We start from the raw sequence: 115343 nt of genomic DNA, 5'->3' as shown, positions 1-115343 counted from the left end.
TCCGATTTTGTTAATTTTAATAGCATTCAAAGATTCAAGCTTATTTATAGATTTGTTAAATTCAATATAACTTGGATAACTTCTATCTACAGCATCCCAATATTCAAGAATTTCCTTTAATTGAGTCCCTTTTATTGAAATTGCTTTAATGTTTACTAAATCAGTATAATTTATATTTGTCATTATAAATCTTTAATAATAAAGAAATAATTCTTTTTTAAAATCTCTTATTATCTATTCACTAGTTACTTTTCACTAATCACTATTTTTTATACTTCAACGGTAAATGCACCACTTTCTTCGTTTCAAAAAATTCATCAGTAAAGAAATCCGATAAATTATATTCTGTTGCTTTTGGAAAAGCTGCCAATTCTTCGGTTAAATCGCCTCCTTTTAAATATAAAATTCCGTTGGCTAATTCGTGATTTTGTTTTTTTGAAATTTTACCATCTACCCAACTTACAAAATCAGGCATATTGGTTACCGCGCGACTAACAATAAAATCAAATTCTTGCTTTACCAATTCGGCACGTTTTTGTTCAGCTTTTACGTTTTTTAATCCTAAACCTGCAGCCACTTCATTCACTACACGGATTTTTTTCGCAATAACATCAATCAAATAAAAATCAACTTCTGGATGCAAAATAGCTAATGGAATTCCAGGAAAACCACCACCTGTTCCCACATCCATGATTTTGGAACCTGGACGGAATTCGATAATTTTTGCAATTCCTAATGAATGTAAAACGTGACGCGTGTATAATTCGTCGATGTCTTTACGTGAAATCACATTAATTTTTGCATTCCAATCTTCGTATAACGATTGTAATTTTTGAAACTGAAGTATTTGATTATCAGATAAATTAGGAAATTGTCTTAAAATTTCGTCCATTAGTTAAATTTTGCACAAAAATACGCTTTTTCGTGAATAAAAAATGAGGAATATCATAAATGAAAAAATTATAATAATTATCTTTGACAAAATTTGAATAGAATATTTATGAGTACTACATCCCCGATTTTCTCAAAAGAAGATAATCTGAAGTTTTTCAGAACATTAAATAAAAGAGTAAACGATTATTTTAAAGAAAATAAAATTGACAAAACAGGAAACTGGAAATTACACCTAAAAACAATTGTAATGTTCGGTCTTTTCCTTACTCCCTATTTCTTTTTGCTTGCAATGGATATGCCTTTTTGGACTTATTTATTACTTAACGTAGTAATTGGAATTGGAATGGCTGGAGTTGGAATGAACGTAATGCACGATGGCAATCACGGTGCTTATTCAACCAAATCTTGGGTAAACAAATTAATGGGCGGAAGTATCTATATCTTAGCTGGAAATGTTTATAACTGGCAAGTACAACATAATGTTTTGCATCATACTTATACAAACATTATTGGTCATGATGAAGATTTAGATGCAGGTCGTGTTATACGATTTACAAAAGAAGCTAAATGGGAAAAATTTCATAAATTTCAACATTATTATTCAATTTTTTTATACGGATTATTAACGTTCAACTGGGCTATCACTACTGATTTCCTTCAAATGAAACGTTACTTAAAAAGAAAATTATCATATGGAGAAGCTAAAAGTCCTGCTTTTCAATGGACTACTTTAGTAATTACAAAAGTAATTTACTTTTCAATTTGGTTGGTTTTACCAATGGTTTTAGGAGTAGACTGGTGGTTAGTTTTACTAGGATTCGTAGTAATGCATTATACTGCAGGATTAATTTTAAGTGTAGTATTCCAATTAGCACACGTGGTAGAAGACACTGTAAACCCAATACCAGACGACAATGGTGAAATCGAAAATACTTGGGCTATTCACCAATTGTTTACTACCGCTAACTTTGCACCTAAAAACTGGATTGTAAATTATTATACAGGTGGATTAAATCATCAAATTGAACACCATATTTTCCCAAATATCAGTCACGTTCATTACAATAAGATTGCAGAGATTGTAAAACAAACAGCAGCTGAATGTAACTTACCATATCACGAGTTTAAAACGACTCGATCGGCAATCGCATCTCACTTCAAACATTTGAGAGAATTAGGAAGAAAACCACAATTAGCATAATAAACAGAGAGACGCGAGGAATCGCGTCTTTTGTATTAACTATAATAACTAACACACAATGAACCCGTTATCGGACAGAATCAACAACTTAGCTGTTTCACAAACATTAGCTATGGCAGCTTTGGCAAGAGAATTAAAAGCACAAGGAAAAGACATTATTAGCCTTAGTTTAGGAGAACCTGATTTCAACACTCCTGAATTTATTAAAGAAGCTGCAAAAAAAGCAATCGACGAAAACTACAGCACTTATACTCCTGTAGAAGGTTACTTAGAATTGAAAGAAGCCATTTGCAAAAAATTCAAAAGAGATAATAATTTAGACTACAAACCATCACAAATTGTAGTTTCTACAGGAGCTAAACAATCGTTATATAACATTGCACAAGTAATGTTAAACGATGGTGATGAAGTAATTCTTCCTGCTCCATATTGGGTTTCATATTTCGAAATCATCAAACTTTCTGGCGGTGTTCCTGTTGAAGTTCCTACTTCTGTAGAAAGCGATTTCAAAATCACACCAGAACAATTAGAAGCAGCAATCACACCAAAAACAAAAATGATGTGGTTCAGTTCACCTTGTAACCCAAGTGGTTCGGTTTACAATCGTGAAGAATTAACAGCTTTAGCTAAAGTTTTAGAAAAACATCCACACGTATATATAGTTTCAGACGAAATCTACGAACATATCAACTTTTCAGGAACATTTTGCAGTATTGCATCGATTCCAGGAATGTTAGAAAGAACAATCACAGTTAATGGAGTAGCAAAAGCATTCGCTATGACAGGTTGGAGAATTGGCTACATCGGAGCACCAGAATTTATCGCAAAAGCATGTACCAAGATTCAAGGACAAGTTACTTCGGGAGCGAATTCTATTGCACAAAGAGCTACGATTACTGCAGTTGAAGCTGATCCAAGCGTATTAAACGAAATGGTTTCAGCTTTCAAAAATCGTAGAGATTTAGTAGTAGGATTAGTAAACCAAATTCCAGGATTCAAATTGAATGTTCCAGAAGGTGCATTTTATGTGTTCCCTGATGTTTCTTTCTACTTTGGTAAAACTATTAAAGGAACCGAAATTAAAAACGCAACCGACTTTTCTATGTTCTTATTAGCAGAAGCAAATGTTGCAACGGTAACAGGTGATGCTTTTGGAAATCCAAACTGCATTCGTTTCTCTTACGCTACAAGTGAAGCTTTATTAACAGAAGCAATGAAAAGAATTAAAGAAGCGGTTTCTTAAATTATATTACAACAAATACATATTAGCACGAATTAATTTATAAATTAGATTAATTCGTGTTTTTTTATGTCCAAAATTCAAAAAAAGTCAACTTGAATTAGAAATCTCGGTTTTTTTGTATGAACTTTGCACACTTTTTTTCGGCAAATTCCGAATAATTAACGTTTTACAAATGAAGAAGAAGATTGAAATATTAGCGCCAGCAAAAGATTTAATTCAAGGGATTGCAGCCATAAATAGTGGTGCAGATGCCGTTTACATTGGTGCTCCTCTATATGGTGCAAGATCTAATGCTACCAATTCTGTTGAAGATATTGCAGATTTGGTTAAATACGCACATTTATTTAACGCACAAGTTTTTGTAGTTATTAATACCATTTTGTATGATAACGAATTAGAACCTTGTCGTCAATTAATATGGAAATTATATGATATTGGTGTTGATGCTTTAATTATTCAAGATATGGCAATTATGGAAATGGAATTACCTCCTATCGTATTGCATGCGAGTACACAAGCCAATAATCGTGATGCCGATAAAATTAAATTCTTAGCTGATGCTGGAATCAAACGTGTGGTCTTAGCGCGTGAATTGAACTTACACCAAATCAAAGAAATCAGCGAAGCTTCTGATGTAGAATTAGAATTTTTCGTTACGGGTGCTTTATGTGTTTCGTTTAGTGGAAATTGTTATATGAGTGTTGCCAATGGAGAACGCTCGGCAAACCGTGGTTCTTGTGCACAAAATTGTCGTTTACCTTATAATTTAATTGATGGAAATGGCGACACTTTAATCAAAAACAGTCACTTACTTTCGATTAAAGATTTTGATGTTTCGAATCAAATTCCGAATTTAGTGGAAGCTGGAATTGTTTCTTTCAAAATTGAAGGTCGCTTGAAAGACATCGTATATGTAAAAAACAACGTTTCGTATTTACGTCAAAAGTTAGATGCTTTCTTGAACGAAAACAGCGATAAATACACCAAAGCTTCTTCTGGGAAATGCACCTTCTTATTTGATTCTTCATTAGATAAAAGTTTTAACCGTGGTTATACCGATTATTTTGTAAACGAAAGACATCAAGCAATTGGTTCTTGGGAAAGTCCAAAATCAAAAGGACAATATATTGGAAAATTAATGAAAACCGTTGGAAATTCATACGTAATTGAAAATGGTGAGTTATTAAACAATGGCGACGGATTGTGTTTCATCAACGAAAACAATGAAGCCGAAGGAATCTACGTTAACCGTGCAGAAAATGGAATCGTATATCCAAACGTATTAAAAGAAATCAAAGAAGGCACTTTCATTTATAGAAATAACGATGCCGCTTTCATAAAGTTAGTTGAAAGAGAAGACAGTGCCGTTCGAAAAATCAGCACAACTTTACTATTAAAAGAAAACGTAACAGGTTTTGAATTAATTGCTACCGACGAAGATGGAAATGTAAGTGTTGTAAATTTGGTTCACCCAAAGGAGCCAACAAAAAACAACGAATCTTTAGCAGAAAACTTCAAAATCAACTTAGCAAAAACAGGATTTACACCGTATACAGCTGATGAAATTACGATTGAATTTTCTGGAAATTGGTTCCTTCCGATTTCAAAAATCAACGAAATGCGAAGAACCGTTTACGAACAATTATCGGAAATTCGTTTGAAAAATTATGTGCGCAAAGAACACCAATTGGTTAAAACATCACATCCTTATCCAGAAACGAAATTGGATTTCATGTACAATGTTGCCAACAAAACCGCTCGTAAGTTTTACGAACGTCATGGTGTAACCGAAATTGAAAAAGCATTCGAATTACAATGGGATCCGGGAAAATCTCGCGTAATGACAACTAAATATTGCATCAAATATGAATTAGAACGTTGTCCAAAATACCATCGTGAAAACATGGACAAAAAAGTAAAAGAACCTTTGGTTTTGAAACAAGGCGAATTGGAATACAAACTAAAATTCAATTGCAAACCTTGTGAAATGGAAATTTGGGAAAAAGATGCCGAATTTGAAATCGAAGAAGATCATTTTCATTAATATACAAACCGATGCTTAATTATTATACATCGGTTTTTTTATTCCTTTAATTTTTTAATCACTTTGGCTGGATTTCCAACGGCTAATGAATTTGCAGGAATATTTTTAGTTACTACAGAACCTGCGCCTATTGTACATCCATCACCAATTGTAACACCAGGACAAATTATAGTATTTCCTCCTATCCAACAATCGTTGCCAATAAAAATTGGTTTGGCAAATTCTGTTTTTCTTCTTTCCATTGCGTCTGTAGGATGTGTAGCGGTATAAATATGAACTCCCGGCCCAATAAACACATTATTACCTATTGTAACTTTTGCAGCATCTAAAACCACACAATTTACATTAAAATAAACCATTTCGCCCAATTGAATATTATATCCATAATCGCAATGAAAAGGTGGTTCAATATAAATCCGTTTATGCGCATTTGGCAATAACTCTTTAAGGATATTTCGAGCATTTCCATTCATTAGATATTCTGTAATATTTAATTTATGAAGTAATTTTTTAGCTTTATTTCTATCTAGAGATAATTCTTTATCATTGGAAAAATAATTTTCACCCGACAGCATTTTTTCTTTTTCGGTTTTCATAATTCAAATATAAACGAATTTTAAATATTCTAAAATTGAGGTTGTGAATTTAAATAATGAAATTCTAAAAATTATAATTTTTATTCCAAATTGGTTTTATTAATGTTTTTAGTGTAATTCTTATTGTTTTTTTAAATCAAAAGTAAATTATTTGTAATTATACGTAAATAAAAAAGTTTTTTGATTTAATGAGTGTAAATTTAATTAGTAAAAACATTAATTAAATCATAACTTACGATTGTTTTTAGTTATATTTTAGACATACATACTGCTGCCCCCTTTAAATGTATTCATATAAAATAGATATATTATTTTAATATAAATACTTTATTTATGGAAATTTATTTTAATGAAAAGGAAGTGCTTGAAATTGTTAAAAGTGACAAATCAAGAAAATTTGAAGTCAATGAAATTGAAAAAATATACGTTACTTACAAGTATTGCATATTTTTTAAAGTCTACTATTTAAAAATAAAAACCAAAAATGGTAATGAACATTCTATTAAAATTGAAAGAAAGTACAAGTCTCGAATTAAAAGAGAAATAAACCAATTCAGAATCATAATGAATTGGGGAAGATTAATACAACAAATATAACTTTTAAACTTCTTCTGTTAAATAATCATACCTAATTAATTTCTGATGGCATTTTTATTTTAAGCTTAAAAAAAATATGCAATCTGTAAAGGGATAATTTTTAAAAAATACCGCTATACAGATTGCATTAAAGCTATTTAATTTAACTAAAATTAATAGAATTTTTCTAAATTATATTGTGTTTATAAAATTATAAGTAATTTATTTTAATTTATAAGTAATTTTTAATATCTTTACTCTGATTAAAAATCTATTTTTTAATTTAAAAATAGATTATAATATAATTTTGACAAGACATTTCGGTTCCCCCTCAATGAATTAAGAAAGAGTTTATTAATACTAATTTAAACACTTTGATTCATGAAAATTAATTACAAAGAAAAAAGCACAGTAGAAATTATTAATTTTTACAATTCAAAAAACATTAGTGTAAATAATATCGAAAAGATTTACGTTGGTTTTAAAGTTTTTTTATTCCTTAAGATGTATTATTTAAAAATTAAAACTAATGAAGGAGAGGTTTTGTCTTTTAAAATTGACAAAAAAAACAAAGACCGAATCAAAAAAGATGTTAGTAAAATTAGATCAATTATAAATTGGGATAAAACACTTGTAAATAATTAACTGTTTTATATTAATTATAACGTCTTAATTCATTTCTAATTCTAAATAAAAGCTTTCTTTTATAAATCATTATGTAAATTTGTAGTTTATTAACTGCTAAATTATACATTATGACAACTTTAGTTATACATAGAGGAAACACAAGAGGAAATGCAAATCATGGATGGTTAAATGCTTACCATAGTTTTAGCTTTGCTAGTTGGCACAATCCTGAAAGAGTCCAGTTTGGTGCTTTAAGAGTGCTAAACGATGACACCATTGCTGCTGGAATGGGTTTTGGCACACATCCTCACGACAATATGGAAATTATTACTATTCCACTGGAAGGTGATTTAGCTCATAAAGACAGCATGGGAAACGCAGCTACCATAAAAACAGGCGATGTTCAAGTAATGAGTGCTGGGACCGGAATTCAGCATAGTGAATTCAATCCAAATCAGGACCAACAAACAAAATTGTTTCAAATTTGGTTGTTTCCAAAAACTAGAAATGTAGCACCTCGTTACCAACAAATTACTTTAGACAAATCGTTACAAAAAAATAATTTTGCTCAAATACTTTCTCCAAATGTAGATGACGCAGGTGTTTGGATTCATCAAGATGCTTGGTTTTATCTGAGTGATTTTGATGCTGATTTTTCTAAAAAATTACTTCTAAAAAAAGAAGGAAACGGTTTTTACATTATGACTATTGAAGGAGAGATTGAAGTGAATGGTGAAAAACTAGAGAAAAGAGATGCAATTGGAATTTGGGAAACATCTGAATTAGAAATCAAAGCGAATTCAAATGCTAAGTTTTTAGTGATGGAAGTTCCGATGTAATAATAAATTTAAATTAATGAAAAAAATTATCGCTTTCGGGGCTTCATCAAGCAAAAATTCCATCAATAAACAACTAGCAACTTACACAGCTAATCAATTTCAAAATGTTGCTATTGAAATTTTAGATTTAAACGATTACGAAATGCCTATTTTTTCAGTTGACAAACAAGCGGAAAATGGCATTCATCCATTAGCAAACGATTTCTATGCGAAAATTGGAAGTGCTGATTTAATAATAATTTCGTTTGCTGAACATAACGGAAATTTTTCGTCAGCATTTAAAAACATATTGGATTGGTCTTCACGAATAAATGCGAAGACTTTTCAAGAAAAACCAATGTTATTACTAGCAACTTCTCCCGGAGCTCGTGGTGGAAGTTCAGTTTTAGATATTGCTACAAAACGATTTCCATTTCAAGGTGGAATTGTAAAAGGGAGTTTTTCATTACCAAGTTTCAATGATAATTTTGATTTAGAAAAAGGAATTACCAATGAAGAATTAAAAAATCAATTATTGGAAATTGTAAATTCAATTGAAATCACCAACAACTAGAAGTTTACCTAAGTAAACGCCAATAAATAAAAAGGTGATACCATATATGACCACATACAAATAAATTTTACATATGTGAATTCAATAAAAATGTTATTTTTGCTAAAGTTTTGAGCTTATTTTTAATCTCATAAACCTTAAACTTTTAAACTAAAAACATGAAAGCATACGTATTTCCAGGTCAAGGAGCTCAATTCACAGGAATGGGTAAAGACTTATATGAAAATTCAGCCTCAGCTAAAGAACTTTTCGAAAAAGCAAATGAAATCTTAGGTTTCAGAATAACAGACATAATGTTTGAAGGAACTGCAGAACAATTAAAAGAAACAAAAGTAACACAACCAGCAGTTTTTTTACATTCGGTAATTTTAGCTAAAACATTAGAAAATTTCAAACCAGAAATGGTTGCAGGACATTCTTTAGGCGAATTTTCCGCTCTAGTAGCTAATGGCGTTTTATCTTTTGAAGACGGATTAAAATTAGTTTCACAAAGAGCTATGGCTATGCAAAAAGCTTGCGAAATTAAACCTTCAACCATGGCTGCGGTTTTGAATTTAGAAGATAAGATTGTAGAAGATATTTGTGCATCGATTGATGGTGTTGTTGTGGCTGCAAATTATAACTGTCCAGGACAATTAGTGATTTCTGGCGAATACAAAGCGGTAGAATTAGCTTGCGAAAAAATGAAAGAAGCTGGTGCAAAACGTGCTTTGATTTTACCTGTTGGTGGCGCTTTTCATTCACCAATGATGGAACCCGCAAGAGAAGAATTAGCAGCTGCGATTGAAGCAACAACTTTTTCTACTCCAATTTGTCCTGTATATCAAAATGTAACAGCGAGTGCAGTTTCTGATGCAAACGAAATCAAGAAAAACTTAATCATTCAATTAACAGCTCCTGTACGATGGACACAATCGGTACAACAAATGATTGCAGATGGCGCTTCTAGTTTTACTGAAGTTGGTCCTGGAAAAGTTTTAGTTGGATTAGTAAATAAAATCAATAAAGAAGTAGAAACGATTTCAGCTTAACTATAATAAAATCAAAATTACAATCCTCATGAACAAAATTCATGGGGATTTTTTATCTTTGACTAACAAGAAAAACCAATGACAAAAATACTTGAAATATTCCGTTGTATTGAAGCTGCAAAAGTGATTGCTTCAGAAATTGATTATAATGATTACATTGATTTAGACTTGTCTATTTCAAACCTTGAATTACAAAATCATAAATTAGAAACAGCTCAAGATTATGAAATTTTCATCCAAAACCATTTAGATAAAAATCAAGCTAAAATTGCTTTTGGCGGTTATATTGAAACCAGAAATTTATACCAAAGAAGTACGGTTTTTAAAAACACGAATTCAGACGAACGTAATATTCATATAGGATTGGATTTATGGATTAATGAAGCAGCAACTATTCATGCTGCATTAGCTGGAAAAATTCACAGTTTTCAAAATAATACAGCGTTAGGAGATTATGGTCCAACAATAATTTTAGAGCACAAAATAGAAGGTATTGTTTTCCATACACTTTATGGTCATTTAAGTGAAGCTAGTTTACTTGGTAAAAAAGTAGGTGATGTTGTTACTAAAGGAGAACAAATAGCAACTTTAGGTTTACCACCTATTAACGGTGATTATGCACCTCATTTACACTTTCAAATCATCATCGATATGGAAGAAAAAATTGGTGATTACCCTGGTGTTTGTTCTGAAAAAAAACTTGAATTTTATAAGAATAATTGCCCTAATCCAAATTTATTGTTGAAAATAAATTAACTCCTTATCTTTAGTTCCCACTTCCAAGCGCTTGCTAAAGCTTCTTCTAAAGATGATTGCGCCTTCCATCCTAAAACAGTATTGGCTTTATCTGTATTCGCAAAAGCTTCAATTACATCTCCTTCTCTTCTTTCTACAATTTGATACTTTAGTTGTTGTTCAGAAACTTTTTCAAAAGCAGTAATTACTTCTAAAACAGAACTACCAGTTCCAGTTCCTAAATTAAAGGTTTCTACTTTCTCTAGATTTTTATGATTTAATAATCGCTGTAAAGCAATTACATGTGCTTTTGCTAAATCAACTACATGAATATAATCGCGAATAGCAGTGCCATCTGCGGTTGGATAATCATTTCCGAAAACTGAAAGTTTATCACGTAAACCAATTGCTGTTTGTGTGATAAAAGGTACTAAATTTTGAGGAACTCCAAGTGGTAATTCTCCTATTTCAGCAGAAGGATGCGCTCCAATTGGATTAAAATAACGAAGTAATATTGAATTTAAATTGGTTACTTTAGCCACATCAGTTATTATCTCTTCTCCTATTTGTTTAGTATTTCCGTAAGGCGACATGGCTTGCTGAACAGGAGCATTTTCTGTAATTGGCATTTTTTCGGCTTGACCGTAAACAGTACAAGACGAGCTGAAAATGAAATTAGCATTTTTCAATTCTTTAATTTCTTGTAAAAGATAAACTAAAGAATTAATGTTGTTTTCATAATATAATAATGGATTTTCAACACTTTCACCAACAGCTTTGCTAGCGGCAAAATGTATAACTCCAGCAATATCAAAATACTTTTTAAAGAAATTTTGAACAGCCGATTTTTCTCGCAATTCAATGTTTTCAAAAATTGGTTTTTTACCCGTTATTCTTTCAATTCCATCTAGTACATCAAGAGATGAATTAGATAAATTATCAACAACTATAACTTCAAAACCTTTATTTTGCAATTCAACAACCGTGTGCGAACCTATAAAACCTAAACCTCCTGTAACTAATATCTTCATATTTTGGTTTTCAGTCTCAGTCGCAGTAAACAGTAACTGGTACTGAATACTGAGACTGAACACTATTATACGTATTCTAAAACTGCGTCTGTAATAAATTTAATTTGATCATCATCTAATTCGGTATGCATTGGTAATGCAATAACTTCTTTACATAACTGATTAGTTACAGGAAAATCTTCTTCTTTATAACGCGAATCTGCATACGCTTTTTGACTGTGTAACGGAATTGGATAATATATAGCACACGGAATCCCTTTGGCTTGCAAATGTTCTAACAATCCATCACGTTTTCCGTTCATAATACGAATTACATATTGATGAAACACATGACAATCACAAGATTCGCAAATAGTTGGTGCCCAAATATTAGAATTCACACTCAATGCTAAAGAATATTTTCTGGCAGCATCTTGACGTGCTTTATTGTACGTGTCTAAATGAGGTAATTTTGCTTTCAAAACACCCGCTTGCATACTATCTAAACGCGAATTTACGCCTACTACATCATGATGATAACGTTCGTACATTCCGTGATTCACAATTCCTCTTAACGTATGGGCAAGTTTGTCATCATTAGTAAAAATTGCTCCACCATCTCCATAACAACCTAAATTTTTAGATGGAAAAAAAGAGGTTGCACCAACGTGTCCAATAGTTCCAACTTTCTTTTTAGAACCATCTTTTGATGTATAATCTGCTCCAATAGCTTGTGCATTATCTTCAATAACATATAAATTATGTTCGCGAGCAATATCCATAATAGCATCCATATTTGCCGAACGGCCAAATAAATGAACAGGAACAATTGCCTTTGTTTTTGGTGTAATGGCTTTACGAATTCCGTCAAGCGAAATGTTCATATTGTTCATATCAACATCTACTAAAACTGGAGTTAATTGCAACAAAGCAATCACTTCAACTGTAGCTGCGAATGTAAAATCGGCTGTAATTACCTCATCACCAGGTTTCAAATCCAATCCCATCATAGCAATTTGCAACGCATCTGTTCCATTAGCACATGGAATTACGTGTTTTACGCCCAAATATTTTTCTAAATCAGCTTGAAATTGATGAACTAATGGACCGTTTATATAAGTATTGGTATCTAAAACTTCTTGAATAGAAGCGTTTACTTCTTCTTTTATTTTTTCATATTGACTTTTTAAGTCAACCATTTGTAATTTTCTCATTTGGAATAAAAATTAAGTCTAGCAAAAATAACAAATTCTATAGTACAAATTTTATCTAACTTAAAAAGAAACGTATTTTAGCACCATAAAATTCAATTATGCTATTTCTATACAACATAATTACGCTTTTAGCAGCCCAACTTTTGAAGACTGTAGCCCTTTTTAGTCCGAAAATGAAACTTTTTGTAGACGGACGAAAATCGGTTTTTCAAACTTTGGCTGATAAGATTCAAACTTCGGATAAAACAATTTGGTTTCATGCAGCTTCTTTAGGTGAATATGAGCAAGGTTTACCTGTTATTGAAGCTATAAAACAACAATTTCCAACACATAAAATTGTAGTTACGTTTTTTTCCCCTTCGGGTTATGAAGTGCGAAAAAACAATACCGTTGCTGATGTTACGGTTTATTTGCCTTTGGATACAATTTCAAATGCGAAACAATTTATAGAATTAGTTCATCCAGAAATGGTATTTTTTATCAAATATGAATATTGGCCAAATTACCTAAACGAACTAAAAAAACAGCATATAAAAACCTATTTGATTTCGGGAATATTACGAGAAAATCAAGCGTTTTTTAAATGGTATGGCGGATTTTACAGAAACGCCCTTAAAACATTTGATTACTTTTTTGTTCAGAATGAAAGTTCGAAAAATCTTCTACAAAGTATTGGATTTAACAATGTAAAAGTTTCTGGCGATACACGATTTGATCGCGTAGTTTCAATTTTAGAACGAGATAATTCATTGGATTTCATAGAACAATTTAAAAATCTCGGCTCCGCTCGATTAGACAAAAATGTAAATCTAAAATCTAAAATTGTTGTTATCGGAAGTTCATGGCCAAAAGACGAAAGTTTATTAGTGAATTATATTAATCAAAGTTCGGATGATGTGAAATTTATTATTGCACCTCATAATATTAAACAAGAGCAAATTCAAGAATTGAAAAATTCTATTTCTAAAAAAACAATTTTGTTTTCTGATGTAGAGACTCGATTAATCGCATCTCTACAGGAATATAACGTTTTTATCATTGACACCATCGGAATTTTAACCAAAATTTATTCCTACGCCGATATTGCTTATGTTGGTGGTGGACTTGGAACATCAGGTCTTCATAATATTTTGGAACCGGCAACTTTTGGAGTTCCAGTTGTAATTGGGCCAAATTATTCGCATTTTACTGAAGCTACGGCATTGGTTAATATGGAAGGCTGTATTTCAATTCAGAATCAAACTGAACTGAATGAAGCTTTTGATTTATTACTTCACAACGAAGACGAGCGATTAGAAAAAGGACATATTTGCAGCACGTTTGTTCAAATGAATAAAGGAGCTACTCAAACAATTATGAATCATATTTTGAACTAATGACAACCTTCAAACCATTAGAAATTGCAAATATTGAAATCATCACACAAATGATGCAAGATTTTTATGCGATAGATAATTATCCGATTGATGTTGAAAAGTCCAAAAAACTATTTCAAGAATTTATTACCAATGAGAATTTAGGTAAATCTTGGTTAATCTTTTCCGAAAATGAAATTGTAGGATACATCATTCTCACTTTTATTTTTAGTTTTGAATATGGCGGAAAAATAGCTTTTATAGACGAATTATTTATCAAAGAAACCGCACGTGGAAAAGGAATTGGAAAAGAAGCCATTCAGTTTATTCAGGGAGAAGTTCCTAAATTATCGTTAAAATTACTTTATTTAGAAGTCGAAACGCATAATGAAAACGCACAAAAATTGTATCTTGCACACGATTTTGAACTTCACAATCGAAAATTAATGAAGTACAAAATTGTTAACTAAATTTATATCATGAAATTTTTAAAATTATTACTTGTTTTAGTTGTTTTCCAAGCGCAAGCGCAACAAGGAGGCATGTGGATTCCATCGTTACTAAAAGGAACCAACGAAAAAGAAATGAAAGCTTTAGGAATGAAAATTAGTGCCGATGATATTTATTCGGTAAACAATTCCAGCTTAAAAGATGCTGTTCCTCATTTTGATGGCGGTTGTACAGCGGAAATGATTTCTCCAAAAGGACTTTTATTAACCAATCATCACTGTGGTTATGATAACATCCAAAGTCATTCTACTGTAGAACATGATTATTTAACTGATGGTTTTTGGGCTTACAAAATGGAAGACGAATTACCAAACAAAGATTTAACCGTAACCTTCATTATTAAAATTGAAGATGTAACGAATAAAATTTTTGAAGGTGTTTTAAATCTTCCGACTGAAAGCGACAAACAAAAGAAAATCCAACAAAATATTACAGCTTTAAATAAAAGCTATACTAAAGAAGCTTGGCAAGAAACAATGATTCGTGCATTTTATGACGGAAACCAATACTTATTATTTGTAACCGAAACTTTTAAAGATGTTCGTTTAGTAGGAGCACCACCAAGTTCAATCGGAAAATTTGGGTCGGATACTGATAACTGGGTTTGGCCACGTCATACGGGAGATTTTTCTTTATTCAGAATTTACGCTGATAAAAACAATCGTCCTGCAGAATACTCGAAAGACAACGTTCCTTACACTCCAAAACACTTTTTCCCAGTTTCTGCAAAAGGAATTCAGGAAAACGATTTTACAATGGTAATGGGTTATCCTGGAAGAACTCAGGAATATTTACCATCATTCGCTGTAGAACAAATTGTTAATGATTTAAATCCGGCTAAAATTGAAATTCGCGATGCCGCTTTAAAAGTGCAAGATGGTTTCATGCGAAAAGATAATGCGATTAAAATTCAATATGCTTCAAAATATGCTGGTGTTGCAAATTATTGGAAAAAATGGATTGGCGAAACTAAAGGTTTGAAAAAATCAAATGCTGTTGCGATCAAGAAAGAATTTGAAAAGAAATTTCAAGAAAGAGTTAACAAAGCAGGCAAACAAGCTGAATACGGAACTATTTTAGCTGATTTTGAAAGAAATTATTCAGATATTAAAGAATATGCCATTGCTAGAGATTATTTTTCTGAAGTAGTTTTAAGAAATTCAGAAATTTTATCTTTTGGATATCGATTATTTCAATTAGAACAAATTTATAATACTAGAGGAGAACAAGCCTTTAATGACAGAAAAAACAATTTAATTGTTGGTTTTGAAGACTTATACAAAAACTACAGTGCCCAAGTAGATGAGAAAGTATTTGAGAAATTGATTGGTTTATATGCTACAAAATCACCAAACCAATTTTTACCAGAAACCCTTGTTAATGTAAATGCGAATTCATTAACTACAGCTGTTTTTAGTACAACAAAATTAACCAACTACAATGGATTAAAAGATCTATTGAATGGAGATGCAAAATCGGTTTTAGAAAAATTAAATGAAGATTCAGCCTATAAATTAGTAAAATCTATTGCAAGTAGCTACCAAAAAAATGTAGCGCCAAAGTTTGATGAAATTAATTTAAAAAACATAGCCTTACAAAGAACTTATATGAAAGGAATTATGGAATTCTTTCCTAACGATAGAATTTTTCCTGATGCCAATAGTACTTTACGTGTAACTTATGGAAAAGTAAAAGGATATAAACCAAGCGATGCTGTTATTTACGAACCTGTAAGTTATTTAGATGGTGTAATTGAAAAATATGTGCCTGGAGACTACGAATTTGATGTTCCTTCAAAATTAATTGATTTATACAATAAAAAAGATTATGGAAACTACGCAGACAAAAACGGGAAAATGCCTTTAGCATTTATCGCAACAAATCATACCACAGGAGGTAATTCAGGAAGTCCGGCTTTAGATGCAAAAGGAAACCTTATTGGATTAAATTTTGACCGAGTATGGGAAGGTACAATGAGCGACATTTATTATAGCCCTGAAATATGCAGAAATATCATGGTTGATACACGCTATATTTTGTTTATTATTGATAAATATGCAGGTGCAAAAAACCTGATAGATGAGATGACAATTGTATACCCTAAGTCTCAAAAAGCCAAATAATTACATTTTTTTTACAAAATAAAAGTTTGGCACAGCGTTTGAAATAAAGCATTTCGGAATCCAAAGAAAAAAAAATTAAAAAAAATGTCTAAAAACATTTTGACATGTTAAAAAATTTATATCTTTGCTCCGAATTAATAATTAACCTTTTATAATTTAGTAAGATGAAAAAAGTTGTTTTAAGTTTAGCAATTGTTGCTGCTATGTTCGTATCATGTAAAGAAAACGCTACTGAAGAAACTCCAGCTACTGATACAGTTGTTGAAGCTCCAGTTGAAGAGGCTGCTCCAGTAGCTGATACTACTGCAGTTGATACTACTGCTGCTGCTCCAGAAGCTGCTCCAGAAGCTGCACCTGCTCACTAATTAATTGCTGACAGAAAAAAATCAAGCTCCACCAAGTGGGGCTTTTTTAATATAAAAAAAATAGATTAATCAAAGTCCATTTTTAACAATAATCTTTTACACAAAATAAAATGAAAAAAATCGTATTAAGCTTAGCTATTGTATTTGCTATGTTCGTTTCTTGTAAAGAAGCTGCTACTGAAGTTGAAAACACTATTGACTCAACTACAACTGAAGTTGAAGAAACTGCAACTGAAGTTATGGATTCTACTGCTGTTGTTGTAGATTCTACTGTTGCTAAAGTTGAAGAAACAGCTAAAGTAAGCCTTCAAAAAGCTGAAGAAGTTATTAAATAATTAATTATTTAATATTCTAACAATTAAAAGTCCTGAAATTCAGGACTTTTATTATTTTAGTCAACTCCAAAAATATCCTCTGCAGAAGAAAAATCCAAAAATTCTGCCTTATCAGCATATTTAATAATCTCATCAATTCCTTTTTGAAGTAATAATTGCGTAGTATACCTTCTGCTAACAGCCACTTCATAACCATTCAATAACAATCGGAAGAAAAATTTTCCACTAGAAGATTTAAAACGCATAAAAACACATCGCTCTAATGACGCTTTAAGTTTTTCTATTTCCTCCTCACATTCAAAGCGCAACTCAAAATCGTTACTTGTAAAAATAGTTTTCCCTTTTCTAGAAACAAACTCATATTTATAAGCCCCGCTTAATCGTTGTGCGATTACAAATGTACCCATAGTTTAGATTGATAATTTTATAAAGAATTCTTTAAAGATAACAGAAAATTCTAAAACAAGAATTTAATAAACAAAAAAAGCTCCAGGCAGAACTATCTAGAATAGTTCGAAACTTTTTGTTTCAATGCTTCGGAATCAAGTCAACTCCGAATTATAAAAGATTAAATGGTAAATTAATAACTCTTAAAAACAAAAAAAGCTCCGAACAATGTTCGGAGCTTTTGTACTCAAGGCGGGACTTGAACCCGCACGGGCATTACTACCCACTGGATTTTAAGTCCAGCGTGTCTACCAATTCCACCACTCAAGCAAATATTTTGGTATAGAGCGAAAAACGGGGTTCGAACCCGCGACCTCGACCTTGGCAAGGTCGCGCTCTACCAACTGAGCTATTTTCGCGTTTCGTATTACAATCTTTAAAGAACGTTGCTATACTTGTTCCGTATTGCGAGTGCAAATATAGCACATATTTTTATTCTTGCAAGTACTTTTTAAATAAAAATTGAAACTTTTTCATAACCTTTTGATAACGAATATTTTATTTTGAAATTATTTTTTAACCAACATTCGTTTTATTTCGTTTAGCTTCATTAAAGCTTCAACAGGTGTTAACGTATTGATGTCGATATTCATGATTTCTTCTTTAATATCTTCCAAAAGTGGATCATCCAAATTAAAGAAACTCAATTGCAGTTCATCATTTGCCGATTTAATTCCGGATAATTCTTCGCTGGAATGTCTTTTTTCTAATTGCTTCAATAATTTTTGTGCTTTTTGAATCACAATTTGAGGCATTCCTGCCATTTTTGCTACGTGAATACCAAAACTATGCGCACTTCCACCTTTAACCAATTTACGAATAAATAAAACCGTATCTTTTAATTCCTTTACCGAAACATTAAAATTCTGAATTCTGTCAAACGTAACTTCCATTTCGTTTAATTCATGATAATGCGTAGCAAAAAGTGTTTTCGGTTTGTTTGGATGTTCGTGCAAATATTCTGAAATCGCCCACGCTATCGAAATTCCGTCATAGGTTGACGTTCCTCTTCCAATTTCATCTAACAAAACCAAACTTCTTTCAGAAATATTGTTCAAAATCGAAGCGGTTTCGTTCATTTCCACCATAAAAGTAGATTCACCCATCGAAATGTTATCGCTTGCTCCTACTCTGGTGAAAATTTTATCCACAACACCCATTCTCACGCTTTCTGCCGGAACAAAACTTCCCATTTGCGCCATTAATACAATCAAAGCCGTTTGACGCAAAATTGCCGATTTACCCGACATATTCGGACCGGTAATCATGATGATTTGTTGGGTTTCTCTATCCAAATACACATCATTTGAAATATACGACACACCAACAGGCAATTGCTTTTCAATAACAGGATGACGACCTTCTTTAATTTCTAAATCGAAACTTTCATCTAAATCAGGACAAACGTATTTGTTATCAATCGCTAATTGAGTGAAAGAAGTCAAACAATCCAATTGCGCAACTAAATTGGCATTCAACTGAACGTGTTTGATATAAGTCGCAATCCAATTCACCAATTGCTCAAACAACTGATTTTCTAATTGATGGATTTTTTCTTCGGCACCTAAAATTTTAGATTCGTATTCTTTTAGTTCTTCCGTAATGTAACGCTCGGCATTCACTAAGGTTTGCTTGCGAATCCATTCGGCTGGAACTTTATCTTTGTGCGTATTTCTAACTTCGATATAATAACCGAAAACGTTATTAAACGAGATTTTTAATGAGGGAATCCCAGAAGCAGCACTTTCTCGCTGTTCTAATTCTTCCAAATAGCCTTTACCGGTTGAAGAAATCGCTCTCAATTCATCTAATTCCGAATTAACTCCAACAGCAATTGCATTTCCTTTATTTACACTTACTGGTGCATCTTCTTGAATGGTGGTTTTGATTTTTTCGCGTAATAATTCACAAGCGTGTAAACTATCGCCAATAACTCGCAACGCTTCATTATCACTAGCCAAAGCCAATGTTTTAATTGGAATTATAGCATCTAACGAATCTTTCAAGAAATTGACTTCTCTTGGAGAAATTTTTCCTGTAGCCACTTTTGAAATCAAACGTTCTAAATCGGAAATTTGTTTGATTTGATATTGAATTTGCTGTAAAACTTCGGGATTGGTTTTCAAATATGAAATCACTTCATGACGACTTCTGATTTTTGAAATATCTTTCAACGGAAGCGCCAACCAACGTTTCAAAAGCCTTGCTCCCATTGGCGAAAGCGTTTTATCAATCACATCTAAAAGTGTTACTGCATTTGGATTATAACTGTGATATAATTCTAAATTTCGAATCGTAAATTTATCCATCCACACGTAAGCATCTTCGGCAATACGTTGAATATTGGTAATATGTTGAATCTTGTTATGTTGTGTTTCCGACAAATAATACAAAATCGCACCGGAAGCAATCAAACCTTCTGTTAATTCTTCTACTCCAAAACCTTTTAGCGAATTGGTTTGAAAATGTTTGGTCAAACTTTCTAGTGCATAATCTTCTTTGTACACCCAATCTTCCAAAAAGAACGTGTGAAAATCGTCACCAAAAACCGAATTGAACTGATTTTTAAACTGTTTCGGAATTAAAATTTCACTAGGACGAAAGTTTTGCAATAATTTATCGATGTATTCTTCATTGCCTTGCGAAACTAAAAATTCACCAGTTGACACATCTAAAAATGCCACTCCAAGCGATTTTTTTCCAAAATAAACCGATGCTAAAAAGTTGTTTGACTTCGATTGTAACACCTCATCATTCATTGAAACCCCTGGCGTAACTAATTCCGTAACTCCACGCTTTACAATGGTTTTCGTCATTTTTGGATCTTCTAATTGATCACAAATCGCCACTCGAAGTCCGGCTTTAACTAACTTGGGTAAATAAGTATTAATGGAATGATGTGGAAATCCTGCCAACGCAGTTTCAGTTTCAGACCCTGCTCCTCTTTTGGTTAATGTTATGCCTAAAATTCCTGCTGCTCTCACTGCATCTTCTCCAAAAGTTTCATAAAAATCGCCCACACGAAACAACAAACAGGCATCGGGATATTTGTTTTTTATCTCGTTGTATTGCTTCATTAAAGGCGTTTCCTTTGGTGTTTTATCGGGAGTTGCTGCAGATTTCTTCGCCACAATTTCAAATTTTAAGTATGATTGCGAAGGTAAGAAAATCAAGAACAATTTCAAGGGCAAGAGCAAGAACAATTTTTAAGTTCAATTTCAAGTTTAAAATTTTAACGGAAATCCCGAAGCTTCGGGAGCAAAGTTTTTCGCAAAGACCGCAAAGGCTTGTATGAACTTAAACGGCTTATATGTTTAAAAATTGACACATCGACTAATTGTCTAATTGCCACATTATATCTATTTTTGCCACATGAGAAAATTAGCCAACGCAGAATTAGAACGCAAAAACATCGACGAGTTTAAAGAAGCTCAAAAAACACCAATTAATGTAATCTTAGACAACATTAGAAGTTTGCATAATATTGGTTCCGTTTTTAGAACTTCGGATGCTTTTTTGATTGAAAAGATTTATTTGTGTGGTATTACGGCTACTCCGCCCAACAAAGAAATTCACAAAACGGCTCTTGGCGCTACTGAGACTGTGACTTGGGAATATGCAAAAGACGTTTTAGAAGTAGTGAATCAATTGAAACAAGAAAATGTAAAAGTATATTCTGTGGAGCAAACGGAGAATGCCATTATGTTGGACGATTTTCAACCCGTAACCAATACAAAATATGCTTTAATTTTTGGAAACGAAGTAAAAGGTGTTTCGCAAGAAGCTATTAATTTGAGTGATGGTGTAATTGAGATTCCGCAATTAGGAAGTAAACATTCGTTGAATATTTCAGTGAGTGCTGGAATTGTAATTTGGGATTTGTTTCAGAAGATGAAGTAAAATTTTAATACAATGAAAAAGAAAAAGATTTTCTACATATTAATACTAATCTTTCTTGTGTATTTATTTGTTACAATTATTATTCCGCATATTCTAATCGAATACACTAGCATTGAAAGTCATAATGTTTTTAATAAAAAATAAAAATCTCGAAATTTTAATTTAGGAACACTGATTGAAGAAATTAAATAAATTTTTAAAATCTGTGTAAATCCGTTTAATCTGTGTTATCTGTGTTCCAAAATTAATTTTTAATCTTGGCATTAATCTCATTCAACAAAAACACATAATCTTCCTGTTTTTTTACAAAATCCAAATCCGAAACATCAATAATCAACACATTCAAATCGGTTTGTGTTTTGATGTAATCCAAATATCCATGATTAATTTTTTCTAAATAATCCGCTGGAATTTCTTGCTCGTAACTTCTGCCGCGTTTTTTGATGTTTTCCAAAAGACGCTCCGTGTTTTGATACAAATACAAGTACAAATCAGGTTTTGGCATTTCTTTATGAATAATGTCAAACATGGTTTTATACAAACGAAATTCGTCTTCTTGAAGTGTAACTTTAGCAAAAATCAAGGATTTGAAAATATGATAATCGGCCACCACAAAATCTTTAAACAAGTCAAATTGCGCTAAATCATCGGATAATTGTTGGTATCTATCGGCTAAAAACGACATTTCTAAAGGAAAAGCGTAGCGACCTTGGTCTTTGTAAAATTTTGGTAAAAACGGATTATCGGCAAAACGCTCTAGCACTAATTTGGCATTGCAATCTTCCGCAAGTTTGGTTGATAATGTGGTTTTTCCTGCGCCAATATTTCCTTCAATGGCGATGTAATTGAATTGTTGCAACTCTAGTCTTTCAATTGGTGAAACCAAAACTTCAAAAGCTTTTATTTCACTTTTATCTTCGGTTTGAGCAAACAACTGAGCAACCGATTTCTTTAAAATTGGATGTTCCCAATTCAAACCTAAATCCAACATCGGTTGTAATACAAACTTTCTGTTTTGCATTAATGGGTGCGGAACTTGCAAGGTTTCTGTTGCAATGATTTCTTCATCAAAAGCAATAATATCGACATCAATTATTCTAGCTTGGTATCCCAAATCTTTAGAACGAATACGCCCGAGTTCTTTTTCAACCTTTAAAACTTGATTTAAGATTTTTTGAGCCTTTTTAGACGTATGGACTACTATTGCGCAATTTAAAAACGGCTCACTTTCAAATCCCCAAGCCGGAGTTTCATATGCTTTTGAAACCTTTACAACAGTAGCTATTTTGTTATGAATCAAATCAATACAAGAAACAATCGCCTCTAATCGATTTCCCTGATTGCTTCCTAAAGATAAAATTACTTGATGTTGACTCATATTGGCAAAATAACAAACAATTTTAGACTTATAATTTACCTTTTTTGTTTTTTTATGAACATGTAACATTTTTGTTTCTTTTACTACTTATAACAAAATAATAAATAGAATTAAAATGAAATTTTTAGGGAATGTATTAGCAACTATTGTTGGAATATTTATTTTTTGCATGATTTTCTTCTTTGGAATCATAATTATTGGCGCTATTGCTGGTAGTGGAGATGACACTGTGAGTGTAAAAAAGAATTCCGTTATAGAATTAGATCTTTCAAAAGTATCTTTAGATTATGCTGGAAAAACAAATTACAAAGACTTTAATTACTTTGAAGCACATCATGATGGTGTTACCGATATTCTTAATGCGATTGAAGCAGCTAAAAATGATAATAAAATTAAAGGAATCTCCATTTTAAACAATCAATCGCAACTAGGTTTAGCACAAAGTAAAGCAGTTAGAGATAAATTAGACGAATTTAAAAAATCGGGGAAATTTGTTTATTCGTATTCCAATGGTTATTCTCAGGGTGAATATTATTTAAATTCGGTAGCCGACCAAGTGTATTTAAACCCAATGGGAGAAATCGATTTCAAAGGATTGTCTGCTGAAATTTTATACATGAAAGAATTGCAAGAAAAAGCTGGTGTAAAAATGGAAGTTATACGTCATGGTAAATTTAAAAGTGCTGTTGAACCCTACTTAGCTCAAGAAATGAGTCCAGAAAACCGTGAACAAATGACAGTTTTATTAAATTCGGTTTGGAATACAATTGTTACCGATATTTCTAAAAGCAGAAAATTATCTATTGCTCAATTAGACGCTATTGCAAATTCTTTAGGAGCAAGAACACCAGAATTAGCTTTAGCAAATAAATTAATTGACAAAATAGCTTATGAAGACGAATATCATGATGCTATTAGAGCAAAATTAAAATTAGACAAAAAAGAAAAATACGATATTGTTAGTATTACTGATTATGCTCAAAAAGCGGCTTCAACTGTTGAAGATTACTCAAAAGAGGATATTATTGCTGTAATTTATGCTCAAGGAGAAATTGCTGGTGGCGAAGGTGATGTAAATATAATAGGAGAAGGTTCAATCAATCGTTCTTTAAAAGAAGCTCGTGAAGATGATGATGTAAAAGCAATTGTTTTACGTGTTAACAGTCCGGGCGGAAGCGCTTTAACCTCAGAATTAATTTGGAGAGAAATCGAAATTACTAAAAAAGTAAAACCTGTTGTGGTTTCTATGGGAAATTATGCGGCTTCTGGAGGATATTATATTGCTGCGAATGCCGATAGAATTTTTGCAGAACCCAACACAATTACCGGATCAATTGGTGTTTTTGGAATGTTACCAAATATGAGTCAATTAAGCAAAAACATTGGGATTAACGCAGAGCAAGTAAAAACACATGAGAATGCAAGTGGATATAGTATTTTTGAACCAATTGACGAAAACTTCAAAGGGTTTGTTCTAGAAAGTATCGAAAAAACATATGCTACTTTCTTAAAACGTGTTGCCGATGGAAGAAAAATGACTACTGAACAAGTAGATGTAATTGCACAAGGAAGAGTATGGACAGGAATTGATGCTCATAAACTAGGTTTAGTGGACGAAATTGGTGGTTTAGATGCTGCCATTAAATATGCTGCTAAACTTGGAAAAACGAATTCCTACAGAACTGAAAACTTTCCGGAATATGAGAAAAGCTTTGAAGACATGTTAGCCAACTTTACCGGAATGGCCATGTTTAAAACCAAAGAACAGTTGTTAAAAGAGCAAATTGGTGAAGAAGGATTTCAAATGCTAGAACAAATTAAACGTGTAAAAAGCAGAAAAGGCATTCAAGCCATGATGCCTTATGAATTAAATATTCATTAATAAAAAGAAATAAAAAATTACAATCCCATTAACAATTTGTTTTTGGGATTTTTTTTATAAGTTTCACATAAAATTAATACAAATACATACAAATGGTATTAATTTTGCAATAAGAAATTACATTCACTTCAAAAAATATAATTATGTTAAAAAAAGTTTTAAAAGGCACTGGAATTTTTCTTTTAGTAACCCTTATTGCCTTAGCCGCAGCACCTTTTTTGTTTAAAGACAAAATTAAGGAAATGATTGCCAAAACTTTAAATGAAAGCGTAAATGCGAACATAGCATTTGAAGATGTAGATTTAAGTTTATTTAAAAGTTTTCCTAAAGCTAATGTTACGATTGAAAAGTTGAGCATTATTACAAAAGCGCCTTTTGAAAACGATACCCTTTTATATGCTGGTGAAACTAACGTAACCATGAGTATAAAAGAACTTTTTAAAGGAGATGACGAAGCCATGAATTTAGAAAGTTTTAGTGTAGTTGACGGAATTGTAAATATCATTTTCAATAAAGATGGTATTGGAAATTTTGACATCGCTATAAAAGAAGAAGCTGATAAAAAATCTTCTGAAAGCAAACCATTTGCTCTTTCTATTCAAAATTATGAAGTAGAAAATTTAAAATTCAGTTATGTTGATGAAAGCTCAAATATGAAAATGGTTTTAGATAGCATTTATCATGATGGAAAAGGAAATTTTGCAGCTCAAAAATTAGATTTAGAAACAAAAACTACTGCTAAACTTTCTTTTGAAATGGAAAAAACCAACTACATGAAAAATGTAGGGATTTCACTTGATGCCGTTTTAGGAATTGATTTAGAAAAAAGCAAATACGAATTTAAAGACAACAAAGCCTTAATTAATCAATTACCATTAGAATTCAACGGATTTATTCAAATGGTGGAAGCCGGTCAAACCTATGATTTAACATTTAAAACACCAACTTCCGATTTTAAGAACTTCTTAGGATTAATTCCTGAAGCATATTCAGGTGACATTAACAAAGTAAAAACCACAGGGCAATTTACTGTTGATGGAAAAGTAAAAGGTAATTTAACCGAGACTACTATTCCTGCTTTTGATATTAAAATTGCGTCTAAAAACGCGTCATTCCAATATCCTGATTTACCAAAATCGGTTAAAAATATCGTAATAGACACCCATATTATCAACGAAACAGGTGTAATGAATGATACTTATGTGAATTTAAACCAACTTTCGTTTTCAATTGATCAAGATGTGTTTAATGCGAAAGCAACTGTTAAAAACATTGCAGAAAATGCTCTAGTTGATGCCGAATTAAAAGGAACTATTAATTTAGCAAATGTTACCAAAGCCTATCCTGTAAAATTAGACAAACCGTTAACCGGAATTTTAAAAGCCGATGTAAAAACGAAATTTGACATGAAATCAGTTGAAACTTCTCAATATCAAAACGTTCAAAATTCGGGAATTATTAGCTTAACTGGCTTCAATTATGAAGGTCCAGAAATGGCTAAACCATTCAAAATCAATCAAGCTTCAGTGGCTTTCAATCCAAATCAAATTCGTTTGAACCAATTTGATGCAAAAACAGGTTCATCTGACCTTCAAGTAAACGGAACTTTAGATAATTTTTACGGATTTATGTTTAAAAACCAAATTCTGAAAGGGAACTTTAACATGAACTCGACAAAATTAGTTGTTTCCGATTTCATGGCGCCAACTACAACTACTTCAGATGAAGGAAAGAAAACAACAGAAGCTGTAAAAATTCCTTCTTTCCTAGATTGTAGCATAACAGCTAAAGCAGGAACTGTAGTTTATGACAATTTAAACTTAAAAGATGTTTCTGGTAATATGGTGATTAGAGATGAAGCAATAAGTTTAAATAATTTAAAAATGGGCATTTTTGGAGGAAGCATTGGATTAACTGGAACCGTTTCAACCAAAGGAAACACACCAAAATTCGACATGGATTTAGGGTTAAATGCAGTAAATATTGCAGAATCGTTTTCGCAATTAGACATGCTAAAATCAATAGCTCCAATTGCTGGTGTTATTAACGGAAAACTGAATTCAACCATTAAATTATCTGGGGATTTACAAAATGATATGACGCCAAATTTAAAAACACTTTCTGGGGATTTAATAGGTCAGTTATTATCTACAACCATTAATGAAAAGAATTCTGCCATGTTAACAACTTTAAGTTCAAACTTAAAATTCATAGACATGAGTAAAGTTAACTTAAATGACGTTAAAGCTGCTTTATCATTCAAAGACGGAAAAGTAAATGTAAAACCTATGGACATCAAATATCAAGATATTACAGTAAATGTTGGCGGAACTCATGGTTTTGATCAAACGATGAATTATAATTTAAAATTTGATGTCCCAGTAAAATATTTAGGCAATGATGTAAACAATTTAATTGCAAAATTAACCCCTGCCGACCAAAAACAAATAACAAGTATTCCGGTAACCGGATTAATGACTGGTAACTTTTCGCAACCCAAATTAAACACCGATTTAAAACAATCCACTACAAATTTAACTACCCAATTGGTTAAAATGCAAAAGGACAAATTAGTTAATCAAGGAACATCTGCTTTAACTAATATGTTGAATGGTACAAAAGGAAATAACTCTGGTACAACAGCCGCAACAGATACTACAAAAGCAGCAACAACTCCAAAAGAAGAAATAAAAACTAAAGCTACTGATGCAATAAAAGGCTTGTTTGGAGGAAAAAAGAAAAAAGGAGAATAAATTTCAATTTTAAAAATAATTGACAAAACCCTTTCAAATTTGAAAGGGTTTCTTTTTATAAACTCATCTTCACCACATAACCTTCATAGGTTCTTATATTAAAAACGGTTCCGTCTTCAAAAAGTAAATATTGGCCTTTTATTCCTGATAACTTACCAGTGAAATTTGGTGTTTTATCTAAATTCAAACTGGTTACTTTTTTCGGATAGTGTACTACTGGAAAATCGAGTTGAATGATTTTTTCATCCTTTGGAAAGTATTCTTTTACTTCATTAGGCAACCAATCGAATACTTTATTTCGCTCAGCAATTAAATCCATCGCTACATATTCGTTTTTAAGCATTTTTTGCCAATTGGTTTTATCTGCAAAATGATTTTTTAACGCTACCTCAGTAATTCCTGCTAAATATCGATTCGGAACTTCTACAATTGGAATAGCTTGTATAGCACCTTGATCAATCCATCGTGTAGGAACTTGCGTTTTTCTGGTCACTCCGACTTTTACTTCACTTGATAAAGCTAAATAAACTACATGAGGTTGAAGCTGCACTCGTTTTTCATAAGCTAAATCTCTATCTTCAATATCTAAATGAGCCGTACTTAATTCGGGTTTCATAATCCAATCGCCCACCGCTGGACTACTCATAAAACAATCGTAGCAAAATCCTTGACGAAAAATTTTCTTGGCTTTTCCGCAATTCAAACATTGGTAACCTTGAAATTCAATTTCTATTGTTTTTCCTAGAAGTTGATTGATATTTAAAAAACTATTTTCAAAAACTAAATAATACTGAATTGGATTACTTAATTCGGTTTGCATTTTTGAAAGTGTGCCTTGATATATCATTTTATGTTAAGATTTCCTTTTTAGTCTTATTATTTAAAAAAAATGTTATTTTTGGTAAAGTTATTATTCCAATTTAATAATTCAAAATTAGAAGTAGGTAAATGCCATTACAAATCATAAATTCTTTTGCCACCTGGATTTTAAAAAAACGGATTCATCAAATGGAGTTGTTTTTAAAATATCCGCATGAAGTACAAGAAGAATTACTTTTCAGTCTTATTAAATCAGCAGAAAATACGCAAATAGGAAAAAAATACGATTTTTCTTCTATGAAAAATTACAAAACATTTAGTGAGCGTATCCCTGTTTCAACCTATGAAGAATTAGATCCTTTAATTGAAAAAACAAGACAAGGAGAACAAAATATTTTTTGGCCTTCTAACATCAAGTGGTTTGCAAAATCAAGCGGAACTACAAATGCTAAAAGCAAATTTATACCTGTAAGTACTGAATCATTAGAAAATTGTCATTACAAAGCCAGCAAAGACTTGTTATGTTTGTATTTAAACAACAACGAAAATTCGCAACTATTTACTGGAAAAAGCTTGCGATTAGGAGGAAGCAAACAATTGTATGAAAACAACAATACTTTTTTTGGCGATTTATCTGCCATTTTAATAGACAACATGCCTATCTGGGCCGAATTTAGCTCAACTCCAAGCAGTAAAATATCGTTAATGGGCGATTGGGAAACTAAGCTTCCGGCTATAATAAATGAAACCATAAATGAAAATGTAACTAGCTTGGCCGGAGTACCAAGTTGGATGATGGTTTTATTACAAAAAGCATTAGAAAACAAGGAGAAATCGAATTTATTAGAACTTTGGCCAAATGCAGAAGTGTATTTTCATGGAGGAGTAAATTTTGATCCGTATAGAGAACAATACAAAAAGTTATTTCCAAAAGATAGTTTTAAATACTACGAAATCTACAATGCTTCAGAAGGCTTTTTTGCAATTCAAGACCAAAACGATAGCGATGAATTATTACTAATGTTAGATTATGGTATTTTCTATGAGTTTATCCCAATGGATACTTTTGAAACTTTAAATCAGCATACGATACGATTAAATGAAGTGGAATTAAACAAAAATTACGCTTTGGTTATTACAACAAATTCGGGCTTATGGCGCTATTTAATTGGCGACACAATTCGCTTTACTTCACTAAATCCCTACCGAATTAAAGTAACCGGAAGAACAAAGCATTATATTAATGTTTTTGGAGAAGAATTAATGGTAGAAAATACGGATACTGCTATAACTAAAACATGTAAAGAATTCAATTGTGAAATTAGAGATTATACAGTTGCACCTGTTTTTATGAGCGAGAAACAAAAAGGAGCTCATGAATGGATTATAGAATTTAAAATAAAGCCAGATAATATTGAAAATTTCAGAATGTCGTTAGATAAAAATTTACAAAATTTAAATTCTGATTACGAAGCAAAACGATATAACAATATGACATTAAATCCGTTACTATTAAATGTCGCAAGAGAGCAATTATTTTACGATTGGCTAAAACAACAAGATAAATTAGGAGGTCAACACAAAATTCCAAGACTTTCAAATAACAGGTTATATTTAGAAAGTTTACTATCCTTACAATAACTAATTATGAAAAAGAAAAAACTAATCTTTACACTATTTACATTAATTATAATTATGACATCTTGTGGTCCTAGAAGATACAAATGCGGCCCTTATAGAAAGTGTGAGAATAGTATAAAAAACAACCATTTTTATAAAGAATTTCATAAAATATACGTTTGCTAAAGATATTTTTTTAAATAATTCACAAAAAAACCGATCTACAATCCCTTGTAAATTGGTTTTTTTTATGTTATTTACAGAAATTTGTTATTTTATTTTAACTATTTGTTTTTTTTGTTAAATTTTATCATACTTTTGCACCGGTTTTAAGAAATCATTAACAGTCTATTATCTAAGTATTTAATTTATGAAACTAAGCAAAATCTTTACTTTATTTTTACTTTTAGTTAGCCTTATTTCTTTTGGACAAGAGCCTAGACGTTCTGAAGGAACAGAAGCTACCGTAAATGCAATTAATAGAAATACTAAAGGAATTACCTTTGTAATTAGTGATACAGGAATTAATTCTGAATTAAACGAAATAGGCACTACTTTTTTTAAAAATAAATATATTATTTTATCTAACAAAAAAAGACGCCATGCAGAAGTAACTGTAAACCCTATAACAAATACTCCTAATAATAATTTATATTGTGTAGATGTTAAAGAAGATGGTAGTTTATCGTTTCCGTTACTTTTTTCACAAGCATTAAATTCAGATAATGAAGAAGGCTCAATAGGGTTTTCATCTGATCAGAAAACAATATATTTCACTCAAGAAAATCCAAACAACAAAGAATTATTTACACTTTACAAAGCAACACTAAATGAAAACGATGCTAAAAAGTGGACAAACATTACCAATTTAAACCTAGTTCCTGAAGCATATTCTGCAGAAACCCCTAGCGTTTCACCAGATGGAAAAAAGATTTTTATTGCTACTAATATACCTGGAGGATTTGGAGGATTTGACATCTATGAAGCTACAATTAATGAAGACGGAAGCATTGGAGATTTAGTAAACTTAGGTCCAAACGTAAATACAGAAGCTGATGAAAAATATCCTTTTATGTCACCTGACAATAAGTACATGTATTTTTCTTCAAAAGGACATTTAAACTTAGGAGGATATGATGTTTTTAGATCTGCTTATGTTGATAATACATTTTTAACCGCTATGAATCTTGGAACAGATTTAAATTCTAGAAGAGACGATTTAGCATTTGTAATGACATCTCCATCTAAAGGATATATTTCTACAGACAAACATCAATCTGGTAATTTTGACATTTTAAAATTTGAGATTAGAAAACAAGAAAATTTGTTTTTAAATTATACCATAGTAGAAGAAGTTTCAAAAACAGCTTTACCAAATGCAACTGTTATAGTAACAGACGAATTTGGAACCAAATTAACTGAAACACAATCTGATAATAATGGTAAAATCAAATTAGCTTTAGAGCCATTAACATTCTACAATGTTGAAGTTAACAAAGAAGGTTACGAAACCAAAAAACTAAACATTGCAACTGGAGACACTGAGAAGAATATTGCATTAACTCAGAAAAAAGCGGTTGTTACAGATGACGCAATTGTAATTGAAAATATTTATTTTGATTTTAATAAATCAACCGTAAAAAAAGAATCAGAATTATCTTTAAATAAAATTGTTGAAGTTTTAACCAACAATGCTAACATGAGCATTACAATAAACGCTCATACAGACAGTAAAGGTTCTGAGGCATACAATCAAAAATTGTCTGAAAGTAGAGCGAAAGCTGCCTACCAATATTTACTTAAAAAAGGAATTCCAGCTTCTCAGCTAACTTATAAAGGTTATGGAGAAAGCGAATTACTAGAAAAATGTGAAAAATGTACAGCAAGTCAAGATCAAGCCAACAGAAGAATTGAATTTAAAATTATCAAATAAAAACATACTAAATAGATTAACATATAAATATATTATGAAAAAAATAATTCTGGTTTCAGCAGTAGCAATTACATTTTTATTAACATCTTGCTCAAGCGGATGGAGTTGCCAAAAAAGATATTGCAACGCTAAACAAGTAAAAACAACTGAGCAAAAGAAAAATGCTTAAAAAACAAAAAGGTCGCCTATTGGCGACCTTTTTGTTTTAAATATTTATTTTAAGAAACTGCTTTTAAACGCTGTAATAAATTTTTATTTAAACTATTTTCTGCATATTCCTTATTTACTTGCAGATGTTTATCTTCAGAGCTTGGTAATTCATACATAGCATCCGTTAAAATCGCTTCACACAATGAACGCAACCCTCTAGCGCCTAATTTATATTCTAAGGCTTTAGAAACGATATAATTTAAAGCTTCTTCTTCAATTTCTAAAGTAACCTCATCCATTTCAAACAATTTTTTATATTGTTTTACTAAAGCGTTCTTCGGTTCTGTTAAAATAGCTCTTAACGTTTCTGCATCTAATGGATCCATGTGTGTTAAAACTGGTAAACGACCTATAATTTCAGGAATTAATCCAAAATCTTTAACATCCTTAGGAATTAAATACTGCAACAAATTGTCTTTATCTATTTGGTCTGTTCCAATTGACGAACTATAACCAACTGCTTGTCTGTTTAAACGTTTTGAAATGATTCTTTCAATTCCATCAAAAGCACCACCAGCAATGAATAAGATATTTTGAGTATTTACTTCCACAAATTTCTGGTCGGGATGCTTTCTTCCTCCTTTTGGCGGCACATTAACCACTGTTCCTTCCAATAATTTCAATAAAGCTTGCTGAACACCTTCACCTGAAACATCACGCGTAATCGATGGGTTATCACTTTTACGTGCAATTTTATCTATTTCATCAATAAAAACAATTCCTCTTTCGGCTTTGGCTACATCATAATCAGCCGCTTGTAACAAACGAGTTAAGATACTTTCAACGTCTTCACCTACATAACCTGCTTCAGTTAATACGGTAGCATCAACAATAGCTAACGGAACATTTAACATTTTAGCAATAGTTTTTGCTACTAAAGTTTTACCGGTTCCGGTTTGTCCTACCATTAAGATGTTACTTTTTTCAATCTCAACTTCGTCTTCCAATTGAATTTGCATCAAACGTTTGTAGTGATTATAAACCGCTACACTCATTACTTTTTTAGTTTGATCTTGCCCTATGACATAATCATCTAAAAACGCACGAATTTCTTTTGGTTTCAACAAAATCAAATCGGCAACTAAATCTGAATTTCCAGACTGTTTTAATTCTTCTAGAACAATTCCGTGTGCTTGTTCAATACATTTGTCGCAAATATGCGCATTAATCCCTGCAATTAATAAATTGGTTTCAGGCTTTTTCCTTCCGCAGAATGAACATTCTAATACTTCTTTAGCCATTTTTTAGTGATTAGTGAAAAGTGATTAGTAATTAGCCTATCACTATTTACTAATCACTAATTACTTTTTAAATTATCTTGTTAAAACTTCATCAATCATTCCGTATTCTTTTGCTTCTGCAGCAATCATCCAATAATCGCGTTCTGAATCTTTGTGTACTTTTTCAAAAGACTGTCCTGAATGTTTAGAAATGATTTCATATAATTCATTTTTTAATTTCAACATTTCTTTCAAGTTGATTTCCATATCTGTTGCTACGCCTTGTGCGCCTCCAGATGGTTGGTGAATCATAACTCTTGAATGTGGTAATGCCGAACGTTTTCCTTCTGCACCAGCACATAGCAATACTGCTCCCATTGAAGCTGCCATTCCTGTACAAATTGTAGCTACGTCAGGTTTCACAAATTGCATTGTATCATAAATACCTAATCCAGCATAAACACTTCCTCCTGGAGAATTGATATAAATACTAATATCTTTAGAAGCATCAACACTTTCTAAGAATAATAATTGTGCCTGAATAATATTTGCCACATAATCGTCAACTCCTGTTCCCATGAAAATGATTCTATCCATCATTAAACGAGAGAAAACATCCATTGAAGCTACGTTTAATTGGCGTTCTTCAATAATATAAGGCGTCATACTTCCAACAATTTTATCGTAATATAAACTGTTTACTCCGTGATGCTTAGTAGCATATTTTTTAAATTCTTTTCCGTAATTCATAAATTAAGTTTAAAAGTTTATGTGTTTAAAAGTTTAAAAGGAATTAAACTTAAAACCATTAATATTTTGCAAAGTTCGTGCCTATTACTTTTTGTGACAAATTGTCTTGAAACAAAAAGCGCCAAAACTAGTCTGACGCTCAAAGATAATTATTTTTTGTGAGAAATTATTCTCCGTACATTTCTTTAATGAATTGATCGTAATTCACTTCTTTAGTTTTAGATTTTACTTTTTCTTTGTAAAGACCTAACATTTTTTCGCTCATTACTTGCTCAGATAAACGTTTTACCTCATCTTGGTTAGACATTACTCGAGCAACAATTCCATTAATTTCTTCTTCAGATGGATTTAATTGACCAAATTGAGCCATTTGTTTCTTGATTAATTCAGCAGTATGTGCTTTTAAATCTTCAAAAGTAATTTGTAGATTATTATCTGCCATTACTTTTCCTTCAATTAATTGAAAACGTAATCCTTTTTCGGCTTTTGCATATTCTTCTTCTGCTTGTTCTGCTGAAAGAGGATTTTCTCCAGCTGTTTGAATCCATTTTTTTAAGAAAGCAGCAGGCAATTCAAACTTTGTAGATTCAATTAAGAAATCTGTTACATCGTTTAAGAATTTTTGATCTGCTTGTTGTGCAAATTGCACCTCAGCATCTTCTTTAATTTTAGCTTTAACCTCTTCAACTGATTTTACTACTCCTTCTCCGAATAACTTATCAAATAACTCTTGGTTCATTTCTGCTTTTTCAACAGCATTAATTTCTTCAATTGTAAAATTTACCAAAATATCTAAACCATGAACATCATCATGACTTACTTTTAAATAATCCATAAGTTTGTGATCATCATCAAACAAACCTTTAGTTTCAACCGCAACTACATCACCCACTTTTTTACCAATAAAAGATTTTGCTACTTTTTTATTAGCAAAAATATCTAATGCAAAATTTGCAGGAGCATTAATTCCTTTTTCTTCATTTGTAAATGTTCCTCTAACTTCATAATCTGCTTTAACTTCAGCCTGAGAAATTAATTTTCCGTATTGTTTTGCAATTCTATCTACTTGATCATTTAACATTTTTTCATCTGCAATAACATTAAATTTAGTAACATTATTTTTCGCAGACAAATCAACTGAAAATTGTGGAGCCAATCCTAATTCGAAGTCAAAAGAAAAGTTTTCAGCATCCCAATCGATACTTTCAGTTACAACTGGAATTGGATTTCCAAGAATATCTAATTTTTCAGTAGATAAATAATTATTAAGAGAAGCTTGTAATACTTTGTTTACTTCTTCTAATAAAACAGCTTTACCATATTGTTTTTGAATTAAACTCATTGGAACTGCACCTTTTCTGAAACCAGAAATTGATGCATTTTTTCTATAATCTGCTAATACTTTTTCTACTTTATCAGAATAATCTTCTTTAGTGATTGCTACTGTTACAATAGCATTTAATGCATCAACTTGCTTTTTTGTAATGTTCATTATCTATTTATTTAAATACCATAAAAATTGGGTTGCAAAATTATAGAATTTTTACAACCCAAACAAGTTTTTAATTTATTGAAATTCAATTCGGTAAAAATTATTTTTCTTCGATAAATATTTTATTTAAAACAGACTGAATAATAGACAAGAGAATACTAAAAAATAATGCACTTAAAAATCCATCAACACTAAACTCTGCAATTAAATAATCGCAAATTAAAATAATAACTGCATTTATAACTAGTAAAAAAAAGCCTAGAGTAAACAATGTTACTGGAATAGTTAGCAATACAAAAATTGGCTTTAAAAAAGTATTTAACAACCCAAGTACAACTGCCACCATTAAAGCGCCTGTTAAACTAGTAACATGAACACCTGGTAAAAAATAAGAAAGTACAAAAACAACAATTGTACTAATTAAAAGCTTTATGATTAAATTCATTTTTATATTATTTTAGGAAAATTTAAAATTACAAAAAAAGGCATCAATAATGATGCCTTTTTGAAAAGTTTTAAAATTAATCCCTAATTTGAAGGAACAATATTAATTCCTGGGAAATATGATGGATTATGTAATGGCAAATTAGCATTATAAAATTCATTAATAACTTTTAAAATTTCATTAGCAATTACAGCATATCCACGTGCATTTGGATGAACTCCGTCTAAAGAAAATAACACAAGACCCTCAGTAGCAGAACCACTAAAGTAATTTGCTGTGTATAATTGCCCAGTTTCGATTCTTAATCCAGTTACCAATTGATTCATAATTGCATTCATATCTGCAACTGCAATATCATTTGCATTAGCAATAGACACAATTGAAGCATTATAAGCAGCAGTAGCATTAGCTACTCTAGCTTTTTCAGTAGCTGTTAACACCCATTTATTAGCCATTGGATAAGAAACACCATTTATGTTAATTAAAGCTGAAGGTGAAGAAGCGTTTGTTGTACCAATAACTGAAGAAGCTGGCAACACTACTAAATCTGCAGCAGTAGCTTGACGCGCTTTTCCAAAAACCATACCAAAAGCAGTTGCTGTAGGAACTCCTAAAGTACCAGATAAAGCTCCTGTAATTTCTGCAGATCTATCTATAGCATCAGCATCATAAATTAATATTGGATTTGCGGAAGTAGCAGATAATGGATTAACACGATTAGGCTCACCATAAGCAGTAAAAATACCATCTAAAGGACCATATAATTGTGCATTTAACGCATTAATATTCGCAGAACCTCCTAATGCTGTAGGAGATAATGGAGCGTAAGGAACCGTAGTAAAGTATGGAATAGAAGTTACACTAGGAATTGTACAAACAACACCTTTTGCACCGTTTGATGTTAATGTAGTAACTATTGTTGAATATACACTTGCAAAAACATTTGAGTTTGTAATATCATTCCCTCCGTAAGTAGCAGGATTCGTATTTCCAGTAAAGTTATGGTCAGCTGCTGGTGTTACCCCATCAGCTTGTGCACCACCACTAGTTGCATAAGCCAAAACATCATTTGCTCCTATCCAGTTAGTAAAAAAAGTTGGTGTTTTTAACATAGCATCACCTAAAACTGTTGCTGAAGGAGAAGTTGCGTGTCTTGCAAAATATGGATTTAATGCACCGTATCCTGGAAAAGTTAAATGAAATGATTTAGCACCTGGTACTCCCATATTATTGTAGGCAGTTGCTTGAGGTGTAAGCGTTATTGTAGGCGATCCTGCAATTGGCTGAACACCACCAACAGATGCATTAATTACTAATCTTGTTCCTGTTAAACCTTGAATTCCTCCTAAATTATTCACATCTTCTGCATAAGAAGGTTGAGTAAATTCACCACCTCCTACTAGCGCAAATTTTTGTGCTAATAAATTTGGGAAAGAATAAGTTTGACCCACACGGTAAACAGTTCCGTCCATATAACCAGCCGTTAATGAATTACCAACAGCTACATATGATGTAAAATCTGCGTCACCAGATGTGTAATTTGCATCTACTGTATTTTCAAATTCTGGTTCACAAGAAGCAAATCCAGCAGCTATAATAGCTAAATATATAAATTTATTTTTCATCTTTCGTTTAATTAAAAATTAGAAACCATAAGTAATACCAATACCTGGAGAGAAAACAGAAGACTTATAAGTTCCACCAAATGGAAGTGTATTTCCGTTTTCTTGATAATAATCGTAAGAATTATCGATTTCATCAAAATGTAAGTATAAGAATGAAAAATCAACCCCTAATTTACTATTTACCTGATATGTTAAACCTCCTGTGTATCCCATAGAATCGTTTCTTGGAGTTTCAGGTGCAAAATAACCATCTTGAACAGGGCTTTCATCAAAATACCAACCCGCTCTAAAGGTAAATTTATCATTTGCTTTGTACTGAGTACCTACTCTATAAGTACTTGAATTTTTATAATTTCTTGGGTTATTAGATGTATTTCTAATTGAACCATCTGCATTAAGAAAATCAACAGTTAAAGCTTCATAAACTCCCCACATTGCTCTATTGTAATCGAATGCTAACATCCATTTGTCAGTTACTTGATATGACATACCTACAGTTAATTCTGCTGGCAAAGGCAAGTCTGCATTAAAAGTAGTGTTTTGAAGTGTTGGAGTTGTTGAAGCAAATCCTGGCACATCATTAAAATTTGCATCTCCATCACGTGCTTCCATAATAATTTCAGAACGATAGTTCATACCTATTCTAAATTTATCTGTTGGGTTAAACATAAAACCAGCTGTATAACCCCAAGCAGTAATTCCTTTTGCGTCTAAAGTTACATCTGTACCACTTCCATCAACTGATAATAAAGGATTTATTGCTACATTTCTATTAAAATTAACCGAACCTGAAGCAAAAATAGGACCACCACCTACACTAAAATGCTCACCAACTCTTACAGAAATAGAAGGTTGAACAAAAATTGCTTTTAGGTCAATATTATTAACTAAATGAGCACCTTCCCAATCTTGATCCCATTCAACAGAACTTCCGTAAGGAGTATAAACTGCTAAACCAGCAGTAAACCAATCATTTAATCTATACGTTGCATATACACTAAAAGGTGTTCCTAAATTTTTTGTTTCAGCTTCCCAACCATATTGAGAATTTTGAAATTTTGTATTAGCAAACAAGGCATTTCCTCCTACTGACAAGTTGAATTTTTTATCTAAATAAGCCATCCCAGCCGGATTAAAGAAAGCAACCTCGGCACTATTTACTACAGCAACACCCGTGTGCCCCATAGCTAATTGTTTTTGACCTTGGATACTAACTCTATATCCACCTGCAAATGCAGTAGAGCCAGCCAAAGCCAATAATGTTAAAGAAAGTAATTTTCTCATAATTTAAATTTGTTAGTTTTTTCTGAATTCGTAATAATCAATACTTCAAAATTATAACAAATTATGAATTTTACAATTTTTTTAACTAAAAAATTATGCATGCATAATTTTTTTGCTTTTTTATTTTATAAAATCCATAACATATGTGTAAAAATCTTTTGGGTTTTCGGCATGAAGCCAATGACCAGCATTGTTTACCGTTTTAATAATTGCAGAAGGAAAATGATGATAAATGGTTTCAAAATCGGAATCTAAAATATAGTCAGATTTGTCTCCTCTTAAAACCAAAGTATCTTTTAAAAAAGTATTATTAAACGGTAAAACGGTTCCAATTGTTTCTATCTTTTCATTGAAAACTTTTAAATTAAACCGAAATGCGAGTTGCTCTGGCGATTCCCAATATAAGTTTTTAAGCAAAAACTGTCGGGTTCCAAAATCCTTAATATAACCTGAAACAATTTCTTCTACTTCTGCTCTACTTGGTTTCTTTGAAAAATCTACCGCATTTAATGCTGCTAAAATAGTTTGGTGATGAGGCGCATAATATTTAGGTCCAATATCTGCTACAATTAATTTTGAAACCAATTCTGGATAAGTTGTTGCTAATAACATAGCCACTTTTCCTCCCATAGAATGGCCAATAATTATTATATTGTTTAATTGATGATATTCACAATATTGCTTTACATCTTCAACCATTACTTCATAAGAAAAATCTTCTGAATGAAAACTTTTTCCATGATTTCTTAGATCTAATGCGTGTACTTGAAATCCTTCCGTAGCAAATTGAGATCCTAATGTTTTCCAATTATCAGACATCCCTAAAAAACCATGAATAATTACCATTGGCGTTCCTTCGCCTTCAATTCTTGAATGCAACAACATCTTATTTCAATTTTTGAAGATACATATTTACTACATTTTCTAATCCTAAGTATAATGACTCAGAAATTAAAGCATGACCAATAGAAACCTCTAACAAGCCAGGAATATTATCTTTAAAAAATTTAATATTATCTAAACTCAAATCATGACCCGCATTTATTCCTAAGCCTAACTCATTTGCTTTAAGAGCCGATTTCACATAAGAATCTATTCCAGCTTTATTTCCCAAACCAAATTCATGAGCAAATGATTCCGTGTACAATTCTATTCTTTCTGTACCAGTTGCTTTTGCTCCTTCAATCATTCGTTCATCTGCATCTACAAAAATAGAAGTGCGAATATTATTTCTTTGAAATTCCTGAATAACTTCTAACAAATACGATTGATGTTTTATTGTATCCCATCCTGCATTAGATGTTAATGCGCCAATTGCATCAGGCACTAATGTAACTTGCGTAGGCTTACATTCTAAAACTAAATCAATAAAATTATGTTGTGGATTTCCTTCTATATTATATTCGGTATACACCACCGGTTTTAAATCGCGAGCATCTTGATAACGAATATGTCTTTCATCTGGTCTTGGATGTATTGTAATTCCTTGCGCTCCAAATTGCTGAATATCCTTTGCAACTTTCAATAAATCAGGCACATTACCACCTCTAGAATTACGAAGCGTTGCTATTTTATTAATGTTTACAGATAATTTTGTCATGATGATTTTTTAATTTGTACAAAAATACAAAGTATAAGTTAGCTAGCATATGGTATTTTTTGATTATTTTGCGATATATTTTCATCAAATCCAAAATGAATAATCTTACAAGCTACTTAAACAACGAAATAAAACCATTAAAACATACTGATTCTATAGCAGAAGCTCAGGATTTGTTTGTGGATTTTCCTTATTCCCATTTTCCAGTAACAGAAGATGGCGTATATATAGGTTGTGTAAGTAAAGAAAACACAGAACTTTTAGATAGTAATTCAATTGTAAATGAAACTCGTTTTCATTTTGAGCGATTTTTTGTACGCACAACAACCATTTGGCTTGATGTTTTAGAAATTTTCGCAAAAAACGAAAGTAATTTAGTTCCTGTTTTGGATGAAAAAAACAACTATTTAGGATATTATGAACTTGAAGATGTAATACGTTTTTTTCACGAAACTCCATTCCTAAAAGAAGAAGGCGGCATCATCGTAATAGAAAAAGAAACTGAAAAGTTTTCTATGAGTCAAGTGGCTCAAATAATTGAAAGTAATAACGCTAAAATTTTAGGATTATTTATTTCTAATGTAGTGGGTAAAAAAGTTGAAATTACAGTAAAAATTAGTCAAAGTGGACTAAACGATATTATTCAAACTTTTAGACGGTATGAATATGAAATTATTTCTGAACATCAAGATGATTCTTATTTGAATAGTTTAAAAGAACGTTCCGATTATTTAGACAAATACTTGAATATTTAAAATAACAATAATGAAAATAGCGCTTTTCGGTCAATATTATCAAAACAGTACAGCTGAGATCGTACAAAAAGTAGTTTCTTTTTTAGAGTCAAAAGCAATTAAAATTGCATTTGAAGCAAATTTTTTAGCGATTCTAAAAGAAAAAAATATCATTTTAAAAGATTATGATACGTATTCAAGCTACAATGATTTGGATTCGAATTTCAAAGCATTAATAAGTATTGGTGGAGATGGAACTATTTTAAAAGCAGCAACATTTGTTAGGGATAAAAACATTCCTATTATAGGAATTAATGCAGGAAGATTAGGATTTTTAGCAACAATTCAATTTGAAAATATTGAGACCTTGCTTCAAAAACTCCTTAATAACGACTATGCTATTTCAAAAAGAACCTTACTAAGTATTGAGACTACACCAAATTATGAGAATTTTAGCGAATTAAATTTTGCGCTAAACGAAGTTACGGTAGCCCGAAAAGACACCACTTCGATGATTACTATTATTACTTATTTAAACGGAGAATATTTAACTTCTTACTGGGCTGACGGACTAATAATTTCCACACCCACAGGATCTACAGGATATTCTTTAAGTTGTGGCGGACCCGTGCTTACGCCAAATGTAGAAAGTTTAGTTATTACTCCAATGGCTCCACATAATTTAAATGCAAGACCTTTAGTAATAATGGATGATATGGAAATTGAACTTAGAATTTCCGGTAGAGAAGAGCAATTTTTAATTTCTTTAGATTCAAGAATTTCGGCTGTTTCAAAAGACACAATTGTAAAAATAAAAAAATCACCATTTACCATTTCTATAATTGAATTTAAAGAAGAATCGTTTTTAAATACAATCAGAAAAAAACTACTTTGGGGAGAAGACAAAAGAAATTAACAGACTTTTTATATCATTTTTTAATTTTTAACGTTTTAAATATTCAAAAGACTACAAAAAAAACCTTTAAAATAGGGATAAGAAGTCATTATTGTTATATTTGCAAACTATTTTAAAAAATGAAGCACTTTTTATTATATATTTCACTGATTTTCTGCGGGTTTAGTTCGCATGCACAAATAAACGAATTAGGTGTGTTTTTTGGTGGCGTCAACTATATTGGTGATGTTGGGCCAACCTCTTACATTGCACCAAACGAGTCAGCAATAGGAATAATTTATAAATGGAACAGAAGTCCTAGACACGCGTATCGTTTTTCATATACTCAAGGAAGTTTAAAATCTAACGATATTGATAGCGATGTGCCTAGTAGAAAATTAAGAGGCTTTTCGTTTGAAAATAGTGTAAAAGAATTTTCTGCTGGATTAGAATTTAATTTCATGGATTTTGACTTACATGATTCTAAAACAAAAGTATCTCCATATGTTTACAGTGGTATTAGTTACTTTATTTATGACGAAATTTTTATTTTAGATCAAACAAGTAAATTAGATTATCAAAGTAGTACTTTCTCTATCCCAATGGTTGTTGGAGTAAAAGGACGATTTTTAGAAAATTTTATAATTGGTGCCGAAGTTGGTTTTAGATATACTTTTACCGATAATTTAGACGGAAGTAATCCAAAAAATGATAATTTTGAAACATTACGTTTTGGAAATTTAAATAGTAACGATTGGTATGTATTTACCGGTTTAACATTAACATACACATTTGGCAAGAACCCTTGTTTTTGCGCAGAATAAAAAATGGATTTAGTTCAACAAATAAATACAGCAAGTTTACCAAAGCATTTAGCCATTATTATGGATGGAAATGGCAGATGGGCTAAACAAAAGGGTTTAATTCGAGCATTGGGTCACGAAAGTGGTACAAAGTCGGTTAAAGTTACTGTAGAAACTTGCGCTAAATTAGGCATTCAAAACCTTACACTTTATGCTTTTTCAACCGAAAACTGGAACCGTCCAAAACTAGAAGTTGAAACCTTAATGAAGTTATTAATTTCCTCTCTTAAGAAAGAAATTAAGACATTACAATCCAATAATATTAAATTAAATGCTATTGGAAATTTAACAAATTTACCCACAAAGGTTCAAAAAGAATTACAAGAAGTAATTGACAAAACCTCTGAAAACACTAGGATGACACTTACTTTAGCCCTTAGTTATGGCGCTAGAGAAGAGATTGTCCAAGCTGTTAAAAAAATATCAGATAAAGTTAAAAATAATATAATTTCTGAACAGGCTATTGACGAATCAATTATTAATCAGCATCTTTACACACACAATTTACCAGATGTAGATTTAGTAATCAGAACAAGTGGCGAACACAGAATAAGTAATTTTCTATTGTGGCAAATTGCTTATGCCGAATTTTATTTCACTGATGTGCTTTGGCCTGATTTTACAGAAAACAATTTGTATGAAGCAATTATTAGTTATCAAAAAAGAGAACGCCGATTTGGAAAAACAAGCGAACAAATTATACCCGAAAACAATGTTTAAAAAAGGAATACAATTACTTTCAATATTCATATTATTAAATAGCTCTTCACTATTTGCTCAAGACACAAAACTTGAGAGTGGTAAAGAATATATATTAGCAAAAATTGATGTTACAGGAAAAATAAGTTACAACGAACAAACTGTAACCACTTTTACCGGATTAGAAAAAGGACAACAAATAATTGTTCCAGGACAAGACATTAGTAATGCTATTAAAAAATTATGGAAATTAGGATTGTTTTCTGATGTAAATTTTTATGTAAATAAAATTGAAGGCGATAGCATCTTTTTAGAACTTAATATTAATGAATTACCTAAATTATCCGATGTAAAAATACAAGGAGTAAAAAAGGGAAAAACAGAAGAATTAATTAAAGAAACAGATTTAAAGAAAGGTAAAATAGTAAATGAAAATTTAATTACTACCACTAAAAATTATATCGAAAATAAATACAAAAAAGACGGCTATTACCAAGCCAAAGTAGTTATTAACACTATTCCTGACAGCTTAGACACTGAGGTTAAAATGGTTGTTAATATCGATAAAGGCGATAAAGTAAAAGTAAAAAGTATTGTATTTGAAGGCAACGACCAAATTAGTGATGCAAAACTTAGAAAAGCGTTTAAAAATACTAAACAGCGCAATCCGATTCGTATTTTCAAAAAATCTAAATTTATAAAAGAAAAATACAAAGAAGACTTAGCTGCTGTTATTGATAAATATAAAGAAAAAGGGAATAGAGATGCTCGAATAATTTCTGATTCTGTTACTTACGATAAAAAATCAAATACTATTGCTATAAAAGTAAAACTTGAAGAAGGAAGAAAATACTATTTTGGAGATATTCGCTACCTTGGAAACACAGTTTATACTGAACGTCAACTAAATTCGATTCTAGGAATTAAAAAAGGAGATGTTTATAACGGTACTATTCTTCAAAAAAGAATTGCCGATCAAACCAAACCAGACGGTGAAGATTTGACAAACTTATATCAAAATAATGGTTATTTATTTTCAAGTATCAATCCTGTTGAAGTAAGAACAGCAAATGACACAATTGACTTTGAAATTAGAATTACTGAAGGTCCAATTGCGTATTTTAACAAAATTACTGTTGTAGGAAATGACAAAACAAATGACCATGTAATTTACAGAGAACTTAGAACAAAACCAGGACAAAAATACAGTAAAGAAGATTTAATTCGTTCAATTCGTGAAATAGGACAACTTGGATTTTTTGACCCTGAAGCTATTAAACCCGATTTCAAAAATGTAGATCCTCAAGCAGGAACAGTTGATATTGAATATAATGTAGTAGAAAAAGGATCAAGTCAAGTAGAACTACAAGGTGGTTACGGTGGTGGAGGTTTTATAGGAACTTTAGGACTATCTTTTAACAATTTCTCTGCAAGAAATATATTCAAAAAAGGAGCATATAAACCGCTTCCTATGGGTGACGGACAAAAAATGTCTTTACGTTTACAAGGTAGTTCGTTCTTTCAGACTTATAGTTTATCATTTTCTGAGCCATGGTTTGGTGGAAAAAAACCAGTTAGTTTTTCAACATCATTATCACATAGTAAACAATTTTTGTATAATTCAAGAACTAGAGATGTAACAAGAAGTCAAAGTTTTAACATTACATCATTATCTGTTGGATTAGCAAAAAGACTTAAAGTGCCCGATGATTATTTTGTATTATCACAAGCTGTTTCGTTTCAATACTATGACTTAAACAACTATAATACTGGATTATTTACATTTGGAGACGGTGCATCTAGAAACTTAGCTTATACTATTGGATTATCAAGAAATAGTAAAGGAGTAAATCCAATTTTCCCTACAATGGGGTCAGAATTTAGTATATCTGGTAAATTTACATTACCCTATTCACTATTTAATGGTGTAGATTATGCTAATTTAGAAAATTTAGCAGAAAATAAAGTTAAAGCTGCGGTGGCAGGAGAAGCTCCAGACGGTTCTAATTATCCTGCAGGAAGTTATTTGAATGACGAGGGTTACCCTGTTACAGACCCTGCAGATGCTGCAGTTGACAGAAGTAAAGTTGATCAAAAAAGATTTAATTGGTTAGAATATTATAAAATTAAATTTAAAGCTGACAACTACAATAGAATCTATGAAAAATTGATTTTAAGAACTAATGCAGAATTTGGTTTCATGGGAGCATATAACTCAGATAGAGGTTTAGTTCCGTTTGAAAGATTCTTTTTAGGTGGAGATGGTTTAGCTAACTTTTCATTAGATGGACGAGAAGTAATTCAATTAAGAGGATATCCAAATAACTCATTATCATCTCAAGATGGTGGAACTATATACAACAAGTTTTCATTAGAACTTCGTTATCCTATTACATTAAATCAGTCGGCTTCAATATATGCATTAAGTTTCTTAGAAGCCGGAGCAGCATTTGATACTTTTAAGCAATACAATCCTTTTAAACTTCAACGTTCTGCAGGAGTTGGTATCCGTGTATTTATGCCAGCATTTGGATTGTTAGGTATTGATTTTGCGCATGGATTTGATGCTATACCAGGAGACACTGCGAAAAGTGGTTGGCAAACTCACTTTATCATTGGACAACAATTTTAAGGTTTGTTAAGAGTTTTTTGTTAAATTCGTAAAAATATTTTATTATTTATTACGTTTAATACATCTAAAGAGAATCAAAAAGATTCGCCAACTAAACAAAATGAAAATGAAAAAACTAATATTTATACTTGCCTTATTATCGTTTTCTACTCAAGCACAAACTGCTAGAGGAGTCAAAATTGGTTATATAGATATGGAATACATCTTAGAAAAAGTTCCAGATTATGCTGAAGCAAATAATCAATTAGAGCAAAAAGCACAAAAGTGGAAACAAGAAATTGAGGTTAAAAAAACAGAAATAACAAAGTTAAAAGATGGTTTAAAAACAGAACGCGTTTTATTAACTAAAGAATTAATTGAGGAAAGAGAAGAAGAAATTGCCTATTTAGAAAAAGAACTTCTTGAATATCAAGAAAAACGTTTTGGTCCAAAAGGGGATTTAATCATTCAAAAAACGGTTTTAATCAAACCTATTCAAGATCAAATATTCACAATAGTTCAAGATGTAGCAGAACAAAGAAAATATGATTTTATATTTGATAAATCTTCTGATTTAACAATGCTATTTGCTGCTCAAAAATATGACATAAGTGATTTTGTTGTGAAAAAACTAACAGCTTCTCAAAAACGAGAAGAAATGTCTAAAAAACAACTTAAAGCACTTGAAGCTAAAGAAGCATTAGAAGAAGGTTTGGAAGAAAATCCTGCTTTTACAGAAAGACAACATCTTCTGGACGAAAAGAAAGCAGCTAGAGAAAAATTAATTGAAGAACGCAAACTTGCTAACGAACAAAAGAAAGCAGATGCTGCTGAAAAAAGAAAAAAACTACTTGAAGAACGTGATGCTAAAAAAAATGGCACAGTAATTGAAAAAGAAGTAATAGCAGACTCAACGAATACAAAAGAAGTAAATAACAAAGAAGTATTAGAGGGAGTTGACAAAAAACCAACACCTGCAGAAATAAGACAAAAAGCTATTGACGAAAGAAACAGAAAATTAGAGGAACGCAAAAAAGCAATAGAAGAAAAAAAGAAAAAGTTAGCTGAAGAAAAAGAGGCCGCTAAAAAAGCAAAAGAACAGAAAACAGAAATAGAGAACAAAAATTAAATAACTTAAATTTTAAAATTAAAAATGAAACAATTAAAAACCTTAGCAATCGCAATCGTACTTTTTATTGGAACTCAAGTTTCAGCTCAAACAAAAGTTGCTCATATAGATTTACAAGCTCTAATGACATCGATGCCTGAAATGAAAACAGCTCAAGATCAAATGAAGAAAATTCAAGAGACTTACGATAAAGATTACAAAAACATGGTGGCTGAATACCAAACAAAATTACAAAAATACGAACAAGAAGCTCCAACTGCTGGTGATGCATTAAACGAAACTCGTTCTAAAGAAATGCAAGACATGGGAAGTCGTATTCAACAATTTCAACAAACAGCTCAAAAAGAACTAGGACAAAAAGAAATGGACTTATATAAGCCAATCATGGAAAAAGCTCAAACAGCTATCCAAAAAGTGGCAAAAGAAAAAGGTTTTAACTATGTTTTAGATGCTACTACAGGAAGTGGTTTATTAGTTGCTGATGGTACAGATTTATTAGCAGATGTAAAAAAATCATTAGGTTTCTAATTTATTAGCATATATAATTTTAAAAACTGCTCAATCTTGATTAAGATTGAGCAGTTTTTTTTATTTTTGTTATTATGATAAACGAAAATCCTATAGGTTTATTTGATTCTGGAATTGGTGGAACTTCTATATGGAAAGAAGTCCACTCGCTTTTACCAAATGAAAATACAATATATCTTGCTGACAGTAAGAATGCTCCCTATGGATTAAAATCGAAAGAAGAAATTATAGCACTAAGTTCTAAAAACACTGAATTATTACTAAATTTAAATTGCAAATTAATAATTGTAGCATGTAATACCGCGACAACTAATGCAATAAAAGAATTAAGAGCGAAATACGATGTGCCTTTTATAGGAATTGAACCTGCTATAAAACCTGCTGCAATACAATCTAAAACTCAAAAAATTGGCATATTAGCCACAAAAGGAACGCTTAATAGTGAACTATTTCATATAAGCGCAGCAAATCATCCAGAAGTTAAAATAATTGAACAAATAGGCCATGGATTAGTTCAATTAATAGAAAATGGAGATATTGATTCAGCAGAAATGGAAGATTTATTAAAAAGTTATTTAAATCCAATGATTGAGAAAAATATTGATTTCTTAGTTTTAGGATGTAGTCATTACCCCTATTTAATACCTCAGATAAAAAAAATAATTCCTGCTAAAATTAGAATAATCGATTCTGGCGAAGCTGTGGCAAAACAAACTCAAAATATATTAGAACAAAATTTTTTAATTAACACATCTAAAAATAAAAGCTCGCAAATATTCTATACGAATAGCGAGCCTGAAGTTTTAAAAAGCATATTAGATTACAAAGAAAAAGTAATCTTTAAAAATTTCTAATTTATTCGTCTTTAAACCAACCAGAATACATTACATAATTATTTGAAATACGTTCAATTTCTCCAGCAAAATCACTTTGATCAATATCCTTAACTTTTTTTGCAGGAACACCAGCGTAAATACAACCCGATTCAACCACCGTATTTTGTGTTATAACAGAACCCGCAGCAACTATTGAATTACTTTCAATAGTACAATTATCCATTACGATAGCTCCCATTCCAATTAAAACATTGTCTTTAATTGTACAACCATGAACTATAGCATTATGTCCAATGGAAACATTATTCCCAATAATTGTTGGATGCTTTTGATAAGTACAATGAACAACTGCACCATCTTGAATATTGACTTTGTTACCAATTGTAATAGAATTGACATCACCTCTTAATACAGCATTAAACCATACACTACAATTAGAACCAAAAGTTACATCTCCAACAATAGTTGCGTTTTCAGCAACATAACAATCTTGAGGAATTTGAGGAAATTTTCCGTTAACTTCTTTAATAAGCATATATATTCTTTTTAAAAAAAATGTCCCGATAAATCGGGACAAATATAGTTTTGTATAAAATTAATTGACCGCCGGACAATTACAATCCCATTCTTTATCTTTACAGAATACGTTGATTCCTAAAGTGATTTGATGAAAACCACCGTTATCAAACTTAACATCTCCCATTATATGAGAATACGTGTAAGAGAACATGAATTTATCGTAATTTAAACCAATTATAGGAGTAATCCATTGTAATTTTTGATCTTGTAACCCACTTCCATCAACATATTGAGCACCATCAAAACTTCTTCTATAAGATATTCCTCCCCAAAGTTTACCAAAATCTAATTGTTTGTATACTTTTAAGTTTAAATCAATAGATTTCTCTTTTGTTTCAGAAATATATTGAAACATAAAAGAAGGCTCAAATAATAGATCGCTATCACTGCCAAATACAGCACCAGCGCTCCATAAATATTTACTTAAATTATCAGACTCGATATCTCTCGTATATAATTCTCTTCTACTTGCCAAGAAATTTTTAATAGTAAAGTGTGTAAAGAAGTCCATATAATGATAAGAAACTCCTAAATCTACATTGAAATAAGCATCTTTTTGAATAACCCCTTGAACAATTACTGGATCAAAACCTGTATAATCTCTTCCATCAATTGTACTTTGAACAAAAGCTGTACTTAGACCAAAAGACAATTGATTTAAATCTAATGTTCCTCTTGAGAAGCGTAAATGATGTGCATAAGTAAGTTTTGCTCCTTTTTGAGAATGATAACCATTTTTATCATTAAATAATATCATACCAACACCAGAAACACCATCTTCATCTAAAGCGGTATTAAAACTTACTGTTTGTAATGCAGGAGCATCTTCTTGACCAAACCATTGTTGACGACCAGTCAATCTAATTTTACCACAATTAGCAGCACCTGCCATAGATGGATGAATTAAATAATAATTATCCGACAAATAATCAGAATATACAGCAACTCCTTCTTGGGCAAAAGTAAATTGTGCTAATAAAAATGCTAAAATAAAATAACTCTTTTTAAAATTCATTGTAGATCTTGTTTAATGTAAACATACTTCTTTATAATTCTAATCAAATACTTAGGTTTTAAAACTAGAATTTATTAATATAAAAAAACAATATAATATGGCTTTTTGATACGAACTTGCCAAAGATATAAATTTTTAGGTTTCTTTTACATTTCACGCAAAATATTCTTAAGTTAAATTTACATTTTTTTAATATTTTAAACATAAATAATCGTTATACCATTCAAAATACAACAAAATATAACAAAAAGTTAAATAAAAAAGTATACAACTAAAACAAACAACATATCTTTTGAACTTTGTATCTTTGCAAAAAAATAAAAATCATGCAAGTAATCGCAACTAAAATAACTCAAAATCCAGCCATAGTAAAATTTGAATTGGATGAAAATATTGTAAGATCAGAAAATTTTGAATTTAAAAATATTGATGAAACTCAAAATTCTCCATTAGCAAAACAATTATTTTTTCTCCCTTTCGTTAAAACGGTTTATGTTTCAGGAAATTTCATTGCTATTGAAAAATTTTCAATTGTAGAATGGGAAGATGTACAAGAAGATGTTGCCAATCAAATTAATGAATTCATTTCTGATGGTGGAGAAATTATCAAAATTGATGAGAATAAAACAAAAAAGCAACCCGTTTCAGTTTATGCTGAAACAACCCCTAACCCATCTGTGTTAAAATTTGTTTGCAATAAATTATTAACCAAAACGGCATTAGAGTGCAAAAACATTGACGAAACAATTGCTTCACCATTAGCAAAGGAGTTGTTTAAATTTCCATTTGTAAAAGAGATCTTTATAGATGAAAATTACATATCGGTTACCAAATTCGCAGTGACTGAATGGGATGAAATCACATTAGAACTAAGAACCTTCATTAAAGAATATATAGAAAACGGAAATACGGTAATCGATGAAACTGCTATTGTAAAAACAGAAATTCATCAAAAACAACAAGAAGCTTATTTTGACACGCTTGATGTTACATCGCAACAAATTATTAATATAATTGAAGAATATGTTAAACCAGCTGTTCAAAGTGACGGCGGAAATATTATGTTTGAATCTTTTGATCCAATTGAAAAAAGAGTAAAAGTAATTTTACAAGGCGCATGTAGTGGTTGCCCATCATCAACCTTTACCTTAAAAAACGGAATTGAAAACATGTTAAAAGATATGTTGAAAGATGAAAACATTAAAGTAGAAGCTATTAACGGATAATAACTTCTAAGATCAAAACATAAAAAAAGAGCCTCACGGCTCTTTTTTTATGTTTTGATTATTTCTTATTATTTTGTTGATTGAACTCTTTAAACAATTCTAACAAATTCATAATAGACTTTATTAAATCATTTGTTTCTAGCAATAAAGAAAAGTAAAGTTTACTGTTTTTTGGACTCGTTTCAGTAGTTCGAATGCGATTAATTTGTTTTGAAATTAATTCGGATACCGTATCTAAGAAAACATTTTTTTCTTTTAATATATCATCCAATTTAGAAAAGTCTTCAGATTTAAAACTTTCTTCTAAACGACTAAATAATTCTTGCAACTGAGTATCTACCGATTTAAGATCACGAATTTGATTGAATTTTAACTTTTTGTGATTATTATTTACATGAGAATGACTGTTTGAAGTTATAAATTCAATAGACTGAACCATGTCTTGTAAATACCCTAAAATTAAAATATAAAATTTACTAGCTTCAACAGAATTATCATCTAGATTTTTAATAAAATAAAAAACATTACTTTTTAACTCATCAATTTCTTTTTCTAACTTTTTAAGTGATTTTTTATTTTCTTTTAATTTAGATAAATCTTGTAGCCCTAAATTATCAACAACACTTGAATATAAAGCACTAGTTTTTCTTAATACTTTTGAGATTTGAGAAGAACTCTCTATAATCATCTCTTTAATAGTGCCAACATCTTCTTTTCTTAAACTTTTAATTTCATCTTCTTCTTGAACTTTTAATTTGTGCTTTCTTGAACTTCTATATAACAAAATTCCTAGCATCAAAATTAATCCTACAAAAGCAAAGACTTCCCCAATTTTTAAAACATAAGCAATTATAAAAGACATTACAAAAGCAACAACAGCGGTAAAAAACCAACCTCCAATTACATTAAAAACTCCTGCAATTCTGTATACAGCACTTTCTCTATCCCAAGCTCTATCTGCAAATGAAGAACCCATAGCCACCATAAAAGTAACATATGTTGTAGACAGTGGCAATTTCATAGACGTTCCTATAGAAATTAAAATACTAGCCACCATTAAATTAACTGAAGCCCTAACCATATCAAAAGCCGGTTCATCTTCAGAGTTTTTATATTTTTTTTCTACTTTTTCAAAACGCTTATCTATATGTATCTGAACACTTTTAGGTAAAAAGTAATTTATTCCTTCCCCTAAATAAACTCCTGTTCTAACAATAAATCTAGAGGCTGAGTTAGGAGAGAATTTTTCAACTCCATCGCCTTGTCTAGATAAATTAACTCCGGTTTCAATTACGCTTTTCGCTTTTTTAGAAGTCCACAATGTAACAACCATTACAAACCCTGCAAATAATAAAAAGTAAAACGGCGCTACAATATCATCATTAGCCAAAGCCCCCATCATAAAGTCATCTCCTGAAACGCTACCTCCTTGAAAAATTTGGTATGAATTGAATGCCGCAATTGGAACACCTATAAAGTTAACTAAATCATTACCCGCAAATGCTAATGCTAGAGCAAATGTTCCAATTACAATGATAACTCTTAGGATATTAATTTTGAAAAAACTAGAAGCAATTTGAGATAAAATTGTAAATAAAATAAAATTAAATCCTACAATCATAAGTTGGTTATCCTTAATCCAATTGTATTGATCTTTAGAAATAAAAGAAACCCCTTTTAAACCTTTTATCAAAATAAAGAAGGTAATAGCCGTAATTGCAATTCCTCCAAAAATAGCACCAAAATATTTTAATTTTTTTTCGTAATGAAAAGTAAAAATTAACCTAGATAAATATTGAACAAAACCACCTATACTAAAAGACAAAACAACAGATAACAATATACTGTAAACTATTTCGGAAGCTTTTTTTGTGTTAATATAGGCTCCTAAATGATCTAATGTTTCATCTGTAGTATATATCTTATACAAAGCTAAACATACCGCAGCACCAAGCAATTCAAAAATAATAGAAACTGTAGTAGAAGTTGGCAAACCCATGGAATTAAAGACATCTAATAATAAAATATCAGAAATCATAACCGCCAAGAAAATGATCATAACATCATTAAAACTAAACATACTTGGAACAAAAATTCCACTTCTTGCAATTTCCATCATTCCACTAGAAAACAACGCACCAACTAAAACACCAATGCTTGCAACAATCATTGTAGTTTTAAAAGAAATGGCTTTGGAACCAATAGCTGAATTTAAAAAATTCACTGCGTCATTACTAACTCCAACCACCAAATCTATTATGGCTAAAGCTCCTAAGACAATTAACATGATTACATAAATCTGCTCCATTTTTATATGAATTAATTTAAATGCAAAAGTCCTTTAAGATTTTCATTCCTATGTTAATTTAATGTTATCATTTAAAATTTAGAAATCAAAAAACATAACATTTAGCAAGCTTAATTTAAATTTAAAAAAAGGAAAACGACAAACTTTTAGCACAACTAAATAACAAATTTTATCTTTGCTCCTATAAATAATTATTCAATTAAAATGACAACAATAGAAATTCAATTATATCTAGAAACCGTTAAACAACTAGTCTTAGAATATTCGCCAAAATTTGTGGTTGCTATACTAATATTATTAGTTGGGCTTTGGGGAACCAGCTTTGTAACCAAAACCGCAAAAAGAATAATGACAAAACGAAATATTGAATTAACATTATCCAACTTTATTGGTAATGTAATCTTTTGGACATTACGAATTGTATTATTTGTTACTGTAATTTCTAAGTTAGGCATAGAAACATCTTCTTTTGTTGCCATATTAGGAGCAGCCGGATTAGCCGTTGGTTTATCTTTACAAGGATCTCTTTCTAATTTTGCAGGTGGAATTTTAATTATTTTATTTAAACCTTTTAAAGTTGGAGACACCATAGAAGCACAAGGAACACTTGGAACCGTTAAAGAAATTCAGATTTTTTCAACCATTATTACTTCACCGGATAATAAGCAAATTATTATTCCTAATGCTTCTTTATCAAATGGCACAATCATAAACTATAGCACAAATGGAATTAGAAGAGTTGATTTAATTATTTCTGTTGGATATGATTCTGATTTACAACTTGTAAAAAACACGTTACACCATATTATTCTATCTATTCCTGAAATATTAAAAGAGCCAGAAACGTCAATTTTCGTAAATGAACTAGCTGCAAGTTCAATAGACTTTGCTGTTCGCCCTTATACTAAAAAAGAACATCTGTTTATTGTAAAATCAGCTATTTTAGAAAAATGTAAAGTAGAATTTGATAAAGTTGGCATCGAAATTCCATATCCACATCAGGTTGAAATATCAAAACCTTTTAAATAAGATTATTTCGTTAAAACAAAATCTTTCAAATAGTACGGTTCAAAATAAGCAACATCTACAAAATCCTGTTTTTGATATTTATCAAAGGATAATTTGCTCATTTCATTTGCAGACGGAAATACAACATCGCTATGAAAAACAAACTTTTCATCGGTTAATACCTCTTTAAATTTTGCAACTCCATCTCCTACTAAATGAATTTTTTCTGAAATTTCACTATAAGAAGTTTCATCTATTATTTCAGCTAGTGTTGTTCTAATTTGTTGCTGATTTTTGTCGTAAAAAGCAGAAAAAACTTCCATTCTTCGAGCATCAATCATAGAAATTATAATTCCATCATCAATACGAACTTGATTAGCTAAAAGTTGTAATGTATCAATTGCTATTAAAGGAATATTTAATGCATAACAAAATCCCTTTGCAGAAGAAACGCCAATTCGTAAACCCGTATACGAACCAGGACCTTGACTTACTGCTATGGCTGCTAAATCTGAAAAAATTAATTGATTTTCAGAAAGTAATTCTTCAATAAAAACATGTAATTTTTCTGCATGAGAAAAATTTTGCTCAGCAATTTCTTTACAAGCGATAGTTTTTCCTTCTGCTGATAAAGCTACTGAACAATTTTTAGTTGCGGTTTCTATATTTAGAATAATTGCCATAAATTGGAATTTAAAAGTGCAAAGTTAAAAAGATAAACGTGTAAAAAAAAACAAGGCGCAGTTAACTACGCCTTATCTACCCAAATTAACTAGTAAGAGATCTACTTCTTACTGTCTTTTTTATCTTTTTCTGTTTCTACACGAACTTTATCATTTGAAACTAAATCTTTAGAAACCGTTGTATAAGGTCCAATTATAATTTCTTCACCTGGTTTTAAGCCTGACATAATTTCAATATTAGAATCGTCTTGAATTCCTGTTTTCACAACTCTTAGTTTAGCTTTATCACCAACTTTAACAAATACACATTCGTATTTTTTATCGCTTTTTGGTGCTGTCCCTTTTTTCACTTGTTCTTCTTTTTCTAATTCAGCTACAATATCTTTTTTAACAGAAGTGGTATCATCTTTTATTACAACCGCACTAATTGGCACTGCTACAATATTTTCTTTACGTTTTGTAATAATATCAACCGTTGCCGTCATTCCTGGTCTAAACGGAGAGTAATTTTCTGGTTTACCTTCTAATAAATCTTGATACGATTCTTTTAAAATTCGAACTTTTACTTTAAAATTAGTTACCTGATCTGCAGTTAATGCTGAACTTGCTGAATTTGAAATACTAGTTACGATTCCTTTAAACTCTCTTTTTAAATAAGCATCTACTTCAATTTTTGCCGAATCTCCAATATTAACCTTTACAATGTCGTTTTCGTTTACATCAACTTCAACTTCCATATTATTTAGGTTAGCAATTCTTAAAATTTCAGTTCCTGTCATTTGTTGCGTTCCTAAAACTCTTTCACCTAATTCGATGTTTAATAATGAAATAGTTCCATCTGCCGGCGCATATATGGTAGTTCTACCTAAGTTGTCTTTTGCCTCAGTAACAGTTGCAGAAGCACTTTGAACTTGATAATAAGCCGATTGTTTATTGGCAACCGCAACTTCATAAGCCGATACAATTCTATCCCACTCTGATTTTGAAATAATTCCTTTTTCAAATAATTTTTTATTTCTGTCATAATTAGCTTTTGCTTCTTTAACTTGAGCATCTGCCTGACTTAAACCAGCTTTTGTAGTTGACATAGAAGCGACTGAACGATTAACACCTGATTCATATAAATCTGGATTAATACGAACTAGTAAATCTCCTTTTTTAACTTGTTGCCCTTCTTTAACCGTTAACGCAATAACTTCTCCTGAAACTTCAGACGAAATTTTTACTTCAATTTCTGGTTGTATTTTACCTGTTGCCGAAACCGTTTCTATAATTGTGGTTTGTGCTACTTTTGACAATTCTACAATTTTAGAATCATCATTATTTCCGATAACGCCACCTTTTTTAAGTCCAACTAACAATAAGATTAGTCCAATTGCGCTTCCTAGTAAAATGTATATGGTTTTCTTTGACATGACTTGCTATTTATGTTTTATTATTGTTTTTTAATTAATGGAATTCCGAAATAAAATTCTAAAATTTTGGTTCTAAAAATATAATCGTACTTAGTTCGTAATACTTCAGATTGTGCGTTTTCAAATGCAATTGTAGATTGTGAAAAATCAAACGCATTTAACAAACCTACTTCATATCTTTCCTTAGAAAAATTAAAGGCTTGTTTACGAGCTTCTAATGTTTTTTGAGCTGCTTCAAATGCTTTTTTAGCATTAGAAACATCATTATAGGCCTGATATACATTTCGTTCTAAATCTAATTCAGCTTGTTTCAACTGAAATTCAGAACGCTCTTGATTAATTTTAGCTCTTTGCACTCTAGCACGAGTTGAAAATCCGTTGAAAATTGGCACATTTAACTGTAAACCTAGTGCAGTTCCATCAAATAAAGATAACTGGTCTATGAAATTATAAACCGGACTTTCAGACCAACGTGTGTTATATCCTACAAAACCTGTTAATGTTGGCAAATAAGATGAACGAGAAATACCGACATCTTTTTTTGCAACATCTACATTAGACAAAGCAATTTTAACATCTTTTACCGATTCTTTTGCTTTTTCTAAAATAGCTTCTTGAGTTTCATTTACAACGTTAGAAATTGGTAAATCGATTACTTCATCTGAAATATCAAAATTAACATAATCTTCAATTAATAAGGTTTGACACAATCCAATTTTAGAAATTAAAAGTGCATTTTCAGAATTAATTATTTGTTGTTCTTGTGAGGCATCTGTAGCTTGTAACTCAAAAATATCGCCTGCCGGAAGGGAACCCGCATCAATAAGTTCTTGCGTTCTTTTTAAATTTTCTTTTGTTATTAAATTTTGATTTAATTGCACTTTTAATTGTTCTTTATTAAACAATATTTGCAAATAAGAATTAGCTACAGAAAGTGCAATATCGTCTTTCATTTTATCTAAACGATATGAATTTGCAATCTTATTTAATTTAGCTCTTTGTAATGTTTTCCAATTTGCCAATCCATTAAATAAAACAATACTAGAATTAGCTGAAGCAGAAAAAGATTTAAAAGTTTGATTTTGAAACTGATTTGTTACCGGATTAATACTTGCTCCTGTATTTACACTATAGTTGGCATTTCCACTTAATGTTGGTAAAAATCCTCCAACAGCTTCTAATTTATCTACAGAAGATGTTTTTAAATCAAGCTCAGATTGCTTAATTGAAATATTATTTTTTATGGCATAATCAACACATTCTTCAAGTGTCCATTTCTTTTCTTGTGCCGATAGTTGCATTCCAATCAACATTAGAAAGAAGAGTATTTTTTTTGTTGTCATTTTATGTGCTTTACTTCTCATTTCTTATAAGACCTTCATTTTACATTTTTGTTACAGATATCAATTAAAATTTTACTTTTACATCGAAAAAAAGTACATACCAATTGCTAAAATGAAAACAATTATCGCCTTCACAATACTAGCTAGCACTTTGCTATTATTCGTTTCTTGCGGAACCACCAATAAAATTGAAGCGCTTAAACCGGCTCCATCAAATAACGCAGCTGTTGTTTATAAAAATAAAATTTCGTTTATAGCCATGCCTGTTGAAATTTCATTGAAAGAAATTGAAAGTCAATTAAATAAAAACTTAAAAGGTTTAATTTATAATGACACTATTTTAACCGATGATAAAACCGAAATGAAAATTTGGAAAACGGCTCCAATTCAATTAACAGAAAAAAACGGAAATATCGTATCTATAATTCCTTTAAAAATTTGGGCAAAATTTAAATACGGAACAGACTTTATGGGTTTAAACGATACGCGAGAAATTAATTTAAACGGAACCATTACATTAGACAGTAAGACGAACTTATACAATTGGAAATTAACAACCACTTCAAAAATTAATGATTTTGAATGGAACGAAAGTCCAAATATTGTAGTTGCTGGAAAAAAAGTTCCAATTACTTATGTAATAAACCCAACGTTAAGTATTTTTAAATCGAAAATTGCAAAAAAAATTGATGAAGCCATTGATTCGTCATGCGATTTTAAACCTCAAGTTTTATCTGTTTTAGAAAAATTGAGTACGCCTTTTTTAACAAATGAACAATATGAAGCTTGGTTTAAAATGGTTCCTATAGAATTATATGTTACAGAGGCCAAATTAGAAAAAACAAAAATTACTATGAACATGGGATTAAAATGCAATATGCAAACCATGGTAGGACAAGAACCTAATAATAATTTTGAAGCCAAAAAAATTATCTTAAAACCAGTTACCTCAATTCCGAATAAAACAACAGTTTCAGTTGTTGCAGTTTCTACTTACGAAAGTGCCAGTAAAATAGTTACCAAAAATTTCAACGGGCAAGAATTTGCTTCGGGAAGTAGAAAAATTGTGGTTCAAAAAGTAGATTTATGGGAAAAAGATGGCAAGATGATTATTGCACTAGATATTTCTGGAAGCATTAATGGAACTATTTATTTAACGGGAATACCAAATTACAATCAAATTACAAAAGAAATATACTTTGATCAAATGGATTATGTTTTGAATACAAAAAACATTTTGATGAAATCGGCAAACTGGTTAATGCAAGGCACCATTTTAAAGAAAATTCAAGAAAGTTGCCGTTATTCGATTAAATCAAATTTAGAAGAAGGGAAAAAAAGCATGAATCCTTATTTATCTAATTATTCACCAATGAAAGGTGTTTTTGTAAACGGAACTTTAAACGATTTCGAGTTTGAAAAAGTAGAAATTACAGATAAAGCCATTATTGCATTTATTACTACATCAGGAAAAATGAGCATAAATATTGACGGAATGGAGTAAAAATCAAACTATATAATTTGAAACTTCGTTGAATTTGCAATTGCAGAATCTTAAGATTTAACCTTTTTGGTTTTGAGAAACTGAAACAAGTTCAGTTTGACAGAATTGCTACTTCTTCTTGCCGTATTTCAATCGGTAAATAGCATATCCTAAAACACCAACTAATATATAAGGAATTGCCATTAAATATACAATGCCATCATTAACTGCTTCTGCTTTAACTCCACCATCTTCACTCTCCAGAGCTGCACGACACATGGCACATTGGGCTTCAGCTATAAAAGGCAAAAGTAAAAAGGTTAAAGTAAAAAGTATTTTATTAAATACTTCCTGCTTTCTTTTTTTTACTTTTAACTTTTGACTTTTAACTTTAATTTGCATAATAAGGAGAAATCATTAAATAAACTACAACTCCTGTAACGGCAACATATAACCAAATTGGGAAAGTAATTTTTGCAATTTTTTTATGCTTATCAAATTGTTCCGACCACGCTTTCACATAAGTTGTAAGCACTAAAGGAATAATTATAATTGATAATAAAATATGAGTAATTAAGATAAAATAATACAAATATTTAATTGCTCCTTCTCCACCAAATTTAGTTGAATCGGAAGTCATATGATAGGCTACATACATTCCTAAAAACGCAACTGAACAAGCAATTGCAGATTTCATTAAATTTTCATGTAGTTTTCTGTTTTTGTTTTTAATTGCAATAACTGCTGCAACTAACAAAATAGCCGTTAATCCATTTATGGCAGCATAAATTGGTGGTAAAAAAGAAAGCGGTTGTACATCGAAACCTAACTTTTTAAGATTTACTCCAAATAATAAAGCAACCACCACAGGAATTGCAAAAGATAGAACTACAATTAATTTATTATACTTTGTTTCTTTATTTGTTTCCATTTTTATTCTGCTAATAATTTTTTAATATCTTCTTTTATTGCTTCAACCCCCGAAGTTTCTAACCCATCGTAATATAAAATAGGATTTCCTTGAGCATCTTTTCTGCATCTAATTATTCCGTTTTTATCTATTAAAGCAAATAAACCTGAATGTTCAAATCCTCCGGCTGCTTTATTATTTTCACCAGCATATAAATTAAAACCTTTATTTGCCAAGCTGTAAATATACGCTTTATCTCCTGTTAAAAAATGCCAATTATAATGTTTAACTCCCAATAAATCTGCATGTTCCTTTAAAACTTCAGATGTGTCATGTTCCGGATCTATAGTTATTGAAGCTAATCCAAATTTAGGATTACCATAAAACTCGTCTTGTAATTGCAACATACTTTGATTCATTTTAGGACAAATTGTTGGACAAGTTGAAAAGAAAAACTCTACAACATAAACCTGACCTAAATACTCTTTATTAGAAATTTTTTTATTGTTTTGATCTGTTAATTCAAATGCGGGAACTGGACCAATTTCAACTAAATCAGATTTTTGGAACTTGGCAATTATTTTAGGAACCGCCCAAATTCCGAAAATTAAAACAATGAAAGAAATTCCTATATAAGATTTATTTTTCATGATAACTTTTACTTTTGTTTTTCAATATTTTCTTTGATGTTATCTCTAAAAGCATCTTTTCGCTCGTTTTTATTCTTTTTAAGTGCTAAACGATACTCACGTAAAATAATTTTGACATCATCTGTCATTTCATTATGTAAATCAGCTGCAGAAATGGTATTGTAACTTTCTTTATATTCTTCTTCACCTTTTTTATTCTTACCTTTTCTTCCTCTATGATTTAATTCTTTATCTACAATAATAACAGCTGATGTTCCTTTGTTTTCATCAAGATTTCCCATTAATTTATAACTATCATAAAATTCTTGGATTTTTTCAGGTGAAGAAAAAGAAAATTTCCAACCAGTCATTTCACCAGTAATTGGTGCTAATTCATCAATAATTTGCTGGCATTTTTTTTCATTCCCTTGCGGAACAACCATTATCATTTGAAAATCTTTAAACCCTTTATATTTGTTGTAAATTTTCTGGTTTAAATTAAAAAAATTACCTCTGTTTTCAATAACATTAGTTCCCACAAAACCCAGAACCGTAATTTTTCCTTTCATCGAAAGCGGTTCCCCATCTAAACTTGTCCAATCTGCAGGAATATCTTTATTGCCTTTAGAAATTGTTGGTAAAAATAATGAATTATGTGATGCGGTTGAGAATACCAAATAAATAGCAATTGGCAATATAAAGAGCGAAATTAAAACTAATTTATTTTTCATTAGGTTACACTAATTTTGTTCATACAAAAGTAAAAAAAATCCCGATGAAATCGGGATTCTATATAAGAAACAAGTGTTAAAATATCCACTTTAAATGTCCTGTTTTATAAGTGCCATAAATGTAATCTCCTTCAACTAATAAAATAAAACATAGATAAAGGATTAAGAACACTACGGTCCAAACAATAGATCTTCTAAACCATTTTTTTTCACCTTCCATGTGCATGAAAGCCCAAGTAATGTAATAAGCTTTAACGATAGTTAAAATAATGAATAACCAATTCAATAAATTCATTCCTAAGAAATTATTGAAGAATAAAGCTTTTGGTTTATAAATACCAAATAAAACCTCTACTATAGTTATGATAGAAAGAATTCCGAAAACTATCCAAATTCTTTTTGTATTTGATTCGTGTGCGTGTGCCATGATATACTTTTAATTATAATTATACTAAATAGAAGAAAGTAAATACGAATACCCACACTAAATCGACAAAGTGCCAGTATAATCCAACTTTTTCAACCATTTCGTAACTTTTTCTTTTTTCGTAAGTACCTAATAGAACGTTAAAGAAAATAATAACATTAATTAATACCCCTGTAAATACGTGGAATCCGTGGAAACCAGTAATAAAGAAAAAGAAGTTAGCAAATAATTTATGACCGTATTCGTTTCTAATTAAGTTAGCTCCTTCAACTACATATTTAGAATCGCTTAATCTTTTTAAAGATTCTTCTCTAGATAAAACTGTTTTATGTTTTTCAGCATTTAAAAATTCTGTACGAACCAAAATAGATTCATTAGATTTAAAACCTTCTACTACTTCATTTACTGAAAATGATGGTAATGAAGATTCGCCCATAAACCAAACTCCGTTACTTCTTTCATGTTGGGTTCTTACTTCAGGTAAAGTTGCAGCAAAATCAGCTAAAGCAACTCTTTTAAAAGTACCATCTTCTTGTTTTTGAACAAATTGTAAGATTGAACCTCCATTTGTTTCAACTGCACCATATTCTCCTTTGATGAAATTTTTCCATTCCCAAGCTTGAGAACCTAAGAAGATAAAACCACCAATAATAGTTAAAAACATGTAGAATGCTACTTTTGTTTTTTTCATGTGATGACCTGCATCTACAGCTAATACCATAGTTACAGAAGAGAAAATTAAGATAAAAGTCATTAACGCAACATAATACATTGGTGCATTAACACCGTGTAAGAATGGAAAGTGGTTAAAAACCTCATCGGCAATAGGCCAAGTTTCAATGAATTTAAATCTTGAAAAACCGTACGCGGCTAAGAAACCAGAAAAGGTTAATGCATCTGATAAGATGAAAAACCACATCATCATTTTACCATAAGTTGCTCCTAATGGTCCTGGACCTCCGTCTAAAGCGTGTTCATCTGAAATAACTGTCGCTCCCATAAATTTTTTAATTGTTAAAAAGTTCCCAAATTTATTATTTTTTTTCTATTTGAAAAAATAGAAAAACAAAAACAAATAAACCCAAATAAAATCCATAAAGTGCCAATACATCGCACTTAGCTCAATACCAAGGGTTTGAGCCGAATTGTATTTTTGTTTATAATGATTATAAATTACTACTAATAGTGAAATTATGCCTCCAAAAAGATGTGCAACATGCACGATTACAAAAGCATACAGAAAAGAAACACTTACAGTACTTGATGGTCCTGTTGGAACTAATTGCATACTAAACAGTTCCGAAAAGCCATTAAATTGAAATACTACAAATAAAACTCCTAAAAATAGAGTTAAAACTAAAAAAAACATTCCTTTAGAATTTAATCCACTTTTAATAGCTTTATTTGCTAAATAAAATGTAAGACTGCTTAGTAAAATAATTAATGTACTTATAATTAAAGACTTAGGCATTCCAAAATCCGCAACCCAATCAGGTCTTTTTTTACTTACAATAAAACCGCTTGTTAGTCCAGCGAAAATCATACAAATACTAATCATTCCAAACCACAATAACATTCTATAGGTCTTCCCTTTACGCGACTGCTCTTCTTCAAAAGTCATTCTATTTTCCATAACTATCGTAAAAATTTATCTATAACATATATTATTTGCAACAAAGATATATAAGAAACACTTACAATCATTAATTTTCTTGCTGCTTTTGCATCCATCTCTTTATATAACTTAAAAGCGTAAAACAACATCCATAATCCTAACAAAACTACTAAAGCTACTGAAATTTTACTTAAAAATAATTTTCCAGTAAATCCAAAAGCTGGAATTACAGATGCAATAATCATCCAAATAGTATATAATATGGTTTGTAAAGCGGTTTTTTTATCTCGCTCACCTGTTGGTAACATGAAAAAACCGGCTTTTTTGTAATCATCATATAAAAACCAACCAATTGCCCAAAAGTGAGGAAATTGCCAAAAAAATTGAATAATAAACAAAGTTCCTGCTTCAATTCCGAAATGTCCTGTAGCCGCAACCCAACCTAACATAAATGGAATAGCGCCCGGAAAAGCTCCAACAAAAACAGAAATTGGCGTAAGCGTTTTTAGCGGTGTATATAAACTTACATACATGAAAATCGAAATCGCACCAAACATGGCAGTCTTAGGATTTACATTATATAAAATTGCTAATCCTAAAATGGTTAAAACACTTCCTAAAATAAAAGCATTCTGTTTAGTTATTCTTCCAGATGGCAACGGACGGTTTTTAGTTCGGTCCATTTTGGCATCTAACTCAATTTCAATGATTTGATTAAAAACATTTGAAGCGCCCACCATGCAATAACCACCCACAATTAATAACAATAAAACCAACCATTGAAAAGGGTGCTCATCATTAAATCCTAACAAATAACCCGCAATAGTAGAAACCACTACGCTAATAGACAAGCGTGCTTTTGTTATCTCTACAAAGTCTTTGTATAACGATTTTTTTAACTGAGGTTGAGTATTTATGTCCACTTTTGTGTTTTTCGCTGTGAAATTGCGTGCAAAGATACGATATGAAAATTAGAATTTAGAATTTAGAATTTAGAAAATTCGTTAAATCTACTAATAATCAAAATACCAGTTAAATAAATCGCTTCTTAGTCCAATTGAAAACCAAGTAGTATTGGATTGTACCGTTGCAATAGTTTCTGCTGTTGGATCAAAATTTCTGAACATTACATTTCCAAATACCTTTAAATTTGATGCTGGATTTACTAAATAACCCACTTGTAAATCGGCAATCATAACCGTCGTTTTATTTCCTTGTGCAATAGAAACTCCGGTATCGTAGGGACGATTTTCATCGTAATCTAAATAGATATTTCCTCCGTAGTTAAAATTATCGGTTCCATTATTAAAATCAAAACCACGTTGTCCGTAGATTAATTTCACATCAGCAAAATATCTTCCTTTATAATAACGAGCAATTGCAACTAACTCTCTAAAATTAGCACCCCATAAATGCCCCATACTTTGGTTATTATGCCCATAATTCGTAATAGGATCGCTGTGCGAATACACATAGGGACGCACTTGATTATACTCTACTTGAAGTAATAAGTTTTTAACTTTAAAAGCATCATAATATTTAACTCCAACTTGGTAAGCAAATTTATTTCTCCAACTTTGATTGCTTGCTTTTACATCACCAATAGCAAATTCATCAATTAAAAATTGTCCGTAGAAGTTAATCTGATTATTCCATTTATATTTAGAAGATAATCCTAACAAGGCATTTCCTGTTTTAGACGATGAACCAAATTCAACTGTTCTGTAAAAAATCAAAGGATTTACAAAATTAAAATCGAATCCTCTATCATTTGTATTGGTCCAAACTACATTTTCAAAGAAACCTAAATTCCATCTTTTGGTTACATTCCAACTCAAATAATGACTTGCCATGTATTTTGTTGCATACGTTCCGTCAACAGTAGCCAAATCTCTAACATCTTTTAGCCACATGTAGGTATTTGTGTATTTAATTTTCCAAAAAGTGGTATTGATTTTAAAATACGGGTACGGACTTGCACCATCGCTTTGTAATAAAGAACGATATCCATCTCCTAGAAAATTTCTACCGTAACCCAACTGAAGATTTAAAAAACTGTTTGGTTGATATTTAATATTTGCCTCTGCTAAAGGAAAATCGTAGGCATCTTCTTTAAATCGTTTTGCGATACCTATACCCGGAACAATTGCGGGATTTCCACCTGATGGTCGAATACTTTCGGCATATGCATTATAATAATCTGCAAACCTACCCTGACTTTCGTATATGGAAGTGGTAAATGTTAATTGAGAACCTAAACCACCCGTTACAATTAAACCTCTTGTGTTTACAAAAGTATTAGACGCTTCACTTTCTGTATCTTTTCCAATTCTAAAATCGAAAATTGGATTTAAAGTAAACCAATAACCTTCACCTTGAATAGCAACTAGGTTTTCATTCCAAATTTTTCTTCCCCACCAAGATTCTTTTTGTTTTAAAAAGGCTTTATTTACCGTTTCAAAATCATAATATTTTGCTACTTCATCATATGAATAGGGCTTTGAAGCGGTATGATTATTGCTTCCTACTTGATTTAATAATGCATCAAAAACACCATAATTTTGATGTGAAAACTGAACAATTCCATTGCTCTTGAATTGTGGATTTTCAAAAGGTTTGTATTGAATATTATCGTATTCAGATAATTCTTTTTTATTATCTATTAACAAAGTGTTTGTTTTAGCATATTTAGTTGCTAAATCTACTTTTGCATTTGGATCAATTAAAGGAATATTAATTTTAATTGAAAACTTAGCATAGGTAGGTTTACCCGAATAAGTTGCTGGTGAAACCTTTGGCAACGACTCAAAAACACGTTTAGCTTCATTTTTTAAAGATTCATGAGCAGCATCTATATGAATAACCTTAAATTTCCCGATTGTATCTACTTCAAAAACAGCAATTACAGTTCCTTTATAATTTTGCTCCTGAATTTCCTGAGGCACTTTGTAGTTGGTGTAAAAATAATTTTGAATAGTGCTATAAAAACAAGATTCTTGCTGATTTACTTCTGCCGTTTTACATTCTGAAAACAGAGGAAATTGTTCATTAGACGAGTTTTGCGCAAAAGTTGACCATCCAAAAATCAACAACAATAAATAATATATTTTTTTCATTAATTTCATTTTAATAATCACTATTTGAAACTTCACCGTTAGCGATTGCTTTAGCCGACGAAGTACCAATTCTTTTTACTCCTAATTGAATCATTTCAACTGCCTCTTCATACGTTCTAACTCCGCCTGCTGCTTTTACAGGCAAAGGAAATGAATTTTCTAACATTAGTTTTATAGTTTGAACAGTAGCTCCATTTGGCATTCCTTCTGGTGTTTTATAAAAACCCGTTGAAGATTTTACAAACACTTTATCATATTCTTTTTCGCTAAAACTAGCAATAACAACATTTTTAATTAAAGCTGAAAGTTGAACAATTTGATGATTATTAAGTGCCGCAACCTCTATAATCCATTTTACAATTTTAGCATGAGCTAAGCCTAGCTTTGTACCTTGAATAACTTGTTGCTTTACAAAATCTAGTTCTCCTCTTTTAAAAGCTTCGTAATCTACTACAAAATCTAAATCATCTGCTCCATCTTCAATCGCTTTTTTTGCTTCTGCTAATTTTTCATCAATTGTTGCAGTTCCAAAAGGAAAGTCGATTACAGTTCCAATTGTAACTTTAGATTTAGCTTCTTGAATCATTTTCTTTGCTAAAGCAACTTTATCTGGACGAATCATGATTAATTTAAAATCATTTTCAATTGCTTCTTGTATACAATTTACAACAATTTCAGTATTCTCATTTTCAGAAAGATTTGCTTGGCTTGCTGTTTTAAGATAGGTTGAATCTAAAAAATTCTTTATATTCATTTTATATTTGATTATGAGAATGTAAAAATAAAAAAATCCCATCGAAATGGGATATTTTATAGTAATTATATTTATTTTATTTCAATCGGAAACCAACCGGAATTGTATATTTAATTTTAACCGGAGTATCACCTTGCATAGCTGGTATTAACTTAGGGATTCTTTTAACCGCTTTTTCTGCAGCCAACTGCATTTCTTTTGTAGATCTTTTGTTATTTAAAGCCGTAACATTAGTAATAGCTCCTTTTTCATCAATTACAAATTCTACTTGAACTACTCCTTGGTTTCCGTCTTTTATATCTTCCTCTGGATAAATTAAATGTTTTACAATTGCTTTTGTTAGTTGTTCATCAAAACAAGCTTTTTGCTGCTCTCTACTTAAACCTTTACAAGCCTGAAACATAGGTAATTGTTCAACAGAAAAAGCATTAACTTCTGTTGGCTTTACTGGAACATTAGTGTCAGATGATAAATCATTTGTTGAAACCGGAGTTTTATCTATATCAGCATCTTGTGTTGCCGCTTTAAAGTCGTTCTCCTCTTTTTTAGGTTCTTCTTTGGTAGGTTTAAAAGAATGAACTACCACAGGAACTTTTACTGCAATTGGTTTACTAACTTGTTGCGCTTTACTAGCAGGAGCCGGATTATAAACAAATGTTGCTTCGGGCACAATTAGATCTGTAGGATTATGTGTTATTTTTTTTACTTTATTTTCGAAATTAAATTCCAAAACAAATAAAATAACAACCATAGTTGCAATTAGTCCAACTTGAAAATAGATAAAACTATTTTTGGCTCTTTTTGGGAAATCGACATTTGTTTTCATAATATATAGATTAACAGTTAACGCTTTGTTAATTAATCTATACAATTTATATGCCAAAAAAAATCCCAACTTAAAAAGTTGGGATTCAATATTATTGTAATTTAAATGTAATTGGTTGACTGTACTTAACTTTTACAGGTTTTCCACGTTGCATTCCTGGTTTAAATTTTGGTAATTTTTCGATTACACGTTTTGCCTCTTTCTCTAAAAGTTCTCCACCTTTAGGACCTTTTACTTGAACATTTGTAATACTTCCATCTTTATCAATAACAAACAAAACAGCTACTCTACCTTGAATATTATCTTCCATTGCTCGTTCAGGGTAATTTTGATTTCTCTTTATGTGTTTTGCCATTTGCTCCATAAAGCACTCTAGACGCTTGCTTTTTTCAACTTTTTCACATCCAGGAAAAACAGGAACATCTTCAATAACCGCAAAAGGAACTTCTTCATCAATTTCATCAGCTGTTCCACCTTCGTCACCGTACTGAGCAGCATTATTAACTACTACTGGTTTATTTTCATCTACTTCTGTAGTTTCAATTTTTTTATCTTCAATAACTTGCTTGTTATCAACAATTTGGATTACCTCTGGAGCAGGTGGTGGTGGTGGTGGTAATTTTTGTACTGGTGGCATAGTTAAAATTGCCTCTTCATCTTGTACAAAATTATCTAGAATATCTAATTTTTCAACCACAACTCTTGGGTCTTCTGATTTAAGCTCAATGCCAACATAAGTCAACAATAAAATAGCAGTAAGACCAACAAGGAAATATAATGAACTATTTCTCTTTGGATCTACATTAGGATTTTTCTTTATTTCCATAATTTTAATTTTGAAGTGCTAATATAGTTAATATTAGAAATGTTTTAAAAAAATTTATTAAAAATTTTATTTTTTACACAGTATAAGCAAATAAATCCTACAATTGCTCCTAACGAATTAGCAATGGCATCGTAAATATCAGCCTCTCTGTTTTTGGTTAATACACCTTGTAATATCTCAATAACTATGCCATATAGTATTACAAAAAGAATAATTAACAAATCATGTTTACTTTTAAAACAAGATTTACTTTTTGCTAAACTCAATAAAATAACAAAAACAGCATAAAATATAAAATGCACAACCTTATCATTCCCAGATACGTATCCTTTAGGAATACCATTTAGACTTACTAAACTTGCAATTGTAATTAAAACAGCCCAAGTTATAGCAAGATATAAATAGTTACGCTCCGATAAGTGCTTTATAATCTTCACTAGATAAAAGCGTTTCTACTTCAGATGCATCAGAAAATTTTACTTTCACCATCCAACCATCTCCATAAGGATCAGAATTTACTTTTTCAGGATCTGATTCTAATGAGTCATTAAATTCGATAATTTCTCCAGACAAAGGCAAAAACAAATCTGAAACGGTTTTCACAGCTTCAACTGTTCCAAAAACTTCGTCTTTATCTAAAGTTTGATCTAAAGTTTCCACCTCAACATATACGATATCACCCAATTCTTTTTGAGCAAAATCTGTAATTCCTACTGTTGCAACATCGCCTTCAATTGAAACCCACTCGTGGTCTTTAGTGTATTTTAAATTAGTTGGTATATTCATTTGGTTATAATTTTTTGACGTACAAATGTAATTTTATTTATTGAATTGAAAAAAAGGTTTTTGTTATTTTTTTGAATAAAAAAATAACCACTCAAAAAACTGATTTTGAGTGGTTGAGATATATTTTTATAAAATTTAAATTAATTCCCGAAATTGTATCGTAATGTAAATCCGCTTCTAATATTTGTTGTAGGAAAAGAAGTAGAAATTACCGCTTGAGAGAACTGATGATCATAGAAGAAAATAGCAGTTAAATTTTTACTAAAAGAATAATCTGCCGTCAATCGAACCGACCATAAATCTTGACCTCCTCCTAATTGATTGTTGTCGTAATCTAAATAACGAACAATTGTATTGTTTTTACGCAATGAAAAATCAGCTTTAATATTAATATCACTTTTAATAATTCCGCTTACATTATCTGCTAAAGCTGAATTAAACGTTACATCTTTAATTCTATATCCAAGACCAATTATGTATTCGTTTCCACTAACTTCTGTAAGCAAATTATTATCGAAACTCATATTTAACGTTCTGTCTTTTTTAAGTTCGGCCAGAATTTTTATTGAATTTTTCATTTCAAACTCAACCTTAACTAAAGGATTAAACTGTTCCGCAAGATTGACATTTGAAATAATCTTAGAAGCAAAGAAATTTCCATTAGCATCAACTGGAGCTGTATTTAAGTTAGAACGAAATGAATTGACATTATAACTTGCTCTATATCCATGTTGAATTGAAAAACGTTTAAAATTATCTTTAAACCATTTATATCGCATAAGTCCAGTATATTTTATTGTCCAGTTTGGTAACGGAACATTTCTAAATACACCGGTTGATACTTTAGCTACATCTTGACCCGAATATGCTGATAAAAATGAAGGCAATAATACTTGCTGGCTATTTTTTCCAAACCCAATAGGGTAGCCATCTGCATCTCTTGGGAATGATCCTCCTCCATAATAACCTTCTGCTAATCTGTTAGCAACTACTAATCTATTATCTCTAAAATCTTGAAATGTTTGAGAAAAGTTTACATCACTTTGAGTAAATGCAGTTGAAATTAAAATAGTTGAAACATTAAAATTACCAAAATCATATGGAGCGCGCGAATTATATTGCCCAGCAGAAACATCATATTGTTCAGAAAAATTATAAGCATACGTTCTGTCTGCCGTTAAATCAATTTTCAAATCTGGAAACAATTCCATTTGAGCAGTGAAATTAATTTTTTTAGTTTCTACTTGAGTGAAGTTCTGATTAAATTCAGGGAATGTTGTTAACCAACCATTGCGTGCTGCTTCATATCGAACATCTGATTGACTTCCGAAAACAAAACCTAATGTTGGTTTTGACGAACCAAAGAATCCTAAACCTGGAAGATATCCTGGTAAAACTGTTCCATTATTTTCGGTGTAATTAATTTGAATGTTTTTAACACTTGTAATCACTCCTATTAAACCACTCATAAAAAGACCTCTTTCAGAAGTAATATTTCCTTTTGGAGCCGTTACTTTTTGTCCTGGTTTTGGAACAGCATTTTTATCTTTATTAGTCGCAACTTTTTTCTTATTGCTTTTGGTTTTAGTTAAACCAATATACTTATAAAACAAATCCATATTTAAAGTTGTGTTTAACTTATGTGAATTTGCATTCTGAATAGTATTCCCTAAAGCATAAATATTGCCATCTTCACCTGTAATAGTTGAAAAAGCATCTGACGAACGTTGCCAGTTATAATCTCCTGTATACGTATAAGTAGATTTAACAAAACTAAGCACTGGAATTTTATTAATTGGTAAATCGTAATTTACAACCAATTGTTGGTTGTGTTGATTTGATTCTCCAATATTCCAATAATCGTCCCAAATATCTAATCCATCAATTGGTAAATTATTTTCATCTAAATAATTACGAACGATATTATTAGATGAAGCAGTATAATTTAAACGAAGTGATTTTGTTACATTATAATTAAAGCCATACGTATAGTTAAAGAAATAATTTCTTCTATACAAATCGCCAAGTCCAATTCCTTGCACATCAACTAATCTAAAACGTTGTCTGTTAAATTGACGAATTATATTTGAACTAAAAGAAACATTACTTGGTAAATAGTTAAAATTAAAATCGCTCAACATTTTATAATAACCACTCTTCTTGAAAAGCTTTGTGTTTTTAAAAGGCTCAACTGTTTTTGGTTTAAAAGTATAAGCATAATCAACTGTAGTTCTATTTTGCTTATCAATTAAATTTTCAATTTCGTAATCATGATGTTCCGTTTCATTTAAAGAATAAGACAAAGTTAAATTCTCTACGTCGTAAAAATGAGTATTCTTTTCTGGATTTTTCTCTTTTTTAACTCCAATTAAATTGAAACTAGTTCTTTTTGTGTAATCAATTGCTCTTTGCTCAATATTTGCTCTTTCCGTTGCGTCAGTTGTTATATCTAATAACTGATTTAATTCGATATCTTGATAAAAAGGATCAAATTTTGGCGTGATGGTTTCTTCGCCCACAGCATAATTAAACGGTAAATTAATTCCCCATTTTTTTGGTAATAGTTTACCTAAATTTACATTTGTTACAATGTCATATTGAAAAACATCTTCTCTACTTCTTTCATTTGGCCCTTGTTCTAAAGCGCCAAAACCGATAGTTCCTAATCTAGTTGTAGCCGAAACATTTGCAAAGTCAGCAAAATTGGTGTCTAAATTAGCCACCGCTGCATATCCGCCTTTGTTATCCATATCAGACATACGAAGTTCGTTAAACCAAACTTCACCTCTTTTAATGCTGCCCGATTTATTTTTGATACCGATCATTAAAGTTCTAACCAGTCCAAAATTTGGGTTTCCTTTTATTCCTAGAGTCAATCTATTACTAGAAGAACCAATTGCCTCTTCTTCTACAAATCCAACTCCATCTAAATCAAGCGAAATAGATGGATCATTCTGAAGAGCTAATATCTTTAACTTAGTTAATAAATCTAAAGAAATTTCTATTTCATTTTCAGAAGGCCAAACTTCATCTGGAGTTGAAGCACCATAAGCAGTAACTTTTAAAGGCATTTCAACTTGGTAGAAATTATCTGTAAAGTCATTTCCAAAACGAATAAAAGCGATTAATTCATCATCTTGTAAATCTCCGTTTTGAACTGCTTCTGCATGTAAAAACATACGTAGTTTTTTAAACTGACGCATATCTACATTTACATTTTTAAACACGGCTCTTGCATCATCATTCTCTAAACCATTAACTATTCCTCCTAATTTATCATAAACTCGTAAAGAAAGAGATTGCTCATTTTGGTTAATAATGGTATTGTTGTTATACAATTGCTCTCGAACCACTCCTGGAGGAGTTACATAATTTATAGGACTTCTTTGTCCGTTTTCTTGAATATTTAAAGCCACTACATCAAATCCTGTATTTTCATCATCTGGATCAGGATCTAATTGATCGAATTTACCGGTATAACGTCTCCATTCCCCTCTAACCAAATCTAAAGCACCAAAACGTAGCGTAACTTCATCTTTAAATCCACTCATATACATTCTCATGAAACGAATGGAACGAAAATCTGAAATTGGACCTACTTTATTAGCATCTATAACCTCTAAAATTGGAATTTTATATAATATCCATCTTACTTTACCCACAGCACCATTTGGTAAATCTACATTGTCGTCTGTTCTAAAATCAGCAATATAATATTGCCCAACAGGTACATCTGCATCATTATCTCCGTATGCTTGAAAAGGCACTTCAAATTTAAAATAAGCGTTAATGGTATTCATCGTATTGTCACGATTTACATCTTCTACATCTGGGAATGTTGTATTACCTCTGTTATCGTTTGTAACTGAAACTGGTGAATTTCCTTCAAATCCATTGTAATTTTTGTATCGAGTAACGATATCTCCTGTAGCTTCCAAATAAAATCGATAATTATCTGCAGATGGGTCAGGATAAGACGCGAAATCTGCAAATTTCGCTGCTTCTTCAGCATCTGTTAACCCATCAAAACCAGCATCCTGAACCGCTCTATTTGCTTCATTAGTGTCAAACGCATAAATCAATGATTGAGAAGCCGGTACTTGTCCCCAAGCTGTACTAATTGTTGGTTGAGTTGAACCTACTTCTGGTAATCCATTCTCATATAATTTTCTTCCATCTCTTAAAACATCTTCAGATATTTCTCCAAGATTAAAAACTAATTTTCCTGTATTTGTTGGGTCCGCTTTATCACCAGCATTCCCATAATACGGATCCATTACCCAAAACTGAATATATTCTACATTTGATTGCTCAAAATTTGTTGAATTGATAGCTCTAGTTATACCTGCCCACGTTTCAGGAGCTTCTAAATCTGTAAATTGATTTGATCCGCTTAAACTAGGATTAAAATTATATGCTCCTCTATCTTTAGGAAAGTATGTTAAGTCTAATGTACTTATAACGGTTGTTTGCCCTTGAGCAATATCGGTTACAGGATATAATTCGCGACTAAAAATACGTCTTGTTTTATTAAATGATAAATCATCATCATTAATTCCTGCTGGTGTTTGCGTATAGAAAACAGGATCAATTGAATACCAAGCTAATTTACTTCTTTTATAACCAACACTTAAATCATCGGCAAGTGGTTCTGCGGTGGTCGCAATTCCGTCATAATTACCTTCCAAAGGCACACTTGCTAATGTCCAAGCTTGAGGCGAACGCATATCAATTGTGGTTTGAGAACCTTCAAAATCATCTATATAAGTTGTTGCTTCACCGTTAAATTGATCCGCTTTAGAAGCCCCTGGTTTTAAATAAGCGATTTCACCTCTAAAAGATAAATTTGATGGAACATCCGTATCAATATTTGGCAACTTATTTACTAATCTTGTAAAAAACGGAACCTCTGTTGAGTAGTTTGTGTTAAATCCGAAAATGGTATTATTTACAGACTCTTGCCCATAATTTGATTTGGTTGTAAAAGGTCTTTCAGACATGTTTAAAACGGTAGCTGCCATTAAAAACTTATCATTAAACTTATGCTCTACATTTAATCCCCAAAAACGTCTTGTTTGTTGCCCAAAAACAGAATTGTTTTCTACTGAAACTTCAATTGGAGTATTAGATGCTTGTAATGATGGGTCAAGAATTTGTACCTTACCCATTTGATAATTTACCGTATAATCTACACCTTCAACCAAAACTCTTCCACCAGCAGTAACCACTACTGAACCTTGAGGAACATTAAAAGCACCAATTGAAATTCCGTCTCCACCTAAAGATTTAAAACGTCCTTTTAATTGAAACTTATTTTTTGCACTTTCCTGCAAAGCAGCTGCTTGAGTAGTTTTATACAAACTTCTAAAAACATACTTGGCTTGATTGCTATTATAGGTTAACGGATCATCGTAATTTTCAACCAAAGCCGGAACATCTAGTTTTTCAAATAAATGTTTACCAAAAGGCTCAACTGTTGTAAAAATAATTTTTCCTCTTTGTGTATCTACTGTTAATCCTGGGTAAAAGTCAAAAAAACCATCACCACCTTCTTGCGGGTCATTTGTATAATTTAATTGATCTAGATTAAACACTTTTAACAAGGGTGTTTGCTCTACATCTGAAGGCAAAGCATCAATCCCAGATTGCGTTATGTAATTTAAAGGCGACGGATCTGTATAAAGAATGTTTAATTTAAAATCTTCTTGTTGCAATTGATATCCACCAGGAATTTGGTAAATATTTTTCATCATTAAATTCCATGTAGGCATTGTATAATCTATACCTGCCACTTGATACTTATCAATAGTTAAATTACTTTTTAATAATTTTAACACTAATGCTTGAGAATTAGGAATACCGGTTCCGCCCACATTTGTTGCATCAACACCATCTGTACCAAATTCTCCCACTTGATAAACATCACTTCCAATCGTATATTGATAAGAAACTGCTAAAACTTCATCGTTTGCTAATCTCTGATTTAAGGAAATATATCCTAATTGAGGATGATACGTATATTCTGTTGACGTTAATTTTCTTGCATTTTCTAGCTTAGCAAAATCAACTCCTTCAGAAGCGCCACCAACAACATTAAAACCATTAGATGCTAAAGAAACATCTCTAATAGAACTGTTTAAAAAATTACTTCCTATACTACTAGGATCATATTTATTATTGGAATTATTTGTGGGTGTATTTGCAGCAACATTGTAAAAAGTTGGGTTTGAAACTAAATCTATGTGAACCGTTTCTTGTGGCAAAACATTTGTGAGTGGCGCTTCTCCTAAATCTTGAAGTGCCACAATATTTCTTAGGTTATTTTCGGTAGAATTTACTCGATTTTGTTTGTTCGTTATCCAAACTTCAATTCTATTAATTTGAACACGCGAATTTACATACGGAAAAGTCTCTAAAGCTTTATCATAATTATTTCTGAAATATTGAGATAAGAAATAATGGCGATCGGCATCATAATCCAAGGCAAAAATTTCGAAATCTTGAAGAGTTCCTCCACCTTGAGAAGTAACTGATTTCGTTTGCGATTTTTGTTCAGAGAAAACTCCTGTAAAAGTTGTTTTACCAAATTGTAATTGCGCTTTTACCCCGAATAAACTTTGAGCGCCTCTAACCAATGAATTAGACAATGGGAAACTAACATTTCCTACTTCTATTTTCTTAATAATATCATCTTCGGTAGGAGTGTATTCTAATTTAATTAAATTTTGAAATGCAAAAGTAGATTGTGTATCATAATTGACATTAACATTTAAACGTGTTCCAACCTTACCTTGTAAACCAACACTAATTCTTTGATCAAAATCGAAACTTGTTGTTTTTCTGTTTCTTGGAGATAAAGAAGGATTATCTTGTTTAGTAAAACGAATTCCTAAATCTAATTCAACAGAACCTGTAGGCTTTACATCAATAGTATTGCTTCCAAATATAGTTTCAAAAAATTTAGAATTTACATAATATCTTGGTAATAAATCTTTTTTAGCATCTTCGGAACCTGCTTTTTTACCATCCATCGCTGCCGATTTTTCTTGGTAATATTTACGCATTCGTTCTCTCAAAACAAGTTCTTCAAATTGTTTTGGCGTAAGAATCATTGGATAATTAATATTAAACCCGTCAACAGAGCTCGTATAAATATAACGATCAGAAGCTGGATCATATGTATATTTATCTAAAATACTAACGGGATTAGGCATATTAAGTTTCCCTAAATCAACACCTGTTTTAATAGAATCTTTTTCCTCCTCGCCTACCTGAGCTTGTAGCGAAAAAGAAAAGAGCATAAAGAATAATGCTAGATTAAATTGTAATTTATTTATTGCTTTTAATATTATTTTTTTCAAGTTTTATAAATTTTTTAAAGCTTGTTTTATTAAGTTTTCAACAGTGGCGTTTGGGGTTTCTCTTATAATTTTGTCGATAACTTTTTCGGCTGCTTTCCTAGCAAATCCTAAAACTTCTAAAGCAGATAACGCTTCATCTTTATTTGTATTGCTTTCAATAACAGAAACTTCATCTAAATTATACACTTTTAACACTTTTTCCTTCAAATCAAGTATAATTCTTTGTGCTGTTTTTGCACCAATACCTTTCATTGATTGCATTGTTCCAATATCATTTGACGCAATTGCTTGTATAATTTGACTTGGAGCTAAGGAAGAGAGCATAGTTCTTGCTATACTTGCGCCAACTCCAGAAACCGAAATTAATAATTTAAACAACTCGCGCTCTTGCTTTTCTACAAATCCGTATAAGGTATGCGCATCTTCTTTAATTTGTAAAAAAGTAAATAATTTTAAACTTTCTGAATCAGGCAATAATGAATACGTATGCAAAGAAATATTAATATGATACCCCACACCATTACAATCGATAATCACTTCGGTTGGTGTTTTTTCAACTAATCGTCCTTGAATGTGAGCTATCATATTTGTATTATCTATTAGATTTTTTTCCTTTTTCTTGTGCGTCAACAACTGCCACTGCAGCCATATTAACCATTTCTTCAACACTTGCTCCTAATTGAAATACGTGTACTGGTTTATCTAAACCAAGAATTATAGGACCAATTGATTCTGAATTATTTAATTCCTTTATTAATTTATATGTAATATTCGCAGCGTCTAAATTAGGAAAAATAAGTGTATTAACTTTTTTATTTACTAATTTAGAAAAAGGAAATTTATTTTTTAGTAAATCTGGATTTAATGCAAAATCTGTTTGAATCTCTCCATCTACTATTAAATCAGGGAAATTTTCATGTAAATAGGCAACTGCTTGTCTTACTTTATTAGGACCTTCATAATTAGATGAACCAAAATTAGAATAAGATACCATTGCAATTACTGGCTCCATACCAAACATTCTAACTGTTTTTGCCGTCATTAAAGCAATTCTTGCTAAATCATCAGCTGAAGGGTTAGGATTAATTGCAGTATCTGACAAGAAAATTGGACCTCTTGAGGTCATCATCATATTGGTAGTTGCAATTTTTGAAACTCCAGGAGCTTTATCTATTAATTGCATTACAGGTTTTATTGTTGATGGATAACTTCTTGAATGACCCGTAACCATTGCATCTGCTTCTCCGGTATTTACCATCATTAAACCAAAGTAATTTCGCTCGCGCATCCATTTTTCAGCCTCATAAAAGGTAACACCTTTGCGTTTTCTACTTTCCCAAAAATGTTGTGCGTAATCTAAACGTTTCGCATCACATTCTTTCGCTTTTGGATCAAAAATTGGCACTTCTACATCAAACCCAATTTCTTCTTTTAATTCCATTATGATTTCTTTGTTTCCTAATAAAACTGGAAAACCAATACCTTCTTCATGAACAATTTGAGCTGCTTTTAACACATCGATTTGATCTGCTTCAGCAAAAATAATACGTTTTGGATTTGTTCTAGCTCTGTTTGTTAACAAACGAATCATTTTGTTATCAGAACCCATTCGCTCTAATAACTCATCTTTATATTTATCCCAATCTGTTATAGGAAATGTTGCTACACCTGAATCCATAGCCGCTTTTGCAACTGCTGGTGGCACTTCCGCGATTAATCTTGGGTCAAATGGTTTTGGAATAATATAATCGCGACCAAACGTTAATTTGGTTTCACCATACGCAATATTTACTTGTTCTGGAACTGATGCTTTTGCTAATTCTGCTAAAGCTACAACAGCAGCTTTTTTCATTTCCTCATTAATTTTAGTTGCTCTAACATCTAAAGCACCTCTAAAAATAAATGGAAATCCTAACACATTATTTACTTGATTAGGATGGTCAGAACGACCCGTTGCCATAATAATATCTTTTCTAGTAGCAATTGCTAAATCATAGTTAATCTCTGGCGTTGGATTTGCCATTGCAAAAACTATAGGATTATCTGCCATTCCTAATAACATATCAGGTGTAACGATATCTCCTGTTGACAATCCTACAAAAACATCGGCACCTTTCATAGAATGCGCTAAATCATCAAAATGCTTATCTGTTGCATAAACACGCTGCATATCCGAAATTTTCGGATCGTCTTTACGCAATGCTCCTTTACTGTTGAACATTACCACATTTTCTGGTTTCACACCAAAAGACACGTATAAATTAGCACAAGCAATGGCTGCAGATCCTGCTCCCGAAATTACCATAGTAACTTCTTCCATTTTCTTGCCTGCTAATTCTACTGCATTTAATAATGCGGCTGATGAAATGATAGCGGTTCCATGCTGATCATCGTGCATAACTGGAATATTCAATTCCTCTACCAAACGTCTTTCAATTTCAAAAGATTCTGGTGCTTTGATGTCTTCCAAGTTAATTCCTCCGAAAGTTGGAGAAATATTTTTTACCGTTGCAATGAATTCTTCGATGTCTTTTGTTCCTACTTCGATATCAAACACATCAATATCAGCGAAGATTTTAAACAACAAACCTTTTCCTTCCATTACAGGTTTTGAAGCTTCTGGACCAATATCTCCTAAACCTAAAACAGCGGTTCCGTTTGATATTACAGCTACTAAATTTCCTTTTGCGGTATATTTATAAACGTTGTTAACGTCTTTTTCAATTTCTAAACAAGGTTCTGCCACTCCAGGAGAATAAGCTAAAGCTAAATCTCTTTGTGTTGCATATTTTTTTGTGGGAACTACCTGAATTTTTCCAGGTTTAGGTTTTGCGTGATATAATAAGGCTTCTCTACGTTTACTATCTTTATGCATGGTTTTTTTATTTTACTAACTTACAAATATAGTAGTATGCTTATAAAATGAGAAATTATTTCGGTATTCTTTTGAAAAAATAAATGGATTATTTTTACATTTCCTTGTGGAGGAGTATATATCTAAGTAATGTAACATTAGGAGATAGGTCTTTACGAATTAGGATTTTTAGACTTTTGAAAACACTTAAAGTAACTGCAACTATTTCTAAAAATTTAATAACATTATCTAAAAAACAACGAATTCATCAAAGCAAGATTTTAAACATGGATATTTCTTATAATCAATTAATCGCTCAGATTTCAAACCTTTATAAATGCATAACAAGTCAACATCTTCAATATGATGTTTCTTTATAATAGACTTGAAACTTATTTTTTCATAATTTTTAAAGTAATATTCCTGTATACTAAACAATAAACTCATTAAATCATTTCCATTAAAACCAGCTATTCTGTAAGACATCCCTTTTTCAATATCAAAAACTAAAACTAACTTACCATCACATTGGTTATTATAAAAAAAACTATTTACATCCATATTAAACGGTGTTAAATCTTGATTTGTGTCAATAACATTTTGATTGTTTAATATTAAGTATTTAACTACATATTTATGGGGTAAATTATTATTTAATTCAGATATTTTCAATTTAATATTATCTTTAAATATATTAAAAATTGAATCATTTTTAATTGAAATCGAATTCATACTTTCTTCTGTAGGTAAATACCCTGATGTTTTTTCAATATATATCCATTTCTTAAAAATATGCTCATAATCTATTTTGTGTTCATTTTGAGAAAAAACATTTAAAGATATTAATAAAAAAAAGAGTTTAATATTCGCCATAATTATTAAAGTTTGTTTGATGAATAGTTTTCTATTTTTTAAATGGCCATAGGATTCTTAACAATCCTTTGCGTTTTTTGTTTTGTATGATTCCTATTAACTGGTAATTATTTCGGTATTCATTTGAAAAAATAAATCAATTAATAATTTTATAATAATATTGTATTGAATTATTTTTTCTAGAAAAGTTTAGTACAATTTTATAATCCAATTCGTAAACAAAAAACAATAATATTCGATACCTAATTAGCACATCATCATTTTCCTTAAAAAAATTATGCGGCCTTTTACCATTATATTCGTTTAAGAGATAAAAACTTTCATTATGAAAAAAATTTCTATTCTGAATATTAACCTCTAAATAATTAACATTTCTAAATTGTTTTTCTTCAAAAATAACTTTTTTACAATAAAACATATTCGATCTAAAATAATTTCCATCAGCTGAAATTTTATGGAACTTCATTTCATTGTAGTTTAATGAAAAAAGCCAAAATAATTGGTAAATAAAAAATAACGCTAAAATTATCGATAATCTAATTGCAATTTTTTTAAACATATTTTATTTTTTAGCTAAACCCTTAACCTTCTTAAAAACCGTGATCAACAAAACGGCAACTAATCCAAATGCTATTCCAACGCCAAATTCAGCTATTGTTGATGGAATACTGTGTGGCACTAAATGATGAATATATTCGATATTATGAAGAAAAATTCCGCCCGAAACTAAGATAAGCGCGATAGTTCCTAAGACAGCAAGGAATTTAATAACCAATGGTAAGGCTTTAATTAAAATACTACCTAAAGAAGATAAAAATCCTTTTTCGTTTCCATTTTTCATTAAATAAAAACCAGCATCGTCCATTCTTACAATTAAAGCTACAATACCGTAAACTCCAATTGTAGCAATAATAGCTACAAAAGTTACACTTAAAATTTGAGTGATTAGCGGATGTTCTTTTTCCATTGCTGTTCCTAAAGCGATAATGACAATTTCAAGCGAAAGAATAAAATCGGTTTTAATCGCTGAACTTACTTTTGCTTTTTCAGAATTTTCGTTATCTTCCTCAAGCTTACTTTCTTTGATAACTTCTTCGCCTTTTTTAGCACGATGAAAAAGATATTCGATAATTTTCTCCACGCCTTCGTAGGCTAAGTAAACTCCTCCAATGATTAAAGCGACTTTAATGGCTGGCGGATACAACCAATTCAAAACAAAAACTACCGGCAGAATAATTAGTTTATTGATAAACGAGCCTTTTGTAATCGCCCACAACACCGGAATTTCTCTTGAAGCCAAAAACCCAGTTGCTTTTTCGGCATTTACCGCCAAGTCATCTCCTAAAATTCCTGCTGTTTTTTTGGTTGCTAATTTACTAGTCATTGCTACATCGTCCATCAATGCAGCGATATCGTCTAAGATTGCAAAAAATCCTGATGTCATAATTTTAAAAATTTATTTATTTTTAAGAACTCTCAAAACTACGGCAAAGTTTTCTTTTGGAAAATATTTTTTGTCTGAAAAAGTTTATACAATTTTATTTCTTCAAAAAATTGATATTACGAAGCAAGCCTTCATATTTGGTTCGTTTAACTGCTGAATTTTTAAATACTTTTTGAAAAGTATCAGTAGTTATTTCTTCCCAATCCGATTTTGAGAAATTTAAAATATCCGAATTCGCCTGAAAAAGCGGTTCATTATGTGGTTTTGAAAATCGATTCCACGGACAAACATCTTGGCACACATCACAACCAAACATCCAATCATCAAACTTACCTTTCATTTCTTGAGGCAAATTATCTTTCAATTCAATGGTGAAATACGAAATACATTTACTTCCATCCACAACATAAGGCGCAACAATAGCTTCTGTGGGACAAGCGTCTAAACAAGCGGTGCAAGAACCACAATGGTCTGTTGTTGGCGTATCGTAATCTAATTCCAAATCAATAATTAATTCGGCAATAAAATAGAATGAACCCACTTTTTGCGTGATAAGATTACTGTTCTTTCCTACCCAACCCAAGCCGCTTTTTGCCGCCCACGCTTTGTCTAAAACAGGTGCCGAATCCACAAAGGCTCTTCCTGAAACTTCTCCAATTTCAGTTTGAATGAAATTTAATAATTCCTTTAACTTTTCTTTGATGACGTGATGATAATCTTGTCCGTAAGCGTATTTGGAAATCTTATACGAATTCTCATTTTGAAATTCCGAAGGATAATAATTCAACAATAAAGAAATCACACTTTTAGCATCATCTACCAAAAGCGTTGGATTCAAACGTTTGTCAAAATGGTTTTCCATGTAACTCATTTGACCTTGCATGTTATTGTTTAACCAATTTTCTATACGAGGCGCTTCTTCTTCAAGAAAACCTGCTTTGGAAATACCACAAGACAAAAAGCCGAGTCTTTTGGATTCGGATTTTATAATCTTTGAATAGTTGGAAGATGGAAGCCGGAAGTTGGAAGACATACTACGATAATTTATTTCTAAAAGCAATCATCATATTCATCAAATTATATGAATCCTGATAAAATTTATCAAAATCTACTTCACTAATATATGCTCTCCTTTTTGCTTTGTGCAAACAAGTCACAACTTCTGCTAAAGAGCGAATTGCATATCCTAAAAACCTTCTAAACTCAGGATTACTTTGCTCAATTGAACCTTCAGAAATATTTAAAGCTATCGAATCAACCGCACGATTGATTTGGGAAGTCAAATTATATATTTCACTTTTAGGAAAGTTTTGAGAAATTTTGAAAATGTCTTCACCAAAACTCATTGCATTTTGCCAAATAATTAATTTTTCAAACTTAAAACTCATAAAAATATCTTTTAAAACGAAATAAAACTTCCAACTTCAAGCTTCCATCTTCCAGCTCTTAAAAAAGTCCTCCTTGAATATTATTTTTAATTTTTCCTAAATGTTTATACGCTTTCTCCGTTACTTCTCTTCCTCTAGGCGTTCTCATGATGAAGCCTTCTTGGATTAAGAAAGGTTCGTACACTTCTTCAATGGTTTCACCACTTTCGGAAACTGCTGTTGCTAATGTTGACAATCCAACAGGTCCGCCTTTGAATTTTTCGATTATAGTTAATAAAATTTTATTATCCATTTCGTCTAAACCGTGTGCATCTACATTCAACGCTTTTAATGCGAATTTTGCTATTTCAATGTCGATTTTTCCGTTTCCTTTGATTTGAGCAAAATCTCTAACACGACGCAATAAAGCATTGGCGATACGAGGTGTTCCTCTACTTCTGCCAGCGATTTCAATAGCCGCTTCCATCGTAATTGGCATCTTTAAAATAGATGAACTACGTTGCACAATTGTGGTTAATAATTCGGTGTTATAATATTGTAATCGACTTTGAATTCCGAAACGAGCACGCATAGGAGCTGTCAACAATCCAGAACGAGTAGTTGCACCAACTAAAGTAAACGGATTCAAATTAATTTGAACCGTTCTTGCATTTGGACCCGACTCAATCATGATATCAATCTTGAAATCTTCCATTGCCGAATACAAATATTCTTCCACAATCGGACTTAAACGGTGAATTTCATCAATAAATAAAACATCTCTTTCTTCCAAATTAGTCAACAAACCAGCTAAATCTCCAGGTTTATCTAAAACAGGCCCTGAAGTAATTTTAATTCCCACTCCTAACTCGTTAGCCAAGATATTTGCTAAAGTTGTTTTACCAAGACCTGGGGGTCCATGAAACAAAGTATGATCTAACGCTTCATTTCGCAAATTAGCCGCTTGCACAAAAACAATTAGATTTTCTAATACTTGATCTTGTCCGGCGAAGTCATCAAAACTTAATGGGCGTAATGCCTTTTCGATATCAATATCATGCGGAGAATAGGATTCTTTATTTGGATTCAAATTATCATTCATAAAAACAAAGATAAGTAAAGTTATAAAACAAAAACCTCTCCGATTGGAGAGGTTTGTATATTGTGGAAAAAATCTTAGTGATGTAAAACTTCTTCTCCTTCTTTCATAGGTGTGATTTGCGTAACAAAGTCTTCATCATGACCTGGTTTACTGTAATCATAAGGCCATCTGTGTACTTCAGGAATTTCTCCAGGCCAGTTACCGTGAATATGTTCCACTGGTGTAGTCCATTCTAAAGTATTAGATCTCCATGGGTTTTGAGTTGCTTTCTTACCATAGAAAATACTATAGAAGAAGTTCCAGAAGAATACGATTTGGAATGCAGCTCCAACGATAGCAAAAATCGTAATCAAAACATTCACATCAGCTAATTCATCAAATAATGGGAAAGCCGAGTTAGTGTAGTAACGTCTTGGTAAACCAGCCATTCCAATAAAGTGCATTGGGAAGAAAACTCCGTAAGCACAAACAGCAGTTACCCAGAAGTGAACGTAACCTAAGTTTTTATTCATCATTCTACCGAACATTTTAGGGAACCAGTGGTATACACCAGCAAAGAATCCGTAAAGTGCAGAGATACCCATTACTAAATGGAAGTGAGCTACTACGAAATACGTATCATGAACGTTAATATCTAAAGTTGAATCTCCAAGAATAATACCTGTTAAACCTCCAGTAATGAAAGTAGATACTAATCCGATAGAGAATAACATTGCAGGATTTAATTGTAAATTACCTTTCCATAATGTTGTAATGTAGTTAAACGCTTTTACAGCAGATGGAATTGCAATTAATAATGTTGTAAAGGTAAATACTGAACCTAAGAAAGGATTCATACCTGAAATAAACATATGGTGACCCCAAACAATAGTTGATAAGAATGCAATTGCTAAAATAGAAGCAATCATTGCACGGTAACCAAAAATTGGTTTTCTAGAGTTTGTAGCAATAATTTCAGACGTAATACCTAATGCAGGTAATAATACGATGTATACTTCAGGGTGACCTAAAAACCAGAATAAGTGTTCGAATAATACCGGAGAACCTCCTTGGTAATGTAAAACTTCACCTTGAATAAAAATATCTGACAAGAAGAATGATGTCCCAAAACTTCTATCAAAAATTAATAATAATGCAGCAGAAAATAATACTGGGAACGATACGATACCAATGATAGCTGTTACAAAGAAAGCCCAAACTGTTAATGGCAATCTTGTCATTGTCATACCTTTAGTTCTTAAGTTGATAACCGTAACAACATAGTTTAATGATCCCATTAAAGATGATGCAATGAAAATAGCCATAGAAGCCAACCATAAAGTCATTCCTAAACCTGATCCAGGAATTGCTTGTGGTAAAGCACTTAAAGGAGGATAAATTGTCCAACCTGCAGATGCTGGTCCTGACTCAATAAACAAAGAAGAGATCATAATGATACAAGAAATGAAGAACATCCAGAAAGAAAGCATGTTCATAAATCCTGAAGCCATATCACGAGCTCCAATTTGTAATGGAATCAATAAGTTACTAAAAGTACCACTCAAACCAGCGGTAAGTACAAAGAATACCATGATTGTTCCGTGAATAGTAACTAATGCAAGATAAATATCGTTACGCATTACTCCATCAGGAGCAAAATTATCTCCTAAGAATACTTTGAAAATTTCGAAAGATTCTTCTGGCCATGCAATTTGCATACGGAAGAATAAAGATAAAACAACTCCAACAATACCCATCAATAAACCTGAAATAAGGTATTGCTTCGCTATCATTTTGTGATCCAAACTAAAAATATATTTAGTTATGAAAGTTTCTTTATGATGACCGTGATCGTGTGACATACTAATTCTATTATATTTAATATAAAATAACTTATTTAATAACTTGAGCTACAACTTTAGTTGAATCAATCGCTACAACAGGAGTTACAACTGGAACTTCTGCAGGAGCAGGAGCGTTAGCTTCTTTCCATTGCTGTGCTAATGTAGGTTTTTCTGCTAACCATGCTTTGAAATCAGCAGGTGTATCTACAACAATTTTCATTTGCATATTGTAGTGTGCTTTCCCACAAATTTTATTACATAATAATAAATAATCAAATGTATAAGGGTCTAAAGCTACACCACCATCAGCAACAATTTTCTTGCTGTTTTTTGTTCTGATTTTATTGATTTTATCCACTTTGGCAATTATAGCCTCATCATTTCTCATATCTGCAGTTGTTACTGTAGGAATAAATGAAAATTGTGTAATCATACCAGGAACACAGTTCATTTGCGCTCTAAAATGAGGCATGTAAGCAGAGTGTAAAACGTCTTGAGAACGCATTTTAAAGATAACTCTTTTACCAACTGGCAAATGCAATTCTGTAACAACTTTATCATCTTGAGCTGCTGGATCAGCTAAATCAACACCTAAAGTATTAATACCTTCGATTAATCTTACGTTAGCTTTTCCTAATGTTTTATCATCACCAGCATAACGAGCTTCCCAACCAAATTGTTTAGCATATAATTCGATAACAATTGCATCTTGTTCATCTTCTTTATCAACAAACATGATATCATTCCATGTATATAAACCATACATGATTAAACCCGCTAAAACAATAACAGGAATAATTGTCCATATAGCTTCTAACTTGTTATTATCTGCAAAGTATAATGCTTTTTGACCTTCTTTACCTCTATATTTAAAAGCAAAGTAGTGTAATAAAAATTGAGTAATGGTTTGTACGAAGAAAATCAATGCCATAGAAATAGCCATTAAATTATCAACCTCTGTACCATGTTCTGAACCTGGAGTACCAAGAACTAATTCACCCCAAGCATATAGTGAATAAATAGTAAAAACATAAATGAAACCTACGAAGGCAAACATCAAATAACCATTAACACTATTATCTTTATCGTTAGCAATTTCATCATTAGCTGAAGAACCACCAATTTGGGTTAAATCAAATATCTTAGTTAATTGCCATACTGCAATACCAACTAGAACTAAAATTATAAATACCAAGAAACTTGTCATTTTTATTTCTTTTTAACTATTAATAATGAAAATGTTTACTCTCCTCAATAAAAGGATTCCCTTTAGGCTCAATTGGAGCTTTAGTTAAAGCACTAAATACAATGAAAATAAATAAACCTAAGAAGAACATTAAAGAACTGATTTCAGGAATACCAATAAACCACTGGTCACCAACTGTTGCAGGCATAATCATATTGAAGAAATCAATATAATGTCCGAATAAAATTACGATACCTGCCATAACTACAATCCAAGTTAAACGTTTGAAATCAGTATTGATTAAGATTAACAATGGGAAAATAAAGTTTAAAGCTAACATTCCAAAGAAAGGTAATTTATAGTGCTCTATACGAGTAACATAATAAGTAACCTCTTCTGGGATATTAGAATACCAAATTAACATAAATTGAGAGAACCATAAATAGGTCCAGAAAATACTAATACCGAACATAAATTTTGCTAAATCATGAATGTGACTTGTATTTACGTGTTCTAAATATCCTTTAGATTTTAAGTATAAAGTAATCATTGCAATTACAGTGATTCCACTTACGAAGAAACTAGCGAAAACATACCATCCGAACAAAGTACTGTACCAGTGTGGGTCAACAGACATAATCCAATCCCAAGACATGATAGATTCAGAAACGATGAAAAACACTAAAAAGAATGCAGCTAGTTTAAAATTTCTCTTGTATGGAGCATTATCAGTAGCTGTATCTTGTGCAATAGAATTCTGTCTGAATTTGAAACGAACCCAATTCCAAACAGCTAAAAAGATTGCAGCTGTAACTAAAAATCTAACAACATTTAACCAACCTTTTTTGTTAAAAATTAATTTATCAAAATCTGCATGTTCAGGGTTAATAACATCAGGATTCATCCAAACAAATAAATGATTTCCTTCAAAAACATGAGCTCCCGTTATTACTAAGAAAAGGAAAAATATTATAGAACCAGGTAATAAATACGCAGTAATACCTTCCATTACTCTAAATAAGATTGGAGACCAACCTGCTTGAGCCGCGTATTGAATAGCATAAAAAGCTAAAACACCAACTGAAATTAACATGAAGAATATACATGCTACATAAAGAGCAGCCCAAGGTTTATTTTGTAACTGATGTAAAACGTGTTCTAAATGCGCTGTATGGTCATCATGAGAATGAGCATCTGCAGTAGCATGTGCATCATGATTATCAGAATGTGCAGCAGGTTCAGCAACAACATCATGACTAACATCAGCATGAACTGAAGATGAATCAACATTATTAACTGAAGCATCAGCATGAGCTGCCAAAGTAGTAACAACAGAATCACTTACTTTAGTTTCACCATGCTCAACAGCATCTTTACCTTCTTCTATTGCATGAACAACTTCTCCATGAGCAGGAGCTGCAGAATGATTACCTTCATGATGGCTATTAGCCAATATTTTTTCAACATCCTCAATTGTTTTAGGTGCGGCCATGAAACCAATTCCAATACCAACTAAACCTAAAATCATTAGGATGAACGAAAAAGTTTTTAATTTACTTGAAAACGTGTACATATCTATTATTTTCAAAAAGTTTTACTATTATAATCCAGACTTAAGTTTTAAAACGTAATCAGTAACCTGCCATCTTTCATCTTGAGATAATTGATTAGCGTGCGACCCCATAGAATTTAATCCATAAGTGATTACGTGAAAAACACTTCCTTCTGTTATTTCTCTATCTTTATAATTTGGTACTCCAAGGAATTTTTCATTTTGAACTAAAATACCTTTTCCGTCACCCTTATCACCATGACATACTGCACAATAAACATTGAACAATAATTTACCTTTTTCAGTATCAATCGCAGTTGCATCTAAAGGAGATTTTAATGTAGCTTTAGCTAAAATATAACCTTCAGGAGTATTTGGAATTTCATAAGGAACAAACCCTCTTTTAATTGAACCTTCTGCTGGTATTTGAGCTTCTACTCCCCCTTTAAAAACATTATGTTCTGAATACGTTTCATAAGAAACCGCTTCATACATATTAGGAAAAAACTGATAGTTAGGTTTTGCTTTATCGAAACATGAAGTTGTCATTAAAGACAAACCTACAACTGCTGCTATTTTATATAAACTTTTCATAACTATCTATTAATGCTTATCTACTACTTTTACTTCAACTGCTCCAGTACTTGTAAAGAAAGATACTAATTCTTCTTCGTTACCGTGAATACCAACCTCCATTAAAAAATGATCATCAGTAGTTCTTACATCTGGATTCTCAGCTTGCTTAAATGGCCATAATTTACTTCTCATATAAAAAGTTATTACCATTAAGTGAGCCGCAAAGAAAACAGTTAATTCAAACATAATCGGTACGAAAGCAGGCATATTGTCAATATAACTGAAACTTGGTTTTCCTCCAATATCTTGAGGCCAATCTTGAATCATAATGAAATTCATTAAGGTTGTAGCTACTGTTAAACCAACTAATCCGTATATGAATGCACATATAGCAAGTCTTGTTGGAGCTAATCCCATTGCTTTATCCAATCCATGAACTGGGAATGGAGTATAAACTTCTTCAATATGATGATGAGCTGCTCTAGTTTGTTTTACAGCATCCATTAAAACATCATCATCATTATATATAGCGTGTATTACTTTATTACTCATGATATTAATGATTATCTGAATGATTATGACCGTGTTGTTCTCTTTCTCTTTTGTAATTATCTCCAGAACCTTTTAAGATTGTTTTAACTTCTGCTTGAGCAATTACAGGGAAACTTCTTGAATATAATAAGAACAATACAAAGAAGAATCCGATAGTTCCAATATAGATACCAGCATCAACAAAAGTTGGTTGGAACATTGTCCAAGAAGATGGTAAATAATCTCTATGTAAAGAAGTAACGATAATTACGAAACGTTCAAACCACATACCTACGTTTACAACGATAGAGATAATGAATGACGCCATAATATTTGTTCTAATTTTCTTAGACCACATTACTTGAGGAGAAACCACATTACAAGTCATCATTAAGAAATACGCCCACCAGTATGGTCCGGTTGCTCTATTTAAAAATGCATATTGTTCATATTCTACTCCTGAATACCAAGCTACAAATAACTCAGTAATATAAGCACAACCTACTATAGAACCTGTAATCATGATTACGATGTTCATTAATTCAATATGTTGTACTGTAATATAATCTTCTAAGTTTGATACTTTTCTCATGATAATAAGTAAAGTATTTACCATTGCAAATCCTGAGAAAATCGCTCCAGCAACGAAGTATGGAGGTAAAATTGTTGTATGCCATCCTGGAATAACAGAAGTAGCAAAGTCAAAGGATACAATAGTGTGTACAGAAAGTACAAGTGGAGTTGCTAAACCAGCTAAGACAAGAGAAACCTCTTCAAAACGTTGCCAATCTTTAGCTCTACCAGACCATCCAAAAGATAAAGTTGAATAAATTCTTTTTGTAAAAGGAGTTACCGCTCTATCACGTAACATAGCAAAATCAGGTAATAAACCAGTCCACCAGAATACTAATGAAACCGATAAGTAAGTAGAGATTGCAAATACGTCCCATAATAATGGTGAGTTAAAATTCACCCATAATGATCCGAATTGATTTGGAATTGGTAATACCCAGTAACCTAACCATGGACGACCCATGTGGATAATTGGGAATAAACCTGCTTGCATTACCGAGAAAATCGTCATTGCTTCTGCAGAACGGTTAATAGCCATTCTCCATTTTTGACGGAATAATAATAATACTGCAGAAATAAGTGTTCCGGCGTGACCGATACCTACCCACCAAACGAAATTGGTGATATCCCAAGCCCAACCAACTGTTTTATTTAATCCCCATGTTCCAATACCAGTGGTAACAGTGTAAATCATACAACCTAATCCCCAAAGGAAAGCGGCTAATGCAATTGAAAAAACTGTCCACCATAGTTTGTTTGCTCTACCTTCTACAGGTCTAGCAACATCTACCGTTACATCGTGGTAAGATTTACTTCCTACTACTAAAGGTTTTCTAATGGGTGCTTCGTAATGAGACGACATAATCCTTTATATTGTTTCTATTAATTAATACTTATTTATCGTTTCTAACTTTCACGTGATACATCACGTTTGGTTTTGTTCCGATGTGCTCTAATAAATGATACATTCTTTCATCTTCTACTAGTTTAGCAACATCAGATTCAGAATTGTTAATATCACCAAATTTCATTGCTCCACTAGAACAAGCTGCAGAACATGCTGTTTTGAATTCATCGTTACCAACAACTCTTCCTTCACGTTTCGCTTTTAACTTAACAGCTTGAGTCATTTGGATACACATTGAACATTTTTCCATAACCCCACGAGAACGAACGTTTACATCAGGATTAAGAACCATACGACCTAAATCGTCATTCATGTGATAATCAAATTCACTATTTTTATTATATAAGAACCAGTTGAAACGTCTTACTTTATATGGACAGTTGTTCGCACAGTAACGAGTACCAACACATCTGTTATACGCCATATGATTTTGACCTTCTCTACTATGAGATGTTGCCGCAACAGGACAAACCGTCTCACAAGGAGCATGGTTACAGTGTTGACACATTACAGGTTGGAAAGCAACTTGTGGATTTTCTGAAGGATCTTCCATACTTGAAAAAGTATCAATCGAATTCATTAAACCAGAAGCTCCGTCTTTAACAACAATATCTCCAGCAAAAGTTTCTTGAGAAGAATAATATCTATCTATACGCAACCAGTGCATATCTCTACTTCTTCTAATTTCATCTTTACCTACAACTGGTACATTATTTTCTGCGTGACAAGCAATAACACATGCTCCACATCCTGTACAAGCATTTAAATCGATAGATAAATTAAAATGATGACCAATACTTCTATCAAAAGAATCCCATAAGTCAACTTCTGTAGCTGCTGTTGGTTTGTGATCTAGAGAAACCATAGGAACTGGGTTCCATTCTTTAGAATCAGCAGTATTAAAAATAGTTAAAGTAGTATCTTTAATGATATCTCCTCTACCCATTAATGTTTTTTGTAATTGAACACAAGCAAATTCATGTTCACCTTCTACAACACTTATAGTTGCAGATTGATTCGAATTTAAGTTAGCATATAAAGCGTATGCATTAACACCTACTTGCATTTCTTCTTTAAGTCCTAGTTTTTTACCATAACCAAAAGCTAACCCTAAAGTACCTTTTGCTTGCCCTGGCTGAATAATAACTGGCACTTTTTCTAATGAAGCATTTCCAACTTTGATTGTTACATAACTTCCGTTTAAACCTCCGTTTGCAACATTCCAGTTTTTAATCCCTTTTTCTTCAGCGTCTGCTTTTGAAATAGTAACATAGTTATCCCAAGATACTCTTGTAATAGGATCAGGAAACTCTTGTAACCATGGGTTATTTGCTTGTTGACCATCTCCCATTCCAACTTTAGAATACAATACTAAATCGAAATTAGAAGATTTTGCAGTAGCTAAAGTTGTAGCAGCAGCATTTGAATTGAACGGATTTGCATTCAAAGCATAAGCCTCAGCAACAATAAAACCGTCATGAACCGCTTGATTCCAAGATTTACCAGCTAATGATCCAGCAGCAAAACCTTTTAAGAAATCATAATAAGGAGTTGCATTATCTGTCCAAGCTAATAAAGCTTCTTGAAATTGTTTTGTATCAAATAATGGGCGAATTGTAGGCTGCATAACACTATAATTACTTCTAGTGATAGCAACATCTCCCCAGGATTCTAAATAATGTGGAGCAGCAGCAGCAATAGTTGTTACAGTTGAAGTTTCATCTTCTTTCATTGAGAAAGAAACAGAAAGTTTAACTGCTTTTAATGCTTCTACAAACTCTTTTGAATTTGATAATGTATAAGATGGATTAACACCATTCATAATTAATGTATGAACTTTTCCTGCTTTCATATCAGCTACTAATTGAGTAACTGCTTTTGCATCCCCTTTTCTAGTAAGAATAGCGTCATTTGGATTAAAAGCTTCTGATTGTAATGCTTGGTTAATTGCAATTGCCACTAATTGAGCATCTACATCATCCAAACCAGTAACAAAAACACCTTTATTTCCAGCTGCTTTTAATTGTTTAGCCGCTTTTACAACAGCCTCTTCATATTTATCAATTTTTGATGTACTAACAGCGCCACCAGTAACGATATTATAAATTTTAACTAACGCTTGTTTTTGAGCAGCAACATTCAATGGAATTCTAACATCTGCATTAGCACCTGCTAAAGACATATTAGCTTCAATTTGAATATGCTTAGACATCATTCCGTTTTTAGGAATACGACCTTGAGCATATCCTGCATCAAAACCTCCACCTTGCCAATCTCCTAAGAAATCTGCTCCAACAGAAACAATTGTATTCGCTTTTGAAAAATCGTAATTAGCTAAAGCTCTTACTCCATAAACTGATTGAAAAGCATCTAATGCATTTGATTCAGAAACCGCATCATAAACTACATGTTTAGTTGTAGGATATTTAGCAACTAAAGAAGCAATTAAAGCATCTGTAGAAGGACTTGCCATTGTATTTGTTAACACAACCACATTTCCACCTTTTGATTTAGCATCTTCTAAGCTAGCTTTAACTTTAGAGTTTACTTCAGCCCAAGTTGCTTCTTTACCAGCAATTTTTGACTGTTTTAAACGTAAACTATCATATAATGAAAGAACAGAAGCATGAACTCTTGCATTTGCTCCAGTTTTAGCACCTTCTAAATTATTATTTTCTACTTTAATAGGACGACCCTCACGAGTTTTGATTAAAATATTAGCAAAATCAAAACCATCAGCCATTGTTGTTGCATAATAATCAGCAACACCAGGGATAATTTCTTCTGGTTGAACTACGTAAGGAATTGACTTTACAACAGGACCTTCACACGCTGCTAATGATGCCGCAGCAGTACTAAATCCAACATATTTTAAAAAGTCACGACGAGTAGTTGACGAAGCAGACAAAGATTCTTTATCTCCTAAAAATTCATCAACAGGAATTGGTTCCACAAACTCGTTGTTTCTTAGCGTCTCAACAATAGAACTATTTTCGTTTAGTTCTTCAACACTTTTCCAGTATTTTTTGTTTGATGCCATTGTATAGTATATTAGCTTCTTAAATTATTTTTATTAATAGTGACATTTTCCACATTCTAAACCTCCCATTTGAGCCGCAGTTAACTGAGATACTCCGTATTTTTTAGAAAGTTCTTCGTGTACTTTTTTGTAGTAAGCATTATCTTCTACCTTCACATTTGTTTCTCTGTGACAATTAATACACCATCCCATTGTAAGAGGCGCAAATTGTTTTTGGAATTCATATTCTTGAACAGGACCGTGACATGTTTGACATTCAACACCTGCAACAGTTACGTGTTGTGAGTGATTAAAATAAACGTGATCTGGCAAGTTATGAATTCTAACCCATTTAACTGGTTTAGTTTTACCCGTGTACTTTTGTAAAGATTTATCCCATCCAACTGCATCGTATAATTTTGCAATTTGCTCATCATAAAAAGCTTTAGAATGTTCTTCTGTAGCAGTTGTTTCAGCCACTTCACTAATGTTTTTATGACAATTCATACAAACATTTAAAGAAGGAATACCTGCATGCTTACTTACTCTAGCAGAAGAGTGACAGTATTTACAATCAATACCATTATCACCAGCATGAATTCTGTGCGAATAATGAATTGGTTGTACTGGCTCGTATCCTTGATCAACACCTATTTGCATCAACCATCCGTATGCAAAGTAAGCAGAAACCAATAACAATAAGATTACTGAAACCAATACTAAAAACTGATTCTTAACATAAGCTCTGAAAAGATTCATTATTGAACGATCTTTTCTTTCAACTTCTAATCCTTTAGCATCAGCAATTTTAGTAAGCATATTATTCACTAGGAACAACATAACAACTAACATCATCATTACCAATGAAAGCACTCCTAAAATTACATTATTAGAAACACCAGAATCAACAGTTGCTCCACCACCATCAGTTGGACCAGGAGCAGGAGCCTCAGGTTTAGGCTCAGAAGTATATGCTATGATATTGTCAATATCTTCATTTGACAATTGTGGAAATGCCGTCATGGCAACTTTGTTGTTTTCTTCGAAAACTTTAATAGCTTGAGCATCTCCTGACTTGATTAATTCTCCACTATTCTTTATCCACTTGTACAACCATTCTTTATCATATTTAGCAGCGACACCACGAAGCGCAGGACCCGTAGCTTTAGCGTCTAATTTATGACATGCAGCACAATTGGTATTAAATAATTCTTTACCCTTTGCCGCATCTTGAGCAAATGCAGATAAAGAAGTTACTAGCACGAATGCTAAACTGAAGAAAATCTTTGAAAACGATTTATGGTTACCCACCTTTTTCATATTTAAAATGATTATCGACTTAATTTGGTATACTTTTAGATATCATAATCTAAAAACAACACGTTATTTTTTCAAAACTCCGACAAAAATACAATATTCGAACTATTATTAAAACCTTAATTTTGTCTTAAAATGTAATTTATATTTGTTCTAAATAATTTTTGAGTGTTCGAATATCATCTTAAATTGTATTTTTGTATTAAAATCATTTACATATGAAAAAAATATCAAAACATAACTTATTGTACTTCTTTATAGTATCCTCTTTTTTATGTATTAAATCAAACGGGCAAGATGCAAAAGCAAGTGTTTCTGTTGATCCAAAAATTGATCAATTGTTAAAAGAAAAAAGAAAACTAAACAATAGCTTGTTTTTAAATGAAGGTTATAAAATTCAGATATTTTATGGCAATAGCGAAGACTCAAAAAAGAAATTGCAAGAGTTTAATAGAGAATTTAAAGACTTGGATAGCACTATTGTTTTTAATAGCCCCAACTACAAAGTATGGGTTGGTAATTTTAAAACCCGAATTGAAGTTGAACGAGTAATGATAGACATTAAAAAGAAATATCCATCCGCCTTAATTATTAAACCTTCTAACTAAAATAGTCAATAAAAAAGCCATTCTAAGAATGGCTTTTTTATTGACTATATAATTGAATTATTTCAATTTTTTCTTCACTTCTACTTCATGGAAACCTTCAATTAAATCATACTCACGAATATCGTTGTAATTTTTAATTTGCATACCACAATCATATCCTTTAGAAACCTCTTTAACATCATCTTTAAAACGTTTTAAAGTAGCTAATTCTCCAGTATATATTACAACACCTTCTCTAATTAAACGTATTCTAGAATTTCTAAATATTTTGCCATCTGTAATCATACATCCTGCAATAGTTCCAACTTTAGATACTTTAAAGATCTCTCTGATTTCAGCAGTACCTGTAATCTCTTCTTTCATTTCCGGAGACAACATTCCTTCCATAGCATCTTTTAAGTCATCAATTGCATCGTAAATAATAGAATAGTTACGGATATCGATTTCTTCTTTTTCAGCTAATTGTTTTGCGTTACCTTGAGGTCGAACATTAAATCCGATAATAATCGCATCAGAAGCAGATGCTAATAATACATCAGACTCCGTAATCGCTCCAACACCTTTATGAATAATATTGATTTGAATTTCTTCGGTAGATAATTTAGAGAACGAATCTGATAATGCTTCAACAGAACCATCTACATCTCCTTTAAGGATAATGTTTAATTCTTTAAATTGTCCTAAAGCTATACGACGACCAATTTCGGCAAGCGTAATGTGTTTTTGAGTACGAACCGATTGCTCACGTTGTAATTGTGTACGTTTAGATGCAATTTGTTTTGCTTCTCTTTCGTCTTCGTAAACATTAAACTTATCACCTGCTGTTGGCGCACCATCTAAACCTAATACAGACACTGGAGTTGATGGACCCGCTTCTTTAATTTGGTGCCCTCTTTCATCAAACATAGCTCTAATTTTACCATGATTTTTTCCAGCTAACACATAATCTCCAATTCGAAGGGTTCCTGCTTGAACTAAAATAGTAGAAACATATCCTTTTCCTTTGTCTAATTGCGCTTCAACTACAGTTCCAAGTGCAGGTTTTTTTGGATTTGCAGTAAGTTCTAAAACTTCTGCTTCCAATAATACTTTTTCTAATAATTCTGTAATACCAATTCCTTGTTTTGCAGAAATATCATGCGATTGGTATTTTCCACCCCAATCTTCCACTAATAAATTCATTCCTGCTAATTGCTCTTTAATCTTTTCTGGATTAGCCGCTGGCTTATCTACTTTATTAATAGCAAAAATCATTGGAACTCCAGCTGCTTGTGCATGGCTGATTGCTTCTTTTGTTTGTGGCATGATATCATCATCCGCAGCAATTACGATAATAGCGATATCTGTAACTTGAGCTCCACGTGCACGCATAGCGGTAAACGCCTCGTGACCTGGCGTATCTAAGAATGTGATTTTTTCACCATTTTCTAAAATTACTCCGTATGCTCCAATATGTTGTGTAATTCCTCCCGATTCACCCGCAATAACATTTGCTTTACGAATGTAATCTAATAAAGAGGTTTTACCGTGGTCAACGTGACCCATAACCGTAACAATAGGCGCTCTATGAACTAAATCTTCTTGATTATCTTCAACAACTACTGCTGCTTCTTCAATATCGGTTGTTATGAATTCCAATTCAAATCCGAACTCATCAGCTACAATAGATAATGTTTCCGCATCTAAACGTTGGTTCATCGTTACCATGATTCCAAGCGACATACATGTTCCGATTACTTTTGTAATTGGCACATCCATTAACGAAGCAATTTCACCTACAGTAACAAATTCTGTTACTTTTAATGTTTTACTTCCTTCTTCTTGCGCTTGTAATTCATCATCAACACGTTGACGGTGAGAATCTCTTTTATCTCTACGGTATTTTGCCGATTTCGATTTGTTTCCTTTCCCTTGTAATCTTTCAAGCGTTTCTTTAATTTGATTTTTAACATCCTCTTCAGAAGGCTCTACCTTTTGAATGATTGGTTTTTTACCTTTATTAAATCCTCCAGCTGCACCACCTTTAACAAACTCTTTTTTAGGTCCGCCAGCATTACTATTTGCTCCAGGAGCACCTGGTCCTCCAGGCTTAATAATACGTTTACGTTTGTTTTTATTATTATTGGCAGCATTCGCTCCACCTGCATTAGGTGCTTGAGGAGTCCCCGGCTTTTTAATATCTTTTTTAGGATCTTCTTTTTTCTTTTTAGGCTTATCAAATTGAGATAAATCAATTTTTTGTCCTGTAAAAGTAGCACCTGATAATTTTTGATATTGAGTTTCAATTTTTACTTCACCCGCTTCATCTGTAGTTGGATCTGATTTTTCTTGAACCTCTTGAACTATTTTAACCACTTCTGTTTTTTCAACAACAGGAGTTTCTTCCTTAACTTCAGCTTTAACTGGTTCTGAAACTTTTTCTTCTACCGGTTTTACTTCAGCAACAACAGGTTTGTCTTCAGATTTAACAATAGGCTTAACTTCAGAAACAGGTTTTTCAGACTTAACTTCTTGTTTTTTAGGACTTAAATCGATTTTACCAACGGCTTTTGGAGCAGATAAAATTGCTTTAGCCTTAATAATCTCTTGTCTTTGGCGTTCTTCTTCTTGCAAACGCTTTGCTTCGTTTTCTTTTTCAAGTTCGCGTTTAAGCGCCTCTTTTTCTTTTCTCTTTTCTTCACTCACTTCAAGAGAGGCAACCTTATTCCCTTTGTCAGCAGAAAATTGACCGCATAAGACTTTATATTCCTCTTGTGATATTTTAGCATTTGGACTAGCCTCTATTTCATGACCCTTTTCTTTTAGAAAATCCACAGCTCTATCAAGAGAAATATTTAACTCCCTTAAAATTTTGTTTATTCTTATTACTCTTTCTTCAGACATATAACCTTTTTAAAATTCTTTTATGTTGTGTGTTGTTTGGTTAAAGAATTATCCTTCTAATTCTTCTTTTAATATATTGATTACATCTAAAATAGTTTCCTCTTCAAGATCTGTTCTTCTTACCAAGTCAGCAACATCTTGATTTAATACGCTTCTAGCTGTATCTAAACCGATTTTTTCAAATTCTTCAATTATCCATGCTTCAATTTCATCAGAGAATTCTCTTAATTCCACATCATCTTCTTCTTGAGCGATACCTTCTCTTATAACATCAATTTCATAACCCGTTAACAAACTAGCTAATTTAATATTATTTCCTCCTCTACCGATAGCTTTAGATACTTCTTCAATTTTTAAGAACACTTCTGCCGTTTTAGCTTCTTCGTTAATTTTAACAGTAGAAACTTTTGCAGGACTTAATGCTCTTGTAATATATAATTGAGCGTTTGTTGTAAAATTAATTACATCAATATTTTCATTTCCTAACTCACGAACGATTCCGTGAATACGTGAACCTTTCATACCCACACAAGCACCAACAGGATCAATTCTATCATCATAAGAATCTACTGCTACTTTTGCTTTTTCTCCAGGTATACGTACCACTTTTTTAATAGTAATTAAACCATCAAAAACTTCAGGAATTTCTTGTTCGAATAATTTCTCTAAGAATTCTGGAGCTGTTCTTGACATGATGATTTGTGGCTTATTACCTTTCAATTCTACATTTTCAATAACACCTCTTACATTGTCTCCTTTTTTGAAATAATCATTTGGAATTTGTTTTTCTTTTGGCAAAACAATTTCATTTCCTTCATCATCCATCAAAATTACAGCTTTTGGACGAACATGATGTACTTCTGCTGTATAAATATCACCAATTAAATCTTTAAATTGCTTGTAAAGATTTGTATTATCGTGTTCATGAATTTTAGAAATTAAATTTTGACGTAAAGACAAAATAGCTCTTCTACCTAATTGGATTAGTTTTACTTCTTCAGAAACATCTTCACCTACTTCAAAATCAGGCTCTATTCTTCTTGCTTCAGTTAAAGAAATTTCAGAATTTGGATCTTCTACTTCACCATCTTCTACCACTACACGATTTCTCCAAATCTCCATATCTCCTTTGTCAGGGTTAATGATGATATCAAAATTATCGTCAGATCCGTATTTCTTTTTTAATGCATTTCTAAATACATCCTCTAAAATTGCCATTAGTGTAACTCTATCTATGAGTTTGTCGTCTTTAAATTCTGAAAACGATTCTATTAATGCAATATTCTCCATGTCAACTCTTTATTTTAAAATGATATTATAACAATTGCTTCTTTTATATTCTCATAAGAAAGTTCCAGTTTTTTATCAACCGTTTCCTTTCCTTTTCCAATTTTTTTAGGCTCTCGAGCTTGCCACTCTAAAGTTATTTTTTCGTCATCTGCCATTGTTAATTTAGCTTCAATTTCTTCTAACGAAATAGTCTTAACTTTAATAGTTCTGCCTATATTTTTCTTGTATTGTCTTACTAATTTTAGTGGACTTGAAACACCTGCAGAAGCTACTTCTAGAGAAAAATCTTGTTCTTCTCTATCTAAATTGTTTTCAACTGCTCTACTTATGTCGATACAATCTTGCAAATTTACTCCTGAATCGCCATCCAAAATAACACTAATTTTATTAGCCTCATTAATTGATAAATCTATCAAAAAAAGCTGCTCACGCTCGGCCAATGCCGCATCCAATACCTCTTGAACTTTATTTTTAAATGTCATATTTTTATAAAAAGAGGCACGCTGTGCGTGCCTCATAATCCTCTGTCCTTTAATAACGGAGCAAATATACAAATTTTTTTGAATTAAAAAAAAGATTGTCAGTTTGGATATTTTTTGTACTTTTATGGTGTAATTCATTTTACACTTTTAAAATAACCTAAAACAAACTTATGAAACGAATTTTAGTACCTACAGATTTTTCAAAACACGCAGAATACGCATTAAAAGTAGCAGCACAAATTGCAAAAAAAAATGACGGCGAAATCTTTTTAGTTCACATGTTAGAATTACCAACATCTGGAAATGACGCTATTTCAAGAGCTCATGATATTCCAGAGTTGATGTTCTTTAAAAATGCAGCCGTAGCCAAATTAGACGAGTTAATGGACGCTGACTACTTAAATGGTGTTAAAATTTCAAGAATTATTCAATTTGAAATGGCTTTTGAAGGAATCATTAAAAATGGTGAAGCTCATAATGCTGATTTAATTGTTATGGGTTCTCATGGCGCTAATGGTTTCCAAGAAATGTTCATTGGATCTAACACAGAAAAAGTAGTAAGAAATTCTGATGTTCCTGTATTAGTAATCAAACGCGAAGAAGATACCTTCAGCGCTTCTAAATTTGTATTCGCTTCTGATTTTTCAGACGAAATAAAAAAACCATTTGAAAAAGTAGTTGAATTTGTAAATAAATTTGGTTCTCACCTTTATTTAGCAAACATCAATACTCCAAACAACTTTAAATCTACTAAAGTAGCTCAAAAACAAATGGATGAGTTTATTGCAAACTTTAAAATTGACAACTATTCTACTCATATTTACAATGATGTAAATGTAGAAAAAGGAATCTTACATTTTGCAAAAAGCATCGATGCTGATATTATCGGAATGAGCACACACGGAAGAAAAGGTTTATCTCACTTCTTCAACGGAAGTATTAGTGAAGATTTAGTAAACCACGCTAAAAGACCTGTTATTACATTTAAAATCTAATTTTTTGAGATTTTAACCAATAAAAAAAGACCACGATTGTGGTCTTTTTTTATGTTAACTTATAGTGAACTAGAGACTTATAAAAATAAAAAAACTCCACTTATTACTAAGTGGAGTTTTGTTGGCCCACAAGGACTCGAACCTTGAATGACGGTACCAAAAACCGGAGTGTTACCATTACACCATGGGCCAATACCTAACAACCTTTTCGATTGCGAGTGCAAATGTAAAACATATTTTCTATTCTGCAAATTTTTCTAAAAAAAATATTAAAATATTTATTTAACTAATATAATAAACAAAAAAATAGTTTCTTTGTAGGAAAATCTAGAAAAACAAAATACAATATGAATTCATTCAACTTTAAAAAGTGGAACACCATCTTGGGTTGGGCTACTTTTATGGTAGCATTAATTACTTATTCATTAACAGTAGAACCTACCTTGAGTTTTTGGGATTGTGGCGAATACATTGCAACATCAGCCAATTTAGAAGTTGGACATCCACCAGGAGCTCCTTTATTTCAAATGCTAGGAGCATTTTTTGCCATGTTTGCATTTAGTCCAGATAAAATTGCATTAATGGTAAACTACCTTTCTGTATTTTCTAGTGCATTTACAGTTCTTTTTATGTTTTGGTCGTTGACCCTTTTATTAAAAAAACTAATTAGTAAAGAAACCGAACTTTCAGCTAATAATTCTATTATTATTCTAGGAAGCGCAACAATTGCTTCTTTATCTTTTGCCTTTACCGATAGTTTTTGGTATAATGCTGTAGAAGCAGAAGTATATGCCATGGCAACATTTTTGATTGCTCTATTATTTTGGTTAGGATTAAGATGGGAACAAGAAATTAACACGCCAAGAGGAAACAAATGGTTGTTACTTATATCTTTAGTAATTGGTCTTTCGTTTGGAGTTCACTTCATGGCTTTGTTAGCATTTCCTGCTATTGGATTTTTATATTTCTTTAAAAAATACCACAACATTACAGTTAAAAGTTTTTTAATTGCAAACGTTGTTATTGTAGCCATCTTACTATTTATATTTAAACTTTTACTTCCTTACACGTTGGCTTTCTTTGGTAAAATAGAAATTTTCATGGTAAATAGCCTTGGAATGCCATTCAACTCAGGAACTATTTTTGCGTTTATTTTAATTGTTGCTGCTTTCTATTTTGGATTAAATTACACAAAGAAAAAAGGACATGTTTTTTATAATACTTTAATTTTAGCTACACTTTTTATTTTAATTGGATTTTCAACCTGGATGATGTTACCCATTAGAGCTAATGCAAATACACCAATTAATGAAAATAAGCCTTCTGATGCTGCTGAAGTTTTAGCTTATTATAATCGCGAACAATATGGTGAACAAAAATTGTTTTATGGACCACAATTTTCTGACACATACTCTGGCTTAGACCCTGTAACTCCATATTTAGATGAAAAACCTAATTATGAACGAGATTACAAAACAAAAAAATACATAATTACCAACGACTATGTTAATGCAAAACATAACACAGATGATGCACATAAAGCGTTTTTACCTAGAATGTGGAGCAATGAGCATAGAGAAAATTACATGATTTTTACTGAACCTTTAGAGTTTAGAATTAATCCTGAGTATGCTCATGAAGATGAATTAGTGGAAATTGTAACACAATTTAGAAAAGCATATGAAGCGGGAGAAATTGATGAAGGCGATTATGACAAATTCTTAAAAGGATATGGTGACTATTTAATCGTAGACAAACCTACTTTTTTTAATAACATGAAATTTATGATACAGTATCAATTTGTATACATGTATGTTCGATATTTACTTTGGAATTTTGCCGGAAGACAAAGTGATGTTCAAGGAAAATATGACAATAGTAACGGAAACTGGCTAACAGGAATTAATTTAATTGATGAAGTTTTTACAGGAACTCAAAAAAACCTTCCTCCAGACATGAAAAACAATAAAGGAAGAAATATTTACTATGGAATTCCTTTACTTTTAGCTCTTATTGGTTTCATTTTTCACGCTATACGAGATAAAAAAAGTTTTTATGTTTTACTTGTCTTATTCTTGTTTACCGGATTAGCGCTAAAAATTTACTTAAATGAAAGACCATTTGAACCTAGAGAAAGAGATTATGCCTTAGTAGGTTCGTTCTATGTATTTGCTATGTGGATAGCTTATGGTATTTACGCCATTTTCGATACTCTAAAAAACTATATTCAACCTAAAATAGCTATTGCAGTAGTACTTACTACTACTTTATTAGCTTCGCCAGTAGTATTAGCTTCTCAAAATTGGGACGACCATGATCGTTCTAATAAAGATACAGCCTACACAATGGCAAAAGCTTATTTAGATTCGTGTGAACCAAATGCAATTTTATTTACCATTGGAGATAATGACACTTTTCCTCTTTGGTACATGCAAGAAATTGAAGGATACAGAACCGATATTCGAATAGTTAACACAAGTTTGTTTATGACCGATTGGTACATCGATCAAATGAAAATGAAATCTCATGATTCTGAACCAATTCCAAGTTCATTTAATAGAGAGCAATACAAAGGAAGTAATAGAGATTATAGTTTATATGTTGAAAGAACTAAAGACCCTCTATTATTAGATGAAATGATTAAGTTTATTTCACTAGATGATGAGCGCGCTAAAATTGAATTAAACAACGGTAAAAAAGCGAATTATTTCCCTTCTAAAAAAGTTATAATTCCTATTGATAAAGAAACAATAATTAAAAATAAAGTAGTTTCTGAAAAATTCTATGATTCAATCGTACCCGCTATTGAATTTGAAATTAAAGATAAGGCATTGTACAAAAACCGATTAATGATGTTAGACATTGTAAATCAAAACAACTGGAAGCGCCCTATTTACTTTACTGGAGGTAGTTTTGGTGAAGATGACTACCTTTGGATGAAAGATTATCTTCAATTAGACGGAATGTGCTTTAAATTGGTTCCCATCAAAACTCCAGCAGAATCTCCTAGTCCAATGAAAATGGGAATGATTGATTCTGACAAAATGTACAATATTGTAATGAAATGGGATTGGGGAAATAGTGGAAAATCAATTATTTACCATGATGTAGAAACTCGTAAAAACAGTATAAGCTATAGAACTAATTTAGCTCGTTTAGTAGAAACTTTAATTAACGAAGAAAAACTAGATAAAGCAGAAAAAGTAATTGACTTAGCAATGGAAAAAATGCCAATTCAATACTTTGAATATTATTATATGCTAGAGCCATTTGCAATGGGTTATTATGAAGTGGGTAAAAAGGAAAAAGCAAGAGCAATTATTTCTGAAGTAATTAAAAAATACCAAGAAAATCTAACGTACTATAACGGATGGAAACCAAGCGAACAAAATTTTGGTGCCATGGACATTATGTCTGATATTGAACAATACAGAAGCTTAATTCAAGTAGCAGAAGCTGCTGAAGATTTAGAATTTTATAACAAAGAAAAAGTTAAATTCAATAATTTCAATAAAATGTTCAAACGTTTTGGAAGAAAAATGGAATAACTAATTTTTAACCATTCAAAATGTTCCAAAAGAGAATTAATTCTTTTGGAACATTTTTTTTGTAGTAAATTTACATTATGAACTTCAACTGGGTAAAAACAAATAAACTAATTAAAAAGATTTTCTATAATCAGATTTGGGAAATTCCAAATTCAGATAAAAAAATCTATTTAACATTTGATGACGGCCCAATTCCAGAGGTTACCGAATGGGTTTTAGATGTTTTAAAATCGGAAGACATTAAAGCAACTTTCTTTTGTATTGGCAATAACATACAAAAACATCCTGAAGTTTATAAAAAAATACTTTCTGAAGGGCATCAAATAGGAAATCACACTTTCAACCATTTAAACGGCTGGAAAACCAACACAAAAAGCTATTTAGGGAATTTTAAATTATGTGAAACTGAACACTTAAAACTGAACACTGAACACTCATTTTTATTTCGTCCTCCTTACGGAAAAATAAAACCAAGCCAATCAAAAGCAATCAGAACATTAGGCTACAAAATAATTATGTGGGATGTATTAAGTTACGATTTTGACTCTGCCATTTCTGAAGAAAAATGTTTAGAAAACGTAATTTCAAATACAGCACAAGGAAGTATTATCGTTTTTCACGATAGTTTAAAAGCAGAAAAAAATCTAAAATATGCACTGCCAAAAGCAATACAACTCTTAAGAAATAAGGGATTTGTTTTTGATGTAATAAAATAAATTTACTACAACTAGTATCCTAAACGCAATTTAGGGTTAAGCCTGTTCTTGCACTAAAGAGATTAAAGTATTGGCATCAAGTTCGCCACTTTGTCTCCACACCATTTGACCTTCTTTATAAATCATTAAAGTAGGTAAACCTTTGATACGAAGTGCATCTGCTAATTCCTGATTTTTATCCACATCAATTTTAATTACGCGAGCTTTATCTCCTAAGGCTGCTGCTACATGACGAATAACTTCGTTCATAGCTACTGAAGGTTCATTCCACTCTGTAAAAAAATCGATAAGCACAGGTACTTGAGCATCGATAAGTTCTCCAAATTTTGACATAAATTGAATTTATTAGTATCAAAAAAATTATTTTTAACTCGAAAATAATATACAAATGTAGCATTTTTACTGAATTACGCTACATTTTCTCCTTTTTTTAGTTGAATAACTGTAATTTCGGGCATAATTCCTACTCGTCCAGGATAAGCATGAAAGCCAAATCCTCTATTTACATAAATATACCTTCCTGCATTTTCATACAATCCAGCCCATTGTTTATAAACATATTGTATAGGACTCCATTTAATCCAACCTGGAATTTCTATTCCAAATTGCAAACCATGTGTATGACCCGATAATGTTAAATGATAATGGTTTTCATCGTGCTGAATTTTCTCATCCCAATGGCTTGGATCGTGACTCATTACAATTTTAAAATCTTCTTTGGTTAAACCTTGAGAAGCTAAATTCAAATCACCACGTTCACCAAATTTTCTTCCCCAATTTTCAACACCAACGATGGCTAATTCTTGATTATCTTTTTTGATTTTCACATGCTCATTCAACAATAATTTGAAATCAATTTTGTTATGAATAGCCTTTATTCCTTCAAAATTAGCCTGTTTTTCACTTTGTGAATTCCAATCTATATATTCACCATAATCGTGATTTCCTAAAATAGAAAACTTACCAAATTTTGGGTTATGAATTCCTTTAAAAGTAGCAATCCAAGGATCCATTTCGGTAGCATGTGTATTTACAATATCACCTGTAAACAAAACCATATCCGAATTTTGTTCATTAATCAAATCAATCGCATACTGAATTTTATCTGCATCATCAAAACTTCCACTGTGTACATCTGAAATATGCGTTATTGTGGTTCCGTCAAAAGCTTCAGGTAAATCAGGAAAAAACAACGTTTGTTTTATTACTTTAAAATTATATTTTCCAACAGTAATACCGTATAAAAAAGAGGCAAACGGAATAGCTGCAATTCCAAGGGCAATTTGGCTAACAAAACGTCTTCTTTCGGGTAAAAAACCTTCCGTATTACTTTTAGATATCAAAGAAATTATTCCTGAAAAAAAACGAATTATATCTTCTCCAAACAAAATGATGGTCAATAATAATTTTGGCACATAAAGCAACAACAACAAACCCATGGTCATCATGGTTTTTGGTGTTTGCCCAACACTTCTATCAAAATGATACAATTGATAAATTATATAAACCAAAGCGATAACAGAAGTAATAAAATAAAAAACAAAAAAAGCTTTAGACCTAATTAATGTTTTAAACGCCTGAAAAGCATAAATTTCAAGTATTGCTACAAATAGTAAAAAGATAACCCAACGAATCATTCTAAGATATTTTATGCAAAGTAAGGGACAAGTTGCACAAATTGATGCTATATTAAATGAATTTTAACAAAGTTTTTTTAATCAAAGAATTGTACTTTTACATTTTAAATGAAATTTCAGAACAATGTCACAAAAACGTCTTTTCCTTCTTGATGCCTACGCGCTTATCTTTCGTGGGTATTATGCTTTTATAAAAAATCCTCGTATCAATTCTAAAGGAATGGATACTTCTGCTATTATGGGATTCATGAATTCTTTAATGGATGTAATTAAACGCGAAAAACCAGATCATTTAGCGGTGGCTTTTGATAAAGGAGGAAGCGATTATCGTTTTGAAATGTATCAAGAATACAAAGCACACCGTGATGAAACACCTGAAGCGATTAAAATTGCGGTTCCCTATATTCAGGAATTGTTGCGCGCTATGCACATTCCAATTATCGAAAAAGCGGGTTTTGAAGCCGATGATTTAATTGGAACGTTAGCCAAACAAGCCGAAAAAGAAGGTTTCAAAGTGTTCATGGTGACGCCAGATAAGGATTTTGCTCAATTGGTTTCGGAAAATATTTTCATGTACAAACCGGCCCGAATGGGGAACGATATCGAGATTTGGGGAATTCCCGAAGTCTTAGCAAAATTTGAAATCGAACGTCCTGATCAAGTAATTGATTTCTTAGGAATGATGGGCGATTCTGCCGATAATATTCCGGGATTACCAGGCGTGGGTGAAAAAACAGCGAAGAAGTTCTTAGCCGAATATGGCACATTAGAAAACTTATTAGCGAACACGCATCAGCTAAAAGGTGCCATGAAAGACAAAATCGAAGCCAACAAAGAGTTAGGAATTTTATCCAAAAAATTAGCCACTATCCTACTCGATTGTCCGGTGACTTTTGATGCTGACGATTACGAATTATCAAAACCCGACGTAGAGAAAACCGATGCGTTATTTCAGGAATTAGAATTCCGTCAAATGAAAGCGCAATTTGATAAATTGTTTGGCTCTGGAAAAGAGTATGATGAAATTGATGCCAACGGAAATACTTCTGAAATTCCGCAACCCATTAAAAAAGCACCAGCCAAAAAATCAAACGAAGACCAATTCGATTTGTTCGGTTTTAGTGACGAATCGGATGAACCAACGGCGAATCATTCGTATTATGCAACTTTAGAAAATACGACACATTTCTACCAAATTGTTCAAGGCGATTTACCTGTAAAATTGTTGTTACAGAATTTATTAAATCAAACTTCGGTTTGTTTTGATACAGAAACTACTGGAATTGACGCTTTGAATGCCGAGTTAGTAGGAATGTCATTCTCTTTCGAAAAAGGAAAAGGATTTTATGTTCCGTTTCCCGAAAATCAGGAAGAAGCGCAAACATTAATTGAAAAATTTCGACCATTCTTCGAAAATGAAACCATTGAAAAAATTGGTCAGAACATGAAATACGACTTGAAAATTCTTTCGAATTATAACATTCAAGTCAAAGGAAAATTATTCGACACCATGATTGCGCATTATCTGATTAATCCTGATATGCGTCATAATATGGATGTATTGTCGGAAACGTATTTGAAATATGCACCAAAATCAATTGAAACTTTAATTGGTAAAAAAGGAAAAAATCAATTGTCGATGCGCGATGTTCCTTTGGAAGACATTAAAGAATATGCTACCGAAGATGCTGATATTACTTTTCAATTGAAGGAACATTTCCAACCAATTTTGGAAAAGGTAGGAACAAAAAAATTGTTTGACGAAATCGAAATTCCGCTAGTTCCTGTTTTAGCTGACATGGAAAAAGAAGGTATTCGTTTGGATGTTGAATTTCTAAAAAATATGTCGGTTGACATGCAAAAAGAAATTGATGCGTTTGAACAACAAATTTACGAAACTGCGGGTGAGAAATTCAATTTGGCGTCTCCAAAACAATTAGGCGATATTTTATTCGACAAACTAAAAATTGGTGGAGCGAAACAAAAGAAAACCAAAACCGGTCAATATGCCACTGGTGAAGAAGTGTTGAGTTATTTGGCCAACGAACATCAAATTGTGCGCGATATTTTAGAATGGCGTCAAATGGTAAAATTGCAAAGCACGTATATTGATGCGTTGCCTAACCAAGTCGATAAAAAAACAGGGAGAGTGCATACCGATTATATGCAAACGGTGGCTGCAACTGGTCGTTTGAGTTCGAATAATCCAAACTTACAAAACATTCCGATTCGTACCGAAAGAGGAAGACAAATTAGAAAAGCCTTCATTGCGCGTGATGAAAATTACACACTACTTTCTGCCGATTATTCACAAATTGAATTACGCATCATTGCCGCTTTATGTGGCGAAGAAAACATGATTAAAGCGTTTCAAAACAACGAAGATATTCACAAGAGTACGGCTGCAAAAGTATTCAATGTGCCTTTAGACGAAGTAACAAAAGAGCAAAGAAGTCATGCTAAAACTGTAAACTTCGGAATTATTTATGGTGTTTCGGCATTTGGATTGAGCAACCAAACTAACTTATCTCGAAAAGAAAGTGCGGAATTGATTGAAGCCTATTATCAAACGTATCCAAAATTAAAATCGTTTATGACTTCGCAAGTGGATTTTGCTAGAGAAAATGGTTATGTTGAAACTATTTCAGGAAGAAGACGTTATTTAAAAGACATCAACTCAGCCAACGCAATTGTTCGTGGAGGTGCGGAACGAAATGCAGTGAATGCACCAATTCAAGGTTCGGCTGCGGATATCATCAAAATTGCGATGATTAACATTCACAAAAAACTGACTTCTGATCCCGAAGGTTCGGGATGGAAATCAAAAATGCTACTACAAGTACATGACGAATTAGTATTTGACGTGCACAACTCCGAATTAGAAAAAATCCAACCGATGATCATACACGAAATGGAAAATGCTTTCAAAATGGCAGTTCCGTTAGATGTGGAAATTGGATTGGGTAAAAATTGGTTGGAAGCGCATTGATTAGTGGTCAGTGGACAGTAGCAGTTGGCAGATTGAATGGTTTTGTCATTTCAACGAAGGAGAAATTTCATAATAATTACAAAATGATTAATAAAATAAAATGATTAATAAAATAAAATGATTAATAAAATAAAATTTATTTTTGAAACTAAAATGTACTTGATTAGTCTAATACCTTTTATATTCATTCTAAAACCAAATGGAAAAGGAGTTTATGGAATTAATAAAACAGTTGGTTGGGCTTATGATTTTAGCGGATTTAGTTTTTTTTTATTTTATTTTCTATTAGCTTTTTTCTTGGGTTTTAGTTTTTTGGCAATTTTTAAAGCAAAAACGAATTTTATTTTATCTATTTTATTCTTTTTAGGAATTTCTTATTGTTGTTTATTTCAAAATGGTTACTTAAATATAGATTTGATTGACAAATTTCTTTTAATTTCAACTTTTCTTTTTCTACTAATTTTTATAAATTCCATTTATTTGAAATTTAAATCTCAAAAATAATACAACAAACCCGATACGTTTCAAAACCTATCGGGTTTATTTTTTTTAAAACATTTTGCCATTTCAAATAATATTTAGATATTTGTCTAAATATATAAATTAATATGAACGCAATTTTCAAAGCCTTGAACGACGAAACCAGAAGAGATATTCTGGAATTGCTGCGTAAACAGGAAATGACAGCTGGCGATATTGCGGACCAATTTCATATTTCAAAACCTAGTATTTCGCATCATTTAGATATTTTAAAACGTGCCGATTTAGTCACGAGCGAAAAAAAAGGACAATTTGTAGTCTATTCGTTGAACACTACAATTGTTGACGATATTTTACAATGGATTATTACTCTAAAAAAATAAAGTATGGAGAAGTTTAAAAAAGAAATTCCGTTTATTGCTGTCGCTTTGTTGCCTTTTGTTTACTTGGCTTACATTTGGAAAAGTTTACCAGAAAGTGTTCCAATGCATTGGAATGGTGCTGGAGAAATTGATCGTTATGGCGATAAAAACGAACTTTTATTAATGATTTTCATGCTAACTGGAATTAGCTATTTCATCTTTTTAATAATTCCGTACATAGATCCAAAACAAAAATTGCAAAACATGGGTAACAAACTGAATAATTTACGCCTAATTTTAGCATTATTCATGTCGGCTTTAGCGATTTACATTTTATATAGTGTACAACAAAAAACGAGTAATCCAGTTTTGATTTTTCCATTGGTTGGCTTACTTTTTGCTTTCTTAGGAAATTATTTTAAAACCATAAAACCGAATTATTTCATTGGCATTAAAACGCCTTGGACATTAGAAAACGAAGATGTTTGGAAAAAAACGCATGTAATGGGAGGAAAATTATGGTTTGTTGGCGGACTTTTAATGGCAATGACATTTGTGTTGCCAAATAAAATTCAAGTTTATACTTTTTTAGGAATTACTGCCGTTATTACGATTGTTCCTATTGTGTATTCGTATTTAGAATTCAAAAAAATTAAAAATCAGTAACAAAATAAAATCTCAACTACTAATTAGAAAAACAGAATCTTATGAAAAAATTACTCTTTTTTGTATTTGCCTTTTCTACTTTCACTTTTGCGCAAGATAAATTCACACGAATTGATAGCTTGCTAAACTATTTGAATGAAAACAACAAATTCATGGGTTCGTTAACAATTCGCGAAGGTGAAAATGTGGTTTTCAATAAAGCGTATGGTTTTGCCGATGTAGAAAAGAACATCAAAGCCGATCGTTTAACACGTTATAAAATAGGTTCGATTTCTAAAACCTTCACCGCTGTTATGATCATGCAATTGATTGAAGAGAAAAAATTGACACTTCAAACCAAATTGAATCGTTTTTATCCGAAAATGCCAAATTCAGAAAAGATTTCGATTTACGATTTATTACATCACAGAACCGGAATTGTGGATTTTGTTAACCAAGATTCAACATTTCATAAAGTAATTGACAAAAAACATTCAAAAGAAGATATTTTAAAAGTAATTACAACTTATAAATCGAATTTTGAGCCTGGAAGCAAATACGAATACAGCAATTCAAACTTTTTTATTTTAGGCTGCATCATCGAAAAGTTGACAAAAAAATCATACGAGGAAAATTTACTAAATCGCATCGTAAAAAAAGCGGAGTTAGGAACTTTTGAAGATAAAACCGAAATGACAGCTAAAGGCGCGGTTACTAATAAAGCTTTTGTTCCAACCACTTATTTCAGAGAAGAGGCTACAAATACAGCAAACAAAGAAAGTTATTCCTATTATTTTGATGGAACCAATTGGGTGAAATCTTATGAAAACCACAATTCCATAGCGTTTGCTTCTGGCGGAATTACTTCAACTCCAGCCGATTTAACGAAGTTTATTTATGCCCTTTTCGATGGAAAATTAGTTAGTCCAACTTCTTTAGACCAAATGAAAGAAATAAAAGAAGGTTACGGAAAAGCATTAATTCAGTTTCCTTTTGGTGAAAGACGATTTTATGGTCATGGCGGAAGAATTGAGAATTTCAGTTCGATGTTAGGTTATTATCCAACTGAAAAATTGAGTTTTTCTATAATATCCAATGGCGATAATTTTGTGCAAAATGATATTATCATTGGAATCCTGAGTATTTACTACAAAATACCATTCCCGTTCCCACAATTCATGAAAATGGACAAAGCAGAATTAGCAAAATTTACTGGAATTTATGCTTCAAAAGAAATTCCTTTGAAAATTACCGTTTCTGAAAAGAATGGCGAATTATTCGCTCAAGCTACAGGACAAGGCGCCTTTCCACTAACATTTAGAGAAGAAAAGACTTTCGTTTTTGCAGCAGCTGGAATTGAAATGGTATTTGGAGACAACTCCTTTATATTAAATCAAGGCGGAATGAAATTCAACTTCACAAAAGAGTAATATGCAGAACACCATCGCTACCATCAAAAGTATTACCAATAGTAAATATCTCGATATCATTGGAGTGGTTTTGGTGGTGAGCGTTTCAGTGTATTTACAATATTATAAAACAACATACGATTTTAGTTTTGATGGAAAAAATTACTCGTTTTACTGAGGGCACTGAAAAAGTTCCTTTAAATAATAATTGCAATAATTTAAGGAGTAGA

Annotated in this window: 98 protein-coding genes and 3 tRNA genes (1 of these 101 running past the window's edge); 40 read left to right on the top strand and 61 right to left on the bottom strand. The window is 31.5% G+C overall.

Annotated features, from left to right (window positions below; genetic code table 11):
* Both GFJ99_RS03065 and rsmG read right to left on the bottom strand, forming a co-directional pair.
* Nucleotides 1-183, bottom strand: partial view of a hypothetical protein gene (locus GFJ99_RS03065; protein WP_153207484.1) — the 5' end (the start) only. Its footprint begins 186 nt before the window's first position; 183 of the gene's 369 nt are visible here — the first part of the coding sequence; it begins with the start codon at nucleotides 181-183; its stop codon lies beyond the left edge, outside the window.
* Nucleotides 184-262: 79 nt separating this feature from the next.
* Entirely contained in the window at nucleotides 263-892 is a 630-nt protein-coding gene (rsmG, locus tag GFJ99_RS03060) for a 16S rRNA (guanine(527)-N(7))-methyltransferase RsmG (RefSeq protein WP_008256241.1), read from the bottom strand.
* A 108-nt stretch (nucleotides 893-1000) separates the two neighbouring features.
* On the opposite strand from rsmG, the gene GFJ99_RS03055 reads away from it, so the two are divergent.
* The 3 genes from GFJ99_RS03055 (at nucleotide 1001) to GFJ99_RS03045 (ending at nucleotide 5382) form a co-directional block, all read left to right on the top strand.
* Entirely contained in the window at nucleotides 1001-2095 is a 1095-nt protein-coding gene (locus GFJ99_RS03055; RefSeq protein ID WP_153207483.1) for an acyl-CoA desaturase, read from the top strand.
* 58 nt (nucleotides 2096-2153) lie between these two features.
* A complete protein-coding gene (locus tag GFJ99_RS03050; RefSeq protein ID WP_008256239.1) occupies nucleotides 2154-3338 on the top strand; it encodes a pyridoxal phosphate-dependent aminotransferase in 1185 nt (394 codons plus the stop codon).
* A 172-nt stretch (nucleotides 3339-3510) separates the two neighbouring features.
* Nucleotides 3511-5382: a U32 family peptidase gene (locus GFJ99_RS03045; RefSeq protein WP_153207482.1), complete on the top strand. Its 1872-nt coding sequence runs from the start codon at nucleotides 3511-3513 to the stop codon at nucleotides 5380-5382.
* 38 nt (nucleotides 5383-5420) lie between these two features.
* Here GFJ99_RS03045 and GFJ99_RS03040 read toward each other — a convergent pair whose 3' ends face one another.
* Entirely contained in the window at nucleotides 5421-5978 is a 558-nt protein-coding gene (locus tag GFJ99_RS03040) for a sugar O-acetyltransferase (RefSeq protein ID WP_008256237.1), read from the bottom strand.
* A gap of 333 nt (nucleotides 5979-6311) precedes the next feature.
* Here GFJ99_RS03040 and GFJ99_RS03035 point away from each other — a divergent pair, with 333 nt between their 5' ends.
* From GFJ99_RS03035 to GFJ99_RS03010, 6 genes are all read left to right on the top strand, one after another.
* Nucleotides 6312-6575 carry a hypothetical protein gene (locus GFJ99_RS03035; RefSeq protein ID WP_153207481.1) on the top strand — a complete coding sequence of 88 codons (264 nt, stop codon included), beginning with the start codon at nucleotides 6312-6314 and terminating at the stop codon, nucleotides 6573-6575.
* A 360-nt stretch (nucleotides 6576-6935) separates the two neighbouring features.
* On the top strand, nucleotides 6936-7199 hold the full coding sequence (locus GFJ99_RS03030; protein ID WP_153207480.1) for a hypothetical protein: 264 nt from the start codon (nucleotides 6936-6938) through the stop codon (nucleotides 7197-7199).
* 110 nt (nucleotides 7200-7309) lie between these two features.
* Nucleotides 7310-8020, top strand: a complete 711-nt coding sequence (locus tag GFJ99_RS03025; protein WP_153207479.1) for a pirin family protein — start codon at nucleotides 7310-7312, stop codon at nucleotides 8018-8020.
* Nucleotides 8021-8036: 16 nt separating this feature from the next.
* On the top strand, nucleotides 8037-8573 hold the full coding sequence (locus tag GFJ99_RS03020; protein WP_153207478.1) for an NADPH-dependent FMN reductase: 537 nt from the start codon (nucleotides 8037-8039) through the stop codon (nucleotides 8571-8573).
* 158 nt (nucleotides 8574-8731) lie between these two features.
* A complete protein-coding gene (gene fabD, locus GFJ99_RS03015) occupies nucleotides 8732-9604 on the top strand; it encodes an ACP S-malonyltransferase (protein WP_153207477.1) in 873 nt (290 codons plus the stop codon).
* A 78-nt stretch (nucleotides 9605-9682) separates the two neighbouring features.
* A complete protein-coding gene (locus GFJ99_RS03010) occupies nucleotides 9683-10360 on the top strand; it encodes a peptidoglycan DD-metalloendopeptidase family protein (RefSeq protein ID WP_153207476.1) in 678 nt (225 codons plus the stop codon).
* On the opposite strand, the gene galE is transcribed toward GFJ99_RS03010, so the two are convergent.
* Nucleotides 10357-11370, bottom strand: coding sequence for a UDP-glucose 4-epimerase GalE (gene galE / locus GFJ99_RS03005; RefSeq protein WP_153207475.1), 1014 nt, complete (start codon nucleotides 11368-11370; stop codon nucleotides 10357-10359). The genes GFJ99_RS03010 and galE overlap by 4 nt on opposite strands.
* Before the next feature lie 65 nt (nucleotides 11371-11435).
* Nucleotides 11436-12563: a DegT/DnrJ/EryC1/StrS aminotransferase family protein gene (locus tag GFJ99_RS03000; protein ID WP_153207474.1), complete on the bottom strand. Its 1128-nt coding sequence runs from the start codon at nucleotides 12561-12563 to the stop codon at nucleotides 11436-11438.
* Between the two features lie 98 nt (nucleotides 12564-12661).
* On the opposite strand from GFJ99_RS03000, the gene GFJ99_RS02995 reads away from it, so the two are divergent.
* The 5 genes from GFJ99_RS02995 (at nucleotide 12662) to GFJ99_RS02975 (ending at nucleotide 17251) form a co-directional block, all read left to right on the top strand.
* Entirely contained in the window at nucleotides 12662-13939 is a 1278-nt protein-coding gene (locus GFJ99_RS02995) for a 3-deoxy-D-manno-octulosonic acid transferase (protein ID WP_153207473.1), read from the top strand.
* The gene (locus tag GFJ99_RS02990) at nucleotides 13939-14388 is read left to right on the top strand and encodes a GNAT family N-acetyltransferase (RefSeq protein WP_153207472.1); all 450 of its coding nucleotides are present in this window, start codon (nucleotides 13939-13941) and stop codon (nucleotides 14386-14388) included. Before GFJ99_RS02995 ends, GFJ99_RS02990 begins: the two co-directional genes overlap by 1 nt.
* A gap of 9 nt (nucleotides 14389-14397) precedes the next feature.
* Nucleotides 14398-16551 (top strand): S46 family peptidase, encoded by a 2154-nt coding sequence (locus GFJ99_RS02985; RefSeq protein ID WP_153207471.1) that lies wholly within the window; start codon nucleotides 14398-14400, stop codon nucleotides 16549-16551.
* Nucleotides 16552-16715: 164 nt separating this feature from the next.
* On the top strand, nucleotides 16716-16916 hold the full coding sequence (locus GFJ99_RS02980) for a hypothetical protein (protein WP_153207470.1): 201 nt from the start codon (nucleotides 16716-16718) through the stop codon (nucleotides 16914-16916).
* Between the two features lie 110 nt (nucleotides 16917-17026).
* The gene (locus GFJ99_RS02975; protein WP_153207469.1) at nucleotides 17027-17251 is read left to right on the top strand and encodes a hypothetical protein; all 225 of its coding nucleotides are present in this window, start codon (nucleotides 17027-17029) and stop codon (nucleotides 17249-17251) included.
* Between the two features lie 56 nt (nucleotides 17252-17307).
* Here the strand turns inward: GFJ99_RS02975 and GFJ99_RS02970 are convergent, their stop codons facing one another.
* The 4 genes from GFJ99_RS02970 to mutS form a co-directional block, all read right to left on the bottom strand.
* Nucleotides 17308-17658 carry a DUF1508 domain-containing protein gene (locus GFJ99_RS02970; protein ID WP_153207468.1) on the bottom strand — a complete coding sequence of 117 codons (351 nt, stop codon included), beginning with the start codon at nucleotides 17656-17658 and terminating at the stop codon, nucleotides 17308-17310.
* A gap of 224 nt (nucleotides 17659-17882) precedes the next feature.
* Nucleotides 17883-17968, bottom strand: a tRNA-Leu gene (locus tag GFJ99_RS02965).
* Nucleotides 17969-17984: 16 nt separating this feature from the next.
* Nucleotides 17985-18057 (bottom strand) — tRNA-Gly (locus GFJ99_RS02960).
* A gap of 150 nt (nucleotides 18058-18207) precedes the next feature.
* A complete protein-coding gene (mutS, locus tag GFJ99_RS02955) occupies nucleotides 18208-20775 on the bottom strand; it encodes a DNA mismatch repair protein MutS (protein WP_153207603.1) in 2568 nt (855 codons plus the stop codon).
* 295 nt (nucleotides 20776-21070) lie between these two features.
* On the opposite strand from mutS, the gene GFJ99_RS02950 reads away from it, so the two are divergent.
* The gene (locus tag GFJ99_RS02950; protein WP_153207467.1) at nucleotides 21071-21598 is read left to right on the top strand and encodes an RNA methyltransferase; all 528 of its coding nucleotides are present in this window, start codon (nucleotides 21071-21073) and stop codon (nucleotides 21596-21598) included.
* Between the two features lie 244 nt (nucleotides 21599-21842).
* Here the strand turns inward: GFJ99_RS02950 and folK are convergent, their stop codons facing one another.
* Nucleotides 21843-22976 carry a 2-amino-4-hydroxy-6-hydroxymethyldihydropteridine diphosphokinase gene (folK, locus tag GFJ99_RS02945; RefSeq protein WP_153207466.1) on the bottom strand — a complete coding sequence of 378 codons (1134 nt, stop codon included), beginning with the start codon at nucleotides 22974-22976 and terminating at the stop codon, nucleotides 21843-21845.
* Nucleotides 22977-23091: 115 nt separating this feature from the next.
* Between folK and sppA the strand changes: the two genes are divergently transcribed.
* Together sppA and GFJ99_RS02935 are read left to right on the top strand one after the other, a co-directional pair.
* Entirely contained in the window at nucleotides 23092-24858 is a 1767-nt protein-coding gene (sppA, locus tag GFJ99_RS02940; protein ID WP_153207465.1) for a signal peptide peptidase SppA, read from the top strand.
* 143 nt (nucleotides 24859-25001) lie between these two features.
* Complete coding sequence (locus GFJ99_RS02935) at nucleotides 25002-27611, top strand: AsmA-like C-terminal region-containing protein (protein WP_153207464.1); 2610 nt, start codon at nucleotides 25002-25004, stop codon at nucleotides 27609-27611.
* Nucleotides 27612-27666: 55 nt separating this feature from the next.
* On the opposite strand, the gene GFJ99_RS02930 is transcribed toward GFJ99_RS02935, so the two are convergent.
* Nucleotides 27667-28458, bottom strand: a complete 792-nt coding sequence (locus GFJ99_RS02930; RefSeq protein WP_153207463.1) for a DUF2797 domain-containing protein — start codon at nucleotides 28456-28458, stop codon at nucleotides 27667-27669.
* A 101-nt stretch (nucleotides 28459-28559) separates the two neighbouring features.
* Here GFJ99_RS02930 and GFJ99_RS02925 point away from each other — a divergent pair, with 101 nt between their 5' ends.
* From GFJ99_RS02925 to GFJ99_RS13865, 3 genes are all read left to right on the top strand, one after another.
* On the top strand, nucleotides 28560-30071 hold the full coding sequence (locus tag GFJ99_RS02925) for a GH3 auxin-responsive promoter family protein (protein WP_153207462.1): 1512 nt from the start codon (nucleotides 28560-28562) through the stop codon (nucleotides 30069-30071).
* 349 nt (nucleotides 30072-30420) lie between these two features.
* Entirely contained in the window at nucleotides 30421-31983 is a 1563-nt protein-coding gene (locus GFJ99_RS02920) for an OmpA family protein (RefSeq protein ID WP_153207461.1), read from the top strand.
* A gap of 34 nt (nucleotides 31984-32017) precedes the next feature.
* On the top strand, nucleotides 32018-32152 hold the full coding sequence (locus tag GFJ99_RS13865) for a hypothetical protein (protein ID WP_255473852.1): 135 nt from the start codon (nucleotides 32018-32020) through the stop codon (nucleotides 32150-32152).
* A 49-nt stretch (nucleotides 32153-32201) separates the two neighbouring features.
* On the opposite strand, the gene clpX is transcribed toward GFJ99_RS13865, so the two are convergent.
* From clpX to GFJ99_RS02880, 8 genes are all read right to left on the bottom strand, one after another.
* Entirely contained in the window at nucleotides 32202-33434 is a 1233-nt protein-coding gene (gene clpX, locus GFJ99_RS02915; protein WP_153207460.1) for an ATP-dependent Clp protease ATP-binding subunit ClpX, read from the bottom strand.
* Nucleotides 33435-33506: 72 nt separating this feature from the next.
* Complete coding sequence (gene clpP / locus GFJ99_RS02910) at nucleotides 33507-34163, bottom strand: ATP-dependent Clp endopeptidase proteolytic subunit ClpP (protein WP_153207459.1); 657 nt, start codon at nucleotides 34161-34163, stop codon at nucleotides 33507-33509.
* A gap of 166 nt (nucleotides 34164-34329) precedes the next feature.
* Nucleotides 34330-35655 carry a trigger factor gene (tig, locus tag GFJ99_RS02905; protein ID WP_153207458.1) on the bottom strand — a complete coding sequence of 442 codons (1326 nt, stop codon included), beginning with the start codon at nucleotides 35653-35655 and terminating at the stop codon, nucleotides 34330-34332.
* A gap of 100 nt (nucleotides 35656-35755) precedes the next feature.
* Nucleotides 35756-36100 carry a phage holin family protein gene (locus GFJ99_RS02900; RefSeq protein ID WP_008256183.1) on the bottom strand — a complete coding sequence of 115 codons (345 nt, stop codon included), beginning with the start codon at nucleotides 36098-36100 and terminating at the stop codon, nucleotides 35756-35758.
* Between the two features lie 83 nt (nucleotides 36101-36183).
* Entirely contained in the window at nucleotides 36184-37725 is a 1542-nt protein-coding gene (locus GFJ99_RS02895; protein WP_008256181.1) for a hypothetical protein, read from the bottom strand.
* 18 nt (nucleotides 37726-37743) lie between these two features.
* Nucleotides 37744-39009, bottom strand: a complete 1266-nt coding sequence (locus GFJ99_RS02890) for an OmpP1/FadL family transporter (protein WP_008256179.1) — start codon at nucleotides 39007-39009, stop codon at nucleotides 37744-37746.
* A gap of 120 nt (nucleotides 39010-39129) precedes the next feature.
* Nucleotides 39130-39891 carry an alpha/beta fold hydrolase gene (locus GFJ99_RS02885; RefSeq protein WP_153207602.1) on the bottom strand — a complete coding sequence of 254 codons (762 nt, stop codon included), beginning with the start codon at nucleotides 39889-39891 and terminating at the stop codon, nucleotides 39130-39132.
* 4 nt (nucleotides 39892-39895) lie between these two features.
* Nucleotides 39896-40609, bottom strand: a complete 714-nt coding sequence (locus tag GFJ99_RS02880; RefSeq protein ID WP_008256176.1) for a pyridoxine 5'-phosphate synthase — start codon at nucleotides 40607-40609, stop codon at nucleotides 39896-39898.
* A gap of 95 nt (nucleotides 40610-40704) precedes the next feature.
* On the opposite strand from GFJ99_RS02880, the gene GFJ99_RS02875 reads away from it, so the two are divergent.
* The 8 genes from GFJ99_RS02875 (at nucleotide 40705) to murI (ending at nucleotide 48922) form a co-directional block, all read left to right on the top strand.
* Nucleotides 40705-41364: a CBS domain-containing protein gene (locus GFJ99_RS02875; RefSeq protein WP_153207457.1), complete on the top strand. Its 660-nt coding sequence runs from the start codon at nucleotides 40705-40707 to the stop codon at nucleotides 41362-41364.
* 10 nt (nucleotides 41365-41374) lie between these two features.
* Nucleotides 41375-42259, top strand: a complete 885-nt coding sequence (locus GFJ99_RS02870) for an NAD kinase (protein ID WP_153207456.1) — start codon at nucleotides 41375-41377, stop codon at nucleotides 42257-42259.
* A 119-nt stretch (nucleotides 42260-42378) separates the two neighbouring features.
* Nucleotides 42379-43062, top strand: a complete 684-nt coding sequence (locus GFJ99_RS02865) for a DUF6089 family protein (protein WP_008256171.1) — start codon at nucleotides 42379-42381, stop codon at nucleotides 43060-43062.
* A gap of 3 nt (nucleotides 43063-43065) precedes the next feature.
* Nucleotides 43066-43821, top strand: coding sequence for an isoprenyl transferase (locus GFJ99_RS02860; RefSeq protein ID WP_008256162.1), 756 nt, complete (start codon nucleotides 43066-43068; stop codon nucleotides 43819-43821).
* Entirely contained in the window at nucleotides 43739-46432 is a 2694-nt protein-coding gene (bamA, locus tag GFJ99_RS02855; protein ID WP_153207455.1) for an outer membrane protein assembly factor BamA, read from the top strand. Before GFJ99_RS02860 ends, bamA begins: the two co-directional genes overlap by 83 nt.
* Before the next feature lie 106 nt (nucleotides 46433-46538).
* Nucleotides 46539-47540 carry an OmpH family outer membrane protein gene (locus tag GFJ99_RS02850; protein WP_370454287.1) on the top strand — a complete coding sequence of 334 codons (1002 nt, stop codon included), beginning with the start codon at nucleotides 46539-46541 and terminating at the stop codon, nucleotides 47538-47540.
* Between the two features lie 24 nt (nucleotides 47541-47564).
* Nucleotides 47565-48068, top strand: a complete 504-nt coding sequence (locus GFJ99_RS02845; protein WP_153207453.1) for an OmpH family outer membrane protein — start codon at nucleotides 47565-47567, stop codon at nucleotides 48066-48068.
* Nucleotides 48069-48142: 74 nt separating this feature from the next.
* Nucleotides 48143-48922 (top strand): glutamate racemase, encoded by a 780-nt coding sequence (gene murI / locus GFJ99_RS02840; RefSeq protein ID WP_153207452.1) that lies wholly within the window; start codon nucleotides 48143-48145, stop codon nucleotides 48920-48922.
* A gap of 1 nt (nucleotide 48923) precedes the next feature.
* Here murI and GFJ99_RS02835 read toward each other — a convergent pair whose 3' ends face one another.
* Nucleotides 48924-49439, bottom strand: a complete 516-nt coding sequence (locus GFJ99_RS02835; protein WP_153207451.1) for a gamma carbonic anhydrase family protein — start codon at nucleotides 49437-49439, stop codon at nucleotides 48924-48926.
* A 60-nt stretch (nucleotides 49440-49499) separates the two neighbouring features.
* Nucleotides 49500-50498, bottom strand: a complete 999-nt coding sequence (locus tag GFJ99_RS02830; protein WP_153207450.1) for a type IX secretion system membrane protein PorP/SprF — start codon at nucleotides 50496-50498, stop codon at nucleotides 49500-49502.
* A gap of 326 nt (nucleotides 50499-50824) precedes the next feature.
* Between GFJ99_RS02830 and GFJ99_RS02825 the strand changes: the two genes are divergently transcribed.
* Entirely contained in the window at nucleotides 50825-51724 is a 900-nt protein-coding gene (locus tag GFJ99_RS02825) for a NifU family protein (RefSeq protein ID WP_153207449.1), read from the top strand.
* A 58-nt stretch (nucleotides 51725-51782) separates the two neighbouring features.
* On the opposite strand, the gene GFJ99_RS02820 is transcribed toward GFJ99_RS02825, so the two are convergent.
* Complete coding sequence (locus GFJ99_RS02820) at nucleotides 51783-54032, bottom strand: inorganic phosphate transporter (protein ID WP_153207448.1); 2250 nt, start codon at nucleotides 54030-54032, stop codon at nucleotides 51783-51785.
* A 204-nt stretch (nucleotides 54033-54236) separates the two neighbouring features.
* Between GFJ99_RS02820 and GFJ99_RS02815 the strand changes: the two genes are divergently transcribed.
* Nucleotides 54237-55061 (top strand): mechanosensitive ion channel family protein, encoded by an 825-nt coding sequence (locus GFJ99_RS02815; RefSeq protein WP_153207447.1) that lies wholly within the window; start codon nucleotides 54237-54239, stop codon nucleotides 55059-55061.
* Between the two features lie 2 nt (nucleotides 55062-55063).
* On the opposite strand, the gene tsaB is transcribed toward GFJ99_RS02815, so the two are convergent.
* The 3 genes from tsaB to GFJ99_RS02800 form a co-directional block, all read right to left on the bottom strand.
* Nucleotides 55064-55723 carry a tRNA (adenosine(37)-N6)-threonylcarbamoyltransferase complex dimerization subunit type 1 TsaB gene (gene tsaB, locus GFJ99_RS02810; protein ID WP_153207446.1) on the bottom strand — a complete coding sequence of 220 codons (660 nt, stop codon included), beginning with the start codon at nucleotides 55721-55723 and terminating at the stop codon, nucleotides 55064-55066.
* Between the two features lie 101 nt (nucleotides 55724-55824).
* The gene (locus GFJ99_RS02805) at nucleotides 55825-57138 is read right to left on the bottom strand and encodes an efflux RND transporter periplasmic adaptor subunit (protein WP_153207445.1); all 1314 of its coding nucleotides are present in this window, start codon (nucleotides 57136-57138) and stop codon (nucleotides 55825-55827) included.
* Between the two features lie 20 nt (nucleotides 57139-57158).
* A complete protein-coding gene (locus tag GFJ99_RS02800; protein WP_238990063.1) occupies nucleotides 57159-58481 on the bottom strand; it encodes a TolC family protein in 1323 nt (440 codons plus the stop codon).
* Nucleotides 58482-58593: 112 nt separating this feature from the next.
* Here GFJ99_RS02800 and GFJ99_RS02795 point away from each other — a divergent pair, with 112 nt between their 5' ends.
* Complete coding sequence (locus GFJ99_RS02795; protein ID WP_153207444.1) at nucleotides 58594-59985, top strand: DUF4403 family protein; 1392 nt, start codon at nucleotides 58594-58596, stop codon at nucleotides 59983-59985.
* Nucleotides 59986-60093: 108 nt separating this feature from the next.
* Here GFJ99_RS02795 and GFJ99_RS02790 read toward each other — a convergent pair whose 3' ends face one another.
* The 30 genes from GFJ99_RS02790 to GFJ99_RS02645 all read right to left on the bottom strand — a co-directional run bounded on the left by GFJ99_RS02790 (nucleotide 60094) and on the right by GFJ99_RS02645 (nucleotide 97072).
* Entirely contained in the window at nucleotides 60094-60366 is a 273-nt protein-coding gene (locus GFJ99_RS02790; RefSeq protein ID WP_203228768.1) for a hypothetical protein, read from the bottom strand.
* A complete protein-coding gene (locus GFJ99_RS02785; protein WP_153207443.1) occupies nucleotides 60356-60895 on the bottom strand; it encodes a DUF420 domain-containing protein in 540 nt (179 codons plus the stop codon). Before GFJ99_RS02785 ends, GFJ99_RS02790 begins: the two co-directional genes overlap by 11 nt.
* A gap of 2 nt (nucleotides 60896-60897) precedes the next feature.
* Entirely contained in the window at nucleotides 60898-61524 is a 627-nt protein-coding gene (locus GFJ99_RS02780) for an SCO family protein (protein ID WP_153207442.1), read from the bottom strand.
* Between the two features lie 8 nt (nucleotides 61525-61532).
* On the bottom strand, nucleotides 61533-62234 hold the full coding sequence (locus tag GFJ99_RS02775) for a hypothetical protein (RefSeq protein WP_153207441.1): 702 nt from the start codon (nucleotides 62232-62234) through the stop codon (nucleotides 61533-61535).
* Nucleotides 62235-62310: 76 nt separating this feature from the next.
* Nucleotides 62311-62661: a cytochrome C oxidase subunit IV family protein gene (locus GFJ99_RS02770; protein WP_008256122.1), complete on the bottom strand. Its 351-nt coding sequence runs from the start codon at nucleotides 62659-62661 to the stop codon at nucleotides 62311-62313.
* 19 nt (nucleotides 62662-62680) lie between these two features.
* Nucleotides 62681-63661 carry a cytochrome c oxidase subunit 3 gene (locus GFJ99_RS02765; RefSeq protein ID WP_153207440.1) on the bottom strand — a complete coding sequence of 327 codons (981 nt, stop codon included), beginning with the start codon at nucleotides 63659-63661 and terminating at the stop codon, nucleotides 62681-62683.
* Nucleotides 63662-63706: 45 nt separating this feature from the next.
* Nucleotides 63707-64294 (bottom strand): cytochrome c oxidase subunit 3, encoded by a 588-nt coding sequence (locus tag GFJ99_RS02760; protein WP_008256108.1) that lies wholly within the window; start codon nucleotides 64292-64294, stop codon nucleotides 63707-63709.
* 2 nt (nucleotides 64295-64296) lie between these two features.
* Nucleotides 64297-65199: a heme o synthase gene (cyoE, locus tag GFJ99_RS02755; protein ID WP_162523906.1), complete on the bottom strand. Its 903-nt coding sequence runs from the start codon at nucleotides 65197-65199 to the stop codon at nucleotides 64297-64299.
* A gap of 90 nt (nucleotides 65200-65289) precedes the next feature.
* On the bottom strand, nucleotides 65290-67392 hold the full coding sequence (locus GFJ99_RS02750) for an energy transducer TonB (RefSeq protein ID WP_153207439.1): 2103 nt from the start codon (nucleotides 67390-67392) through the stop codon (nucleotides 65290-65292).
* 10 nt (nucleotides 67393-67402) lie between these two features.
* A complete protein-coding gene (deoC, locus tag GFJ99_RS02745; protein WP_153207438.1) occupies nucleotides 67403-68146 on the bottom strand; it encodes a deoxyribose-phosphate aldolase in 744 nt (247 codons plus the stop codon).
* 76 nt (nucleotides 68147-68222) lie between these two features.
* Nucleotides 68223-68972, bottom strand: coding sequence for an energy transducer TonB (locus GFJ99_RS02740; RefSeq protein WP_153207437.1), 750 nt, complete (start codon nucleotides 68970-68972; stop codon nucleotides 68223-68225).
* Between the two features lie 91 nt (nucleotides 68973-69063).
* Nucleotides 69064-69798, bottom strand: a complete 735-nt coding sequence (locus tag GFJ99_RS02735) for an energy transducer TonB (protein ID WP_153207436.1) — start codon at nucleotides 69796-69798, stop codon at nucleotides 69064-69066.
* Between the two features lie 44 nt (nucleotides 69799-69842).
* Complete coding sequence (locus tag GFJ99_RS13720) at nucleotides 69843-70235, bottom strand: VanZ family protein (RefSeq protein WP_153207435.1); 393 nt, start codon at nucleotides 70233-70235, stop codon at nucleotides 69843-69845.
* Nucleotides 70204-70584, bottom strand: a complete 381-nt coding sequence (gene gcvH, locus GFJ99_RS02725; protein ID WP_008256093.1) for a glycine cleavage system protein GcvH — start codon at nucleotides 70582-70584, stop codon at nucleotides 70204-70206. Before gcvH ends, GFJ99_RS13720 begins: the two co-directional genes overlap by 32 nt.
* Before the next feature lie 140 nt (nucleotides 70585-70724).
* Complete coding sequence (sprA, locus tag GFJ99_RS02720) at nucleotides 70725-77885, bottom strand: cell surface protein SprA (RefSeq protein ID WP_153207599.1); 7161 nt, start codon at nucleotides 77883-77885, stop codon at nucleotides 70725-70727.
* A 63-nt stretch (nucleotides 77886-77948) separates the two neighbouring features.
* The gene (gene ruvA, locus GFJ99_RS02715) at nucleotides 77949-78530 is read right to left on the bottom strand and encodes a Holliday junction branch migration protein RuvA (protein ID WP_008256091.1); all 582 of its coding nucleotides are present in this window, start codon (nucleotides 78528-78530) and stop codon (nucleotides 77949-77951) included.
* A gap of 7 nt (nucleotides 78531-78537) precedes the next feature.
* On the bottom strand, nucleotides 78538-80820 hold the full coding sequence (locus GFJ99_RS02710) for an NADP-dependent malic enzyme (RefSeq protein WP_153207434.1): 2283 nt from the start codon (nucleotides 80818-80820) through the stop codon (nucleotides 78538-78540).
* A 228-nt stretch (nucleotides 80821-81048) separates the two neighbouring features.
* Nucleotides 81049-81672, bottom strand: a complete 624-nt coding sequence (locus tag GFJ99_RS02705) for a hypothetical protein (RefSeq protein ID WP_153207433.1) — start codon at nucleotides 81670-81672, stop codon at nucleotides 81049-81051.
* 562 nt (nucleotides 81673-82234) lie between these two features.
* Complete coding sequence (locus tag GFJ99_RS02700) at nucleotides 82235-83116, bottom strand: DUF808 domain-containing protein (RefSeq protein ID WP_153207432.1); 882 nt, start codon at nucleotides 83114-83116, stop codon at nucleotides 82235-82237.
* Between the two features lie 94 nt (nucleotides 83117-83210).
* The gene (gene queG, locus GFJ99_RS02695) at nucleotides 83211-84149 is read right to left on the bottom strand and encodes a tRNA epoxyqueuosine(34) reductase QueG (protein ID WP_153207431.1); all 939 of its coding nucleotides are present in this window, start codon (nucleotides 84147-84149) and stop codon (nucleotides 83211-83213) included.
* 1 nt (nucleotide 84150) lies between these two features.
* Entirely contained in the window at nucleotides 84151-84504 is a 354-nt protein-coding gene (locus GFJ99_RS02690) for a four helix bundle protein (RefSeq protein WP_153207430.1), read from the bottom strand.
* 58 nt (nucleotides 84505-84562) lie between these two features.
* A complete protein-coding gene (gene ruvB, locus GFJ99_RS02685) occupies nucleotides 84563-85585 on the bottom strand; it encodes a Holliday junction branch migration DNA helicase RuvB (protein ID WP_153207429.1) in 1023 nt (340 codons plus the stop codon).
* 74 nt (nucleotides 85586-85659) lie between these two features.
* Complete coding sequence (locus GFJ99_RS02680) at nucleotides 85660-87426, bottom strand: cbb3-type cytochrome c oxidase subunit I (RefSeq protein ID WP_008256080.1); 1767 nt, start codon at nucleotides 87424-87426, stop codon at nucleotides 85660-85662.
* Nucleotides 87427-87457: 31 nt separating this feature from the next.
* A complete protein-coding gene (locus tag GFJ99_RS02675; RefSeq protein ID WP_153207428.1) occupies nucleotides 87458-88615 on the bottom strand; it encodes a cytochrome c oxidase subunit II in 1158 nt (385 codons plus the stop codon).
* A gap of 19 nt (nucleotides 88616-88634) precedes the next feature.
* Nucleotides 88635-90167: a quinol:cytochrome C oxidoreductase gene (locus GFJ99_RS02670; protein ID WP_153207427.1), complete on the bottom strand. Its 1533-nt coding sequence runs from the start codon at nucleotides 90165-90167 to the stop codon at nucleotides 88635-88637.
* A 27-nt stretch (nucleotides 90168-90194) separates the two neighbouring features.
* A complete protein-coding gene (locus GFJ99_RS02665; protein ID WP_008256074.1) occupies nucleotides 90195-90740 on the bottom strand; it encodes a cytochrome c in 546 nt (181 codons plus the stop codon).
* A 9-nt stretch (nucleotides 90741-90749) separates the two neighbouring features.
* Nucleotides 90750-91274 carry a DUF3341 domain-containing protein gene (locus GFJ99_RS02660; RefSeq protein ID WP_153207426.1) on the bottom strand — a complete coding sequence of 175 codons (525 nt, stop codon included), beginning with the start codon at nucleotides 91272-91274 and terminating at the stop codon, nucleotides 90750-90752.
* Between the two features lie 4 nt (nucleotides 91275-91278).
* On the bottom strand, nucleotides 91279-92688 hold the full coding sequence (gene nrfD, locus GFJ99_RS02655) for an NrfD/PsrC family molybdoenzyme membrane anchor subunit (RefSeq protein ID WP_008256071.1): 1410 nt from the start codon (nucleotides 92686-92688) through the stop codon (nucleotides 91279-91281).
* Nucleotides 92689-92719: 31 nt separating this feature from the next.
* Nucleotides 92720-95773, bottom strand: coding sequence for a TAT-variant-translocated molybdopterin oxidoreductase (locus tag GFJ99_RS02650; RefSeq protein ID WP_153207425.1), 3054 nt, complete (start codon nucleotides 95771-95773; stop codon nucleotides 92720-92722).
* Between the two features lie 33 nt (nucleotides 95774-95806).
* The gene (locus tag GFJ99_RS02645; RefSeq protein ID WP_153207424.1) at nucleotides 95807-97072 is read right to left on the bottom strand and encodes a c-type cytochrome; all 1266 of its coding nucleotides are present in this window, start codon (nucleotides 97070-97072) and stop codon (nucleotides 95807-95809) included.
* A gap of 215 nt (nucleotides 97073-97287) precedes the next feature.
* Here GFJ99_RS02645 and GFJ99_RS02640 point away from each other — a divergent pair, with 215 nt between their 5' ends.
* Nucleotides 97288-97677, top strand: coding sequence for an SPOR domain-containing protein (locus GFJ99_RS02640; protein WP_153207423.1), 390 nt, complete (start codon nucleotides 97288-97290; stop codon nucleotides 97675-97677).
* Between the two features lie 57 nt (nucleotides 97678-97734).
* On the opposite strand, the gene infB is transcribed toward GFJ99_RS02640, so the two are convergent.
* The 3 genes from infB to rimP are packed head-to-tail and all read right to left on the bottom strand — an operon-like array spanning nucleotide 97735 to nucleotide 102332.
* Nucleotides 97735-100560 carry a translation initiation factor IF-2 gene (gene infB, locus GFJ99_RS02635; protein WP_153207422.1) on the bottom strand — a complete coding sequence of 942 codons (2826 nt, stop codon included), beginning with the start codon at nucleotides 100558-100560 and terminating at the stop codon, nucleotides 97735-97737.
* 48 nt (nucleotides 100561-100608) lie between these two features.
* The gene (nusA, locus tag GFJ99_RS02630; protein WP_008256061.1) at nucleotides 100609-101850 is read right to left on the bottom strand and encodes a transcription termination factor NusA; all 1242 of its coding nucleotides are present in this window, start codon (nucleotides 101848-101850) and stop codon (nucleotides 100609-100611) included.
* A gap of 14 nt (nucleotides 101851-101864) precedes the next feature.
* Nucleotides 101865-102332: a ribosome assembly cofactor RimP gene (gene rimP, locus GFJ99_RS02625; protein WP_153207598.1), complete on the bottom strand. Its 468-nt coding sequence runs from the start codon at nucleotides 102330-102332 to the stop codon at nucleotides 101865-101867.
* Between the two features lie 170 nt (nucleotides 102333-102502).
* On the opposite strand from rimP, the gene GFJ99_RS02620 reads away from it, so the two are divergent.
* A complete protein-coding gene (locus GFJ99_RS02620; protein ID WP_153207421.1) occupies nucleotides 102503-103327 on the top strand; it encodes a universal stress protein in 825 nt (274 codons plus the stop codon).
* Nucleotides 103328-103448: 121 nt separating this feature from the next.
* Here GFJ99_RS02620 and GFJ99_RS02615 read toward each other — a convergent pair.
* Nucleotides 103449-103519, bottom strand: a tRNA-Gln gene (locus GFJ99_RS02615).
* Between the two features lie 155 nt (nucleotides 103520-103674).
* On the opposite strand from GFJ99_RS02615, the gene GFJ99_RS02610 reads away from it, so the two are divergent.
* Both GFJ99_RS02610 and GFJ99_RS02605 read left to right on the top strand, forming a co-directional pair.
* Nucleotides 103675-106875: a DUF2723 domain-containing protein gene (locus tag GFJ99_RS02610; protein WP_153207420.1), complete on the top strand. Its 3201-nt coding sequence runs from the start codon at nucleotides 103675-103677 to the stop codon at nucleotides 106873-106875.
* A 77-nt stretch (nucleotides 106876-106952) separates the two neighbouring features.
* A complete protein-coding gene (locus GFJ99_RS02605) occupies nucleotides 106953-107591 on the top strand; it encodes a polysaccharide deacetylase family protein (RefSeq protein ID WP_153207419.1) in 639 nt (212 codons plus the stop codon).
* 36 nt (nucleotides 107592-107627) lie between these two features.
* Here GFJ99_RS02605 and GFJ99_RS02600 read toward each other — a convergent pair whose 3' ends face one another.
* Both GFJ99_RS02600 and GFJ99_RS02595 read right to left on the bottom strand, forming a co-directional pair.
* A complete protein-coding gene (locus GFJ99_RS02600; protein ID WP_008256043.1) occupies nucleotides 107628-107924 on the bottom strand; it encodes a co-chaperone YbbN in 297 nt (98 codons plus the stop codon).
* A gap of 74 nt (nucleotides 107925-107998) precedes the next feature.
* Nucleotides 107999-109228 carry a metallophosphoesterase gene (locus GFJ99_RS02595; RefSeq protein WP_008256041.1) on the bottom strand — a complete coding sequence of 410 codons (1230 nt, stop codon included), beginning with the start codon at nucleotides 109226-109228 and terminating at the stop codon, nucleotides 107999-108001.
* 124 nt (nucleotides 109229-109352) lie between these two features.
* Here GFJ99_RS02595 and polA point away from each other — a divergent pair, with 124 nt between their 5' ends.
* From polA to GFJ99_RS02570, 5 genes are all read left to right on the top strand, one after another.
* Nucleotides 109353-112217: a DNA polymerase I gene (gene polA, locus GFJ99_RS02590; RefSeq protein WP_153207418.1), complete on the top strand. Its 2865-nt coding sequence runs from the start codon at nucleotides 109353-109355 to the stop codon at nucleotides 112215-112217.
* A gap of 608 nt (nucleotides 112218-112825) precedes the next feature.
* Entirely contained in the window at nucleotides 112826-113080 is a 255-nt protein-coding gene (locus tag GFJ99_RS02585) for an autorepressor SdpR family transcription factor (protein ID WP_008256034.1), read from the top strand.
* 3 nt (nucleotides 113081-113083) lie between these two features.
* Nucleotides 113084-113725 (top strand): SdpI family protein, encoded by a 642-nt coding sequence (locus tag GFJ99_RS02580; RefSeq protein WP_153207417.1) that lies wholly within the window; start codon nucleotides 113084-113086, stop codon nucleotides 113723-113725.
* A gap of 41 nt (nucleotides 113726-113766) precedes the next feature.
* Nucleotides 113767-115134: a serine hydrolase gene (locus tag GFJ99_RS02575; RefSeq protein ID WP_153207416.1), complete on the top strand. Its 1368-nt coding sequence runs from the start codon at nucleotides 113767-113769 to the stop codon at nucleotides 115132-115134.
* 1 nt (nucleotide 115135) lies between these two features.
* The gene (locus tag GFJ99_RS02570; protein ID WP_153207415.1) at nucleotides 115136-115291 is read left to right on the top strand and encodes a hypothetical protein; all 156 of its coding nucleotides are present in this window, start codon (nucleotides 115136-115138) and stop codon (nucleotides 115289-115291) included.
* Nucleotides 115292-115343 lie beyond the last annotated feature (52 nt).

The organism is Flavobacterium sp. LMO6, from assembly GCF_009495795.1.
Classification (GTDB): domain Bacteria; phylum Bacteroidota; class Bacteroidia; order Flavobacteriales; family Flavobacteriaceae; genus Flavobacterium.
The sequence above is the reverse complement of the archived record's forward strand: the minus strand, read 5'-3'. Positions and strand labels throughout refer to the sequence as shown.

Coding starts and splice junctions, on each gene's coding strand:
- GFJ99_RS02845 (WP_153207453.1), top strand. CDS start 47,565: ATGAAACAATTAAAAACCTTAGCAATCGCAATCGTACTTTTTATTGGA.
- mutS (WP_153207603.1), bottom strand. CDS start 20,775: ATGAAGCAATACAACGAGATAAAAAACAAATATCCCGATGCCTGTTTG.
- GFJ99_RS02575 (WP_153207416.1), top strand. CDS start 113,767: ATGAAAAAATTACTCTTTTTTGTATTTGCCTTTTCTACTTTCACTTTT.
- GFJ99_RS02860 (WP_008256162.1), top strand. CDS start 43,066: ATGGATTTAGTTCAACAAATAAATACAGCAAGTTTACCAAAGCATTTA.
- GFJ99_RS02975 (WP_153207469.1), top strand. CDS start 17,027: ATGAAAAAAATCGTATTAAGCTTAGCTATTGTATTTGCTATGTTCGTT.
- GFJ99_RS13865 (WP_255473852.1), top strand. CDS start 32,018: ATGAAAAAAATAATTCTGGTTTCAGCAGTAGCAATTACATTTTTATTA.
- GFJ99_RS02825 (WP_153207449.1), top strand. CDS start 50,825: ATGCAAGTAATCGCAACTAAAATAACTCAAAATCCAGCCATAGTAAAA.
- folK (WP_153207466.1), bottom strand. CDS start 22,976: ATGAGTCAACATCAAGTAATTTTATCTTTAGGAAGCAATCAGGGAAAT.
- GFJ99_RS02675 (WP_153207428.1), bottom strand. CDS start 88,615: ATGACAAGTTTCTTGGTATTTATAATTTTAGTTCTAGTTGGTATTGCA.
- GFJ99_RS02580 (WP_153207417.1), top strand. CDS start 113,084: ATGGAGAAGTTTAAAAAAGAAATTCCGTTTATTGCTGTCGCTTTGTTG.
- sprA (WP_153207599.1), bottom strand. CDS start 77,885: ATGCTCTTTTCTTTTTCGCTACAAGCTCAGGTAGGCGAGGAGGAAAAA.
- GFJ99_RS02995 (WP_153207473.1), top strand. CDS start 12,662: ATGCTATTTCTATACAACATAATTACGCTTTTAGCAGCCCAACTTTTG.
- GFJ99_RS02850 (WP_370454287.1), top strand. CDS start 46,539: ATGAAAAAACTAATATTTATACTTGCCTTATTATCGTTTTCTACTCAA.
- GFJ99_RS02645 (WP_153207424.1), bottom strand. CDS start 97,072: ATGAAAAAGGTGGGTAACCATAAATCGTTTTCAAAGATTTTCTTCAGT.
- GFJ99_RS03030 (WP_153207480.1), top strand. CDS start 6,936: ATGAAAATTAATTACAAAGAAAAAAGCACAGTAGAAATTATTAATTTT.
- GFJ99_RS02585 (WP_008256034.1), top strand. CDS start 112,826: ATGAACGCAATTTTCAAAGCCTTGAACGACGAAACCAGAAGAGATATT.
- GFJ99_RS02780 (WP_153207442.1), bottom strand. CDS start 61,524: ATGAAAAATAAATCTTATATAGGAATTTCTTTCATTGTTTTAATTTTC.
- GFJ99_RS02600 (WP_008256043.1), bottom strand. CDS start 107,924: ATGTCAAAATTTGGAGAACTTATCGATGCTCAAGTACCTGTGCTTATC.
- GFJ99_RS02710 (WP_153207434.1), bottom strand. CDS start 80,820: ATGCATAAAGATAGTAAACGTAGAGAAGCCTTATTATATCACGCAAAA.
- GFJ99_RS02660 (WP_153207426.1), bottom strand. CDS start 91,274: ATGAGTAATAAAGTAATACACGCTATATATAATGATGATGATGTTTTA.
- GFJ99_RS02875 (WP_153207457.1), top strand. CDS start 40,705: ATGAATAATCTTACAAGCTACTTAAACAACGAAATAAAACCATTAAAA.
- GFJ99_RS02665 (WP_008256074.1), bottom strand. CDS start 90,740: ATGAAAAGTTTATATAAAATAGCAGCAGTTGTAGGTTTGTCTTTAATG.
- GFJ99_RS02795 (WP_153207444.1), top strand. CDS start 58,594: ATGAAAACAATTATCGCCTTCACAATACTAGCTAGCACTTTGCTATTA.
- GFJ99_RS03040 (WP_008256237.1), bottom strand. CDS start 5,978: ATGAAAACCGAAAAAGAAAAAATGCTGTCGGGTGAAAATTATTTTTCC.
- GFJ99_RS02790 (WP_203228768.1), bottom strand. CDS start 60,366: ATGCAAATTAAAGTTAAAAGTCAAAAGTTAAAAGTAAAAAAAAGAAAG.
- GFJ99_RS03025 (WP_153207479.1), top strand. CDS start 7,310: ATGACAACTTTAGTTATACATAGAGGAAACACAAGAGGAAATGCAAAT.
- GFJ99_RS02985 (WP_153207471.1), top strand. CDS start 14,398: ATGAAATTTTTAAAATTATTACTTGTTTTAGTTGTTTTCCAAGCGCAA.
- GFJ99_RS03020 (WP_153207478.1), top strand. CDS start 8,037: ATGAAAAAAATTATCGCTTTCGGGGCTTCATCAAGCAAAAATTCCATC.
- GFJ99_RS02670 (WP_153207427.1), bottom strand. CDS start 90,167: ATGTACACGTTTTCAAGTAAATTAAAAACTTTTTCGTTCATCCTAATG.
- bamA (WP_153207455.1), top strand. CDS start 43,739: ATGAAGCAATTATTAGTTATCAAAAAAGAGAACGCCGATTTGGAAAAA.
- GFJ99_RS02890 (WP_008256179.1), bottom strand. CDS start 39,009: ATGAGAAAATTACTTTCTTTAACATTATTGGCTTTGGCTGGCTCTACT.
- GFJ99_RS03050 (WP_008256239.1), top strand. CDS start 2,154: ATGAACCCGTTATCGGACAGAATCAACAACTTAGCTGTTTCACAAACA.
- clpP (WP_153207459.1), bottom strand. CDS start 34,163: ATGAATTACGGAAAAGAATTTAAAAAATATGCTACTAAGCATCACGGA.
- GFJ99_RS02640 (WP_153207423.1), top strand. CDS start 97,288: ATGAAAAAAATATCAAAACATAACTTATTGTACTTCTTTATAGTATCC.
- GFJ99_RS02595 (WP_008256041.1), bottom strand. CDS start 109,228: ATGATTCGTTGGGTTATCTTTTTACTATTTGTAGCAATACTTGAAATT.
- GFJ99_RS02820 (WP_153207448.1), bottom strand. CDS start 54,032: ATGGAGCAGATTTATGTAATCATGTTAATTGTCTTAGGAGCTTTAGCC.
- fabD (WP_153207477.1), top strand. CDS start 8,732: ATGAAAGCATACGTATTTCCAGGTCAAGGAGCTCAATTCACAGGAATG.
- GFJ99_RS02800 (WP_238990063.1), bottom strand. CDS start 58,481: ATGACAACAAAAAAAATACTCTTCTTTCTAATGTTGATTGGAATGCAA.
- tig (WP_153207458.1), bottom strand. CDS start 35,655: ATGAACATTACAAAAAAGCAAGTTGATGCATTAAATGCTATTGTAACA.
- queG (WP_153207431.1), bottom strand. CDS start 84,149: ATGTCTTCCAACTTCCGGCTTCCATCTTCCAACTATTCAAAGATTATA.
- GFJ99_RS02930 (WP_153207463.1), bottom strand. CDS start 28,458: ATGATATATCAAGGCACACTTTCAAAAATGCAAACCGAATTAAGTAAT.
- polA (WP_153207418.1), top strand. CDS start 109,353: ATGTCACAAAAACGTCTTTTCCTTCTTGATGCCTACGCGCTTATCTTT.
- GFJ99_RS02650 (WP_153207425.1), bottom strand. CDS start 95,773: ATGGCATCAAACAAAAAATACTGGAAAAGTGTTGAAGAACTAAACGAA.
- GFJ99_RS02805 (WP_153207445.1), bottom strand. CDS start 57,138: ATGTCAAAGAAAACCATATACATTTTACTAGGAAGCGCAATTGGACTA.
- GFJ99_RS02735 (WP_153207436.1), bottom strand. CDS start 69,798: ATGGAAATAAAGAAAAATCCTAATGTAGATCCAAAGAGAAATAGTTCA.
- GFJ99_RS02925 (WP_153207462.1), top strand. CDS start 28,560: ATGCCATTACAAATCATAAATTCTTTTGCCACCTGGATTTTAAAAAAA.
- ruvA (WP_008256091.1), bottom strand. CDS start 78,530: ATGATAGCTCACATTCAAGGACGATTAGTTGAAAAAACACCAACCGAA.
- GFJ99_RS02775 (WP_153207441.1), bottom strand. CDS start 62,234: ATGAAAAATAAATTAGTTTTAATTTCGCTCTTTATATTGCCAATTGCT.
- GFJ99_RS02815 (WP_153207447.1), top strand. CDS start 54,237: ATGACAACAATAGAAATTCAATTATATCTAGAAACCGTTAAACAACTA.
- GFJ99_RS02835 (WP_153207451.1), bottom strand. CDS start 49,439: ATGCTTATTAAAGAAGTTAACGGAAAATTTCCTCAAATTCCTCAAGAT.
- GFJ99_RS02900 (WP_008256183.1), bottom strand. CDS start 36,100: ATGAATTTAATCATAAAGCTTTTAATTAGTACAATTGTTGTTTTTGTA.
- GFJ99_RS02870 (WP_153207456.1), top strand. CDS start 41,375: ATGAAAATAGCGCTTTTCGGTCAATATTATCAAAACAGTACAGCTGAG.
- GFJ99_RS02690 (WP_153207430.1), bottom strand. CDS start 84,504: ATGAGTTTTAAGTTTGAAAAATTAATTATTTGGCAAAATGCAATGAGT.
- GFJ99_RS02770 (WP_008256122.1), bottom strand. CDS start 62,661: ATGGCACACGCACACGAATCAAATACAAAAAGAATTTGGATAGTTTTC.
- GFJ99_RS02570 (WP_153207415.1), top strand. CDS start 115,136: ATGCAGAACACCATCGCTACCATCAAAAGTATTACCAATAGTAAATAT.
- sppA (WP_153207465.1), top strand. CDS start 23,092: ATGAAATTTTTAGGGAATGTATTAGCAACTATTGTTGGAATATTTATT.
- GFJ99_RS02680 (WP_008256080.1), bottom strand. CDS start 87,426: ATGTCACACGATCACGGTCATCATAAAGAAACTTTCATAACTAAATAT.
- GFJ99_RS03010 (WP_153207476.1), top strand. CDS start 9,683: ATGACAAAAATACTTGAAATATTCCGTTGTATTGAAGCTGCAAAAGTG.
- GFJ99_RS02750 (WP_153207439.1), bottom strand. CDS start 67,392: ATGAAAAAAATATATTATTTATTGTTGTTGATTTTTGGATGGTCAACT.
- GFJ99_RS02970 (WP_153207468.1), bottom strand. CDS start 17,658: ATGGGTACATTTGTAATCGCACAACGATTAAGCGGGGCTTATAAATAT.
- clpX (WP_153207460.1), bottom strand. CDS start 33,434: ATGGCTAAAGAAGTATTAGAATGTTCATTCTGCGGAAGGAAAAAGCCT.
- rimP (WP_153207598.1), bottom strand. CDS start 102,332: ATGACATTTAAAAATAAAGTTCAAGAGGTATTGGATGCGGCATTGGCC.
- GFJ99_RS02935 (WP_153207464.1), top strand. CDS start 25,002: ATGTTAAAAAAAGTTTTAAAAGGCACTGGAATTTTTCTTTTAGTAACC.
- GFJ99_RS03055 (WP_153207483.1), top strand. CDS start 1,001: ATGAGTACTACATCCCCGATTTTCTCAAAAGAAGATAATCTGAAGTTT.
- GFJ99_RS03035 (WP_153207481.1), top strand. CDS start 6,312: ATGGAAATTTATTTTAATGAAAAGGAAGTGCTTGAAATTGTTAAAAGT.
- GFJ99_RS02785 (WP_153207443.1), bottom strand. CDS start 60,895: ATGGAAACAAATAAAGAAACAAAGTATAATAAATTAATTGTAGTTCTA.
- GFJ99_RS02920 (WP_153207461.1), top strand. CDS start 30,421: ATGAAACTAAGCAAAATCTTTACTTTATTTTTACTTTTAGTTAGCCTT.
- GFJ99_RS03000 (WP_153207474.1), bottom strand. CDS start 12,563: ATGAGAAAATTACAAATGGTTGACTTAAAAAGTCAATATGAAAAAATA.
- ruvB (WP_153207429.1), bottom strand. CDS start 85,585: ATGAATGATAATTTGAATCCAAATAAAGAATCCTATTCTCCGCATGAT.
- GFJ99_RS02880 (WP_008256176.1), bottom strand. CDS start 40,609: ATGACAAAATTATCTGTAAACATTAATAAAATAGCAACGCTTCGTAAT.
- GFJ99_RS03045 (WP_153207482.1), top strand. CDS start 3,511: ATGAAGAAGAAGATTGAAATATTAGCGCCAGCAAAAGATTTAATTCAA.
- nrfD (WP_008256071.1), bottom strand. CDS start 92,688: ATGTCGTCTCATTACGAAGCACCCATTAGAAAACCTTTAGTAGTAGGA.
- rsmG (WP_008256241.1), bottom strand. CDS start 892: ATGGACGAAATTTTAAGACAATTTCCTAATTTATCTGATAATCAAATA.
- GFJ99_RS02895 (WP_008256181.1), bottom strand. CDS start 37,725: ATGAAAAATAAATTTATATATTTAGCTATTATAGCTGCTGGATTTGCT.
- gcvH (WP_008256093.1), bottom strand. CDS start 70,584: ATGAATATACCAACTAATTTAAAATACACTAAAGACCACGAGTGGGTT.
- GFJ99_RS02760 (WP_008256108.1), bottom strand. CDS start 64,294: ATGGAAAATAGAATGACTTTTGAAGAAGAGCAGTCGCGTAAAGGGAAG.
- GFJ99_RS02705 (WP_153207433.1), bottom strand. CDS start 81,672: ATGGCGAATATTAAACTCTTTTTTTTATTAATATCTTTAAATGTTTTT.
- GFJ99_RS02830 (WP_153207450.1), bottom strand. CDS start 50,498: ATGAATTTTAAAAAGAGTTATTTTATTTTAGCATTTTTATTAGCACAA.
- GFJ99_RS02950 (WP_153207467.1), top strand. CDS start 21,071: ATGAGAAAATTAGCCAACGCAGAATTAGAACGCAAAAACATCGACGAG.
- GFJ99_RS02765 (WP_153207440.1), bottom strand. CDS start 63,661: ATGGGAGCGACAGTTATTTCAGATGAACACGCTTTAGACGGAGGTCCA.
- GFJ99_RS02605 (WP_153207419.1), top strand. CDS start 106,953: ATGAACTTCAACTGGGTAAAAACAAATAAACTAATTAAAAAGATTTTC.
- murI (WP_153207452.1), top strand. CDS start 48,143: ATGATAAACGAAAATCCTATAGGTTTATTTGATTCTGGAATTGGTGGA.
- tsaB (WP_153207446.1), bottom strand. CDS start 55,723: ATGGCAATTATTCTAAATATAGAAACCGCAACTAAAAATTGTTCAGTA.
- GFJ99_RS02700 (WP_153207432.1), bottom strand. CDS start 83,116: ATGACATCAGGATTTTTTGCAATCTTAGACGATATCGCTGCATTGATG.
- GFJ99_RS02740 (WP_153207437.1), bottom strand. CDS start 68,972: ATGAAAACAAATGTCGATTTCCCAAAAAGAGCCAAAAATAGTTTTATC.
- GFJ99_RS02610 (WP_153207420.1), top strand. CDS start 103,675: ATGAATTCATTCAACTTTAAAAAGTGGAACACCATCTTGGGTTGGGCT.
- GFJ99_RS02620 (WP_153207421.1), top strand. CDS start 102,503: ATGAAACGAATTTTAGTACCTACAGATTTTTCAAAACACGCAGAATAC.
- galE (WP_153207475.1), bottom strand. CDS start 11,370: ATGAAGATATTAGTTACAGGAGGTTTAGGTTTTATAGGTTCGCACACG.
- GFJ99_RS02980 (WP_153207470.1), top strand. CDS start 16,716: ATGAAAAAAGTTGTTTTAAGTTTAGCAATTGTTGCTGCTATGTTCGTA.
- GFJ99_RS02990 (WP_153207472.1), top strand. CDS start 13,939: ATGACAACCTTCAAACCATTAGAAATTGCAAATATTGAAATCATCACA.
- nusA (WP_008256061.1), bottom strand. CDS start 101,850: ATGGAGAATATTGCATTAATAGAATCGTTTTCAGAATTTAAAGACGAC.
- infB (WP_153207422.1), bottom strand. CDS start 100,560: ATGTCTGAAGAAAGAGTAATAAGAATAAACAAAATTTTAAGGGAGTTA.
- GFJ99_RS02865 (WP_008256171.1), top strand. CDS start 42,379: ATGAAGCACTTTTTATTATATATTTCACTGATTTTCTGCGGGTTTAGT.
- deoC (WP_153207438.1), bottom strand. CDS start 68,146: ATGAATATAAAGAATTTTTTAGATTCAACCTATCTTAAAACAGCAAGC.